Origin of the sequence: Streptomyces galbus, from assembly GCF_005280195.1 — a bacterium.
Taxonomy (GTDB): Bacteria; Actinomycetota; Actinomycetes; order Streptomycetales; family Streptomycetaceae; genus Streptomyces; species Streptomyces galbus.
On record NZ_SZPR01000003.1, the window covers coordinates 1 to 115,343 of the forward strand.

Sequence of the window (115,343 nt, forward strand, 5' to 3'; positions counted from 1 at the left end):
GGGTCCTGGGTCCCGACCACCCTGACACTCTCACCGCTCGCGACAGCCTCGCCCGCGCTCGTGAGGCCGCGGCAGCTATTCAGCAACCGGATACAGCAACCCGAGCAACCGCCCCCGCCCATCAGCCTCCCTCAGAAACTCCCGAGCAACCGGTATGACCGTCCTCGACCGTTCTCTGTAGAGCTACGGATCAGAAGGTTGCAGGTTCGAGTCCTGCCGAGTGCAAACAGCGGCCGCAGACGGCGCTCAGTCGTCGCTGCTCGACTCCTCCTAATCTTCTGACTCCTCGGCGGCATCGCCGAGCCACCTGACCCGAGTGCGTGCGCTGCGCGGTGCGGTTCGGCGGTGCCTGGTGAATGTGCGCGATCTGTGGCCCGTTCGGCTGCTGGAAGGGCAAGGCGGAGGGGTCGGCGTAGACGTGCGTGCCGTCGGGGAGCTGGACGACCGTCAGTGAACGGTGCGCGAGGAGCCGTTCCATGGCGGACTCTCCGGGTTGATGTGGGGAAGAGTGCAGGCATACCGCACTCCGAGCCCGTTGCGAAGGACGTATCCCGCTTCGCGCCGGCACTTCGACCGGGTGTGGTGAGCGGCGGACCGGCGGTATGCCAGCGAGGCAGTGATCAGGCGGCTCGCTCAGTGAGCAGCGTATCGCGCACCGTCCGGCGCGTTCGTAGGGGACGTACGCAGCGTGCCGCGGATGCCCTCGGCGGTCACTTGCGCGTCCGTCCAATCGGCGGTCACCGTACGAGCCTCGACGAGCAGTTGATCGGCTGTGCGGCGGGGACGGGTCGACTTCGCTGCTTCGGGGATGCGGCCGGTGGCACGGCGGGGTCGCGGCGACTCCGCGGCGATCGAGTGCCGCTCGATCGGCTGGGCGATGGCAGATAGGACGGCCCGAACTGGCTCGAGCGCCCTGCCTATGCGTCGCAGGGTGACTGATTTCTTGCCCGCAACCCTTGGGTGCAACGACAGATTCGTGCGAAATCGGTCTGTTCAGATCAGAAATGCGCACCTTTCTGACGTTAAAATCTTCACCCCGGTTTCTGGATGTTCGATTGCTGTACGAATTTCAGCCAGCTAAGGTCGAAATCGAAACGCTAACACTGGGAGATCAAATGCTAAAGGATCAGGGGACACTCAGGGTGTGGACCTGCAGTTGTGGGCAGGTTAATCACAGTACGACTGTGTGTGCGAATTGCGGCAAAAGTAAAGGCAGCGACTAGTTGCGAGGTGCTTCACGTAAGGGGTTGAGGTCGAGCCGACTTCACTTTTCGGCTGCCGAGGTGGTTTTGGCACTCGGGTGTTAACAGAACCGCTTGGAAGGGGCATTTCGTGAACACTCCGCGGCTGAGGGCTGATACGGCTCGCCTCGATTTGGAGCTGCTCGTTGAAATCGCGGTCGAAAGCCTGTCGGGTAAAGATCGCCCTGCGTACCTCCGGGAGTACGTGTGGGATTACTCGGTGGCTGAAGACGAGTGCACTCTCGTGTTTACCTTGAGAACTGGCCGCAGTGCGGGATTGCAGCTCAAAACTGTAATCAAGGGTCTGGGTGAAGATGACGCGCTGCGACTCAAAGTAGATAGCGCCAATGAGCCAGGTGGTTTAAGCCTCAAGTATTTGGCGCATCTGCGAAAAGAGATGGATAATCTCGAATATAATTTGCGGAAAGTAGATGGTGACGTCGTTGTCTATCGCTGATCCATATATGGCGGATTCCTGTGCTCCTAGGCGCCGCGCTCGCTGAAGACAGGGTACGCCAGGGTTTAGCTGGCTTCCCATGCCGTGGCGGTCCGGGGGGGGAGCAACAGTAGTGGGAAGCTCGCTGTATTACATCAATAGCTGACATCAACGGAGGCGTACGACTACCGCTCCTCATGCGCCATCTGCTGATGCATCACCAGGTCCGAGGATGCGAACTGCCACCGAAGGTGGGACACCCGCCTACGGATCAGAAGGCCGTTACGGCGGGAGGCAGCCGGTACATAGGCCGGCTGCCTCCCGTTGGTGATGCGGTGTCTCGACCGCTGCCCGGTTCTCGTTGTCCCTCAGCCAGACTCAAGTTTGGCCAGGCGGTGGCCGCGGCTGTTCGCTACGCGCAGTACGTCCCCCAGGGCACCAGCCAACCGAGCGGCGAGGAGAGCTATGTCCTCGTCGTCGAGATCTCGGTCCTCCAGCACTTCAAGTGCGTCCTCTCGCAGTTTGGTCGCCGCCCCGAGTTGCATAGCCTCGATGTGATCCGCCAGGCGGGCCACGTAGCCGTCGTGGTCATCGGTGCTCAGGTAGCACGGCTTACCTTCTGGACCCGTCCAAGGGAGGAGCCTCAGTTCGTCCTGCACCCTCATCCTGGCGTCTGCCTCTCGGTGACCTCGGCATCGGACGTCTGGCCGTTCACCGCCCTGCCCCCGCCGGCTGGGCTTCGGCAGGCAGGGAGTGACAAGAGCAGTCGCAAGCTTCGTAGATCACCGGGATGTCGACCGGTGCCAGGGCCGGAGGCGACACCGCACACTCTCGGTGCGTACCGATCCGGCAGGCAGTCGATCGGTAGGGCGCTACACCCGGAGTACATCGAGGTCGGGACATCAGCGCACCCCCAGAAGAAGCGACCTCGCATTGGCCGGCAGGTAGGGAGCGACGACCACCGCCGGGTGCCGTCGCGTACGCCTCTCCCCGGCCAACATGTACGGGCGGATGAGCGCGTTGTCCTCTCCGGCGAGGCCGTAGCGGTGACCCCCGCCGTCAAAAGGTCGCCGTAGAGCGACCGTCGGCGCGTCAGCGGACGCACGGGAAGCCGGGGTGACCGGCGACCGAGGAGGCACGACGGCGCGGCGGTGCCTACCCCTGGAGACGTGCCGCCCTCTGGTGAGCGTGAAGGCTCGGCGGATACGGTTGAGCACGCTGATCAGCTCCTATCGCTGATGGCCCGGTCCCCCGACATCGCCCGTCGAGGGGACCGTTTTGCGTACGACCGCCCAAAGGGTGCGGCCGTTCAGGCTGGTGACGTGAAGTCCGAAGCGGTCCGCTTCGGCCACCGCTTCCAGGACCTCCCGCCATGACTCTGTGGTGAGCGATTCCGATACTTCCGCCTCGACCGACGTGTGCCGGGCGTGCTCTTCCACGTGCGCGGCGAGCCCGGCGGCCGATAACCGTGCTGCGATGGCCTCCGCACTCACACCTGAAGCAGGCACAGGGCAGCCTCCGTCACCGGCGATCACTTTCAGTGAAGCTAGTTAACTAGATTAGGGCTAGTGGACTAGATTTTCCACATGCCTGAGCAGCCGCCCTATCTCCGCATCGCCGACGAACTCCGGCGGCGGATCGCGGAGCACGAGTGGGAGCCGGGCGACCGCCTGCCCTCACGCGCCCAGATCGGCCAGGACTTCAGCGTGGGCGAGAACGTGGTGCGGCGGGCTCAGGAGTTGCTGATTTCCCAGGGCGTACTGGAAGGACGGGCCGGATCGGGGACCTACGTCGCCGAGCCTCGGCAGCGAGTGCGGATCGTCCGGTCCTCGGCGCGTGAGCAGCCCGCCGGATCGCCGTTCCGGGCGGACATGAAGGCCGTCGGCAGGCAAGGGGACTGGGAGAGCCGGACCGATGCCAAGGTGCCGGCGCCCGCCGACATCGCAGGGCGGCTCGGCATCGCCGAAGGGGACCTGTGCGTCCGGACGACGTACGAGTTCCTCGCCGACGGCAGGCCCGTGCAGCTGTCGACGAGTTGGGAGCCGTACGACCTCACAGCCGGCACCCTCGTCGTCCTCCCCGAGGGAGGACCGCACGCCGGGGCGGGAGTCGTGAACCGCATGGCCGTCATCGGCGTCACCGTCAGCCACGCCGTGGAGCAGCCCGAGCCACGGCAGGCAACCGCCGAGGAAGCGTCACTCCTCGGCATCCAGAAGGCCGCACTCGTCACGCACATCCGGCGGACGTACTACAGCGACGACGGGCGGCCGGTCGAGACAGCCGACATCGTCGTGCCGGCCGCTCACTGCGAGATCGTCTACGAGATCCCGATCAACCGGTAGACGACGCCGGAGCTCCTTTCACGGCGTGCCCCACCCGTGCCCCTTCCGTGCCCGTCCGGCCGGGAAACCAGGGGGAACAGCGGTACGAGGCGGGCACCGGACATGGCGACGGCCCCCGACCTTCATACCTGGTCAGGGACCGTTCGCCTGCGGTGGGTGTGGGATTTGAACCCACGGTGACATCGCTGCCACGACGGTTTTCAAGACCGTTCCCTTAGGCCGCTCGGGCAACCCACCCAGCCCGCGCCCACCTGGGACGGAGCGGGTACAGCGTACCGGGAGGGGGCCGCGGGCGGGGGCAGTGGTCCACACCTGGTCCACCAGGTCTGACTCGTCCCACGGACGTCGCTCGTTCCGGCTCACGCCGACACCACGGAAGTCGCGGCGGCCGGTAAAGCCCGTTTCGTGGGATTTTGATTGGCCGTGTCACAGGGTCGTCACCGTGTCGTCCTGGATCAAGGACCGGGGCAACCGCTCGGATCCTGGGCCCCTCATTGTGATCAGAACGCGCCGAGGGCCGTCCACGCCTCAGCCCCAACCATGAGATCACGCAGGGGAACTGACACATGATCTGTAACCGCCGCAAGGCCTTCCTTGTCTCCGCCGCGCTCCTGGGCGGCACCCTGCTGATGACGGCGTGCAACCAGAGCGACGAGGCCGACAGCTCCTCCGGCAAGGCCGACACGTCTGCAGCGCCGAGCACGTCTGGTGCCACAGGTGTCAGCGGTGCCTCCGTGTCCCCCTCTGCTTCCGGGAACACGTCCGGCGGTGGCACGTCCGGTTCCGGGAAGGTGTCCGGCCGTGGCAGCACGTCCGGTTCCGGGAGCACATCGGGTTCCGGCGAGACCGTCGTGGAGGGCCTCGACAAGGGCAAGGGCGTCAGCGGCACCTGGTACGGCATCGTGCGGTACGTGGCACCCGGCAAGTACCTGGTCGACGGTCCTGCGGCCAAGGGCTCCGGCGGTGAGCAGCAGGCGTTCTTCCTCGCCGAGGACACCGTGATCCTGGGTGGGGGCCAGATCTGCGGCACCGCCGGCTCGAAGGTGGACGCCCCCTGCGAGGAGGCCGACCTGGAGAAGGCCGCCAAGAAGGGCGTGGAGGCCGAAGTCGTGGTCAAGAACGGCATGGCCACTCAGATCACCGACGGTGCGCTCCTCTGATCCGACGGCTCGCAACGAGCAGAGGCGGTCTGCCGGAAGCCACACTTCCGGCAGACCGCCTCACTCATGGCGGTCGGTCAGCTGTCTCCGGTGCGGGAGCCGAGGGTGAGGTCGACGGTGCGGGTCTTGCCGCCGCGCTCGTAGGTGATCGTCACCTTGTCGCCGGGCTTGTGGGTCCAGATCTCGCCGATCAGGGTCGGGCCGCTGTCGATCACCCGGTCGTCGAGCTTGGTGATGACGTCGCCGGGCTTGAGGCCGGCCTTGGCCGCGGGACCGCCCGCCTCCACCGGCTCGGAACCGCCCGAGCCCTGGTCGGTGATCTTCGCCCCGCCCGCGCTCTCCTCCAGCGAGACGGAGGCGCCGATCTTGGCGTACACCGGCTTGCCGGTCTTGATCAGCTGTTGGGCGACGTACTTCGCCTGGTTGATCGGGATGGCGAAGCCCAGGCCGATCGAGCCGGCCTGGCCGGTGCTGCCCAGGCCGCCGCTGCTCGCCGACTGGATCGCGGAGTTGATGCCGATGACGTTGCCCTGGGCGTCCAGCAGCGGGCCACCGGAGTTGCCCGGGTTGATCGACGCGTCGGTCTGCAGCGCGCTCATGTAGGAGGCGTTGCTGCCGGTGCCGTCGCTCGACGCGACCGGGCGGTTCTTGGCGCTGATGATGCCCGTGGTCACGGTGTTGGACAGGCCGAAGGGCGCGCCGATGGCGATCGTGGAGTCGCCCACGGCCACCTTGTCCGAGTTGCCGAGCGTCAGCGGCTTCAGGTCCGAGGGGGCGCTCTTCAGCTTGATGACCGCCACGTCGTAGCCCTGTGCGTGGCCGACCACCTCGGCGTTGTACTTCTTGCCGTCGGGGAAGGTCGCCGTGAGCTTGCCGCCGTCCACCGCGTCGGCCACCACGTGGTTGTTGGTGACGATGTGGCCCTGCGTGTCGAACACGAACCCGGTGCCGGTGCCGCCCTCGCCGTTCGTCGACTCCGCCTCGATCGTCACGGTGCTCGGCAGCGCCTTGGCGGCGACACCCGCCACCGTGCCCGGGTCGCGCTTGACCGAGCCACCGCTGTCGGACGCGGAGACCGTCGTGGAACCGCCGGTGTCGTCGTTCTTGGCCAGGGTGTAGCCGAGGCCGCCGCCCAGGCCGCCCGCGGCCAGCGCGGCCACCAGGACCGCCGCGACCAGACCGCCCCTGCCCCGGCCCGCCTTCGGCGCCGGGTGCTGGGCGTACGTGGCGCCCCAGCCGGAGCCCGCTCCCGCCCCGCCGGCGCCCGCGGCCGCACCCGCGTAGGACGGGTCGGTGTACGACGGGTCCGCGTACGACGGGGTGGCGGGCGGCGGGGGAGGCCAGGCGCCGGTGCCGTCGGGGCTGCCGCCCGCCGCCGGGCCGCCGGGGTGCGGCGCCCGGGGCGCTGCCGCGTAGGGGTCCTGCGGCGGGGCGGACGGAGCCGGCGGGGGCCAGCCCGCCTCGGCCGCGCCCGCCGGTGCGGCGTCGTTGGGGCCCGGCGCCTCCGGCGTCCCGGACGGAGGGGCGGACGGCGTCGGGGGCAGGGGAGTCGTCGGGGCGCCCGCGTCGCCCGTGGTGTGCGGCCGGGAAGCCTCGGGAGATGCCACCGGCACGGGAGGTGCGGACGGGGCGGGGGGTACCGCGGTGCCCTCGTTCTCGGTGCTCACAGCTCTTCTCCTCGGTCCACGGCTGTTGTCGTCGGTCGCACTGGGGTCGCACTGGGTGACGCCTGTTGACGCTGTCTCGTCGGCCCGGTGCGCGGCAGCTGTGCAGGTGTGGTTGTACGGTCAGCTTTTCCCACGGGCCGTCAGAGCACCATAAGCGGTGGCTATGGGGGTGAAGCCAGTCCTTATATCCGACATTAGGGGTAATCCGGCCGCTTCACCGGAACATCTCAGACTGTTCTCAGACGGTTCTCAGAAAGCCGCTCCGCCGGGCTCCCGCAAGGGCCCTCCGGACCGGGTTCCGGGATGCCACTCCGAAGGACGGCTGCCCCGTCGTGGTGGCACCATGACGCGGTGACCCTCGCACGACAGCACCCGATCCAAGTCGTCGCCCACCGGGGAGCCTCCGAGGAGGCACCCGAACACACCCTGGCCGCCTACCGGAAGGCGATCGAGGACGGCGCGGACGCCCTCGAGTGCGACGTGCGGCTCACCGCTGACGGCCACCTCGTGTGCGTGCACGACCGCCGCGTCAACCGCACCTCCAACGGGCGCGGCGCGGTCTCCGCACTGGAGCTCGCCGACCTGGCCGCGCTGGACTTCGGCTCCTGGAAGGCACGGGAGGCGCTGCGCAGCCGGGACGAGGAGCCCGATTGGGAGTTCCGCCCCGAGGACCGCGAGCAGACCTCCGTACTGACCCTGGAACGCCTGCTGGAGCTGGTGGCCGACGCGGGGCGGCGCGTGGAGCTGGCCGTGGAGACCAAGCACCCCACGCGCTGGGCGGGGCAGGTCGAGGAGCGGCTGCTGCACCTGCTGAAGCGGTTCGGGCTGGACGCGCCGCCGGACCCGGCCGAGTCGCCGGTGCGGATCATGAGCTTCTCGGCGCGCTCGCTGCACCGCGTGCGTACCGCGGCACCGACGCTGCCGACGGTCTACCTCACCCAGTTCGTCTCGCCCCGGCTGCGCGACGGCCGCCTGCCGGCCGGCGTCGGCATCGCGGGCCCGTCGATCCGCATCGTGCGCAGCCACCCCGCGTACGTGGAGCGGCTGAAGCGGGCGGGCCACGGCGTGCACGTCTGGACGGTGAACGAGCCCGCGGACGTCGAGCTGTGCGTCGGGCTCGGCGTGGACGCGATCATCACCAACCGCCCGCGCGCGGTGCTGCGCCAGTTGGGCCGCCGCTGAGCGAGGGCGCGGCACCGGGCCGTCACCCTGGGGCGGTTCTGTGGGGCTTTGTCGGCTCTCACGTCACAGAAGTCCCAAAAGGGTGCCCGAGTCCCACCCTCACCCCTTGACCACACAGCCGGTCTACAGCATTCTCCGAATCGGCCACACCATCGAAATCCGGCCACGGACAGGCGCGCGACCACGGACTCCCCACGGGAGTGCACCGGCGCGTTCGCTCCGTGTTCGATCGCTGCGAATGCGTCACCGGAGGCGGATTGGCCGGTTTCCGGTTCAGGCCAATGGGGCATCCACACCGTGGCGTGGGGCGAAGGAGGTCTCGGGGGTGGCGTTGGTGGTGGCACAGGAGGTGCCCACGTCGTCGAGCATGGCCGTACCCCATGGCCCTGCGGGCGTGGGGGAAGCGCGACACCGCATGCGTGACCAGCTACGCGGGCGCGGAGTGTCGGAAGCGGTCATCGACGACGCCGTACTGATCCTGTCCGAACTGCTCAGCAATGCGTGCAAGCACGGCCGGCCCCTGGGCGACGCCCTGGCCGGGGACGGCGACGTCCGGGCCGCCTGGCGGGTGGACCCGACCGGACGGCTCGTCGTCGAGGTGACCGACGGCGGCGGACCGACCCGGCCCGCCCCGGCCACCCCGTCCGTCACCGCGCACGGCGGTCGCGGGCTCAACATCATCCGCGCGCTGGCCGACGACTGGGGCGTCCGGGACGACGTACGGGGCGAGGTCACCGTGTGGGTCGTCGTGCACGACGACGTCCACGACCCCGCCGCCCTGCACCGGCGCGACGACTTCGCCTCGCGGATCGCGGCGCCCCTGCCGTCACTGGACTTCGCGGACGCGTTCGACGAGCTGGACTGACGACCGGCTCGACCCGCGGGGTCCCCCGGTGGACCAGCCTTCCACCGGCGGCCCGTCGTCCACAGGTTCCCGTCCTTCCCCCCGTGAGCGGCTAGGCTCCCGCCCGTACCAGACGAGCCGTACCCGGGAGACACCCAGATGGCCAAGAAGCGACCCCAGACGAGGGCCACGCGGCCCCAGCTCACCGACGGGGAGATCCCGGTCGTCGGCGCCCGTGAGCCCTGTCCCTGCGGCAGCGGCCGCCGGTACAAGGCCTGCCACGGCCGGGCCGCCGCGCACGCGGTGACCGAGCTGGTGCACCGCCCGTTCGAGGGCCTGCCGGGCGAGTGCGACTGGGTCGCCCTGCGCGAGCTGGTCCCCGCGGCCACCGTGGAACTGCCCCTGAAGGACGGGCTGCCCGAGGACGTCCCCTCGGTCACGCTCGCCACCGTGCTGCCGATGGCCTGGCCGGCCCTGCGCCGCGACGACGGCTCGGTCCTGCTCGGCCTGCAGAACGACACGGCGTCCGGCGACATCAGCCGCGACCTCGCCGACACCCTCCAGCGCGCCCTGACCGCCCCACCCGGTACGCCGGTGCAGGCGCGCCGCGCGCCCGCCGACGGCCCGCGGCTGCAGGACCTGCTGGACGCGGAGGGCACTTTCGAGCCGGTCGTGCACAGCGGATTCGAGTTCTGGATCCCGGACACGGAGAACGCCACGCCGGAGGTGACCGCCTCCCTGGAGCGGGCCAACGCCGCCGCGATCCCGACCGTGAAGCTGGCCGGCGTGGACGCCGCGTACTGGTGCGAGACGCCGGAGAAGAACCACCTGCGGTGGGTCATGCCGCACCCGGAGGAGCAGCTCCTTGACGCGCTGGCGCGGCTGCACGCGGCGGGCCGCTCCAGCCTCGGCGAGGGCACCCGTCTGGTGGGGTCCTTCCGGGCGCACGGCCTGACGGTTCCCGTGTGGGACCTGCCCACCGGGGTCGGCGCGGACGACGTCGAGAAGCCCGCCGCCGAGTTCGCCGAGCGGCTCGCCGCCGCGCTGTCCTCCGACGCGCCGCTGACCGCCGAGGAGCGCCGGGCGCGCGGCGGTCTCACCAACCGGCAGGTCACGCTCAGCTGACCGCAATCGCACATGCGACGGACGCGCGACCGGGCGGCCGGACGGCACGCCCGGGCGGGCGACGGGTCCGCGGAGGAGGTGACTCCGCTCACAACTGCCGTTCGCAAAAGGGGAGTCGAAGCCAAGCAGGCCGCTCGGCGCGTGTCCGGAAAGCCGATGAAAACAGCAGATCGAATTTGCTTGGAGCCGATCTCTTGTTACCGTTCCAGTAGCCCGGTTGCTGGTGCATCCCCCGTCGCCAGCAACCGGGTCTTTTCATGCCAGGCCGGCTGTACACGACGGAGCGGGGCGTCAACTGCCCCAGTCTGCCTCGGAGTTGCTTCCGGAGCGCAGCAGCAGCGGGGCGTCGGCGGCGTCCGTGCCCGGGTCCGGCGCGGCGAACTCCGCGACCGCCCAGTAGCCCTCCGGTCCGCCCCCGCCCGGCCCGCGCGGGGTCTCGCAGCTCGCGGGCTCGTCGTCGGCGCTCACCGCGCACCGCGTCCGCACCGTCCGCCCGTCCGGCCCCATCAGGCTCAGCTCGGCGCCCAGGGCGCGGCCGGTGGAGTTGCGGTAGTAGGTGCGCGCCCAGGTCTCGTCGCCCTGCGTCAGCACACAGGTCTGCGCCTCGACGCCCTCCGGGGAGGAGAGTTCCGGACCGCAGCGGGCGGCCGTGGCGAGGCCGAGTCCGAGCGTGCGCGAGGAGGGGGCGTCGCCCGCCGGTCCCTTCGCGTCACCGTCCGCTGCGTCCCGTGCGCGTCCGTCCCCCGCGAGCGGGCCCCCGGCAGGGCCGGCCGTGCGTCCGTCGGCCGTCCGGTCGTCGTACGACCGGCCGCCGGCCGCCCCGTGGCCGGCCGCGCCGCCGCCGTACGACGGCTGGTGGACGACCGCCCGCGCGACGGACCGTACGGCGTCGTCCCCGTCACCGACCGGTCCGGCGGACGCCGCGGCCAGGGGAAGGACGAGCGCGCAGGTCGCGGCGGCGCCGAGGGCGAGGAGACGAACGTTCATGGGCGGGAACATACGGGGCGGAACCGCTCGCCCGCCCCGCGCGCGCCCGACACCCCTACAACTCGGGGGCGCTCACACCCGTACGAGTGAGGGCGTCGACGACCGCGTCCACCACGGCCTCCACGTCGGGCACCCAGGGGGCGGACGAGCCGGGCAGCGGGGCGCGCTCCCAGCGGACGGCGCCCTGGCCGGTGGCGGACGGCGGGAGCGCGAGGTAGCCGCCCTCGCCGTGGAAGCGCAGGGAGCCGGGGACGAAGTCCTTGGCGTACAGCAGCTCGCCCAACTGTTCCAGGCCGTAGGGCCGGACGAGGATCGACCAGCGGGCCGGCGAGGCGACCACCGGGCCGAGGCGCATGCCCTGGCGGTCGAGCGCGGCGAGCGCGCGGGAGGCCGCGAGGGCGGGGAGGCTGACCGCGCACGGGGCGCTGCCCCCGGTGGCCAGGACGATCGGGGCCGTCGGCCGGTTGGTCCACCACCAGCGCACCATGCGGGCGTCGGTGGTGGCCGCGAGGAGGCCGGGGTCGAAGGGGTGTGCTCCGGGCACGGTGCAGTCCGGGTCCGGGCAGGCGCAGCGGCCGCGCGCGTCGGCCGCCACACCGGGGAGCACGGGCCACTGCCATTCCGTCGCACAGGCCAGGGCCGCGCCGATCAACTCAGGCCCCCCGTCGCCGCGCCGGGAGCCTTTGCGCTGGGACAGGAGCCTGCGTCGCCTTCCGAGGATCTCGCGCATGAGCGCTCGTTCCTTTCCGTTGCACCGCTGGCAACACCGAGGGCCACATCACACCATGTGTCGATCACTTCACTGGGCGTACCTGTTGGCGCATCACACCCTTGCTGAGGCAAGGGAAACCCCACACTGCGGTCTATCAAATGCCTGGGCGTGGCGTGGGGTGGCGAAGTCTGGCGTTTTGCCGCGCCGCTGGTTCTCTCCGCCTCCGCCACGGGAGGATGGGGCACGGTCGTCGATGGCTAGGACGCTCGGGTCGGGCACCAGGTTCCGGGCGGCTGTCCGCCACCCCGGCCGTACCGAGTAGGTACCCATCACAACCGTTGTGACGCTCCGTGGAGCCAGTCCAGTCGACCGCAATCACCGGTAACCCGAGTCAGTTTCAAGCCAACTTCGCCTTTCCACAAGGGGTGCCGCGCCTCCCCACGGACACCAGGAATCCCAGCAGGACAATGCTGGACATCCCCTCACGAGTGCGTGTACATGTGGAGACACTGCTGGCGGCGCAGAATCACATGGGGGTTTGCGATGCTTCTCAGCAATACGCGCCGGTCCGAGAGCCGGACGCCATGAACGCCCCTCACCCTCCGAAAGTGGCCGGAATCGATTCAACGGTTCCCTCACCGGCACACACTGTCGCGCCCGCCCCCGCCGCCCCGGACGCCCCACCGGTCGCCTCCGCCCCCACCGCCCCCACCGCGCCGTGCGCCCCGGGAGCCCTCCTCCAGGACCGCCTCGCCGGCTGGGTCTCGGACCTCACGACCCTGCACGAACTCACCGAACGCCTCGCCCGCACGGGCTCCCTGGACGACGCTCTGCAGGAGCTGCTGCGCGCCGGTGCCGCCCTGGTGGGCGCCCAGCGCGGCCTGGTCGCCCTGGAACCGGCCGACGGCCTCGGCCCGGACACCACCCTCGGACTCGGACTCGGCCGCGCCGACCTCGGCCACCTGGAGACCGTGCCGCGCAGCGCCCTGCCGTTCGGCCGCCTCCTCGAGGGACTGCCCGGCGGCGAGGACGGCGTCGCCGAGCCCGACCTGTTCGCCCAGGACGGCCTCGATCCCCGCCACCGCGAGGTCGCCGCCCGCCTCGGGTACGCCGCCAGCTACGCCCTCCCCCTCGCCGGCGAGGCCGCCGGGCGCCTCGGCGCCGCCGTCTGGCTCTACGACGAGCCCGCCGAGCCGGACGAGCGCCGCCGCCACCTCGTCGGCCTGTACGTCCGCCACGCCGCCGAGCACCTGGCCCGGCTGCGCGAGGTCGAGCGCACGCGCGCGTGCATGCGGACGATCGCGGAGGAGCTGCTGCCGTCCCGGCTCCCGCGCGTGGCCGGCGTCCAGCTCGCCGTCCGGCACCGCACCGGTCCGCACGGCGGCGGCGACTGGTACGACGCGCTGCCGCTGCCGGACGCCGCCCTCGGCCTCTCCGTCGGCGCGGTCACCGGCTCGGGGCCCAGCGCCGTCGCCGCGATGGGCCGGCTGCGCGCCTCGCTGCGGGCCTACGCCGTGATGGAGGGCGAGGACCCGGTCGCCGTGCTCTCCGACCTGGAGCTGCTGCTGCGCCTGACCGAGCCCGCCCGCTCGGCCACCGCCCTGTTCGCCTACTGCGAGCCCGCGCTGCGCAAGATCACCCTGGCCGGCGCCGGGCACTGCCCGCCGCTGCTGACGGGGGTGCGGCGCACCGAGTTCGTGGAGACGACCGTGTCGGCGCCGCTGGGCATGCTCGCCTGCTGGGAGGCGCCGAGCGTGGAGCTGGAGGCGGAGGCCGGGGAGACGGTCCTGCTCTACACCGACGGGCTGCTGCACCGGACCGGGGAGTCCACCGACCGGGCGTTCGCGCGGCTGCACGCGGCCGCCGCCGGGGTGCCCCGGGCGCTGCGCCAGGACCCCGGCGCGGTCGCCGACCACGTGCTGCGCACGGTGCTGCCGGACGGCCTCGACGCGCAGGACGGCGCGGAGGACGTGGTGGTGCTCGCGGCACGCTTCGAATAGACCTCCGCCCGGTCCCGGTCAGGCCCGGTGTAACAGGTCCTCCGGCCCTGGGCCCCCTTCCGTGCGACCGTACGATGGAGGAGGTCCAGTGCCGTATCGAGGAGGATGACCGTGGCCGACGAGCTCACCCCGGAGACCCCGGAAGGCGACGCCGAGGAGCCCATCAAGCAGCGGAAGAACGGCCTGTACCCGGGCGTGTCCGACGAGCTTGCCGAGAACATGAAGTCCGGCTGGGCGGACACGGAGCTGCGCGACCTCGAGCCGGTCCCCCAGGCCGCCGAGACCGCCGCCCGCCGCGCCGCGCTGTCCGCCCGCTTCCCGGGCGAGCGCCTGGTGATCCCCGCGGGGAACCTCAAGATCCGCTCCAACGACACGGACTACCCGTTCCGCGCGTCCGTCGAGTACGCGTACCTCACCGGCAACCAGACCGAGGACGGCGTCCTGGTGCTGGAGCCCACCGCCGACGGCCACCGCGAGACGCTGTACCTGCTGCCGCGCTCCGACCGGGAGAACGGCGAGTTCTGGCTGTCCGGGCAGGGCGAGCTGTGGGTCGGCCGCCGGCACTCCCTGACCGAGGCCGGGAAGCTGTACGGCATCCCCGCGTCCGACGTGCGCGAGCTGGCCGACGCGCTGCGCGAGGCCACCGGCCCGGTGCGGGTCGTGCGCGGTCACGACGCCGGGATCGAGGCGGCCCTGACCGACAAGGTCACCGCCGAGCGCGACGAGGAGCTGCGCGTCGTCCTCTCCGAGATGCGGCTGGTCAAGGACGACTTCGAGGTCGCCGAGCTGCAGAAGGCCGTCGACTCGACGGTGCGCGGCTTCGAGGACGTCGTGAAGGTCCTCGACAAGGCCCGGGCCACCTCCGAGCGCTACATCGAGGGCACGTTCTTCCTGCGCGCCCGCGTCGAGGGCAACGACGTCGGCTACGGCACCATCGCCGCGGCCGGGCCGCACGCCTGCACGCTGCACTGGGTGCGCAACGACGGCCCCGTGCGCTCCGGCGACCTGCTCCTGCTGGACGCGGGCGTGGAGACGCACACGTACTACACCGCCGACGTCACGCGGACGCTGCCGGTCGACGGCCGGTTCACGGAGATCCAGAAGAAGATCTACGACGCCGTGTACGACGCCCAGGAGGCCGGGATCGCGGCCGTGCAGCCGGGCGCCAAGTACCGGGACTTCCACGACGCCGCCCAGCGGGTGCTCACCGAGCGGCTCGTGGAGTGGGGGCTCGTCGAGGGGCCGGTCGAGCGGGTGCTGGAACTCGGGCTGCAGCGGCGCTGGACGCTGCACGGCACGGGCCACATGCTGGGCATGGACGTGCACGACTGCGCCGCCGCGCGCACCGAGACCTACGTGGACGGCGTGCTGGAGCCGGGCATGGTGCTGACGGTGGAGCCCGGGCTGTACTTCCAGGCCGACGACCTGACCGTGCCGGAGGAGTACCGCGGCATCGGCGTGCGGATCGAGGACGACATCCTGGTCACCCGGGACGGCAACCGGAACCTCAGCGCCGCGCTGCCCCGGCGGTCCGACGAGGTCGAGAGCTGGATGGCCTCCCTCCAGGGCTGAGGGAGCGAAGTAGGACAGGAGACGGCCGGGCACCGCGCGGGTGCCCGGCCTTTCGCTGCGTCCGGGGCCGTCGGGGGGGCTCCGTGTGCGCTCCCCGTGCCCCCGTCAGGGAGTCGGTGTGGACCTGCATCTGGAGCTGCGGCCGGACGTGATCGCCGCCGTGGGCCGGCGCGCCGGGCTCGAGCGCGCCCTGCGCGAGGCGGTACGGGACGGGCGGCTCGCCCCCGGGGAGCGGCTGCCGGCGACCCGGCGGCTGGCCGAGGAGCTCGGCGTCTCGCGCAACACCGTCAAGGCGGCGTACGACCAGCTCGTCGCGGAGGGCTTCCTGACGGCCCGGCAGGGCTCGGGGACCCGGGTCGCCTCGCTGCCCGCCCCGGAGGCCGGGCCGGCCGAGGCCGCCGCCCGCGCGCGCGAGCCCCGTTTCGACCTGCGGCCCGGCAGCCCGGACGTCGGGGCGTTCCCGGCCGCCGCCTGGCTGCGGGCGCTGCGGCGCGCCATCGCCTCCGCGCCCTCCCTGGCGTACGACTACGGCGACCCGCGCGGGCGCATCGAGCTGCGGACCGCGCTGTCCGGCTACCTGGGGCGGGCGCGCGGGGTCGTCGCGCCGCCGGAGCGCATCGTGATCACCTCCGGGTACGTGCAGGGGCTCGCGCTCCTCACGCGCGTGCTGGACGGCTCCACCCTCGCCATGGAGGACCCCGGGCTGCCGTTCCACCGGGAGGTGGTGCGGCGCAACGGGGGCCGGGTGGTGCCCGTGCCCGTCGACGAACGCGGCCTGCTGGTCGAGGAGTTGGGGGACGCCGCGGCCGTGGTGGTCACGCCCGCGCACCAGTACCCGACCGGCGTGACGCTGCACCCCGGGCGGCGGCGGGCGCTCGGCGACTGGGCCCGCGCCCGGGACGCCCTGGTCGTCGAGGACGACTACGACGGGGAGTTCCGCTACGACCGCCAGCCCGTCGGCGCGCTCCAGGGCATGGCGCCGGGCCAGGTCGTGTACCTCGGCACCGCGTCCAAGACGCTCGGGCCCGCGCTGCGGCTGGGCTGGATGGTGCTGCCGCCGCACCTGGTCGACGCGGTCGCCGACGCCAAGCTGCACAGCGACCACCACACCGAGACCATCGGGCAGCTCGCGCTCGCCGAGCTGATCGACAGCCACGCCTACGACCGGCACGTGCGGGCCAGCCGGCTGCGCTACCGGCGCCGCCGCGACCTGCTGGTGGACCGCCTCGGCGGGCGCCGGGGCGTGCACGGGATCGCGGCCGGGCTGCACGCGCTCGTGGAGGTCGCCGACGAGGCGGACGTCGTGGCCCGCGCCGAGGCGGCGGGGCTGGCGGTCGGACGCCTCGGGGACCACTGGCACACCCCGGGGGCGACCGGGCGGCCGCAGGGCCTCGTGGTGGGGTACGGCACGCCCCGGGAGCGCGCCTACCCACAGGCGCTGGAGGTACTGGCCGGCGTGCTCGGACGGGATGCGTGAGCAGGCGCGCGGGGACGCGGAATTGGACCACCGACATGGCATTTCATTGGGCCTGCTCATGGCTCCAATGAGTCCGTAGCGTCGCCGGCATGACGCAGCGCCCCGCACCCCGGCACCTGCTCGCGCTCGCCCAGTTGAGCAACTCCGTGGGCGACGGCGCGTACTGCACGACCTCCGCCCTCTACTTCACCCAGGTCGTCGGACTCGCCCCCGCGCGCGTGGGCCTCGGGCTGACCGTCGGCTGGGCGGTCGGCTCGCTCGCCGGGGTGCCCCTGGGGCGGCTCGCCGACCGGCGCGGCCCACGCGGTACCGCCGTGCTGCTGGCCCTGGGCACGGCGCTCGCGGTGGCGTCCTTCACCGCGGTGCGGGGCTTCCTGCCGTTCGTGCTGGTGGCGTGCGGGTACGCCGCCGCGCAGTCGGGGCTCGCGGCGGCGCGCCAGGCGCTGCTGGCGGTGCTGGTGTCCGCCGGGGAGCGGACCGGGCTGCTGGCGCGGCTGCAGGCGACGCTGAACGCCGGGCTGGCCGTCGGCGCGGGGCTCGGCGGGCTCGCGCTGCACTCCGGGACGCGCGGGGCGTACCTCGCGGTGTTCGTGCTGGACGCGGTGAGCTTCCTGGTGTGCGCGGGACTGCTGTCGGCGCTGCCGGCCGCGGCACCGGGGGCGGTGGCCGGCGTGGTGCCGGGCCGTCGGCCGGCGGGGCCGGGGGTGCTGCGCGACCGGCCGTACGCGCGCGTGGCGCTCCTCAACACCGTGCTGCTGCTGCGGCTGCCGCTGCTGAGCCTGGTGCTGCCGCTGTGGATCACCACCCGGACCGAGGCGCCCGCCTGGCTGGTGTCGGGGCTGTTCGTGCTGAACACGGCCGCGGTGACGCTGTTCCAGGTGCGGGCGGCCCGCGGGGTGGACGGCGTCGAACCGGCCACGCGCGCGGTGCGGCGGGCGGGCTGGGTGATGCTGGCCGCGTGCGCCGTCTTCGCGCTGTCCGCCGGTCACGGGACGGCGTGGGCGGTGGGGCTGCTGGTGCTGGGCGCGGTGCTCCAGGTCGCGGCCGAGACGGGGCAGTCGGCCGGGTCCTGGCAGCTGTCGTTCGAGCTGGCCCCGCCCGACCGGGTGGGCGAGTACCAGGGGTTCTTCGGCACCGGCGTCACCGTCGCCCGCACCCTGGGCCCGCTGCTGCTGACCTCGCTGCTGGTGGAGTGGGGCACGCCGGGCTGGCTGCTGCTGGGCGCGGTGACGCTCGGGGCGTCGTACGCGATGGGCCCCGCGGCGCGGCGGGCCGCCGGCCGGTTCCCGGCCGAGGCCGGGCAGCACGTGCGGGTGGGGTGACGCGCGCGAAGGGCGTCCGGAGGGAAGGTGCCTCAGACGGCCACGAGCGGCGCGTTCTCCCGCCACTTGAGGATCTTGTCGAAGCTCACCACCGCGCCACCGACCCCGGAGTGGTTGCCGATCCGGACGTGGTCGGCGAGCTCCCGGATGAGGTAGAGGCCGCGGCCCTGCTCGGCGTCGGTGCGGGCGGGGCGCACGGTGGCGTCCTCGCCGGCGAAGCCGGGGCCCGAGTCGGTGACCTCGATCCGGCACATCTCGCCGTCCAGGTACGCGGTGACCCGGTACTCCGCGCCACCGTCCTGCGCGTCGGCCCCGCCGTGCTCGACGGCGTTGGCGCAGGCCTCACTCAGGGCGACGGACAGGTCGTAGCAGACGTCCGGGTCGACGCCCGCGGTCTCCATCGCGCCGAGCAGGAGGCGCCGGGCGAGCGGCACGCTCGCGGCTTCGCGCCGCAGATGCAGTGACCACCAGATGCTCATGCTCCAGCCTCCCGGCCGCGGCTCGACATACCCCTACGTATTGCCGCCGGTGGCCCTGCGTAACCGCCCATCCGACGTGATGCCGCCCATATGGGGGATGCGCCACGCGCATCAACCGGTGTATGTAGGGCCACTTGCCCCAGTGGCACCAGAAGGTGATCTTCCCCGTGCACACCGGCACGCACCCGGGTGCACCGGAATCTTGTGGACCTGGCGTACGGCGGCCGTGGGGCCAGTGCGATGATGAGCCCGCCATGAGTGTCCCCCACCAGTCTCCGGCGCGTGCAGGAGACGGTCTCCGGCTGCTGCGGGCCGCGGTCTTCGCCGCGGTCTGTGTCGTGCTGGCCGCCGCCGGACACACCCTGGCCTCCTGCGTGAGCGTGCCGCTGTGGACGCTCGGCGCCGGATTCCTCGGGGTCCTCGTGGTCGTCGCGCCGCTCGCCGGCCGGGCCCGGACCCTGCCGGGCATCGCGGTGGTCCTGACGCTCGGCCAGACCGTGCTGCACACCCTGTTCGGGCTGGGCCAGCACGGCACCCGCGCCGTGACGGCGACGGCCGACGACGCCGTCGTACGACAGGCCGCCCGCATCCTGTGCGGCAGTGCCGCGGCCCCGCTCAGCCCCGCCCAGGCCCAGCGGATCCTCGCCGACGCGCGGATCCTCGACGGCGGCTCCGGCGGTGCCATGAGCGGCATGAGCGGGATGGACCACTCGGGCGACGCGCTGACCGCCGGGGCGTCCTCCGCGTCCCTGCTGCCCTCGCTGCCGATGCTGCTCGGCCACGTCCTCGCGGCCGTGGCCGCCGGCTGGCTGCTGCGCCACGGCGACCTCGCGCTGCTGCGCCTGCTCGCCCTGTCGGCGCACGGAGTCGCCGAGGGGGCGCTCGTACGGTCCCTGCGCGGGGCGCTCGCGCTGGTGCGGGCCCTGCTCGCCGGACTGCCCGGCGCGCCCGGCCCGCGCGTGGCCCGCCCCGCCGCCACCCCGCCCGTGCCCGTCCCGCACGGCGTGCTGCTCCAGCACTCGGTGATCCGTCGCGGCCCGCCGGCCGCCTCCGCTCTGCTTCTCGCTGCCTGACACGACGCGACCGGCACCCCCGCTCCACGACCGGGAGGCGCGGCCGCCGTCGTGCGGCACGCGCGCGTGCGCCTGAGCGCACGTCCTCACCCGATCTCACTCAGAGTGGAGTGCTTGCTTCCATGAAGGCTTCCCGTCTCGCCGCCGCCGCGGCCGTCGCCGGTTCGGCCGTGCTCGTCCTGTCCGGCCCCGCGTTCGCGCACGTCAGCGTGAGCCCCGAGGGCACCGCCGCCAAGGGCGGCTACGCGACCGTGGACTTCAAGGTCCCCAACGAGCGCGACAACGCCTCGACCACCAAGCTCGAGGTGGCCTTCCCGACCGACCACCCGCTGGCCTCCGTGATGCCGGAGCCCATCCCCGGCTGGACCGCCCAGGTCACCAAGGCCAAGCTGGCCAAGCCGCTGACCGTGCATGGACAGCAGATCTCCGAGGCCGTCTCCAAGGTCACCTGGACCGCCTCCGGCAAGGGCATCGAGCCCGGCTTCTTCCAGAAGTTCCCGCTGTCCGTGGGCCCGCTGCCCGAGGACGCCGACGAACTGGTCTTCAAGGCGATCCAGACGTACTCCAACAAGGAGGTCGTGCGCTGGATCGAGGTCCAGCAGGACGGCCAGGAGGAGCCGGAGAACCCTGCGCCGGTGCTGGAGCTGTCGGCCGCGTCCGACGACCACCACGGCGGCGGCGCCAAGGGCGCCTCGGACGACTCCGACGACGCGAAGACGGCGCAGACCGGCGCCCAGGCCGCCGACACCGACTCCGACGACGACGGCGGCAGCGACACCACCGCCCGCGTCCTCGGCGTGGCCGGCATCGTCGTCGGCGCCGCCGGCGTGGCCTACGGCGTGTTCGCCGGCCGCCGCCGGTCCGACGCCTGACCCTGCTCGTCCGTGCCGCGCACCGGGGGCGGCGGTCGCCCCGCCGGCCCCGGTGCGCGCCGGATTCCATACATCTGGGACATTTCTCTATGCGCAAGAAGACGTTCGCCGCGGCGGCCCTGCTCGCCGCCGCCACGCTCACCCTCTCCGGCTGCGGCAGCGACGACGGCGGCAGCAGCCCGGTCGCCGAGGTCTCCGCCGACGCCACCCAGCAGTCCGCGATCGTGCTCGACCAGCCGTTCACCAAGCCGGACCTGAAACTCACCGACACCCAGGGCAAGAAGTACGACCTGCGCGCCGAGACCAAGGGCAGGCCGACGCTGCTGTACTTCGGCTACACCAACTGCCCCGACATCTGCCCGCTGACGATGAACAACATCGCCGTCGCCAAGAAGCAGCTCCCCCAGGCGGAGCAGGACCGGCTGCGCGTCGTGTTCGTGACGACCGACCCCGCCCGGGACACCCCGGCCGCCCTCGGCGCGTGGCTCAAGGGCATCGACCCGCAGGTCGTCGGGCTCTCCGGCGACTTCACGGCCATCCAGACCGCGGCCCGTTCGGTCGGCATCACCATCGAGCCGCCGCACAAGGACAAGAACGGCAAGACGGTCTCCACGCACGGCACCCAGGTGGTCGCCTTCTCCCCGAAGACCGACGGCGGGTACGTCCTGTTCACGGAAGAGGCCTCCGTGGACGACTACGTGAAGGACCTCCCCAAGCTCATCCAGGGGGAGAAGCCGTGAGGCACCTCGCCGTGAGGCACCTCGCCGTGAGGCACCTCGCCGTGCCCGTGGCGGTGCTGGCCGGGGCGCTGCTCCTCGGCGGCTGCGGCGACGACGGCGGCGGCCGGCCCGAGCTGTCCATAGGCTCCGCCTACATGCCCCAGCCGGTCTCCGGCTCCATGGCGGCCGGCTTCCTGACCGTCACCAACAAGGGCGGCGCCAAGGACGAGCTGACCTCGGTCACCAGTGACGCCGCCGGCGACGTCACCGTCCACGAGACGGTCGGCGGGTCCATGCGGGAGGTCGACAGGATCGAGGTGCCCGCGCACGGGCGGCTGGTGTTCGAGAGCGGCGGGAACCACCTGATGTTCGAGAACCTGAAGAGCAGGCCGCGCGAGGGCGGGAAGGTGTCCGTCACCCTCCACTTCGCCGGCTCCGGCGCCGTGACCGTCGAGATGCCGGTGCGGTCCGCCACGTACACCCCCACGACCGGACACTGACGGAGGGACCACCGTGACTCAGGCCATCGCCCCCCGCGTCCGGACGCTGGTGCTGCTGTTCCTGGCGGCCGTCGCCGCGCTGCTCGTCGGCGCCGGACCGGCCGCCGCGCACGCCGCCCTGACCGGCAGCGACCCCGCGCAGGGGACGGTGGTCGACACGGCACCCGCCCAGGTGTCGCTGACCTTCTCCGAGAAGGTCGCGACCTCCGACGGCTCGCTGCGCGTGCTCGACCCCAAGGGCAAGCGGGTCGACACGGGCAAGCCGGCCAACGTCTCCGGCACGACGTACGCGGTCCAGCTCCACGCCGGACTGCCCGACGGCACGTACACCGTGACCTACCAGGTGGTGTCCGAGGACAGCCATCCCGTCTCCGGTGCCTACACCTTCTCCATCGGCGCGCCCTCCCGGACCAGCGTCCCGGTGTCCGGCCAGGAGGTGGGCGGCGGGGTCGTCGGCGGGCTGTACGGCTTCGGTCGGTACCTGTCCTACGCCGGGTTCATCGTGCTGGTCGGCGGGGCCGCCTTCGTGCTGGCCTGCTGGCCGCGCGGGACCTCGGTGCGGGCCGTGCAGCGGCTCGTCGTCTCCGGCTGGCTGGCGCTCACCGCCGCCACGCTCTTCCTGCTGCTCCTGCGCGGCTCGTACACCGGCTCCGGCAAGGTCGCGGACGTCTTCGACCTGGACCTGCTCGGCGACGTCCTGCAGACCAAGACCGGCGCGGCCCTCGTGTCCCGGCTGCTGCTGCTCGCCGCCGCGGCGCTCTTCATCGCCGTGCTGTTCGGCGCGTACGACAAGCGCGACGACGAGGAGAAGCGGGACCTGACCTTCGGGCTGGCGATCGGCGGGGCGGTCGTGGCGGCCGGGCTCGCCGCGAGCTGGGCCATGGCCGAGCACGCCTCGACGGGACTGCAGCCGGGCATCGCCATGCCCGTCGACGTGCTCCACCTGCTCGCCGTCGCCACCTGGCTCGGCGGCCTGGCGACGCTGCTCGTCGCGCTGTACCGCGCGCCCGCCGACCAGCCGGTCGAGGCGGCCGCCGTACGGCGCTTCTCCACCGTCGCCTTCAGCAGCGTGGTCGCGCTGGTCGCGACCGGGACCTACCAGTCGTGGCGGCAGCTGGGCTCGTGGTCGGCGTTCACCGACACGCGGTACGGGCAGCTCCTGCTGGTCAAGATCGGGCTGGTGGCGCTGCTGGTGGGCGTCGCGTCGATCTCCCGGCGGTGGACCGGGCGGCTGGCCGGGGCCGCGCTGCCGGGGTCGCGGGCCACCGCGGAGGCGGACGTCGAGGCCGGCGTCGGCGCCGGTTCCGGGAAGGCCGCCTCCGCCGGGAAGGGCGCCTCCGCCGGGAGCTTGGGCGCGGGCAAGACTTCGGGCGCGGGCACCCAGGCCGGCCCGGGCAGGCGGGGTACGGGGAAGCCGGGCACCGGGAAGCAGGGCACGGCGGGCGCCGGTGCCGGCCGGGGCTCGGGTGAGGAGCCCGGTGACGCCGCGACCGGTGCCGTCGGCTCCGAGCGGGCCGCCCAGCTCGCGCGGCAGCGGGCCGCCGAGGACGCCGCACGGCAGAAGCGGCTCCGCGACGCCGACCCCCACCGCTTCGGGCTGCGCCGCTCGGTGCTCGCCGAGGCGGGTGTCGCGGTGGTCCTGCTCGCCGTCACCACCGCGCTGACGTCCACCGAGCCGGGCCGCACCGAGCAGGACGCCAAGGCGGCCACGGCGGCTTCGTCGTCCTCGTCGTCCGGCACGGGCAGCTCCTCCGGCGCGCTGACCCTGGACATGCCCTTCGACGCGGGCGGCACGAACGGCAAGGGCGTCGTCAGCGTGGACCTCGACCCCGCCCGGGTCGGCGGCAACGAGATGCACGTCTACGTCACCCGGCCCAACGGCCGCGCCTTCGACGTCCCCGAGGTCAAGGTCGCCCTCACCCTGGAGTCCCAGCGCATCGGGCCCCTGCCCGTCGCCCCCGACCACATCACCACCGGCCACTGGTCGGCGAACGGCGTGCAGATCCCCATGGCCGGCGAATGGAAGATCGCCGTGACCGTGCGGACCTCCGACATCGACCAGGTGACCGTCTCCAAGAACGCGCAGATCGGCTGAACCGCACCATGCCCGACCAGTCCCTCCCCGAAGCTTCCCCGTCCACCGCGCCGGACGCCCCGTCGCAGGCCCGCGCCGACCGGGGGCTGTCCCGTCGCGCCCTCCTCGGCACCGCCGGCGCCACCGGGCTCGTGCTCGGCGCGGCGGGCGGAGCCGTGGGGTACGCGGCCGCCCCCGCGCCGGCCACCCCGCTGGCGTCCGTCGGCAGCGAGCAGGTGACGTTCCACGGGAAACATCAGCCCGGCATCCTCCAGGGCCTCCAGGCCCACGGCCACCTCGTCGCGTTCGACCTCACGCCCGGCGCCGGCCGTACCGAGGCGGCCGCGCTGCTGCGCCGCTGGTCCGGGACCGCCCGGCGGCTGATGGCGGGCGAGGCCGCGGCCCACGGCGACACGGACGTGGCCCGGGACGCGGGGCCGTCGTCCCTGACGGTCACCTTCGGCTTCGGCCACAGCTTCTTCGCCCGCACCGGGCTGGAGAAGCGCCGGCCGGTCGCCCTGGACCCGCTGCCGGCCTTCTCCTCCGACCACCTAGACGCCCGGCGCAGCAACGGCGACCTGTGGGTGCAGATCGGCGCGAACGACGCCCTGGTCGCCTTCCACGCCCTGCGCGCGCTGCAGAAGGACGCGGGCGGCGCGGCCCGGGTGCGCTGGCAGATGAACGGCTTCAACCGCTCGCCCGGCGCCACGCCCCACCCCATGACGGCCCGCAACCTCATGGGCCAGGTCGACGGCACGCGCAACCCCAAGCCGTCCGACGCCGACTTCGACCGGCGGATCTTCGTGCCGGCGTCCGGCTCGGCCGACCCCGCCTGGATGGCGAACGGCTCCTACGTGGTCGTACGCCGCATCCGCATGCTCCTCGACGACTGGGAGCGGCTGTCCCGGGCGGCGCAGGAGCAGGTCATCGGGCGCCGCAAGGCCGACGGGGCGCCGCTGACCGGGGGCACCGAGACAGCCGAGATGGACCTGGAGAAGACGGACGCGAACGGCGACCTGGTGATCCCGCTGAACGCGCACGCCCGGATCACCCGGCCCGACCAGAACGGGGGTGCGGCGATGCTGCGCCGGCCGTTCTCGTACCACGACGGCTTCGACGCGGACGGCACCCCGGACGCGGGCCTGCTGTTCGTCTGCTGGCAGGCGGACCCGCTGCGGGGCTTCGTCACCGTGCAGCGCAAGCTGGACCGCGGGGACGCGCTGTCGCGGTTCATCCGGCACGAGGCGAGCGGGCTGTTCGCGGTGCCGGGCGGGGCGGCCGAGGGGGAGTACGTGGGGCAGGCGCTGCTGGAGGGGTGAGGGCGGAGTGCGCTCCGCTGACGGTCCGACCTGCGGGACGGGCTCCCAAACCACCCGGTCGAGTGGTTGTCGTGAGACGCCTCCGCCGTCTGCGCGTGGGCCCATTAGGGTGAGGTCATGCCAGCGAGCTATGCGTATCTCGGTCCCGAGGGCACCTTCACCGAAGTCGCCCTGCGCACGCTTCCCGAGGCGGCCACCCGGCAGCTGATCCCGTACGTGTCGGTGCAGTCGGCGCTGGACGCCGTGCGCACCGGCGAGGCCGAGGCCGCGTTCGTGCCGATCGAGAACTCCGTCGAGGGCGGCATCACCACCACCCTGGACGAGCTGGTCGCGGGCAGCCCGCTGATGATCTACCGCGAGGTGCTGCTGTCGATCACCTTCGCGCTGCTGGTCCGGCCGGGCACGACGCTGTCCGACATCAAGACCGTCTCCGCCCACCCGGCCGCCCAGTCGCAGGTGCGGAACTGGCTGCGCGCCCACCTCCCCGACGCCGACTGGGAGTCCGCCGCCTCCAACGCGGACGCCGCCCGCCTGGTGCAGGAGGGCCGCTACGACGCCGCGTTCGCCGGTGAGTTCGCCGCCGCGCGCTACGGCCTGGAGGCGCTGGAGACCGGGATCCACGACTTCCCGGAGACCGCGCAGACCCGGTTCGTGCTGGTCGGCCGCCCGGCCCGGCCCGCCGCGCCGACCGGCGCCGACAAGACCTCCGTGGTGCTGTGGCAGCGCGACGACCACCCCGGCGGGCTGCGCGACCTCCTCGGCGAGTTCGCCACCCGGGGCATCAACCTCATGCTGCTGCAGTCCCGCCCCACCGGGGCCGGCATCGGCAACTACTGCTTCTGCATCGACGCCGAGGGGCACATCTCCGACCGGCGGGTGGCGGAGGCGCTGACCGGGCTGAAGCGGATCTGCCTGGAAGTGCGTTTCCTCGGCTCGTACCCGCGGGCGGACCTCACGGCGGCCGAGGTCCGGCCGCCGCGTCCGGGCACCTCGGACGAGGAGTTCGCGTCGGCGGCGGACTGGGTGGCGCGCTGCCAGGACGGCCGTTTCTAGCCGCTTCCAGCCGTTCCCGACCGTTCCCGGCCAGTAGTACGGCCATATCGTCGTTGTCCACAGGAGTTATCCACAGCCTGCGTTCTCGACCTGGGGACAAGTCGACACGGGAGCGCGACCTGGTCGACAAATCGCCCTACAGAGCCGATGCCGGGCGTTCACCCCACAGGTCACCCCTCGTCCACTTGTTTTCGCCGCGCCCTCCGTTGGAGCGACCCTTTTCCACCCGAAAGTGGGGTCAGGACCGGTTTGCGCGAGGAATGGACACCCGGGGAAACCGGACGCGTGATGATCAATTCGAATGTCCACAGATTGTCCTCACACCCTGTGGATAACTCTCTCCAGCGGACGGACTCCTGTGGACAAGGACCCCGCCAAGTCCCCGCTCCCGCAAGGAAATCCAGTCAACACCGGGCCCCCGGGCTAGCCCGTCCCAGGGAGCGGAGCACTTTCCCTTGACACGCTCCGCAATTCGCCCATAACGAACGTTGGGCCCCTTTTGGATCTTCTCGGAATGGTGGGTCGTGGGGCGCGAGCGCACACCGGTAGCCTGGAGCGCGTGATTGACCTTCGCCTGCTCCGTGAGGACCCCGACCGTGTGCGCGCCTCCCAGCGCGCCCGTGGAGAGGACGTCGCGCTCGTCGACTCCCTCCTGTCTGCCGACGAGCGGCGCAGGTCGTCCGGCGTCCGCTTCGACGAGCTGCGCAACGAGCAGAAGTCGCTCGGCAAGCTGATCGGCAAGGCCTCGCCCGAGGAGAAGGCCGACCTGCTCAAGCGGGCCGAGCAGCTCAAGGCCGACGTCAAGTCCGCCGAGGCCGAGCGCGACGCCGCCGACACCGAGACCCAGCAGCTCCTGCTCCGGCTCGGCAACCTCGTCCACCCCGACGTGCCCGTCGGCGGCGAGGAGGACTTCGTCACCCTGGAGAAGCACGGCGAGATCCGCGACTTCTCCGCCGAGGGCTTCGAGCCCAAGGACCACCTGGAGCTCGGGCAGCTCCTCGGCGCCATCGACGTCGAGCGCGGCGCGAAGGTCTCCGGCTCCCGCTTCTACTTCCTGACCGGTGTCGGCGCCCTGCTGGAGCTCGCCCTGGTCAACGCGGCGATCGCCCAGGCCACCGCGGCGGGCTTCACCCCGATGCTCACGCCGGCGCTGGTGCGCCCGCAGTCCATGGCCGGCACCGGCTTCCTCGGCCAGGCCGCGCAGGACGTCTACCACCTCGACAAGGACGACCTCTACCTGGTCGGCACCTCCGAGGTCCCCCTCGCCGCGTACCACATGGACGAGATCATCGACGCCGAGCGCCTGCCGCTGCGCTACGCCGGCTTCTCCCCCTGCTTCCGCCGCGAGGCCGGCTCGCACGGCAAGGACACCCGGGGCATCTTCCGCGTGCACCAGTTCGACAAGGTGGAGATGTTCTCCTACGTCGCCCCCGAGGACTCCCGGGCCGAGCACCAGCGCCTGCTGGACTGGGAGAAGCAGTGGCTGACCTCGCTGGAGCTGCCGTTCCGCGTGATCGACGTGGCCTCCGGTGACCTCGGCTCCTCCGCCGCCCGCAAGTACGACTGCGAGGCGTGGATCCCGACCCAGGGCAAGTACCGCGAGCTGACCTCCACCTCGGACTGCACCGAGTTCCAGTCCCGCCGGCTGTCGATCCGGGTCCGCGAGGGCAAGACCGTCCGCCCGCTGGCCACGCTGAACGGCACGCTGTGCGCCGTGCCGCGCACCATCGTGGCGATCCTGGAGAACCACCAGCAGGCCGACGGCTCCGTGCGGGTGCCCGAGGTGCTGCGCCCGTACCTCGGTGGCCGGGAGGTCCTGGAGCCGGTGGTTCGGTGAGCTTCCCCTACGGGCTGGTCGCCACCGACCTCGACGGCACGCTGCTGCGGTCCGACGAGTCGATCTCGCAGCGCACGCGGGACGCGCTCGCCGCGGTCACCGCGGCGGGCGCCGCCCACATCGTCGTCACCGGCCGCGCCGTCCCCTGGACCCGGCACATCCTCGACGACCTGGGCTACGACGGTCTCGCCGTCTGCGGCCAGGGCGCGCAGGTCTACGACGCCGGGGCGCACCGGCTGCTGACCTCCGTGACCCTGGACCGGCAGCTCGCCGGGGTGGCCCTCGCCAAGATCGAGGCCGAGGTCGGCCCGCTGCACCTCGCGGCGAGCCGGGACGGGCTGGACGGCGAGGTCCTGGTCGGACCGGGCTACGCCCTGACCGGCGCGCTGCCGGCGACGCCGTTCACCGACGCGTCCGACCTGTGGTCCGCCCCCCTGAACAAGATCTACATACAGCACCCCGAGCTGTCCGACGACGAGCTGGCCGAGGCCGCCCGCCGGGCCGCGGGCGGGTTCGTGACGGTCGCGATGGCCGGCGCGGGCATCGTGGAGCTGCTGCCGCTGGGGCTGTCCAAGGCGACGGGGCTGTCCCTCGCCGCGCGCCGCCTCGGCATCAAGGCGGCGGGAACCCTCGCCTTCGGCGACATGCCGAACGACATCCCGATGTTCGCCTGGGCGGCGCGGGGTGTGGCGATGGCCAACGCCCATGAGGAGCTCAAGGCCGTGGCCGACGAGGTGACGTCCTCCCACGAGGAGGACGGGATCGCGGTGGTGCTGGAGCGGTTGCTGGGCTGACGGTCCCTCCGGGGGCGGGGCGGGCCACGTAGGCGCGCCCCGGGTTTCGGGGGTGCGGGTGCATCGTGGCTGGTCGCGCAGTTCCCCGCGCCCCTGGGTCGGGGGCGGGGACGCCCTCGCCGGGCCCCCGGCGTTTCTCTCATGCAAGACAGGGGCGGCCCACGCGAACGAGTCGCGTGCTCGAAGCGGCCGCCCCTGCGCGAACAGGGTCTCTCCGGGGCGTGTCGGACGCCACCGATTAAGACGGTGAGGGCCGCCCCGTCACTCCTCTCCGGCCAGAGTCAGCGTGCGCAGCTTCTGTCCGGCGTACCAGGTCGCCAGGACGGTCACCGCGACGAGCAGCACGGTCGCCGTCGTGAGGCCGACGTCGGAGGTCACCAGGTCGCCGCCGGCCACCTTGTGGGCGACGGCGAGCGACCACTGCTGCACGCTGAGCGTGCGCGCACCGGGCACCAGCGAGCCGAACAGCGCCTCCCACACCAGGGCGTAGACCAGCCCGAAGACCACCGCGTGCCGGGACACGGTGCCCAGCAGCAGGAACAGCGCGGCGTAGGCGATGGAGGAGACCAGGGCCGCGACCGTGTAGGCCACGGCGATCTGCTGGCCGTTGCCGTTGAGGATGAACCCGGCGACCAGCGTCGGCAGCGCCGAGAACACCATGGTCACCGCGATCGCCACGATCAGCTTGGTGAAGATGATCGTGGGCCGCTTGAGCGGCTTGGAGAGCAGGTAGACGACGGAGCCGTCGTCGATCTCGGGCCCGATCGCGCCCGTGCCCGCGATGACACCGATGATCGGGACCATCGTGGCGAGTGCGAGCCCGCCCAGCAGGTCCGACGCGGTCTGGTCGTCGGCGCCCGCGAGGGCCCGCACGACCACGGAGATCGCGACGAGCAGCAGGGGCAGGGCGCCGAGGATGAGGGCGCGCCGGCGGCCGAGCAGGGCACGGTAGGTGAGCCGGGCGACAGTGGGGTCGTACATCTTCGGCCTCCTACGCCGCGACCAGGTAAGAGAACACGGACTCGAGCGACTCGTCGGACGGCGAGACGGTCAGCAGCCGGATGCCGTGGTCGCGGGCGACCCTCGGCAGCAGCGCGGTGAAGCGGCCGAAGTCGACGGCCTGGATGCGCAGCGCCCCCTCGGTGACGTCCACCTCGATGCCGGACGTCGACGGGTCGGCGATCAGCGCGGCCGCGAGCGCGCGGTCGTCGCTGGAGCGCACCAGGTAGCGGTGGGGGCGGTCGGTCATCAGGCGGCGGATCTTGCGGAAGTCGCCGCTGGCCGCGTGCCGTCCGGCGACGACCACCTCGATGTGCCAGGCGAGCTGCTCGACCTCCTCGAGGATGTGCGAGGAGAACAGCACGGTGCGTCCCTCGTCGCCCATGCGCCGCAGCAGGTCCATGAGCTGCATGCGCTGGCGCGGGTCCATGCCGTTGAAGGGCTCGTCGAGCAGGAGCAGCGAGGGGTCGTGGACCAGGGCGCTGGCCATCTTCACGCGCTGGCGCATGCCCTTGGAGTACGTCGAGATCTTGCGGTCCTGGGCGTACTCCATCTCGACCGTGGCGAGCGCCCGCTGGGCGGCCTTGGCGCCCAGGCCGTGCAGTTCGGCGTTGGCGACGACGAACTCGCGGCCGGTGAGGAAGTCGTACATCGCCTCGCGCTCGGGGACGATGCCGATGTGCCGGTAGATCACCTCGTTGCGCCAGACCGGCTGTCCGTCGAGGGTGACGGTGCCGGTGGAGGGGGCGAGGAAGCCTCCCATCATGTTGATCAGGGTGGACTTGCCCGCGCCGTTGGGGCCGAGCAGCCCGGTGACGCCCGGGCCGATGGTCATGGTGATGTCGTTGACGGCGACCACGTTGCCGAACCAGCGGGAGACGTGGTCGATGGAGAGCGTGGTCACAGTCCCACCTTCCGGTAGCGGCGCAGCAGGAGGCCGTAGCAGGCGGCGATCAGGCCGAGGACGACCAGGACGTACACCGCGCCCTCGCCGTGGGTGGGGCCGACCGCGCCGGGGAACGCCGAGGTCGCGCCGAGGAACGCGGACTGCACGCCGTCGATGAGCGTGACGGGCGAGAAGAGGCCGATCCAGGGGATGGCGCCGGTGCTGTTCTGCGCGTCGGCGATGGCCTGGAGGGTGGAGACGGCGCCGTAGGAGATGGTCAGGACGGCGATCACGGCGGCGATGCCGAAGCCGCGCCGCGGGGTCACCGAGGCGATCACCAGGCCGATGCCGGCGAACAGCAGGGAGAGCAGTGCCACGGACACGAGTCCCTGCCCGAATCCCTCGGTCTGGTCGGTGAAGTCCAGCTTGGCCAGCAGCGCGCCCACGTAGAGCACGAGCAGCGGGGCCGCGGTGAGGACGAACAGCGCCGAGGCCAGCGCCGCGTACTTGGCGCGCACGTAGTCGGCGGTCTCGATCGGCCGGGAGAAGTACAGCGGCACCGTCTTGAAGCGCAGGTCGCGCGAGACGGACTGGGGCGCCTGGGAGGCGACGTACAGGCTGATGACGGCCTGCATGATGATCGCGTAGCGCGTGTAGTCGACCGGCAGTTCCTTGGCCTTCGTGGCGACCGCGACGGCGACCATGATGGCCGCGGGCACGCACATCACCACGAACAGCAGCATCGGCAGCACCTTGGACTTGACCGAGCGGCCGAGGCCGTAGGCACCGCGCAGCGACTGCGAGTACAGCGAGCGGGTCGCGTAGGAGCGGCCCAGGCGGGGGCCGTCGTAGGTGCGGTAGCCGATGTTGTGGATGCGGGTCTGGTCACCCGGGACGGCTGCCACGGGGTGCTCAGCTGACATGTCCGGCGGCCTCCTTCCTTTCCTCGTCGCTGCTGCGGAAGACCTCGGAGATGTGGTGCCGGCGCTGCTCCATGCGCACCAGTCCCAGGCCGAGGTCGGCCACCACGTCGCGCACCAGGTCGTAGGTGTCCTCGCCCTGCGCCGTGAGGAGCAGGATGTGTCCGGCGCCCGGCAGGCCGCCGCCGTCCTCGACGGTCATCCCGCGCGCGTGCAGCGCCTCGCGCAGCGCACGCGTGCCGTCGGGGTGGTCGTCGGTGTCGGTGACCTCGACCGCGAGGGTGGTGGTGGTCTGCGTGAAGTCGGTGGTGGAGCTGGAGCGCAGCAGCTTGCCGCCGTCGACCACGACGACGTGGTCGCAGGTGCGCTCCAGTTCGCCGAGGAGGTGCGAGGTGACCAGGACCGAGATGCCGAAGTCGGTGTGGATGCGGCGGATCAGCGCGAGCATGTCGTCGCGGCCGACCGGGTCGAGGCCGTTGGTCGGCTCGTCGAGGAAGACGAGCTGCGGGTCGTGCACCAGCGCCTGGGCGAGCTTCACGCGCTGCTTCATGCCGGTCGAGTAGCCGCCGATGGGGCGGTAGCGCTCCTCGTACAGACCGACGTGGCGCAGGGTGTCCGCGGTGCGCTCGCGCGCGGCGGCCGGCGGGAGCCCGGACATGCGCGCCATGTGGACGACGAACTCGGTGGCCGAGACGTCGGGCGGCAGGCAGTCGTGCTCCGGCATGTAGCCCACGCGCTCGCGGATGGTGGCGCCCCGCGTGGCGACGTCGAGGCCGAGGACCTCGGCGCGGCCCTCGGAGGCCGGCGACAGACCCAGCAGGATCTTGATCAGGGTGGACTTGCCGGCGCCGTTGGCTCCGACGAGTCCGGTCACTCCGGCTCCGATGTCCACGGACAGCCGGTCGAGCGCGGTCACCCTGGGGAACCGCTTGCTCAGGCTTTCGGTCGCGATCACAGTCACGTGGTCCACGGTAGTGACGTGGACCACGCGGGTCGTCAGACCGGAGAGCCGTCTTCGGATCAGACCTCAGGTGTACGGGGCCCGTAGGGGACCCCCTGCCTGAGAGGTACGGGAACCGGTCCGCGGCCCCTCGCGGGCTGTTCGCGGGCCCCGGCCCCACGCCCTATTGACGCTTTCTCTAACAAGTGCGAGATTCGCGAGGTCACGTCACGGGTACGCGGGCACGCCGAGCGGAACGGGCACGCCGGACAGAGGGGAAGCCACATGCTGGAGGGCGCGCGCGAGCGCCGGGTGCGGACCGGCGGGATCGAGCTGTGCGTGGCCGAACTCGGCGACGCGGACCGGCCGACGGTGGTCCTGGTGCACGGCTACCCGGACAGCAAGGAGGTCTGGTCGCAGGTCGCCGAGCGCCTCGCCGGCCGCTTCCACGTCGTGCTGTACGACGTGCGGGGCCACGGCGGCTCCACCGCGCCCAAGCCGCTGCGCGGGGGCTTCACGCTGGAGAAGCTGACGGACGACTTCCTGGCGGTCGTGGACGCGGTCAGCCCCGGCCGCCCCGTGCACCTGGTGGGCCACGACTGGGGCTCGGTGCAGTCCTGGGAGTTCGTGACGGTGCCGCGCACCGAGGGCCGCATCGCGTCCTTCACGTCGATGTCGGGGCCGTCCCTGGACCACTTCGGCCACTGGATCGACGCGCGCGTGAAGCACCCGACGCCCCGGCGGATCGGCCAGCTCCTGGGCCAGGGGGCCAAGTCCTGGTACGTGTACCTGCTGCACACCCCGGTCGTGCCCGAACTCGCCTGGCGCGGACCGCTCGGCCGGCGCTGGCCGGCGGTCCTGCGGCGCCTGGAGAAGGTCCCCGGCGACGGCTACCCGACCCCGTCACTGCCGTCCGACGCGGCCCACGGCGCCTGGCTGTACCGCGACAACGTCCGCTCCCGGCTGCGCCGCCCGCGTCCCGACGCGTACGCGCACGTGCCGGTGCAGCTCATCACCCCGCTGGGTGACGCCTTCCTCTCACCGCGGCTCTACGACGCGTTGGAGCAGTGGGTGCCGCACCTGACCCGGCGCACCCTGCCCGACCGCCACTGGGTCCCGCGCACCCGCCCCGACCAACTGGCGGCGTGGATCACCGACTTCGTCACCTCGGTGGAGAGCGGCACACCCCGTCCCGCGCCGGGCAAGGGACCGTACGCCGAGCGCTTCGGGGGCCAACTGGTGCTGGTCACCGGGGCGGGCAGCGGCATCGGCCAGGCCACGGCGTACGCCTTCGCCGAGGCGGGCGCCCGGGTGATCGCGGTGGACCGCGACGGTGAAAGCGCGGCGCGCACCGCCGAGATGAGCCGGCGGATCGGCGCTCCCGAGGCCTGGGCCGAGACGGTCGACGTCTCCGACGCCGAGGCGATGGAGAAGCTCGCGGAGAAGGTGCACTCCGAACTCGGCGTGCTGGACGTGCTGGTGAACAACGCCGGCATCGGGCTGTCGGGCTCCTTCTTCGACACCACGCCCGAGGACTGGCGCCGCGTCCTGGACGTCAACCTGTGGGGTGTGATCCACGGTTGCCGTCTGTTCGGCGCGCGGATGGCGGAGCGCGGACAGGGCGGCCACATCGTGAACACGGCATCGGCCGCCGCCTACCTGCCCTCGCGCACGCTCCCGGCGTACAGCACCTCCAAGGCGGCGGTGCTGATGCTGAGCGAGTGCCTGCGGGCGGAGTTGGCGGAGCGGGGCATCGGCGTGAGCGCGATCTGCCCGGGGATCGTCAGCACCGGGATCACCTCCACGGCGAGCTTCGTGGGCGTCGCGCCGGAGGAGCAGGACCGCCTGCGCGAGAACTCCACGCGCGCCTACGCCCGGCGCAACTACCCGGCGAGGAAGGTCGCCGACGCGGTGCTGCGTGCCGTGGCGCGCAACGAGGCGGTCGTCCCGGTGACGCCGGAGGCGAAAGGCGCGCGGGCCCTTTCCCGCTTCGCGCCGGGCCTGTTGAGGGCGGCGGCGCGCATCAAGCCGCGGATCTGAGCGATTCGGCCAAGGGCACGACGCGCGAGGCGAGTTGAGCAGGGCAGTTGGCTGTAGGGCGAGTTGGGCTGAACGGCGGAGCAGCCCGGGAGTTGGCCAACCACTCGACCAGGGAGTCAAGTTGTCCACAGTTTCGCCAACGATCCTGTGGATAACCATCGTTGGTTGTGGATCAAACATCTCACGCTAAAGAAAATGCGTGACGCGTGTCTCTCCCGCCATGCTGGAGGGATGGACGACAGACGCACCGTGAAGGTGTCGAAGTACCTCTCGAAGCACCTGCGCCACCAGCCCGAGCGGATCGGACTGGCCCTCGACGAGGGCGGCTGGGTGGAGATCGACACCTTGATCGCGGCCGCCGCCGCCCACGGCTTCCCCTTCACCCGGGAGGAACTGGACCACGTCGTCGCCGCCAACGACAAGCAGCGCTTCGCGGTCGACGGCACCCGCATCCGGGCCAGCCAGGGCCACAGCGTCGACGTCGACCTGGGGCTGCCGCCGGCGACCCCGCCGCCGTACCTCTACCACGGCACGGTGGCCCGCTTCCTGGACGCGATCCGGGCCGAGGGGCTGCGCCCCATGAACCGGCACGACGTGCACCTCTCGGCCGACCGGGAGACCGCCACCCGGGTCGGTGCACGGCGTGGCCGGCCCGTGGTGCTCGCCGTGGACGCCGGAGCCATGCACCGCGACGGCCACGTCTTCCACGTCAGCGCCAACGGCGTCTGGCTGACCCGGGCGGTACCGCCCGGGTACCTGCGCTTCCCCGGAGCGCACTGAACCGGGCATGATCCGTCGCGTGGACCACCTGCCGAGCACCGAAGCCGCCGTCAGTGCCCTGCGCGCCCTGGCGGACACCTACGGTCGCGCCATCGAGGTCAGCCATGACATCGGTGCCGACCAGACGTCCCGCCGCAGCGCCGCCGGCGTCGGCGTCACCACCGACCCGGACGGCTCCCTGCCGCACGAGGCCCTTGTCGAGCTGGGCGGCCGACCGCACGTCAGCGTGCGCCTCTACCCCGACGACGACGCGCTGATCACCGTCGACGGCGTCGAGTGCCCCGACGTCGACCGCGACGACGTCCCCGCCTTCCTGCGCGCGGTGTACGACGGACACGCCTGGGTCAAGGCCCGCCGGTTCCCCCCGGGCGCCTTCCTGATCGTCCCGCTGCCCGGCGACCGTACGCACAAGGAGTACATCCCCCTGGTGTCCCTCAGCCCGTGGCTGTCCGGCCGCGTGCGGTGACTGTTTCCCGTGGAACACCGCCCGGCGCTTACCGTGGGCCCATGAGCCTGCGTCTGAGCACCGTGATCCTGCCCTACCGCCGCTGGAACGACGGCGGCCGTTCCTCCTGGACGCGCGCCGAACAGCTCGGCTTCCACACGGCGTACACCTACGACCACCTGTCCTGGCGCACCTTCCGTGACGGCCCGTGGTTCGGGGCCGTCCCCACCCTGACCGCCGCGGCGTCGGTGACCGACCGGATCCGCCTGGGCACGCTCGTGACCTCCCCGAACTTCCGGCACCCGGTGACCCTCGCCAAGGAGCTGATCTCCCTGGACGACATCTCCGGCGGCCGGATCACCCTCGGCATCGGCGCGGGCGGCACCGGTTTCGACGCCACGGCCCTCGGCCAGGAGCCGTGGAGCCCGCGTGAGCGTGCGGACCGGTTCGCCGAGTTCGTGCCGCTGCTCGACCGGCTGCTGACCGAGGACTCGGTCACCCACGAGGGGACCTACTACTCGGCCGTCGAGGCGCGCACCATCCCCGGCTGTGTGCAGCGCCCCCGCCTGCCCTTCGCGGTGGCCGCGACCGGCCCGCGGGGACTGCGGCTGGCCGCGCGGTACGGGCAGGCCTGGGTGACCACGGGTGACCCCAAGCTCTTCGAGAACGGCACCCCCGAGCAGTCCGTGCAGGCGCTGCGCGGGCAGACCGAGAAGCTGGCCGCCGCCTGCGCCGAGGCCGGCCGGGACGTGGCGGAGCTCGACAAGATTCTGCTGACCGGTTTCACCCCGGACCGGGACCGGCCCCTGACGTCCCTGGACGCCTTCGTCGACTTCGCCGGACGCCACCGCGAACTGGGCTTCACCGAGATCGTGATCCACTGGCCGATCCCGGACTCCGAGTTCGCCGCCGACGAGAAGGTCTTCGAGCAGATCGCGACCGAGGCCCCGGCGCAGGTGCGCTGAACCGGCCGCCCCCGAACGCGGCCGCGGCGGCCGGTGTCGTCCGGGTCTCATCCGTGCGGTCTCCCGCACGGGCGTGCGGGCATATGCGCGAGAATGACGCGGTGACCTCAGCGACTCGACAGCCCGAGACCCCGGCCTCCACCGTTCCGCCGCGGCTGATCGCCACCGATCTGGACGGAACCCTGCTGCGCGACGACAAGACCGTCTCGCCGCGCACGGTCGCCGCCCTCGCCGCCGCCGAGCAGGCGGGCATCGACGTCTTCTTCGTCACCGGCCGCCCGGCCCGCTGGATGGACGTCGTCAGCGACCACGTCCACGGGCACGGGCTCGCGATCTGCGGCAACGGGGCCGCCGTGGTCGACCTGCACGGCGGCCCCGGCGCCCACCGGTTCGTGAAGGTACGGGAACTGCCGAGGCAGAACGCCCTGGACGCGGTACGGCTGCTGCGCGACGCGGCGCCGGGCACGGTGTGCGCGGTGGAGCAGACGTACGGCTTCCACCAGGAGCCGGACTACCCGAAGCTGCACATGGAGACCCCCGACGACCTGGCGCCCGCGGAGGAGCTGCTGGCGCCCGACGGCGTGGCCTCGCGCGAGCCGATCCTGAAGATCCTCGCCTACCACCCCACCCTCGACCCGGACGCCTTCCTCACCGTGGCCCGGCTGTCCGTCGGCGACCGCGCCAACGTCACCCGCTCCAGCCCGAGCGCGCTGCTGGAGCTGAGCGGGCCGGAGGTCTCCAAGGCCAGCACCCTCGCCCTGTGCTGCGCGGAGCGCGGGATCTCCCACGAGGAGGTCGTCGCGTTCGGGGACATGCCCAACGACCTGGAGATGCTGACCTGGGCGGGCCGCTCGTACGCCATGGGCAACGCCCACCCCGACGTGCTCGCCGCCGCGTCCGGGCGGACGGCCGGCAACAACGAGGACGGCGTGGCCCTCGTCATCGAGCGACTGCTGGCCGAGCGGGCGTAGAGAGCCAGGACCCGTCGGCCGGCCGGCCCGGCCCGCCCCGCCCCGGACGCGCCCTTCAGACGCGTCCGTCGGCTTTCAGCGTGCGCCCGCCAGCAGTTCGGCCGCCTCCTCGCGTTCGGCCATTCCGCGCAGCGGTCCCGCCTCGGCGGTCAGGTCCGCGTACGCGCCGCGCTGCACGACTCGGCCGCCGTCCAGCACGATCACCTCGTCCACGGCCTGCAGGCCGGTCAGCCGGTGGGTGATCAGCAGGGTCGTGCGGCCCTCGGTCGCGGCCAGCAGGTCCGCGGTGAGCGCGTCGGCCGTCGGCAGGTCGAGGTGCTCGGCGGGCTCGTCGAGCACCAGCACGGGGAAGTCGGCGAGCAGCGCGCGGGCCAGCGCGAGGCGCTGCCGCTGACCGCCCGACAGGCGGGCCCCGTGCTCCCCCACGAGCGTGTCGAGCCCGTCGGGCAGCGTGTCCACCCAGTCCAGCAGCCGGGCCCGGGCGAGCGCGTCCCGCAGGTCGGCCTCGCTCGCGTCCTTCCGGGCCAGCAGCAGGTTCTCGCGCACCGAGCTGTCGAAGAGGTGCGCGTCCTGCGCGCACAGCCCGACCAGCCGCCGCACCGCGTCGCCGTCCAGGGCGAAGGCGTCGACGCCGCCCAGCGTGTACGTGCCCGCGTCCGGGTCCAGGAACCGCAGCAGCACCTGGGCCAGGGTCGTCTTGCCGGAGCCGGACGCGCCGACGACGGCGATCCGCCGGCCCTCGGTGAGCCGGAGGTCGACCCCGGACAGCGCGTTACGGTCCTGCCCGGCGTACCGGGCGGTGAGCCCCCTGACCACCAGCGGGAACGGCGACGCGGGCGCCCTGCGCGGCTGCTCCGGCTCCCGCACGGGCTCGGGAGAGTCCAGCACCTCGTACACCCGCTCGGCGCTGCGGCGCACCCGCTGGCGGTACTGCACGGCGAGCGGCAGCCCCAGGACCGCCTCGAAGGCGGCGAGCGGGGTGAGCACCACGACGGCCAGGGCGACCCCGCCGAGCCGTCCGGCGGCGACCGCCTGCACGCCGACCAGGGCCGTGGCCGCGAGGGTCAGCCCCGAGACCAGAGCGGTCAGCCCGTCGCCGAGCGCGGTCGCGGTGGCCGCCCGTGTGGCGATCCGGGTGAGCACGCCGTCGGCCTCCCGGGCCTCGGCGGTGCGCGCGGGCAGGGCGCCGGCGACCGTGAGTTCGGCGGTGCCGGTCAGCAGGTCGGCCACGCGGGTGGCCAGCACGCCCCGCGCCGGAGCGAGCCGGCGGTCGGCGCGCCGGGCCACCGCGCCGGTGACCAGCGGGACGCCCACGCCGGCCGCGAGGAGCCCTGCGGCGAGCACGGCGCCCGCCTCGGGCAGCATCCAGGCGGTGAAGGCGACGGTCCCGGCGCACACGACGGTCGCGGCGCCGGCCGGCAGCAGCCAGCGCAGCCAGTAGTCCTGGAGGGCGTCCACGTCGGCCACCAGCCGGGACAGCAGGTCGCCGCGGCGGGTGGTGCGCAGTCCGGCGGGGGCCAGCCGCTCCAGCCGCCGGTAGACGGCGACCCGGGTGTCGGCCAGCATCCGCAGCACGGCGTCGTGGGACACCAGCCGCTCGGCGTAGCGGAACACCGCGCGCCCGATGCCGAAGGCGCGCGTCGCGGTCACCGCGACCATCAGGTAGAGCACCGGCGGCTGCTGCGAGGCCCGCGAGATCAGCCAGCCGGAGGTGGCCATGAGGCCGACCGCGCTGCCGAGCGCGAGGCTCCCGAGCAGCAGGGCGAGGGCCAGCCGGCCCCGCCGCGCCCCGGACAGGGCGCGGACCCGGGCGAGGACACCCCGGTGGGCGGTCTCCTCGCGCTCGGTACGGGGGGCCGGCGCCGGCCCGGCGACAGCGGGTGCCGTCTCGTGGGCGGGGTCGGCCGCAGCGGTCGTACCGTCCGCACGGCCCGCGCGTGCGGGGGCGGTGGTGACTCCGGCCGCCTCGCTGCCGGTCAGCCGCACCACCCGGTCGGCGACCTCCAGCAGCGCCGGCCGGTGCACCACCAGCAGGACGGTCCGCCCGGCCGCCAGGCGGCGCACGGCGGTCACGACCTCCGCCTCGGTCGCGCCGTCCAGCGCGGCCGTCGGCTCGTCGAGCAGCAGCACGGGGCGGTCGGCGAGGAACGCCCGTGCCAGCGCAAGGCGCTGGCGCTGCCCGGCCGACAGCCCGGCCCCGTCCTCACCGAGCACGGTGGCGGGCCCGTCGGGCAGCGCGTCCACGAACTCCAGCGCCCCCGCGTCCGCGAGGGCCCGGCGTACGGCGGTGTCGTCGGCGTCGGGACGGGCGAGCCGTACGTTCTCGGCGATGGTCCCGGCGTACAGGTGCGGGCGCTGGGGCACCCAGGCGACCCGGGAGTGCCACTGCGTCAGGTCGAGGTCGGCCAGGTCGGTCCCGCCGACGCTCACCCGGCCCCCGGTGGGCCGGACGAAGCCGAGCAGGACGTCGAGCAGCGTGGACTTGCCCGCGCCGCTCGGCCCGACGAGCGCGACGGTCTCCCCCGGCTCGACGGTGAAGCTGACGTCCGTCACCGCGTCCGTGGAGCGGCCGGGGTGGCGGACGTCCACGTGCTCGAAGGCCAGGCCCCCCGCGGGCACGGCGGCGGTACCGGACGACGGCAGGGGGGTCTCCAGGACCGCGAAGACCTCCTCCGCGGCGGCCAGGCCCTCGGCCGCCGCGTGGTACTGCGCGCCCACCTGGCGCAGCGGCAGGTACGCCTCGGGCGCCAGCACGAGGATCACCAGGCCGACGTACAGGTCCATGTCGCCGTGCACCAGGCGCATGCCGATGGTGACGGCGACCAGGGCCACCGAGAGCGTGGCGAGCAGTTCCAGGGCGAAGGAGGACAGGAAGGCGATGCGCAGGGTCCGCAGGGTCGCCTGCCGGTACTCACCGGTGATGCGCTTGATCGACTCGGCCTGCGCCTTGGCCCGGTCGAACACCTTCAGCGTGGGCAGACCGGCGACGACGTCCAGGAAGTGGCCGGACAGCCGGGACAGCAGGCGCCACTGCCGGTCCATGCGGGACTGGGTGGCCCAGCCGATCAACATCATGAAGACCGGGATCAGCGGCAGCGTGCCGACGATGATGGCCGCGGACACCCAGTCCTCGGTCACGATCCGCGCCAGCACCGCCACCGGCACGACCACCGCGAGCCCCAACTGCGGGAGGTAGCGGGAGAAGTAGTCGTCGAGGGCGTCGATCCCGCGCGTGGCGAGGGCGACCAGCGACCCGGTGCGCTGCCCGCTCAGCCAGCCGGGGCCGAGCGCGCCCGCCCGCTCCAGCAGCCGCCCGCGCAGCTCCGACTTCACGGCGGCGCCGGCCCGGTGGGCGGCGAGTTCGGTCAGCCAGGAGACCAGGGCGCGGCCGCCCGCCACCGCCACCAGCAGCACCAGGGGCGTGCGCAGGGCGGAGACGGACTGACCGTGCTGGAAGGTCCCGACGACCACCTCGGCGACGAGCATCGCCTGGGCGATGACGAGCCCGGCGCCCAGGGCACCCAGCCCGACGACGGCCGTCAGGAAGAACCGGGTGGCCCGGGCGTACCGGAGGAGTCGTGGATCGATCGGTTTCACGTGAAACACACCTCAGTGCGCGGCGTCGGCGATGTGCTGGGTGCCGATCCGCTTGCGGAAGACCCAGTAGGTCCAGCCCTGGTAGAGCAGGACCAGGGGCGTCGCGATCGCCGCGAGCCAGGTCATGATCTTGAGCGTGTACGGGCTGGAGGAGGCGTTGGTGACCGTCAGGCTCCACTGCTCGTTCAGCGTCGAGGGCATGACGTTCGGGAACAGCGTCAGGAAGAGCATCGACACCGCGGCGACGATGGTCAGGCCCGACAGGGCGAACGCCCAGCCCTCCCGGCCGGCCCGGGCGGCGACGAGCGCCCCGAGCAGGGCCGCCACGGCCACCACCAGGGCGACGAGCGAGGTGCCGTCCCCCTGGTCGGCCTGGGTCCAGCCCAGGAAGACGAGCGCCAGCACCGCGGTCACCAGGCCGACGCGCAGGGCCGTGGTCCGTGCGCGCTCCCGGATGTCCCCGACGGTCTTGAGGCCGACGAACACCGCGCCGTGGAAGGTGAACAGTGACAGCGTGACCAGCCCGCCCAGCAGGGCGTACGGGTTGAGCAGGTCACCGAGGCCGCCCACGTACTCCAGGCGGGCGTCGATCTTCACGCCCCGGGTGATGTTGCCGAAGGCGACGCCCCACAGGAAGGCGGGGATCAGCGAGCACCAGAAGATCGCCGTCTCCCAGTTGCGCTGCCAGTTCTCCTCGGGCCGCTTGGCCCGGTACTCGAAGGCGACGCCCCGCAGGATCAGGCAGACCAGGATGACCAGCAGCGGCAGGTAGAAGCCGGAGAAGAGGGTGGCGTACCACTCCGGGAAGGCGGCGAACGTCGCTCCGCCCGCGGTCAGCAGCCAGACCTCGTTGCCGTCCCAGACCGGGCCGATCGTGTTGATCAGCACCCGCTTCTCGGTCCGGTCGCGGGCGAGCAGCTTGGTGAGGACACCGACCCCGAAGTCGAAGCCCTCCAGGAAGAAGTAGCCGATCCACAGGACGGCGATGAGGACGAACCAGACGTCGTGCAGTTCCATGTCTGTGCAGCTCCCTCGGCCTAGTACGAGAAGGCCATCGGCTTGTCGGCGTCCCGGGAGTCGCCGCCGATCTTCGTGGGCGGGTTGAGGTCGGCCTCGGTCAGCTCGGGCGGCCCGGCCTTCACGTACTTCACCAGCAGCTTCACCTCGACGACGGCGAGGATCGCGTACAGCGCGGTGAAGGTGAGCATCGAGATGAGGACCTCGGTCTGGGAGACACCGGGGGAGACCGCGTCACGCGTCTGGAACAGGCCGTAGACGACCCACGGCTGACGGCCCATCTCGGTGAAGATCCAGCCCCAGGAGTTGGCGATCAGCGGGAAGCCCAGGGTGAGGACCGCCAGGCGCCAGTACCACTTGGTCAGCGTGGGGCCGAGCGCCTTCTTCGGCAGCAGCACCAGGTGCGGCACCTCGTCCTCGCCGACCCGCAGGTGCTGCGGCAGCAGGAACTTCTTGCGGGTCAGCCACAGTCCCGCCATGCCGAGGGCGAAGGACGTCATGCCGAAGCCGATCATCCAGCGGAAGCCCCAGTAGGCGACCGGGATGTTGGGCCGGTAGTCGCCGGGGCCGTACTTCGCCTGCTCGCTCTTGTTGACGTCGTTGATGCCGGGGACGTACGAGGTGAAGTCGTCCTTGGCGAGGAAGGAGAGCAGGCCGGGGACCTCGATGGCGACCCTGTTGTGGCCCTTGTCGACGTCGCCGACGGCGAAGACGGAGAAGGGAGCCGGCTTCTCGCCGTCCCACAGCGCCTCGGCCGCGGCCATCTTCATCGGCTGCTGCTGGTACATGATCTTGCCGAGCGTGTCGCCGCTGACCGCGGTGAGCAGACCGCCGACGACGACGGTGACCAGCCCGAGCCGCAGCGAGGTCTTCATCACGGGCACGTGCCGCTTGCGGACCAGGTGGAAGGCCGCGATGCCGACCATGAAGGCGCCGCCGGTCAGGAAGGCCGCGGACAGGGTGTGGAAAGCCTGGGCGAGGGCGGTGTTCTGGGTCAGCACGTGCCAGAAGTCGGTGAGTTCGGCCCGGCCCCTCGCCTTGTTGATCCGGTAGCCGACCGGGTGCTGCATCCAGGAGTTGGCGGCCAGGATGAAGTACGCCGACAGGATCGTGCCGATCGAGACCATCCAGATGCAGGCCAGGTGGACCTTCTTCGGCAGCTTGTCCCAGCCGAAGATCCACAGGCCGATGAAGGTGGACTCGAAGAAGAAGGCGATCAGGGCCTCGAAGGCGAGCGGGGCACCGAAGATGTCCCCCACGAAGCGCGAGTAGTCGGACCAGTTCATGCCGAACTGGAACTCCTGCACGATGCCGGTGACGACCCCCATCGCGATGTTGATCAGGAAGAGCTTGCCCCAGAACTTGGTCGCCCGGAGGTACTTCTCCTTGCTGGTGCGCACCCAGGCGGTCTGGAGGCCGGCGGTCAGGGCCGCCAGCGAGATCGTCAGGGGGACGAAGAGGAAGTGGTAGACGGTGGTGATGCCGAACTGCCAACGCGCCAGGGTTTCCGGCGCCAAGGCCATGTCCACGTCGCAGTCTCCTTACATCGCCGTGGTTGCGACAGCTTGTGAAAGCGTTCACATTCACAAGCAATTATGGCGCATACCCGTTCGAGGCCGAGAAGGCGGGGGGTGCCCTGCTCCGGCCACCGGTCCGAGCGGGGACGGTCCGCTCCCTCCTGGGCAAAGCAGCAGGTGAGAGGGGGTGCGGCGGCGGCAGAGGGGAGGAACCCGGGGTGGTGGTGCGCCCGCGAGGGCACAGCGGGACGTCGGGGTGTATTTCGTCACATCCGCGATGCGCACCCGGTGCGGCGCCCGCCGCACACGACGAAGCACCCCGCAGGCGCGGTGCTCGTTGCCTGCGGGGTGCGGTGGACCGGGGTGGCCGGCGCGGTCAGAGCTCCTTGTAGAACGCCTCCGTCACCTTCAGGAAGATGTCGTTGGCCTCGGCCTCGCCGACCGTCACCCGCACGCCCTCGCCCGCGAACGGCCGGACCACCACGCCGGCCTGCTCGCACGCCGCCGCGAAGTCGACGGTGCGCTCCCCCAGCCTCAGCCACACGAAGTTGGCCTGGGACTCCGGCACCGTCCAGCCCTGGGCGCGCAGCGCGTCGACCACCCGGGTGCGCTCGCACACCAGGGAGCCGACCCGGCCGAGCAGCTCGTCCTCGGCGCGCAGCGAGGCGATGGCCGCCTCCTGGGCGAGCTGGCTCACGCCGAACGGCACCGCCGTCTTGCGCAGCGCCGCCGCCACCGGCTCGTGGGCGATGGCGAAGCCCACCCGCAGCCCGGCCAGGCCGTACGCCTTGGAGAACGTGCGCAGCACGCAGACGTTGGGCCGCTCCCGGTACAGCTCCACGCCGTCCGGCACCTCGGGGTCGCGGATGAACTCGCGGTAGGCCTCGTCGAGCACCACCAGGCAGTCGGCGGGCACCCGGTCCAGGAAGCGCTCCAGCTCGGCCCGCCGCACGACGGTGCCGGTCGGGTTGTTCGGGTTGCAGACGAAGACCAGCCGGGTCCGGTCGGTGATCGCGTCGGCCATCGCGTCCAGGTCGTGCACGTCCCCCGGGGTGAGCGGCACCCGCACGGAGGTGGCGCCGCTGATCTGGGTGATGATCGGGTACGCCTCGAAGGAACGCCAGGCGTAGACGACCTCGTCGCCGGGGCCCGCGGTGGCCTGGATCAGCTGCTGGGCGACACCCACCGAACCGGTGCCGGTGGCCAGGTGGGAGAGCGGGACGCCGAACCGGTCGGACAGCTCGTTCATCAGGCCGGTGCAGGCCATGTCCGGGTAGCGGTTGAACGATTCCGCGGCCGCCGTCACGCTCTCCAGCACACCGGGCAGCGGCGGGTAGGGGTTCTCGTTGGAGGACAGCTTGTAGGCCGCGGGCCCGCCGGCCGCGGCGGGCTTGCCCGGCTTGTAGGTGGGGATCCCCTCCAGCTCGGCACGCAGCTTCGGGTTCGTCTCGCTCACCGCAGTCCTCCTCGTGACCACCACCGGCTTCAATACTGCTCACCTTATGAGGATTCGCGGCGGCTGCGTACCGGTCGGACGACGGTGCTGCGTCACAGCGGGAGTGCTCGCCACTGCGGGCACGGCACCCTCGGGCGGCACCCTGAGCGCATCTCCGGCATCACCGTGCGAAACGGAACGAACCGGGGAGCGACCAGGGGCGCACCCCACATATATCTATGCGCGGGTGGCTCGCGCCGTGGCGCGCGTCGCTCGTGCAGGTGAGTTGAGACCTCTTCGAAACATGACGGCCTTGGCAGGCTCATGCGCGCCGACACGTCACGTATTGGCATGAGAGGCGTCAACGAGCTTTGTTTCCCAGGCATCTGACGGTGTGTGACCTTGCAGAAACGTGCCTGTCAACGCGTGCATATGCGTCCGCCCTACCCCACCGGATGAGCCCTACTATCGGCTCGCCATGACAGCAGCAGGGAAGCACCAGGTGAGCCGCGCGGAAACCTCACGCCGAGGCAGCCGGCCGGGTCGGGCGGGGATCAGGGACGTCGCCGCCGCCGCCGGAGTCTCCATCACGACCGTCTCCGACGCCCTGAACGGCAAGGGCAGACTCCCCGATGCCACCCGACGCCATGTGCGCGAGGTCGCCGACCGGCTGGGCTACCGCCCCTCGGCCGCGGCCCGCACGCTCCGTACCGGCAAGTCGGGCCTCATCGGCCTGACCGTGACCACGTACGGGGATGAACCTTTCACCTTCACCGAGTTCGCGTACTTCGCCGAGATGGCGCGGGCCGCCACCTCCGCCGCGCTCGCCCGCGGCTACGCGCTCGTCATCCTGCCCGCCACCTCCCGCCACGACGTGTGGTCGAACGTGGCCCTGGACGGCACGGTCGTCATCGACCCCTCCGACCAGGACCCCGTGGTCAGCGAACTCGTCCGCCAGGGCTTACCCGTCGTCTCCGACGGCCGCCCGGCCGGGCCCCTGCCGGTCACCGCGTGGGTCGACAACGACCACGAGGCCGCCGTCCTCGACATCCTCGACCACCTCGCCGACGCGGGCGCGCGCCGGATCGGCCTGCTCACCGGCACCACGACGGACACCTACACCCACCTGTCGACCACGGCGTACCTGCGCTGGTGCGAGCGGGTCGGACAGGACCCGGTCTACGAGGCGTACCCCGCGCACGACCCGTGCGCCGGCGCCGTCGCCGCCGACCGGCTGCTCGCCCGCCCCGACCGGCCCGACGCGGTGTACGGGCTGTTCGACCCCAACGGCACGGACCTGCTCGCCGCCGCCCGGCGCTACGGGCTGCGCGTGCCGGAGGACTTGCTGCTGGTGTGCTGCTCCGAGTCCACGGTCTACGCGAACACCGAGCCGCCCGTCACCACCCTGTCGCTGAAGCCGCGGCGCATCGGCACGGCGGTCGTCCAGCTCCTCATCGACGCGATCGAGGGCGTGCAGTCCGACCACCCGGTCGAGCAGGTGATACCGACGGAACTGATCGTGCGCACGTCGTCGCAGCGCCGCCCCCCGAGGACGACGGTGAGCCCGCCGCGGGGGCCCGAGCGGGGGTAGCGGGCCCCCGCGGCGGGGGGCGGCTGGGGTCCGAGGGGGACGGCCGGGGTGCGGAGGCGGGCGGCGCATGGCCCGAGGGGGGTCCGCGGGGTCGATCGGAAGAGTGATGGCCGTCGATCGGGAGAGCGGTGGCCGTCGAGGGGGAGAGCGGTGAGAGTCGAGGGGGACGGCCGCCTCGACTCCCGCTCGGCTCCCACCGCGTCACCGGTGAACGGGAGGGGTGGGGCGGGTGTGCAGCGGGGGACCAAGCCCGGCTCAATCGGGGCGAATGCCCCGGCGAACTGGAGCCTTGCTCCGATTCACCACCCCTGGGTCATCACACGGCGCGATCCGCATTCCTATGATGGGCCCACGACACCGCGGGCCGCTGCGACCAGGCAGTCCGAAGCGGTGCAGATGCGGCGCGATGGTGGAGGGGTCTGATGACTCAGGGGGCCGGTCAGGGACCCGAGGTGGAGCGGACGGCGACGCTGCGCGACTTCCGGGTGCCGGCGTACGTCCACGAGACCGGTCCGTACGCCCACAGCACGCACCCCGGCAACGCCGTACCGCCGGTCGAGGAACCCGTGGACTCCCCCGAGGGGTACACCCCGACCCAGCGCGACCTGCCCGTCATCAACCGGGGTGACACGCTGCAGGTGACCGTCGACCCCACGACCCCCGCCCCCGCCCCGGTGCCCGCGACGGGCCCCGGGCCGCTGTACGTCGTCGGCGACGTCCACGGCTACCTCGACGAACTCGTCGCCGCCCTGCAGGACAAGGGCCTCGTCGACGCGGCCGGCCACTGGTGCGCCGGCACCTCCCGGCTGTGGTTCCTCGGCGACTTCACCGACCGCGGCCCGGACGGCATCGGCGTCATCGACCTGGTGATGCGGCTGTCGGCCGAGGCGGCCGCGGCGGGCGGCTACTGCAAGGCCCTCATGGGCAACCACGAACTGCTCCTGCTCGGCGCCAAGCGCTTCGCCGACACCCCCGTCAACTCCGGCGCCGGCACCGCCACCTTCCAGGCCGCCTGGCTGCTCAACGGCGGGCAGAAATCGGACATGGACCGCCTGCAGGACCACCACCTGCAGTGGATGGCCCGCCTCGACGCGCTCACCGAGACCGACGGACACCTGCTCGTCCACTCCGACACCACCGCCTACCTGGACTACGGCTCCTCGATCGAGGAGGTCAACGACACCGTCCACGACACCCTCACGCGCAACGACGCGGACGAGGTGTGGGACCTGTTCCGCAAGTTCACCAAGCGCTTCTCCTTCCGCGACGAGGGCGGCGCCGACGCCGTGCGCTCCCTGCTGGATACGTACGGCGGCACCCGCATCGTTCACGGCCACAGCCCCATCCCGTACCTGCTGGGCGAGGTCGGCTCCGAGGAGGGCGAGGACGAGGCGGGCCCGGTGGTCGTCGGCCCGCACGTGTACGCCGACGGGCTGGCCATCGCGATGGACGGCGGCGTGACCATGGCCGGGAAACTGCTCGTCCAGCAACTGCCGCTGGAGCACTGAGCGTTCACCGAGCGCCGCTCGGGCCCCCGCCGCCCTCACGGACCGTGCAGGCCAGGGGCCAATTTCCGCGAACCCCCTGTCACCTGGAGCCGTCGCCGCTCTACCATCGGCTTATCCGTAGCAGGCTCCCCTCCGTTTCTGCCCGACGGCTCGTTGGCATGCGAGCCCCAAGCCTCACGGAGCATCGGGGGATGCACATGAACAGCGTTCCGCAGCACCTGCACACCGAGGACCGCCAGGAGTACGAGCGGATCCTCGACGAGGCGCTGCGCTCCGCCCCGGCCCACCCGGAACTGGCCGCTGTCGGACAGCGGCTCAACACCGAGCAGCTGCGCACCATGGCGCTCAACGCCACCGCGCTCATCACGGCGGCCGCGGCCACCGAGTACCGGCACTACACGGAGATCCGTGACGAGCTGCGCCGGCCGGCGCCCGCCGCCGCGCCGTCCGTCCACGACTCCGGCCCGGGGGAGCCGGGCCTGGGCGCGATGGGGCTGGCCACCAGCATGGGGGAGGCCGCCGAGGCCGCCGGGGCGGGCGCCGTCGCCGTCGCGGCCGTCCTCACGCCGGTCCTGGCCGGCACCGCGGCGGTGATCTTCCTTCTCGTCGGCTATCTCCTCAAGATGATCGAGCCGCGGCCGGCCTTCGCCGACACCCTGCTCACGGCGGGCTGGGTGTTCGGCGCGGTGACCGCGGTCGCCATCCTCGTCGCCACGGTCGGCCTGCTGCTCACCGCCCTGCGCAACCGTCCCTCACTCGACGCCGACTCCCACGGCGAGCTCGCCGAAGAGGTCGAACGGGCCCGTCAGGCCTGGCGGGACGCCCTCCTGGAACGCGGCATCCTGCCGTTCCTGCGCGAGGCGCTCGCCGACCCGGACACCGCCGCGGCCGTGACCCGTTCGACGGCCCCGCAGGGCCCGGCCGACCGCTTCCCCAAGATCGGGTACGACCGGCCCGGCTTCTCCAGTCCCGACGAGGGGCCGGCCCGGGGCCACCGCCCGAGCTTCACGAGCCCCGACTACACCAGCCCGGACTTCGGAGGCCCGGAACACCGGCCGGAGTGATCCGGCCGGCGGCTCGGCTCCCCCGGCCCCTGGGCCCCCCGGGCTTCCGGGTCCTTCGCGCGGGGGGAGCGCAAGCCGGGTCACCGTCCCAGGATCCCGTGTCTGCCCGCCTCCCGGATCCACGTCGGGAACTCGGAGAGCAGCCGGTCGTAGAGCTCCGGGTCGGGCACGGTGCTGATGTCGTCGACCGCGAAGAAGCCCACGTTGTCGACCTGGCGGCCGGGGAGCGTGTCGAAGCGCTCCAGGACGCCGTACCGGGCGCGGCCCAGCCCCACGAACTGCCAGAAGATCGGCTCGCTCACCGCGGCCCGCAGCTCGCTCTCGATCGCGCTGTCGCGGTAGACGCCCCCGTCCGAGAAGAACAGCACCAGGGTCGGGGCCGCGGCGGGGTTCGCCCGCACGTACGCCCTGACCTCGGCGATCACCTTCTGCTCCTCGTTGCCGATGCCGACCGCCCGCATGTCCACCTGGCCGGGCTCCAGACCGCGCTTCCTGCCGCGCCGGAACAGGCTGAGTTCACCCACCCTGACGTGCAGCCGCAGCCACTGCGGGAGTTCGGCGAGGCGCAGGTCGGGCAGCCGGGCGGGCTGGGTGGCGAACGTCCACGCCTGCATCTCGCCGTCGTCGTCGAGCTGGGCCGCGACCGCCGCCATCCGCTCGACCACGTCGGCGACGACGCCCTTGGAGTACAGGAAGGACATCGACCCGGAGGCGTCCAGCACGAGGATCACCCGTGCCGTGACCTCCGCGGCACCGTGCTTGCGCAGGCTGACGGCGACCTGCTCCTTGCGCAGGGAGAGCCGCTTGCGCATGTCCACGGGCAACTGCTCCTCGCCCTTGGTCAGACGGGCGGCGCCCGGGGCCGGGGGCTGAGCGGGCGGGAACGCGGGAGGCGGCGGCGGGGATGCCGACGGAGGTGTCGGCGAGGCGGGCGGGGGCGGGAGGGGGGCCGGTGCGGTGCTGGGCGGTGGCGGGGTGGGCGCCGGTGACGCCGGGGCGTCGTCGTCCACGGTGATCCCGAAGTCCGTGGCCAGCCCGGCCAGTCCGGAGGCGTAGCCCTGGCCGACCGCGCGGAACTTCCACTGCCCCGCCCGCCGGTAGAGCTCGCCGCCGATGAACGCCGTCTCGGTGTCGGCCTCCATCGCGAACCGGGCCAGTTCACTCCGGCTCCCGGCGTCCAGGAGCCGCAGGGTCAGCCCGGCCACCTGCCCGAACGTCCCGCCGTCGGCCGACGCGCACAGCACGACCCGGTCCACGGCACCCTCCAGCGCGCGCAGGTCCACGGCGACGGTGTCCGTCGTGACGGCACCCGTGCTGTCCTTGCCCAGGTGGCGCACGGCGCCGGAGGGGTGACGCGGCTGGTTGTAGAAGACGAAGTCACCGTCGTCCCGCACCCGCCCCGCCTCGGTCAGCAACAGGGCCGAGGCATCCACGTCCGGCGCACCCTCCCCGTGCTCCCAACTGAGTTCGGCCCACACCCCCGCCGACTCGACGGCCAGATTGGCACCCTTGCTCAAGGATCGCGCTGTCATGGGCTCAGTGTGCCTACTTCCCGGGGGAACGGGCGGCTCCGGGAACTTCCTGGGCTCGTGGGTCAGCCGGCTGTCACAGGCACATCGCCGTCATCGAATACCTGTCCACTCAGGGCGTTCACGTGGTACGTCTCGCCAGGTTGCCGGCCTTGTGAGGCGCCACCGGCTCCCTTCGTGCTCCACACCACGCTCACAAGCCAATGAGGTGTCCACGTGCCGTCCTGTTCGACCGCCTCGAGTGCGAACGCATCGGGCCGAAATGTGGGGCCAACAGCTCCGTTGGCGTGCAACCGGGCGGCTATCGCCTTGCTCACGGCACGCTCTGCCTGCGGTGCGTCGAGTTCGGCCTTCGGAAGATCGACCCGGATCGGGCCGAGAGTGACATCGATCTGAGAGACGTGCCCGGAACGGTCGACCTGGACGTCGAGCATGCGGGGCATCAGAACGCCCTTCCGGGTCCAACGCCAGTTGGTGATCCACCCCAGTGGGGCCTTGTCGCCCACAGCATCCGTTCGGCGTACTGTTGCATCCTCCGCCCACGGGTAGTGCTGCTGCGCGTATGCCTGCGCCACCCCGTAGGCATCCTGGGCGGTGGACGGAGTCTTCGCGCCCGCCACCGGGTACCCCATGACGGTGAGATGGTCACTGTCTTCCAGCTGCACATTCAGATGCTTCTTGTCCGGCCAGGAAAGGCTGCCGTTGCCGAAGGCGTCCGTACGCCCCGCCTCACGGCTGTGCAGGTTGAAGATGACGTGCTTGCAGGACGTGTCCCCGCACGGCTGCTCATACACCTGACCCACGTCGTAGCGGTCACCGAAGGCCTCCTTCACGACCGTCTCCACCGCGCGCTTCTGATCGGAGCTCGCGTCGGAGAGCCCGGTGCCGTCCACGTTCGTGAAGACGAGCATCGAACGCGCTGCGCCGGCACCCAGAAGCAGAAACACGGCGGCCGCGATCAGCGCACCCCTGACACCGCCCTTCCAGTCGAGCCACCGGCGCGACGCGAGCAGCATCGCGGTGACAGCGGACCCCGTCAGCCCTCCGATGATGTTCATCATCGCGTCGGAGCTGTCACACACACGACCCAGGCCGTCCACGGTGGCTTGAGTGAACTCGACAGCCGAGGGCAGGACGACCACACCGACCAGGACGGGCAGCGGACGTCGGACGGCCAGCAGGGCGAGGACGCCGACAGGCACCGTCATGGCGAGGTTCCACAGCCCTTGCGTGGTGTGGAAGGGCTCGGCGAGCTGGTGGTTGAGCACACATGTGCCACTGGCCCGGGAGGCATCCATGAAGGTGACGCCGAGAACCCCGGTGACAGCGAAGGCGAGACCCGCCCACCACACGCCTCGGGGGTTCCCCAGCCTTCGAGCGAGCGCCCACACCGCCCCACCCAGTACGAGGGCAGTCAGTGTGCAGGCGGCCAGGTAGCCGACTTGGTGCTGGAAGATCGCGGTAAACACGGCACGTTCCTTGCGTGGTCAGAGCGAGGAGGGCAGCAGGACGGCGACGGCCCCGCCTGAGAAGACGGGGCCGTCGCCGTCACTGGTTTCAGCCGCACCGAGCGTCCTCAGTCCGCCAGCGGCAGGTACACCCTGTTGCCGGCGGCCGCGAACTCCTTGGACTTCTGGGCCATGCCCTCCTCGATCTCGGCCCGGTTGCCGCCGTGCTCGCGGCGGATGTCCTGCGAGATCTTCATCGAGCAGAACTTCGGCCCGCACATCGAGCAGAAGTGGGCGGTCTTGGCCGGCTCGGCCGGGAGGGTCTCGTCGTGGAACTCCCGTGCCGTGTCCGGGTCGAGGGCCAGGTTGAACTGGTCCTCCCAGCGGAACTCGAAGCGGGCGTCGGACAGCGCGTCGTCCCATTCCTGCGCACCGGGATGCCCCTTGGCGAGGTCGGCTGCGTGGGCGGCGATCTTGTAGGTGATAACGCCGGTCTTGACGTCGTCACGGTTGGGCAGCCCGAGGTGTTCCTTGGGCGTGACGTAGCAGAGCATCGCCGTGCCCCACCAGGCGATCATCGCGGCACCGATGCCGGAGGTGATGTGGTCGTACGCCGGCGCGACGTCCGTCGTCAGCGGCCCGAGCGTATAGAACGGAGCTTCATCGCAGATCTCCTGCTGCAGGTCGATGTTCTCCTTGATCTTGTGCATCGGGACGTGTCCCGGGCCCTCGATCATCGTCTGTACGTCGAAACGCCTGGCGATCCGGTTGAGTTCCCCAAGCGTGCGCAACTCCGCGAACTGCGCCTCGTCGTTGGCGTCCGCGATGGAGCCGGGGCGCAGGCCGTCGCCCAGCGAGTACGTGACGTCGTACGCGGCGAGGATCTCGCAGAGCTCCTCGAAGTGCTCGTAGAGGAACGACTCCTTGTGGTGGGCCAGGCACCAGGCCGCCATGATGGAGCCGCCGCGCGAGACGATGCCGGTCTTGCGGTTGGCCGTCAGCGGCACGTACGCCAGGCGCACGCCCGCGTGGACCGTCATGTAGTCCACGCCCTGCTCGGCCTGTTCGATGACGGTGTCCTTGTAGATCTCCCAGGTCAGCTCCTCGGCCTTGCCGTCGACCTTCTCCAGCGCCTGGTAGAGCGGGACGGTCCCGATGGGGACGGGGGAGTTGCGCAGCACCCACTCGCGAGTGGTGTGGATGTTGCGGCCCGTGGACAGGTCCATGACCGTGTCGGCGCCCCAGCGGGTCGCCCAGGTCATCTTCTCGACCTCCTCCTCGATGGAGGACGTCACCGCCGAGTTGCCGATGTTGGCGTTGACCTTCACCAGGAACCGCTTGCCGATGATCATCGGCTCGATCTCCGGGTGGTTGACGTTCGCCGGCAGCACCGCGCGGCCCGCCGCGATCTCCTCGCGCACCACCTCGGGAGAGACGTTCTCCCGGACGGCCACGAACTCCATCTCCGGCGTGATCTCGCCCCGGCGCGCATAGGCGAGCTGGGTGACCGCCCGGCCGTCGCGGCCGCGCCGCGGCTGGCGGGGTCGGCCCGGGAAGACCGCGTCCAGGTTGCGCAGCCCGCCGCGCGGCGCGGTGTGCTTGATCCCGTCGTCCTCCGGCCGGACGGGCCGCCCCGCGTACTCCTCGGTGTCGCCGCGGCCGATGATCCAGTTCTCCCGCAGCGGCGACAGCCCCCGGCGGACGTCGGTGTCGACGAGCGGATCGGTGTACGGGCCCGACGTGTCGTACAGCGTGACCGACTGCCCGTTGGTGAGGTGCACCTGACGGACCGGCACCCGCAGGTCGGGGCGGGTGCCCTCGACGTACGCCTTGTGCCAGCCGATGGACTTCCCGGCCTCCTGGGACGTGTCGTGAGCCGCCTCGAGCGGCGACCCGTCCTGGACGGAGGCAGGCGTGCGTGCGTCCTTGTTGGTCATGAGACCTACTCCCTACGCCGGCATTACCCGGTAACAGGTTCGGCGGTCGACGCAGCGGTCACCGTCTTCCCCCGACGTCTCGTGTGGGACATCTCTCGTTCCACGTGAAACATCGCGAAGACGGAGGTCAGCGCCCTCTCAGCCCGGTGCTCCGAGCTCCCGCGTGTGCAAAGGTGCCTCCACGCTAGCGTCCGTTCGGGCGCGGTGAACAGAGGGCCCCCACCGTTCTTGCGATGATCGGGCGGTGACCACGACACCGCGTCCCCCCTTCCCGCCGCCGGAACCCCGCCGCCCGCCCACGGGTGAGGCGTTCGGCCACGAGCCCGTGCAGGGGTATGTCCCGGAGCGCGGGGACGGGCACGGATACGGAAGCGCCGGGGACGGCAGCCAAGGCGGCCACGGTGATCACGGCGATCACGGCGCGTCCGGGCACGGCGGCCACCGCGGCCATGAGGGACCCGGGCACGGCGGCCACGGCGGCCACGGGGGTTCCGGACACGGGGGTCACGCGCACGGGCACAGCCACAGTCATGGTCCGGCCGCGCCCGTCTCCCAGCACCTGCGCAAGGTCATCGCGGCCATCCTGATCCCGTTCGGCGCGGCGGTGCTCGTCGGGCTCGCGGTGCTGTGGCCGGGCGGTGCGCCCGCGCACGAGCGCACCGGCGTCGGGTTCGACCGGCAGACGCAGCACGCCACGGTCACCCAGGTCGTCGAGGTCAGCTGCCAGTCGGTGAACGCCTCGGGAGGCACCCCGACCGGTGACACCTTGACGGCCGAGGGCTCCTCCGCGCAGCAACAGGCGGACGGCACCTGCAAGAAGGCCACGATCCGGGTCGACACCGGCAAGGACGAGGGCCGTACGTTCACCGAGATCGTCCAGCCGGACCAGACCCGGCAGTTGCACGAGGGCCAGAAGGTCGTGGTCGCCTACGAGCCCTCCGCACCCAAGGACCTGCAGTACTCGGTCACCGACGTCTCCCGCGGCTTCCCCATGGCGTTGCTGGCCGGCATCTTCGCCGTCGCCGTCGTGGTCGTCGGGCGCCTGCGCGGAGTCATGGCGCTGGTCGCGCTCGCCATCAGCTTCCTGATCCTGAACTTCTTCATCCTGCCGGCGATCCTCCAGGGATCGAACCCCCTGGTCGTGGCGGTGGTGGGCGCCAGCGCGATCATGCTGATCGCCCTCTACCTGTGTCACGGCCTGTCGGCCCGTACCTCCGTGGCGGTGCTCGGCACGCTGGTCTCCCTGCTGCTCATCGGCGTGCTCGGCTCGCTGTTCATCGACTGGGCCGCGCTCACCGGCAACACCGACGACAACACCGGCCTGATCCACGGGCTGTACCCGTCGATCGACATGAGCGGTCTGCTGCTCGCCGGCGTCATCATCGGCTCCCTCGGTGTCCTGGACGACGTCACGGTCACGCAGACCTCGGCGGTCTGGGAGCTGCACGAGGCCAACCCGGCGATGGGTTGGCGGGGCCTGTACCGGGCGGGCATCCGGATCGGCCGCGACCACATCGCGTCCGTGGTCAACACCTTGGTCCTCGCCTACGCGGGCGCGGCGCTGCCGCTGCTCCTGCTGTTCTCCATCGCGCAGAGCAGCGTCGGCACGGTCGCCAACAGCGAGTTGGTGGCGGAGGAGATCGTGCGCACGCTGGTGGGCTCGATCGGCCTGGTCGCCTCGGTGCCGGTCACCACGGCGCTGGCGGCCCTGGTCGTCGCGGCCGACCGGCCGGGACCGGACGCGGGGCGGGGACGGGGGGCGGGGGCCGGAGCCACGGTGCCCGCGTCCGCTGCGGCCGCCGCGGCGGGGCCCGGCCCGGCGTCACCGGCCCCGGCTCCGTCGCGCGGTGGCCGCGGGCGGCGCCGCAAGCGCTGACAGGCGCCGGGGAGGGGCGGGCGACCACGGGCTCGCCTCTTGCCCGCCTCCCTCAGCAGAACCGTTCCTGGCGTCCCTCCACCCCTGTGCTGAAGCGTTCCGCCACTCCTGCGGCGCGGGGGCTCAGCCGGCGCTCTGCTCCTCCGCCAGGATCCGGTCCAGTGCCTCGTCGAGGTGGGCGTCGAAGTCGGCCAGCGCGGTCTCCTGCCCCAGCGGCACCAGCTTGTCGGTCCGGTCCAGGAAGGCCACGAGCGGTGCGGTCGAGGAGCGGAACAACGCCTGGTCCATGCCCACCTGGAGCCGGATCAGCACCTCGCCCAGCATGTCCGGTTCCACCGGAGCGACCCGCACATCGCCCTCGCCGCACGGTCTGCCCACCCCGTCGATGAGCAGCTCCCGCCCGAACGCCCAGGTCACCGGCGCGTCCCCGGGAAGGTGGAAGGTGAGTCGGACGGCGTAGGGATCGCTGCTCTCGTAGCTCAGCTCGACCGGGATGCGGAACGACAGCTCCTCGGACACGAGAAAGCTCATCATGACCTCTGCCTCTACCGCCTGTGCGAACTCGCGCATCGCCTAACCCCGTCGTTGCCGTCGACTGGCCGGGAACGGACCCCTGACTCTGTCACGCATCTTGCTGAACGTGTACGCCAGATCACAAGGAGTGAGTTTTCAGATGCTGATAGAGAGGGCGAGCGACCCGATTTTCCGGCCGACCTCGCTCTGCAGGCGCTGTGCCGCCAGCAGGAGCCGGTCCTCCTGGTGGACGGGCAGGGACAGGGCCATCGTGGCCGCCGTGGTGCCCACGGTGATGGGGATCGCCGCACAGACGGTGCCGAGCGCGTACTCCTGTCGCTCCGTCACCGGCCGCATCCTGCGCATGCGTTCGAGGCGGCGCAGAAGGGTGAGGTCGTCACGCACCGTGTACGGAGTGATGGACCGCACGGGGTAGCGGGCGAGGTAATCGCGACGCGCCTCCACGTCGAGCTGGGAGAGCAGACACTGGCCGATGGCGTGCGCGTGCCCGGTCTCGCGGAAGTCGGCCCACTCCTCGACCGCCGGATTGCCGGGGGTGTCGGAGACGCACATGACCTCGATCTCGCCGTCGCGGTACACGGCGTAGTACACGGGGACACCGATCGAATCGCGCCAGTGCGCGAGGGCGTCCACGACCGTGCTGCGACGTTTCTGCGCCGCTCCGGTACTGCTCAGCCGTTCGGCTGCCTCACCGAGGAAGAACAGGCCCCTGTCACGGCGGAGATAGCCCTCGTGCACCAGGGTGCGCAGCAGGTGGTAGGCCGTGGGGAGGGCCAGACCCGTCTCGCGGGCGAGCTGCTTGGCGGGTGCCCCGCACTCGTGCTCGGCCACGCACTCCAGCAGGCGCATGGCCCGCTGGACCGATCCGATGAGGGTGGTGGCCGGCTGCGGCTGTTCCGGCACGGCCGGTGCGGGGGGCCGCGGGAACGTGACCGTACGCGGCCCGCTGAGGGACGCGTGCGGTTCTCCGGATGCGGTGTCGACCGTGGCCAAGAGTCACTCCCGAAGCGCGAGGGGGGCGGCCCGTGCCGGGGAACACGGGAGGGGGTGCGCTGCTCGCGGGGTGTCCCCGCGTCGAGTTCCGGACTCTAACCGGCCGCCACCGCGTGCGGCCGGACTGCCCGCAAAACTTCCCTCGCCCGAGGGAACCGCTGATCCGTGTTACCGGTCAGCGGTGTCCCGTCCCGCTCACCAGTCGCTGCGCGAGGAGGACCCCGCCATGAACTTGCGTACGACGTAGATGAGTCCACCGACCAGGGCGACGAAGATCAGCAGCTTGAACAGCAGGCCGATCAGGAAGCCGACGACGCTCGCTATCAGCCCGCCGAAGACGACCAGGGCGATGACCGGCACCGCGACCCACTTCACCCACCACGGCAGTCCCGCGAAGATCTCTCGCATCGCCCTCGTCCTACCTCTCCGCCCGTCGCTGTGCCGGGTTCCTGTCGGTCCGGTACGTCCGCGACCGGAGCCTTTCGTTGTCCTGCACCCGATGCTAGGGCCGCGAGGTGGCCCGGCGGGGGCCCCGCATCCCTTGTCCTCCCCTGACCGATCCCCTAGGGAATGCCGGGGTCGCGGCTCAGGCTTCCGGGGGAGAGAACACCACCAGGACCCGCAGGTCCTCGCTGATGTGGTGGAACTTGTGGGCGGCCCCGGCCGGCACGTACACCACGCTGCCGCGCGCGACTTCGGTGGTCTCCAGGCCGACGGTGATGGAGGCGCGGCCGCTCACCACGAAGTACACCTCGTCCTGGTCGTGCGGGTTCTGCGGGTCGTGCGCGCCCGCGTCGAGCGCGTACAGCCCCACGGACATGTTCCGTTCCCGCAGGAACTGCAGGTAGGCGCCGTCGTTGGCGGCCCGCTCCGCCTCCAGTTCGTCCAGCCGGAATGCCTTCATCGCCTTGTCCGCCCCTGCCCGGTGCTCGTAGCCGATCTCTCTGCGACGATCAGACACATGAAGAATTTCGTAGTCAAGACGATCGCCAACGCGGGCGCCCTGGCGGTGGCCGTCTGGCTGCTCGACAGGATCACGCTGACCGGTGACAGCACCGGCAAGAAGGTCGGCACCCTGATCGTCGTCGCCCTGCTGTTCGGCTTGGTGAACTCGTTCGTCAAGCCGGTGGTCCAGGTACTGGCCTTCCCGCTGTTCATCCTGACGCTCGGCCTGATCACCCTGGTCGTGAACGCGCTGATGCTGCTGCTCACCTCCTGGCTGGCCGGCAAGCTCCAGCTGAGTTTCCACGTCGAGGGCTTCTGGACCGCGGTCCTCGGCGGCCTGATCATCTCCCTCGTGTCCTGGGCGCTCAACATGGTCCTCCCGGACGAGGACTGACCCCATGACCTACCGCGTCTGCTTCGTCTGCACCGGCAACATCTGCCGCTCCCCGATGGCCGAGGCCGTCTTCCGCGCGCGCGTGGCGGAGGCCGGCCTGGACGGCACGGTGGAGGTCGACAGCGCCGGCACGGGCGGCTGGCACGAGGGTGAGGACGCCGATCCGCGCACCGTCGACGTCCTGGAGGAGCACGGCTACTCCCTCGCCCACACGGCCCGGCAGTTCCGGCCGGCGTGGTTCGACCGCCTCGACCTGGTGATCGCGCTGGACGCCGACCACCTCAAGGCCCTGCGCCGGCTGGCCCCCACTCCCGAGGACGCCGCCAAGGTGCGTCTGCTGCGCTCCTACGACCCCGCCGCGGGCCACGACCTGGACGTGCCCGACCCCTACTACGGGGGCCGTGACGGGTTCGAGGAGTGTCTTGAGATGGTGGAGGCGGCGAGCGAGGGTCTGCTCGCCGCGGTACGCGACGAAGTGGAAGGACGAGCAGCATGACGGGATCCGAGGACGGTTCCACCGCCGCCGGCGGCGAGGGCACCCGCGCGGTGCGGGCGGGGCTGCCCGAGCCGGTGAAGTACGAGCCGACACTGCCCGGCCCCGTGTTCGCCGCCCACTACCACCTGCCGGGCGAGCCCACCGGGCCGTACACCTACGGCCGTGACGAGAACCCCACGTGGACGCGTCTGGAAGAGGCCATCGGCGAGCTGGAGGCGCCCGGCCGGGACGGCGTGGAGACGCTGGTGTTCGCCTCCGGCATGGCGGCGATCTCGGCGGCGCTCTTCTCCCAGCTGCGCGCCGGGGACGCCGTCGTCATGCCCGACGACGGCTACCAGGCGCTGCCCCTGGTCCACGCCCAGCTCGAGGCGTACGGCATCGAGGTCCGCACCGCGCCGACCGGCGGCGACGCCCAGCTCGCCGTGCTGGAGGGGGCGAAGCTGCTGTGGATCGAGTCGCCGTCCAACCCCGGGCTCGACGTGTGCGACATCCGCCGGCTCGTCGACGCCGCCCACGGGCAGGGCGCGCTGGTCGCCGTGGACAACACGCTCGCCACGCCGCTCGGCCAGCGCCCGCTGGAACTCGGCGCGGACTTCTCGGTGGCGAGCGGCACCAAGCAGCTCACGGGCCACGGAGACGTCCTGCTGGGCTATGTCACCGGGCACTCCGGCGAGGCCATGACCGCGGTGCGGCGCTGGCGGAAGATCGTCGGTGCCGTCCCCGGACCCATGGAGGCCTGGCTCGCGCACCGCTCGATCGCCACGCTGGCCCTGCGGGTCGAGCGGCAGAACGCGACCGCGCAGGCCGTGGCGGAGACGCTGAGCCGGCGTTCCGACGTGACCGGCGTGCGCTACCCGGGGCTGCCCGACGACCCGTCGCACAAGATCGCCGCGCAGCAGATGCGGCGCTTCGGCTGTGTGGTGTCCTTCACGCTCGCCTCGCGTGAGCGGGCCGAACGCTTCCTGGACGCCCTGCGCCTGGTGGACGACGCGACCAGCTTCGGCGGGGTGCGGTCCACGGCCGAACGGCGCGGACGGTGGGGCGGGGACGCGGTGCCGGAGGGCTTCATCCGGCTGTCGGTCGGTGCCGAGGACGCGGAGGACCTGGTCGCGGACGTGGTGCGGGCGCTCGACGAGTCGGCGTGACCGGCTGACCGTGCCGTCCGTCGGGCCCCGCCGGCGGACGGACGGTCCGGGCCTCCCCCCTGGTGGCCCGGACCGCCCCCGGTTCTCCGCGCGAAGAACCGTTCCCCACAGGCTAGGTGACTGGCCGTCAGTAGCCAATGGCGCCTGCGGGCGCGAGCAGCCGGCGCACGCTTCTTCCGCCACGGGGCGTGTCACTCACCGGCGCACCTTGGTGACGTTTTGCGATGTTTCACGTGAAACGCGGGTCGATGTTTCACGTGGAACCCAGCGGGCCACATTTCTCCCATGACCGTCCGACCCGTGGTCAAGCGCACCGCCCGCGCCGTTCTCCTGGACGGTGACGACCTGATCCTGATCAAGCGCACCAAGCCCGGCGTGGATCCCTACTGGGTCACTCCCGGGGGCGGGGTCGAGCCGGAAGACACCACCGTCGTGGACGCCCTGCACCGTGAGGTGTACGAGGAGCTCGGGGCCAAGATCACCGATGTGGTGCCCTGCTTCGTCGACACCGTCGAGCACATCGGCGAGGACAGCAGCACCACGGGCGTCAAGGTGCAGCACTTCTTCGTCTGCCACCTGGAGTCCATGGACCCGGCCCTGCGGCACGGACCCGAGGTCGAGGAGCCCGCCGGGGAGTACGAGATCGTCCGGGTGCCGTTCACCCGCGTGGGGATCGCCTCCGTCCACCTCGTGCCGCTGTCGCTGCGGCACTACCTGGACGGCAACATCGAGGGCGTGCGCGCCATGCACGCACCTGACCTGGGGTGAGATCTGTGGCTGCGGGTCAGTGGCCCGCGGTGACGAGTTCCTCGACCGCGTCGTGGCGTATCCGCTCCGGGGGAACGCCGATGCCCCGCAGCGCGTCCACCCCGCTGCGGATCATCGCGGGCGGTCCGGAGACGTACGCCTCGTGGGCGTCCCAGGGGCCGAAGGTCCGTAACGCGTGGGGCAGCTGCGGCCGCCCGTCCCGGTCGATCACGGGGCGGACCTCGAGCCAGGGGTGCGCCCGCTGGAGCCCGAGCAGCGTGTCGATGTCGTAGAGGTCGCGCTGGGTGCGGGCGCCGTAGAACACCTCGACCGGCCGTCGCGCGGCGCGTTCGGCCAGGTCCTCGACGAGCGCCCTGATGGGGGCGATGCCCGTGCCTCCGGCCACGCAGACCAGCCCGCCGTCCCCGGCCGGGTCGATGGTCATGGACCCGGTCGGCGGGCCGAGGCGCAGTACGTGCCCGGGTCCGGCGCGGTGCACCAGGGCACGGGAGACCCAGCCGGCGGAGATCGCCTTCACGTGGAAGGTGAGCAGTCCGTCGGAGCGGGGCGCCGAGGCGAACGAGTAGTGGCGCCAGATCCGCGGCCACCACGGGGTCTCCAGGGCCGTGTACTGCCCGGCCAGGAAGGGGTAGGGCCGGTCGGGGCGGACCGTGAGCACCGCCACGTCGGGCGTCCTGAGCTCATGGGAGACGATCTCGGCGTGCCACCAGGCGGGGGCGATCAGTTCGTCCGCCGCGGCCGCGTCGATCATGACCTGGGAGATCCTGGTGTACGCGCGCACCCAGGCGGCTTCGGTTTCCGCGTCCCACACGGAGGCGGCGAACCGGCGCAGCGCGCCGATCAGGCACTCGCCGACCGCCGGATAGTGCTCGGGCCGGGTGCCGTACTTGCGGTGCCCGCGGCCGAGGCGCCCGAAGTGATCGGCGAGCACGGACGTGTCGTCGGCGTGCTCCACGGCCGTCAGCAGGGCCCTGAACAGCCGGTCGCGCTGCACGTCCATGGCCGGCGGGAAGAGCGCCCGCAGGTCGGGATGGCGGACGAAGAGCAGCGCGTAGAAGTACGACGTGACCTCGTCGGCCACGGGCCTCAGCTCGGCCATGGTCCGGCGGATGAGGACCGCGTCCGGGGAGGCGTGGGGCACCGGGACGGCCCGTGGTACCCGCGCATCCGGCGCGCCGCCGCCCGGACCGGAGGGCGGCCGCGTGCGCGACCCGAACCAGCCGTCCTCCCCGCGGGACGAGCCGTTGTCGGCCGACCTGCTGGTCGGAACGTCCATGCTGTGCCTCGCCTACTCTCAGCCCGTGCGGACAGCGGAGCACCCGCCCGGCAGGGGTCGCTCCGGGCACGGACCGGAGTCGACCTTACCGTTCGTCGCCCCGCACCCCAGTACCCGCTTCGCCCACCGGAACGCTCTTCCCTTTCCCTCCAACTAACGTGCCGGTCGGGCCGGTTCACCGGTACCGCACCGGCGTGGTTTCACGTGGAACAGGGCTCCGCCCCGGCCCTGTCGCCCGGGACCACGAGGTGGCCGAAAGCGCGTACGTCCCCGGGGAAAGAAAGGCGAAACAGGTGGACGCCGCAGGCGCGGGTCGGAGAGCCTGACCTGCGTGCTCACTCCTCCCCCGACCGCTCTGCCCGTCCGTCGGCTCACACACCGCGACCTCATCGCCTGCGCCGACCTGTCCGAGGATCGCGGGTGGCCCCGCGAGGAGCACAAGTGGAGCCTGCTGCTGACGGCCGGGCAGGGGTACGGCATCGACGATCCGGCGGGCGGGCTCATGGCCGCCTGCGCCGTGACCCGGTACGGCCCGCAGGAGCGGCCGGAGCTGGGCGCCATCGGGATGGTGCTGGTCGCGCAGCGGCATGCCCGGCAGGGCCTCGGGCGTCACCTGATGCGCCAGGTCGTCTCCGCCCTGGGCACCACACCGCTGACCCTGCACGCCACGCCCCACGGTCGCCCGTTGTACGAGGAGCTGGGCTTCAAGACCACGGGCCGGGCCGAGTTGGTACGCGGACGCTTCCTCCCCGGCGGGCCGGTGCCCCCGGTCCCGACCCGCGCGGCGACGGCCGAGGACCTCCCGGCGATCATCCGGCTGGACGAGGACGTCTTCGGCACCGACCGCACCCACATGATCACCCGTCTGCCCGCCTTCGCCGACCGGCTGCGCGTCGCCGTCGAGCAGGGCCGGATCATCGGCTACGCGGCTGCCTGGCCCAACATGGACACCCATGTCATCGGCCCGTTGATCGCCCGGGACACGGAGACCGCGAAGGCCCTGGTGGCCTCCCTCGCCGCGCACACCGACCGGCCGCTGCGCACCGATGTCGACGTGCGCCACGAGGAACTGCTGGGCTGGCTGAAGGAGCGCGGGTTGGCCTCGGTCGCCTTCAACTCCGTCATGACCCACGGCATCCCGGATCTGCCGGGCGACTGGACGCGCCGCTTCGCTCCCCTGACAGTGGCGGCCGGCTGACCGCGCACCGCGCCTGGACGGGCATTCCGCACGCGAACGCCGGCTTCCGTGGAAGCCGGCGTTCTGCGGTTGCCGCTCGGGTGCGATGAGCCGTCGGGGCGTCACCCCGTGGGCCGTGAGGTGGTCAGACGAGGTTCTCCACGGCCGCCGTGGCGAACGCGTGGTCCTGCTCCGGGGCGCCGCCGCCGACGCCGATCGCGCCGATCAGCCGGCCGTCCCGGCGGACCGGGACCCCACCGGCGATGAAGAGCAGCGGCCGGTCGAGCGCGGTGGGCAGCGTGTGGAAGGGCCCGCCGGGCTGGACCGCGTCGACGAGGTCGGCGGTCGGCGCGTCGAGCTGGAGGGCCGTGTAGGCCTTGCGGGTGCTGGTCTCCCCGGAGATCAGCACGGCCCGGTCGTCGCGGCGGAAGGCCAGCAGGTGCCCGCCCGCGTCCAGGACGGTGACGCTGACCGTGACGCCGGCGGCCTCGGCGGCGCGGTGCGCGGCGGACACGAGGGCTTCGGCGTCCTGGATGGACAGCGGGACGACGGGGGCGGTGGTGGTGCTCATCGGGGTTTCTCCTTGCGAGGTGTGAGGGGGCGAGGGTGGTGCGGTGCGGGACCCGGTGAAGCGGTCGCGGACCCGGCCGGGTGGTCGAGGGGACGTGGTCGGGCGGCTCAGCGCTGGTGGGCGGGGACCCGCGTCCCGGCGGACGCGGAGCCCGCGACGACGGCGCTCGCGGCGTCGTCCCGGCGCTCCAGAGCCGCGGAGAGGACGGCGAGCAGCAGGGCGCCCGCGGCGAGGGCGGCGCCGACCCAGTTGGGGGCGGTGTAGCCGAGGCCGGCCGCGATGACGAGGCCGCCGAGCCAGGCGGAGAGCGCGTTGCCCAGGTTGAAGGCGCCGATGTTGACGGCCGAGGCGAGGGTCGGGGCGCCGTGCGCCTGGTCCAGGACCCGCTTCTGGAGCGGCGGCACGGTGGCGAAGCCCAGGGCGCCGATCAGGACGATCGTGACGGCCGCGAGGAGCTTGTGGTGCGCGGTGACCGTGAACAGGGCCAGGACGATCGCCAGCGCTCCCAGGGAGACGTACAGCATGGGCATCAGGGCGCGGTCGGCGAACCGGCCGCCGACCAGGTTGCCGCCGACCATGCCGAGGCCGAAGAGGACCAGGAGCCAGGTGACGGAGCCGTCGGCGAAGCCGGCGACGTGGGTCATCATCGGCGCGATGTAGGTGATGGCCGCGAAGACACCGCCGAAGCCGAGGACCGTCATCGCCATGGCGAGCAGGACCTGGGCGTTCTTGAACGCGGCCAGCTCGTGGCGCAGGCGCACGCCCTCCGGCCGGGGCACCTCGGGGACGAGCTTGGCGATGCCGACGAGGCCGATCACGCCGAGGGCGGCGACGATGCCGAAGGTGACGCGCCAGCCGATGTTCTGGCCGACGAGGGTGCCCAGCGGGACGCCCACGACGTTCGCGACGGTCAGACCGGTGAACATCATGGCGATGGCGCCGGCCTTCTTGTCGGGTGCGACCAGCTCGGCCGCGACGACGGAGCCGATGCCGAAGAAGGCGCCGTGGGCCAGCGAGGCGACCACCCGGCCGATCAGCATGACGCCGAAGGCGGGGGCGAGGGCCGAGAGCAGGTTGCCGACGATGAACAGGCCCATCAGCAGCATCAGCATGCGCTTGCGGGGGACCTTGGTACCGAGGACGGTCATCAGCGGGGCGCCGAACATCACGCCGAGCGCGTAGCCCGTCACCAGGAAGCCGGCGGTGGGGATGGAGACACCGAAGTCGCCCGCGACCTCGGGCAGCAGCCCCATGATCACGAACTCGGTGGTTCCGATGCCGAAGGCCCCGATCGCGAGGGCCAGGAGCGCGAGAGGCATGAGGGGGTAGACCTTCCGAACGATTGCAGGTGCGCTTTGCGTGCGTCCACAATAGTTGCAGACGCGCGTTAATTGCAAACGCTGGATATTTCGTTGTTGCTCTATCCTGGAGACAGCCGCTCCGGACGGAGGAATCGCCCATGACCGCGACGGACCCCTCGCTCACCGCCCTCGCACAGAGCTGGTGTGCGCTTTCCCTGCTCCACGGGAGGATCGAGGCCCACATCGAACGCGCGCTCCAGGCCCGCCACGACCTGAGCGCGCGGGAGTACTCCCTGCTCGACGTGCTCAGCCGACAGCACGACGGCGAGGGCGGGCACCTGCAGATGAAGCAGGTCGCCGACGCGGTCGTCCTCAGCCAGAGCGCCACGACGCGGCTGGTCACCCGGCTCGAGGACCGCGGGCTGCTGGAGCGGTACCTGTGCCCCACCGACCGGCGCGGCATCTACACGAACGTCACGGACGCGGGCCTGAAGCTGCTGGAAGAGGCCCGGCCCACCAATGACGCCGCCCTGCGCGAGGCACTAGACGAGGCGGCGAAGAGCCCGGAGCTGGCACCGCTGGTCCGGGTCGTGGAAGACCTGAAGGTGCCGGCCACCGCATAGGGTGCGGCCCATGGGAGATCTTGACATACGGCCCGCCGTCGCCGACGACGTGCCTGCGATCGTCGGCATGCTCGCGGACGACCCCCTGGGCGCCCAGCGCGAGTCGCCCGACGACCTGGCGCCCTACTACGCCGCGCTGGAGCGCCTCAGCTCCGACCCCAACCAGCGCTTGGTCGTCGCCGTCCGCGAGGGCCGGGTCGTGGGCACCCTCCAGCTCACCCTCGTCCCCGGGCTGTCCCGGCGCGGCGCCACCCGGTCGATCATCGAAGGGGTGCGGGTGCACGCCGACGAGCGGGGCAGCGGGCTCGGCACGCGGTTCATCCAGTGGGTGATCGAGGAATCCCGGACCGCCGGGTGCCAGATGGTGCAGCTGACGTCCGACCGGAGCCGTACGGACGCCCATCGCTTCTACGAGCGGCTGGGCTTCGAGGCGTCCCACGTGGGGTTCAAGCTCCAGCTCTGACACCGAAAGGGGTGTGTTTCACGTGAAACACACCCCTGTCCATGAGCCGTGGCCGGGCGGGCGGGTCAGCCGATCCGCCCGCCCGGGCCCTACCCGATCCCCCGCCAGCCCTCCGGGTCCACCCCGCCGGGCACGTCCGCCGTCTCCTCGTAGGGCTCGCGGGTGAACACGAACGACCCGACGTCCAGGTGGTCCACGCTTGCGTCCGCCCGCCGGACCACGCGCAGCGGTTCCCCGGCGAAGTACCCCTCCAGCCCGGTCCACGTGCCGTCCCCGAGCGGCCGGAAGCGGGAACGCCGGCCGGCACCGGAGAGCGGGCCCAGAGAGACGAGGCCGTCGGCCGTCACGCGCAGCGCGAACGCCGCGGTCCCCCAGTACCACTGGCCCGCCAACTCCAGCACCTCCCGGTCGACTTCCCGCAGCGGACGCCAGGGGGCGGGGATGCGCGGCTCCGCCTCAGCGACGATCCGGACGAGGTCGGCCGCGACCTGGGACACCGCGGGCCCGGACGTGCAGTTGGTCAGCACGACGGCGGCGACGTCGTCGTCCAGGGCGATCGTGAGGTTGGCCAGGAAGCCGGGCACCGAGCCGGAGTGGCCGACGAGCAGCCGGCCGTCCCGGTGCAGCACCTGGAGTCCGAGGCCGTACGCGGAGCCCTCGGCCAGGTCCGCGGCCTCGGCCGGGGCGGCGGGCACCCGCATCTCCCGCAGCGTGTCCGCGCCGAGGACGCGGTCGTCCCCCCGCATCAGGAAGGCGGCGAAGCGCGCCAGGTCACCGGTCGTGGACCAGAGCTGACCGGCTGGCGCCATCGGGCCGTACTCCTCGACGGGCTCGGGCTGCATCACATCGGCCCACGGGTGCACCGCCCAGCCGCCCGCGTGCGGCGCCTCGGGGCGCAGGCCGGTGCGGTGCAGGCCCAGCGGATCGAGCACCTCCCGGCGCAGCACCTCCTCCCAGGACGCACCGCGTACCCGCTCGACGAGCGCGCCGAGCACGGCGTACCCCGGGTTGGAGTAGTGGTGGCGCCGGCCGGCCGGATGGCGGAGCGGACGGTCACCCAGCACCTCGGCCAGCCCGGGCCGCAGGGAGCCCGGCGTCCGCTCCCACCAGGGCTCGGGGGTCTCCGCCGCCAAGCCGCCGGTGTGGGAGAGCAGTTGGGCGACGGTGGCCTCCCCCACGCCGGTGCCCGGCAGGTGCTTCTCCAGGGGGTCGTCGAGGTCGAGCAGCCCCTCGTGGCGCAGCCGCAGCACGAGCACGGCGGTGAAGGTCTTGGTGATCGAGCCGATCCGGTACTGCACGTTCTCGTCCGGCCCGTGCCCGTCCACCGACGTCCGCGCCCCGTGCCAGACGGCCCGTCCGTCCCGGACCACCGTGGCGACCAGCGAGGGGGTGCGTCCCTCGGCCTGGGCGACCGCGATCCGGTGCATCAGGGCCCGCCGGGTCGTGGGCAGCAGCTCTTCGTGAGGTGTCGTCATGATCCCAGTCCACCCTGCGTGCCCCGGTCGCGTCGATCGCACTGCGCGTGTCGCGGCGGGCACCCTGGGCAAGCGGCAGAGGTCGAGCCGCTCAGGTCTGGGCCATGTCCACGAAGCGGGAGTAGTGGCCCTGGAAGGCGACGGTGATGGTCGCCGTCGGGCCATTACGGTGCTTGGCCACGATCAGGTCGGCCTCGCCCGCGCGCGGCGACTCCTTCTCGTAGGCGTCCTCGCGGTGGAGCAGGATGACCATGTCGGCGTCCTGCTCGATGGAGCCGGACTCACGCAGGTCGGAGACCATCGGCTTCTTGTCGGTGCGCTGCTCGGGGCCACGGTTGAGCTGGGAGAGCGCGATCACCGGGAGCTCCAGCTCCTTGGCGAGAAGCTTGAGGTTACGGGACATGTCCGAGACCTCCTGCTGACGGCTCTCGGCGCGCTTCGAACCGCCGGACTGCATGAGCTGGAGGTAGTCGATGACGACCAGCCGCAGGTCGTTGCGCTGCTTCAGACGCCGGCACTTGGCGCGGATCTCCATCATCGACAGGTTGGGCGAGTCGTCGATGTAGAGCGGCGCGGCCGAGACGTCCGGCATGCGCCGGGCCAGGCGCGTCCAGTCCTCGTCGGTCATGGTGCCGGAGCGCATGTGGTGCAGTGCCACGCGCGCCTCGGCGGACAGCAGGCGCATCGCGATCTCGTTGCGCCCCATCTCCAGGGAGAAGATCACGCTCGGCAGGTTGTTCTTGATCGACGCCGCCCGGGCGAAGTCCAGCGCGAGGGTCGACTTGCCCATCGCGGGACGGGCGGCGATGACGATCATCTGCCCGGGGTGCAGGCCGTTGGTGAGCGAGTCGAAGTCGGTGAATCCCGTCGGTACACCGGTCATCTCGCCGCTGCGCGAGCCGATCGCCTCGATCTCGTCGAGGGCGCCCTCCATGATGTCGCCGAGCGGCAGGTAGTCCTCGCTGGTGCGCTGCTCGGTGACGGCGTAGATCTCGGCCTGGGCGCGGTTGACGATCTCGTCGACGTCGTCGTCGGCCGCGTATCCCATCTGCGTGATGCGGGTCCCCGCCTCGACCAGGCGGCGCAGCACCGCCCGCTCGTGCACGATCTCCGCGTAGTACTCGGCGTTGGCCGCCGTGGGGACCGTCTGGACGAGGGTGTGGAGGTAGGAGGCGCCGCCGACCTTGTTGATCTCGCCGCGCTTGGTCAGCTCGGCGGCGATCGTGATGGGGTCGGCCGGCTCGCCCTTGGCATAGACGTCGAGGATGGCCTGGTAGATCGTCTCGTGGGCCGGCTTGTAGAAGTCGTGGCCCTTGAGGATCTCGACGACGTCCGCGATGGCGTCCTTGGACAGGAGCATGCCGCCCAGCACGGACTGCTCGGCGTCCAGGTCCTGGGGCGGTACCCGCTCGAAGGCGGGGCCCCCGCCGTCCCAGGCACCGCTGTCCCGGCCCCGGTCGTGCTGGTCGTCACGGCCCCGGCCGCCGTCGCCGCGGCGGCGGGAGGCCGGCAGACGATCACTCGGACCGCTGTCGGCCCACGGGTCGTCCAAGGGCTCGGAAATGCTCACCGAGCGACCTCCTCCCGTCCGCCGAGCGGACCTCGCCGTGCTCCTCATTTCTACGGCACGGCACTGACAATCGAGAGGCCCAACTCCGGTTGTGGCGGGTCGGTTTTGTGCTGGTTTCCCAACCGGCGGACGGAGCGGGCGCCGGACCACGGTAGGCCCGCGGGCACCGTCAGCCAATCTGGTTATCCACAGGCCATGTGGACGACGGCCCCGATGCTGTGGAGAACTCCGCGAAACCTGTGCACGAGCCGGTGGACAGCCCTGTGAACAAGCCCTCGATCTTTTCCACCTGCCCCCAGTGACCTGCGCTTTCCCCGTCCACCGGCTGTGCAGAAGAAAAACTTTCCCGGTCGGCTCAAGATCGGTCCGAACTGTGTCCACAAGCACGTACGGCCGGACGGGCAGTAAGGGTCATCGGCGCATTGCATCTCTTACCTGTGGACGGTTAGATTGGTGCTCATGACACAGGCACCCGCGACCCCCCGGAACGTCAGGCGCCGGCACGACCGCGAGATCGTCACCCTGGCCGTCCCCGCCTTCGGCGCGCTGGTCGCGGAGCCCCTCTTCGTCATGGCCGACAGCGCCATCGTCGGCCACCTCGGCACCGCGCAGCTCGCCGGTCTCGGGGTCGCCTCCGCCCTGCTCACCACCGCCGTCAGCGTCTTCGTCTTCCTCGCCTACGCCACGACCGCGGCCGTCGCCCGGCGGGTGGGCGCGGGCGACCTCCAGGCCGCCATCCGCCAGGGCATGGACGGCATCTGGCTCGCCCTGCTCCTCGGCGCCGCCGTGATCGTCGTCGTCCTCCCCGCCGCTCCCGCGCTCGTCGACCTCTTCGGGGCCTCCGACACGGCCGCGCCCTACGCGACGACGTACCTGCGGATCTCCTCGCTCGGGATCCCCGCCATGCTCGCCGTCCTCGCGGCGACCGGCGTGCTGCGCGGGCTCCAGGACACCAGGACACCGCTCTACGTGGCCGTCGCGGGCTTCGTCGCCAACGGCGCCCTGAACGCGGTGCTCGTCTACGGCGCCGGCCTGGGGATCGCCGGCTCCGCCTGGGGCACGGTCATCGCCCAGTGCGGCATGGCCGCGGTCTACCTCGTCGTGGTCGTCCGGGGTGCCCGGCGCCATGGTGCCTCCCTGCGGCCGGACGCCGCCGGGATCCGGGCCTCGGCCCAGGCCGGTGCGCCCCTGCTGGTGCGGACCCTGTCCCTGCGGGCGATCCTGATGATCGCGACGGCCGTCGCCGCACGACTCGGCGACGCCGACATCGCGGCCCACCAGATCATCCTGTCCCTGTGGAGCCTGCTGGCCTTCGCGCTCGACGCCATCGCCATCGCCGGGCAGGCCATCATCGGCCGCTACCTCGGGGCCGGTGACGCCGACGGCGCCCGCGCCGCCTGCCGGCGCATGGTCCAGTGGGGCATCGCCGTGGGCCTGGTGCTGGGTGCGCTGGTCGTCGCCAGCCGACCGGTGTTCCTCGCGCTGTTCACGAGCGATGCCGCCGTACAGGACGCCGCCCTGCCCGCTCTGGTGATCGTGGCGCTCTGCCAGCCGGTCTCGGGGATCGTCTTCGTCCTCGACGGCGTCCTGATGGGCGCGGGCGACGGACCGTACCTGGCCCGGGCGATGCTCGTGACCCTCGCGGTCTTCGCGCCGGTGGCGGTCCTCGTGCCGACCCTCGGTGGCGGCCTCACCGCGCTGTGGGCGGCGATGACGCTCATGATGATCGTGCGGATGGTGACGCTGTGGCTGCGCTCCCGCTCCGGCCGCTGGATCGTCACGGGCGCGACGCGCTGAGCGTTTCACGTGAAACACCGGGCCACCGGCCCGCTCCGGGCGCAGCAGAACGCGCCGCTGCTCGGGACGGCGGACGCCTGCATCCGGGCCGCTGACACAGAACTGGGGCCGCACCCCGAAGGATGCGGCCCCAGCCAGTGCTCAGCGAGCAGACCGCTTACGCGGCGACGACCTCGATGTTGACCTTGGCGGCCACCTCGGGGTGCAGACGCACGGACGTCTCGTGGGCGCCCAGCGTCTTGATCGGCGTACCGAGCTCGATGCGGCGCTTGTCGACCTCGGGACCACCGGCGGCCTTGATCGCGGACGCGACGTCGGCCGGGGTGACGGAACCGAAGAGCCGGCCGGCGTCGCCGGAGCGAACGGCCAGACGGACCTTCACGCCCTCGAGCTGGGCCTTGATGGCGTTGGCCTGCTCGATGGTCTGGATCTCGTGGATCTTGCGAGCACGACGGATCTGCTCGACGTCCTTCTCGCCACCCTTGGTCCAGCGGATCGCGAACTTCCGCGGGATCAGGTAGTTGCGGGCGTAGCCGTCCTTGACGTCGACGACTTCGCCAGCGGCGCCGAGGCCGGAGACCTCGTGGGTGAGGATGATCTTCATGAGTCGGTCACCCTTCCCTTATCGCGCGGTGGACGTGTAGGGCAGCAGCGCCATCTCACGGCTGTTCTTGACGGCCGTGGCGACGTCACGCTGGTGCTGCGTGCAGTTGCCGGTCACGCGGCGGGCACGGATCTTGCCGCGGTCGGAAATGAACTTCCGCAGCATGTTCGTGTCCTTGTAGTCCACGTACGTGACCTTGTCCTTGCAGAATGCGCAGACCTTCTTCTTCGGCTTGCGCACAGGCGGCTTCGCCATGGTGTTTCTCCTGTGTGATCAAGAAGGGGGGTGTCGAGCCGCCCCTAGAAGGGGGGCTCGTCCGAGTAGCCGCCACCGCCGCCGGAGCCGCCGCCCCAGCCGCCGCCGCCCTGCTGGGCGCCACCGGCGGGAGCACCGGTCGCCCAGGGGTCGTCGGCCGGAGCGCCGCCGCCCTGCTGGCCGCCGCCGGGGCCACCGCCCCAGCCGCCGCCCTGCTGGCCGCCACCGCCGCCGAAGCCGCCGCCCCCGCCCTGGCCACCGCGGCCGGCGGTCTTGGTGACCTTGGCCGTGGCGTTGCGCAGGCTGGGACCGACTTCCTCGACGTCCAGCTCGTAGACCGTGCGCTTGACGCCCTCACGGTCCTCGTAGGACCGCTGCTTCAGCCGGCCCTGCACGAGCACGCGCATGCCTCGCTGGAGCGACTCGGCGACGTTCTCCGCCGCCTGACGCCAGACCGAGCAGGTCAGGAACAGGCTCTCGCCGTCCTTCCACTCGTTCGTCTGGCGGTCGAAGGTGCGGGGAGTGGACGCGACACGGAACTTCGCGACCGCCGCACCGGAGGGGGTGAAGCGCAGCTCGGGGTCATCGACAAGGTTGCCGATGACCGTGATGACGGTCTCGCCTGCCATGGGGGAACCTCTCGGCGGGTTTGCTGCTGCTGGCTGCTGGTGGTGCTACTCGATTCCCGGGATCGGCTGAGCCGGAGGCTCAGTGGGTCTCGGGACGGAGGACCTTGGTCCGGAGGACCGACTCGTTCAGGTTCATCTGGCGGTCGAGCTCCTTGACGACCGCAGGCTCGGCCTGCAGGTCGATGACCGAGTAGATGCCCTCGGGCTTCTTCTTGATCTCGTACGAGAGACGACGACGGCCCCAGGTGTCGACCTTCTCCACCTTTCCGTTGCCCTCACGGACGACGGAGAGGAAGTTCTCGATCAGGGGGGCGACAGCGCGCTCCTCCAGATCCGGGTCGAGGATGACCATCACCTCGTAGTGACGCATGTGGAACCCACCTCCTTTGGACTCAGCGGCCACGGTCGTTCCGTGGCAGGAGGGTTGTGATGCGTACGCAACGGTATCCGCCGCCACTGACAATCGGTCGGGCGTGGGCAGACACCGGTGCAGACGGTACACACTACCCGCACCCGTGCTTCCGGTTGAAATCCGGCCGGGAAGCCCGTCAGTCTTGTACACGTCGGGTGTGTACGGCGCTACGATGCGCCGCCTTCCGCAGGAGGTGCCCCATGGCACAACAGGCATTGCGACCCAACACCGCCGGATCCCTCTTCGCCACCGACGGCAGACGCCACCCGGTCCAGGACGCCCTCACGGCCGTCACCCTGGTCCTCGGCGTGGTGTCCTTCGTCACGGCGCAGTTCCACAGCCTCCACCTGCTGAGCTCCTGGACGGGTCTGGTCGGGATCTTCACCGGCGCCTACGGACAGTGGATCTCCGTGACCACCCGCGAGCGCTTCGGACTGATCCTGGGCCTCGGTGCCTCCGGCGTCGGCTTCCTGCTGGGCATGGCCCACGGCGGCCTGTTCGGCGGCCTCTGGTGACCTGACCGCGTCCGGCGGCCGGGCTCCTCCGGCCGCCCCGCACACGCCCCTGCCGCACCCGGGCGGGGACGAAGGTGCCGTACGCCCAAACGGGGCGCTCCCCGGGCGCAGTAGGCTTCGGCGCGAGAGCCGGAGCCCCTGTACCCATGGGGACACACCAGCCCGAGGAGCGCCCCGACATGAGCCTGACCCTGAGGACGATCAGCCGCGAGCAGCATCTGGCATTCATCCAGAGCCTGCCGGCGGCGAGCCACATGCAGGTCCCGGCCTGGGCGGACGTCAAGGCCGAGTGGCGGTCGGAGAACCTCGGCTGGTTCGACGAGCGCACCGGCGCGCTGGTCGGTGCGGGACTCGTCCTCTACCGTCAGCTCCCCAAGATCAAGCGCTACCTGGCCTACCTGCCCGAAGGCCCGGTCATCAACTGGTACGCGCCGAACCTGACCGAGTGGCTGGAGCCGATGCTCGCGCACCTCAAGCAGCAGGGCGCGTTCTCCGTGAAGATGGGCCCGCCGGTCGTCATCCGGCGCTGGGAGGCCAACTCCATCAAGCAGGGCATCCAGAACCCGGACGTGAAGCGGCTGCGCGACATCGAGGCCGACTTCATCGAGCCGCGCGCCTTCGAGGTGGCCGACAAGCTGCGCCGCATGGGCTGGCAGCAGGGCGAGGACGGCGGCGCCGGCTTCGGCGACGTCCAGCCGCGCTACGTCTTCCAGGTGCCGCTGGCGAACCGTTCGCTCGAAGAGGTCCACAAGAACTTCAACCAGCTCTGGCGCCGCAACATCAAGAAGGCCGAGAAGGCCGGCGTCGAGGTCGTCCAGGGCGGCTACCACGACCTGGAGGAGTGGCAGCGGCTGTACGAGATCACGGCCGTGCGCGACCACTTCCGGCCCCGCCCGCTGTCGTACTTCCAGCGCATGTGGACCGCCCTCAACTCCGAGGACCCCAACCGGATGCGGCTGTACTTCGCCCGCCACGACGGGGTGAACCTGGCGGCGGCGACCATGCTGATCGTCGGCGGGCACGTCTGGTACTCCTACGGCGCCTCCGACAACATCGGCCGTGAGTTCCGCCCGTCGAACGCCATGCAGTGGCGGATGCTGCGCGACGCCTACGCGCTCGGCGCGACGGTCTACGACCTGCGCGGCATCTCCGACTCGCTGGACGAGAGCGACCACCTCTTCGGTCTGATCCAGTTCAAGGTCGGCACCGGCGGTGAGGCGGCCGAATACCTGGGCGAGTGGGACTTCCCGCTGAACAAGCTGCTCCACAAGGCCCTCGACATCTACATGTCGCGCCGCTGACGCTCCCCGACGGGTGCTTCGATACACACAGCCAACACAGTCACGAGAAAGGTCCCGGGTCCGGCCATGGCGCTCACGCTCTACGTCGACACCGCGCGCTGGCGGGCGCACCACAAGCACGTGCAGGAGCAGTTCCCCGGACTCGTCCCGGTCTGCAAGGGCAACGGCTACGGCTTCGGGCACGAGCGGCTGGCGGAGGAGGCGACCCGCCTCGGCTCGGACGTCCTCGCCGTCGGGACGACGTACGAGGCCGCGCGCATCAAGGACTGGTTCGGCGGTGACCTGCTGGTGCTGACGCCGTACCGGCGCGGCGAGGAGCCGGTGCCGCTGCCGGACCGGGTCATCCGCTCGGTGTCCTCCATCGACGGCGTCTTCGGCCTCGTCGGGGCCCGGGTGGTCATCGAGGTGATGTCCTCGATGAAGCGCCACGGGGTGAGCGAGCAGGACCTGCCGCAGCTGCACTCCGCCATAGAGAACGTCCGCCTGGAGGGCTTCGCCATCCACCTGCCGCTCGACCGCACCGACGGCTCCGACGCCGTCGAGGAGGTCATCGGCTGGATGGACCGGCTGCGCGCGGCCCGGCTGCCGCTGCACACCATGTTCGTCAGCCACCTGAAGGCCGAGGAACTCCAGCGGTTGCAGCAGCAGTTCCCGCAGACCCGTTTCCGGGCGCGGATCGGCACGCGGCTGTGGCTGGGCGACCACGACGCCACCGAGTACCGCGGCGCGGTGCTGGACGTCACGCGGGTCGCGAAGGGCGACCGTTTCGGCTACCGCCAGCAGAAGGCGGCCTCCGACGGCTATCTGGTGGTCGTGGCGGGCGGTACCTCGCACGGGGTGGGCCTGGAGGCCCCGAAGGCCCTGCACGGTGTCATGCCGCGGGCCAAGGGCGTCGCGCGGGCCGGTCTGGCCACGGTGAACCGGAACCTCTCGCCGTTCGTCTGGGGCGGCAAGCAGCGCTGGTTCGCCGAGCCGCCGCACATGCAGGTGTCCATCCTGTTCGTGCCCTCGGACGCGCCGGAGCCCCAGGTCGGGGACGAGCTGGTGGCCCATCTGCGGCACACGACCACGCAGTTCGACCGTCTCGTGGACCGCTAGGCGCTCCGGCGCCCGCAGCAGGACGCCGGAAGAGCGGGACAAGAGCACAACACAAAGGCCGTACACGGGCTGTGTACGGCCTTTCGTGTGCTCGGGACCCTCCCGGAGCCTGCCGCATCCCTGACGGCTCAGGAGGGGCCGTCGGACGCCTCCTCGCGGCCCCACTCCACCTGCGGGCCGTCGAACTGCGCGGCGTGCCGCGGCGGATGGGCCGCGGTCCCGAGGACGAACTTGTCCGGTGCCCCGTCGAGGACGCCCCCGGAGGGATCGTCGTCCCCGTCCTGCCGGACCACGTCCCGCTCGGGCATGAGGATGTCGCGTACGACGACGGCGCACAGGTAGAGCGTCCCGGCGAGGTGCAGGCCGATGGCGTAGTGGTAGCCGTCGGTCGGCAGGCCCTTGTGGGCGTCGCCGCTGGTCGTGTACGCGAGGTACAGCCAGATGCCCAGGAAGTACGCCACCTCGCAGGCCTGCCAGACCAGGAAGTCCCGCCACTTGGGGCGGGCCAGCACGGCCAGCGGCACCAGCCACAGCACGTACTGCGGGGAGTAGACCTTGTTGGTGAGGATGAAGGCCGCCACCACCAGGAACGCCAGTTGGGCGAAGCGGGGCCGGCGCGGCGCGGTGAGCGTCAGGCCGGCGATGCCCAGGAAGCACAGCACGACCAGCGCCGTGGCGAGCTTGTTGACGCTGTCGGTGGTCAGCGGGTCTGAGGACTTCTGCGCCAGGATCAGCCAGAAGGAACCGAAGTCGACGCCCCGCTCCTGGCTGAACGTGTAGAACTTCGACCAGCCGTCGAACGCGAACAGCCCGACCGGCACGTTGACCACGAGCCAGGCGACCACGGCTCCGGCCAGGGCCGTGAAGAAGGCCCGCCACTTGCCGGCCCGCCAGCACAGCAGGAACAGCGGTCCGAGCAGGAAGACGGGGTAGAGCTTGGCCGCCGTGGCGAGCCCCAGCAGCACGCCGAACGCGAGGGCGCGGCCCCGGGACCACATCAGCATCGCCGCGGCCGTCAGGGCGACCGCGAACAGGTCCCAGTTGATGGTGGCGGTCAGCGCGAAGGCGGGTGCGAGCGCGACCAGCAGGCCGTCCCAGGGACGGCGGGCGTCGGTGCGGCTCACGCAGACCACGATCACGGCCGCGCAGGCCATGAGCATCCCCGCGTTGACCATCCAGTACCACTGGGCCTGGTGCTGGAGGCTGCCGCTGCCGGGGGTGAGCCAGGCGGCGACCTCCATGAAGAGCCCGGTCAGCACCGGGTACTCGAGGTACTGCATGTCGCCGGGCAGCTTGTCGAAGTACGGCACCAGGCCGTCCGCGAAGCCCCGCCCCTGGTACAGGTGCGGGATGTCCGAGTAGCAGGCGTGCGTGTACTGGGAGCTGGCGCCGAAGAACCACCCGGAGTCGTAGCAGGGCAGCTTCTGGACCATGCCGAGGGCGAACATCCCGATCGCCACCAGCGCCACCACGCGCACCGGCGTCCACCAGGACGCGCCGAGCAGGGCGCGCCGGCCGATGGGGCCGCCGATCAGCTCGCTGCCGGCCCGGGAGATCGCGTCGTCCCTGGTGGGGCACACCGGGTCCGCTTCGTGCACGCTCGCTTGCGTCGAATCTGCGCTGGGCATGGCTCACATCCTGCCGTACGGACCCGGGAAAAGGCCGAGGGCCGCCACACCTGGTGCGGTGTGACGGCCCTCGGTCTCTGCGTACACCGGCCCTGTCCGCCGGGGGACAGACCGCGTTTCACGTGAAACATGCGTCTGTTTCACGTGAAACAAGCAGTGTCGGACAATCCGTGGCTACCCGTTCCGGCCTCCGAAGAGACCACCGTCCTGGCCCCTGGGATTACCGACGTCCGTGGACGACTCCGAAGGCGAGGGAGACGGGTCGCCACCGCCGCCGTTCGCGCCGCCGTTGGACGAGCCCTGGTTGGTGCCGCCGTTGCTCTGGCACTGCCAGTCGAACCTGCCGCAGGTGTCACTGGGCGACGGTGACGGCTCGACCTCGCTCTCACTCGGGCTCGGGGACGGGCTCGGCGAGGACTTCTCGGACTCGCTCACCGACGGCGACGGGCTCGGCGCCGGGTCCTCGTTCAGCACCTTACCGATGGGCTCGGGCGTCGGGAACGACTTCGCCGGCTGGCCCTTGAGCGCTTCGGCCATGTAGTCGTGCCAGATCTGGGCCGGGAACGACGCACCGTGGATCTTCTTCTGGCCGCCCGTGCCGTACATCTCCAGGAACGTGCGGTTCTTGTTGGCCTCGTTGTCGTCGTACCGGAACATCGAGATCGCGGTCGAGAGCTGCGGCGTGTAGCCGACGAACCAGGCCGACTTGTTGCCGTCGGTGGTACCGGTCTTGCCGGCCACGTCCCGCCCGGGCAGCTGGGCGGCCGTACCGGTGCCCTTGTCGACCACGGTCTTCAGGATGTCCGTGACGTTGTCGGCGACCGCCGAGGTGAACGCCTCCTGGGTCTCGGTCTTGTGCGTGAAGGTCACCCCCTCCTTGCTGGTGACCTTCTCCACCGAGTACGGGTCGCGCTGCTTGCCGCTCGCGGCGAAGGTGGCGTAGGCGCCCGCCATGCGGATCGCGCTGGGGTCCGAGATGCCGATGGAGAAGGACGGGAAGCTGGTGCCCGTCAGGCTCTTCTCCTTCAGGCCGGCCTTGAGGGCCGCGTCCTTGACCTTGTCCAGGCCGACGTCCATGCCGAGCTGCACGAAGGCGGAGTTCACCGACTCCCGCATGGCCTCCCGCAGGTCGATCTTGAAGTTGGGCGGGCTGCCGTACGAGGCCTGGCCGTCGTTGGTCTGGAGCCACTCCTCGCCCTTCTCGTTCTTCCAGACCGACCCGTCGTAGTTCCTGATCTTGAGCTTGTTCTTGCCCGAGTACAGGCTCTTGGGGGAGACGATCGTGCGCTCGTCCTGCGCCTGCGACGAGCCGAGGTCGGGGTCGCGCACGCCCCAGGTCATCGCGGCCGCGAGGACGAACGGCTTGAACGTCGAACCGACCTGGGCACCGGTCTGGTCGGCGTTGTTGGTGAAGTGCTTGGTGGCGTCCTCGCCGCCGTAGATGGCCCGGATGGCGCCGCTGGCCGGATCCACCGAGGCGCCGCCGAACTGGACGTGGGTGTCCGTGTCCGGGCGCTCCTTCGGCTTGATGCTGGACTTCTGGACCTTGGTGACCGCGGCGGTGAGCTCGTCGACCTTCTTCTTGTCGAAGGTCGTGTAGATCGACAGGCCGCCCGTGCGCAGCTTCTCCTCGTCGATCCCGGTCTTGTCGCTGTTGTTGACCAGGTAGCTGTTGGCGAGGTCGACGAGGTAACCGGTCTGGCCGCTCAGCGCCGTGTTCGACCGGGGGTTGTTCACCTTCGGGAGCTGGGTGTACTTGGCCCGCTCGGCGGCGTTCAGGTGGCCGTACTCGACCATCTTGTCGAGCGTGTCCTGCATCTGGATGAGAGCGCGCTTCTTGTTGGCCTCGGGCGTGGCGGCGGTGTCGATGGACTGGGCGCCCGCCGGGTCGTAGTAGGTGGCGCCCTTGAGCATGGCCGCCAGGAAGGCGCACTCGCCCGGGTTGAGCTTGATGGCGTCCTTGTTGAAGTACGCCCGGGCCGCGGCCTGGATGCCGTACGCGTTGCGCCCGTAGTAGGCCGAGTTCAGGTACCCGGCCATGATCTCGTCCTTGTCGATCGTGGCGCCCACCTTGACGGCGACGAGGATCTCCTTGAACTTCCGGGAGATCGTCTGGGACTGGTCGTTCAGCATCGCGTTCTTGACGTACTGCTGGGTGATCGTCGAACCGCCCTGCGTCTGTCCGCCCCGCGCCATGTTGAGGAACGCGCGGGCGATGCCCTTGGGGTCGACGCCGCGGTCCGTCTCGAAGGTCTTGTTCTCCTGGGAGATCACCGCGTAGCGCATGGCCGCGGGGATCTGGGAGTAGTCGATGATCTGCCGGTTGGTCTCACCGCCGGTGGCGACCATCTCGGTGCCGTCCGACCAGAAGTAGACGTTGTTCTGCGCCTTCGCGGTCTTCGCGATGTCCGGGACGCCCACCATGGCGTAGCCGATGCCCGCCACGGCCACCAGGCAGCCGATGAAGCCGAGGCACAGGCCGCTGACCAGCTTCCAGGAGGGCATCCAGCGGCGCCAGCCGTCCTTGCCGTAGCGCGGGTAGTCGATCAGGCGCTTGCGCCCGGGCCCCTGACGGCCGCGGCCGGGGCCCGCCGCGCCGCCGCGCCGGCCTGTGCCCGGCTCGGGCGCCCGGCGCCGGCCGCCCGCGTTCCGCTGTGCCGCGCGCCGGGCCTCGGCCCGGCCGCCGTAGGACTGCTGCTCGCCTTCCGCGCCGTACTGCCCCGACCCGTACGAGTCGGAGGGGGATCCGGTGGCGCCTCGCGGTGCCGCGCGGCGGCCGGAGGACGCACCGGACTGGCCGCGTCGGGCCGCGGCACGTCCGCCTCCCTGCGGCTGCGGCGGTTTGCGACGGTGCTCGCTCATCGAACGACTACTCCTCGGGCAGGCGCACCCGTGCGCGCCTGGAAACGGCAGCTGGTTTCCGGTCCCCCCGAAGTACGGACGGGGTCGGTTCCCCATTCACCCGTACGGCACCAAGAGTCTCGACGCCCCCCGGCGTCTCGCGGTTCCCGGTGGTGTGCATGCCGCACAGACTACGGGCCGTCAAAACCCGTCGAGTTCCGAAGTTCACCCCAAACCCGGCAACTTGCTGCGAACGAAACGGTGATGTGATCCCGTTCACCGTCTCCCCTCTTGTCCCGTGCGGAAGGCCGTTCTATCGTCGTGATGTATCGAGTCGATACATCAGCGCGAGATAAAGTGCGACGACAGGAGAGGAGGGCGACCCATGAGCCGACGTTCCGGCATCCTCGAGTTCGCCGTCCTCGGCCTGCTCCGCGAGTCTCCGATGCACGGCTATGAGCTGCGCAAACGACTCAATACATCCCTGGGGGTGTTCCGGGCGTTCAGCTACGGGACGCTCTACCCCTGCCTCAAGACGCTGCTCGCCAACGGCTGGTTGACGGAGGAACCGGGGCACAGCCCCGAGGACGCCCTCGCCACCACCCTCGCGGGCCGTCGCGCCAAGATCGTCTACCGGTTGACGGCGGAAGGTAAGGAGCGCTTCGAGGAACTGCTCTCCCAGACGGGGCCCGACGCGTACGAGGACGAGACCTTCGCCGCTCGCTTCGCCTTCTTCGGGCAGACCTCCCGCGACGTGCGCATGCGCGTCCTGGAGGGCCGCCGCAGCCGTCTGGAGGAACGCCTGGAGAAGATGCGCGCCTCGCTGGCGCGCACCCGGGAGCGCCTCGACGACTACACACTCGAGCTCCAGCGCCACGGAATGGAGTCCGTGGAGCGCGAAGTGCGCTGGCTGAACGAGCTCATCGAGAGCGAGCGGGCCGGACGGGACCTGAAGGGTGCCGGCTCCGGGGGGACCGCTCAGCAGGACACCACCACTGGATCGACGGGCGGCCTGCCCCGTCCCGGGGACGCCCCCGGGACGGATACGCCCGGCGACACCGCCACGTGAGCGCCCAGTCAGGGCCTCACTCGTACACACAGGGAGCAACCGGAATGGGTTCGGTTCGCGTAGCCGTCGTCGGCGTGGGCAACTGCGCCGCTTCGCTGGTGCAGGGAGTCGAGTACTACAAGGACGCCGACCCGGCGTCCAAGGTGCCGGGCCTGATGCACGTCCAGTTCGGCGACTACCACGTCAAGGACGTCGAGTTCGTCGCCGCCTTCGACGTGGACGCCAAGAAGGTCGGTCTCGACCTCGCGGACGCGATCGGCGCCTCCGAGAACAACACCATCAAGATCTGCGACGTCCCCACCACCGGGGTGACGGTCCAGCGCGGTCACACCCTCGACGGCCTCGGCAAGTACTACCGCCAGACCATCGAGGAGTCCGCCGAGGAGCCGGTGGACGTCGTCCAGGTCCTGAAGGACAAGCAGGTCGACGTGCTCGTCTGCTACCTGCCGGTGGGTTCCGAGGACGCGGCGAAGTTCTACGCCCAGTGCGCCATCGACGCCAAGGTCGCCTTCGTCAACGCCCTCCCGGTCTTCATCGCGGGCACCAAGGAGTGGGCCGACAAGTTCACCGAGGCCGGTGTCCCGATCGTCGGCGACGACATCAAGTCCCAGGTCGGCGCGACCATCACGCACCGCGTCATGGCGAAGCTGTTCGAGGACCGCGGTGTCATCCTGGACCGCACCATGCAGCTGAACGTCGGCGGCAACATGGACTTCAAGAACATGCTCGAGCGCGAGCGCCTGGAGTCCAAGAAGATCTCCAAGACGCAGGCCGTCACCTCCCAGATCCCCGACCGGGACCTCGGCGAGAAGAACGTCCACATCGGCCCGTCCGACTACGTCGCGTGGCTCGACGACCGCAAGTGGGCCTACGTCCGCCTCGAGGGCCGCGCCTTCGGTGACGTCCCGCTGAACCTGGAGTACAAGCTCGAGGTCTGGGACTCCCCGAACTCCGCCGGCGTCATCATCGACGCCGTGCGCGCCGCGAAGATCGCCAAGGACCGCGGCATCGGCGGCCCGATCCTGTCGGCCTCCAGCTACTTCATGAAGTCCCCGCCGGTCCAGTACTTCGACGACGAGGCCCGCGAGAACGTCGAGAAGTTCATCAGCGGCGAGGTCGAGCGCTAAGCACGGCACCGCACAGCAACGCTCCTGCCAGGGCTCACAGGGTCCCCGGGTCACTCGATCCGGGGACCCTGCCGTGTGTGAGGCTGTCCGCCATGGCCGTCGTCCCTGATCTGCGCGTTCTGCTGCGCTTCGGCGCCTTCCGGCGCCTGCTCGCCGTACGGCTGCTCTCCCAGTGCGCCGACGGCGTGTTCCAGGTGGCGCTCGCGACGTACGTCGTCTTCTCCCCCGAGAAGCAGGCCTCGGCCGGTGCCATCGCCTCCGCCATGGCGGTCCTGCTGCTGCCCTACTCGCTCGTCGGCCCCTTCGCCGGCGTGCTGCTGGACCGCTGGCGCCGCCGGCAGGTGTTCCTGTACGGCAACCTGCTGCACGCCGCGCTCGCGACGGCCACCGCGGCCCTGATGGTCGCGCAGGTCCCCGACTGGCTGTTCTACGTCTCCGCGCTGTGCGTGACAGCCGTCAACCGTTTCGTCCTGGCCGGGCTGTCCGCGGCCCTGCCCCGCGTGGTGGACGCGGAGCGGCTCGTCCTGGCGAACTCCCTGTCCCCGACCGCCGGGACGCTCGCCGCGACCGCGGGCGGCGGACTGGCCTTCGTCGTACGGCTGGTCGCGGCGGACTCCGACGCCGCCGTGGTGCTGCTGGGGGCCGGCCTGTACCTGTGCTCCGCGCTCGCCTCCCTGCGCATGGCGCCCGACCTGCTCGGTCCCGACCGCGCGCTGGTGCGCCCGCGCCTGTCGGCGGCGCTCAGGGGCACGGCGAGCGGTCTGGCGGCCGGGGTGCGGCACCTGACCGAGCCGCGGCGCCGGACGGCGGCGTGGGCGCTCGGCTCCATGACGCTGATGCGGTTCTGCTACGGCGCGCTGACCGTGATGGTGCTGATGCTCTGCCGCTACGCCTGGTCGTCCGGCTCCGACCCGGACGCGGGGCTGGCGCTGCTGGGGCTGGCGGTGGGCGTCTCCGGCGCGGGCTTCTTCGTGGCGGCCCTGGTGACGCCGTCGGCGGCGGGCAGGCTGGGCCCGGTCCGCTGGACCGTCGTGTGCGCGGCCGCGGCGGCCGTCCTGGAACCGGTGCTCGGGCTGCCCTTCCGCCAGGGCCCCGTCCTCGTCCTCGCCTTCCTGCTGGGGCTCGTGACGCAAGGGGCGAAAATAGCCACCGACACCCTCGTCCAGTCCGGCGTCGAGGACGGCTATCGCGGACGGGTCTTCTCCCTCTACGACGTCCTGTTCAACGTCGCCTTCGTGGGCGCCGCCGGGGTGGCCGCCCTGATGCTCCCACCGGACGGCCGGTCGGCGGCCCTGGTGGTAACGATCGCCGTGATCTACGGAGCGGTTGCGGCGGCTATGGCCCGCTTTGGACGCCGCTGAGTGTCACATCCGAGCCACAGAGTCCCCTCAGGTGTCAGCGGTGTCAGTGGTGGCCGGTAACTTACGTGCGTCTTATGCGCTTCTTATCTGAGCGCCCACCAACTTTTCACAGGGGGACCCCTACGTGACCACGACGCCGCCCCAGGGCCAGAACCCTTACGCGCAGGACCAGAACCCCTACGCCCAGGGCCAGCCGCAGCAGCCGGGCCAGGCGCCCTACGCCCCGTTCCCCAACCAGGGTGTCCCCGCGCCGCAGCCGCCCCGCCGCAAGGTGAGCTTCAAGCTCATCAAGAACATCGTCATCGCCGTCGTGGTCATCGGCGTGGCGGTCGGCGGTTACATAGCGAGCCGGGACGACGCGGACACGGCCGCGGTCGGCGACTGCATGCACCGGGGGAGCAACTCCGACACCGACCCGGACCTCGAGGTCGTCGACTGCAAGTCGTCCAAGGCCCAGTACGTCGTACTGGCCAAGATCAAGGGCAAGTACGCGGGCGAGGTGACCGCCTCCACGAAGTGCGAGGCCGAGGCCAAGGACTTCGAGTACACCTACACCGAGTCCGGCGACGGCAGCGACTTCCTGCTCTGCCTGAAGGACTACGCCAAGTAGGACACCCACCGCGCGGTGATGTTTCACGTGAAACACCGCCCCGCACCCGGGTGACAGCACGACGGCGGCACGGCAACGGGGTCATGTTTCACGTGAAACATGACCCCGTTGCGTTCCTCAGCCCTGAGCGGCCCACCACTCCTTCAGGGCCGCGACCGCGTCGTCGTGCTCCATCGGGCCGTTCTCCAGCCGCAGCTCCAGCAGGTGCTGGTAGGCCTTGCCGACGACCGGGCCCGGGCCGACGCCCAGAACCTCCATGATCTGGTTGCCGTCGAGGTCGGGACGGATGGCGTCCAGCTCCTCCTGCTCCTGCAGCTCGGCGATCCGCTCCTCCAGCCCGTCGTACGCCCGCGACAGTGCGGCCGCCTTGCGCCGGTTGCGGGTCGTGCAGTCGGACCGGGTCAGCTTGTGGAGGCGCTCGAGCAGCTGGCCGGCGTCCCGGACGTAGCGGCGCACCGCCGAGTCCGTCCACTCCCCGGTGCCGTAGCCATGGAAGCGCAGGTGCAGTTCGACCAGCCGGGAGACGTCCTTCACCAGCTCGTTGGAGTACTTCAGCGCGGTCATGCGCTTCTTGGTCATCTTCGCGCCGACCACCTCGTGGTGGTGGAAGGAGACCCGGCCGTCCTTCTCGAAGCGCCGCGTGCGCGGCTTGCCGATGTCGTGCAGCAGCGCGGCCAGCCGGAGCGTGAGGTCGGGGCCGTCCTGCTCCAGGTCGATCGCCTGCTCCAGGACGATCAGCGTGTGCTCGTAGACGTCCTTGTGCCGGTGGTGCTCGTCGCTCTCCAGCCGCAGCGCGGGCAGCTCGGGCAGCACCCGGTCCGCGAGGCCCGTGTCCACCAGCAGGGTCAGGCCCTGCCGGGGGTGGGCGGACAGGATCAGCTTGTTCAGCTCGTCCCGGACCCGCTCGGCGGAGACGATGCCGATGCGGTCGGCCATGTCCGTCATGGCCGTGACGACCTCCGGGGCCACCTCGAAGTCGAGCTGGGCGGCGAAGCGCGCGGCCCGCATCATCCGCAGCGGGTCGTCCGAGAACGACTCCTCGGGCGTGCCCGGCGTGCGCAGCACCCGGGCCGCGAGGTCACCGAGACCGCCGTGCGGATCGACGAACTCCTTCTCGGGCAGCGCGACGGCCATCGCGTTCACGGTGAAGTCACGGCGCACCAGGTCTTCCTCGATGGAGTCGCCGTAGGACACCTCGGGCTTGCGGGAGGTGCGGTCGTAGGCCTCCGACCGGTAGGTCGTGACCTCGATCTGGTAGCCGTCCTTCTGGGCACCCACCGTGCCGAAGGCGATCCCCACCTCCCACACGGCGTCCGCCCAGGGACGGACGATCTTCAGGACGTCCTCGGGGCGCGCGTCGGTGGTGAAGTCCAGGTCGTTGCCGAGCCGCCCGAGCAACGCGTCCCGGACCGAACCGCCGACCAGGGCGAGCGAGAACCCGGCGGCCTGGAAGCGGCGGGCGAGGTCGTCGGCGACCGGCGCGACCCGCAGCAGCTCGTTGACCGCGCGGTGCTGCGCCTGGCTCAGGGCACTGGTGTTGTCTTCGTTGGCGTTCGGCACAACAGGAAAGGGTACGTGGCCCCGGAGGCGCCCCGCGCCCCGACGAGGGCCGGGCCGTCCGACCGCGGCAGGGCCGGACACCTCCCTCGATACACCCACAAGATCAGCGCTTGTGGTGTTCGGCGGCGCTCCTCTTTATACGTGCACATAGAGGACGGACCGGCGGCCTCTTGCTGATCTTGCGGAGGACTCCGCGGCACTTCCTCTCAGCGCACCTCGTTACCATGCGTGGACGCACATTCCGACGACCACTGACGACGACGAGGGACGGCGAACGCGTGGCCGAGGCGGCAGACACCCCGGGGACGACTCCCTCACCTGCCCGCCGGTGGCTTCGGCGCACCGGAGCACTGCTCGCTGGAGCGCCCCTGCTGGCCGGGCTGCTCCAGCTGCCCGCGGCCGGTTCCGCACAGGCGGCCGGCGCGGAGGGCGCGCGGGACGCCTCGCGCTCCGGCTCGGTGGCCGTGTCCGTGGATTCGCTCACCCCCAGCGCCCCCACCGACGGGGACACGGTGACCGTGTCCGGCACCGTGACCAACAAGGGCAAGCAGGCCGTCACCGACGCCCACGTCGACCTGCGGGTGGGGTCGGCGCTGACCACGCGGTCGGCGATCGCCGACGCCGCCCGGCGGGCCGACGCGCTGCCGGGCACCGACGGCACCGAGGTGGGCGGCGCGTACAAGGCGGAGTTCGACAAGCTCACGCCCGGCGTCGCCGAGCACTTCACGATCTCCGTGCCCGTCGACAAGCTCGACCTGGGCGGGGACGGCGTCTACCCGCTGGGGGTCGCGCTGTCCGGGGAGACGTCCGCCCAGCCGTGGGACCAGGTGCTGGGCATCCAGCGCACCTTCCTGCCCTGGCAGGCCGACGAGGCCGACACGACGACCAGGACGACGGTGCTGTGGCCGCTCGTCTCCAGCGTGCACATGACGGCGGAGACCGGCTCGAACCAGCAGCAGACGCCGGTGTTCCTCGACGACGACCTCGCCACGGAGATCGCCCCCGGCGGCCGCCTGGACCAGCTTCTGGCCCTCGGCAAGGACCTCGACGTCACCTGGGTGATCGACCCCGACCTGCTGGCGTCCGTGGACGCCATGGCGGGCGGCTACCGCCTCCGCGTCGACAGCGACACCACCGAGCCCGGCACGCACCAGGCCGTCGCCCAGCAGTGGCTCGCCAAGCTCCAGGACGCGGTGACCGGCAAGGAGGTCGTGGCCCTGCCGTTCGCGGACCCGGACCTGGCCTCCCTCGCGCACAACGGCACCCGCGTCGCCGGCTCGCTCAGCCAGCTGAAGGCCGCCACGGACGTCGCCGCCACCACGGTGGAGACCGTGCTGCACGTGACGCCGAGCACCGACTTCGCCTGGCCCGTGCAGGGCGCCGTCGACCCGTCGATCGTCAAGGTCGCCACCTCCGCGGGTGCCGACAAGGTCATCGCCCGCAGCGACAGCCTCCAGGAGACCGGCGGTCTGGCGTACACGCCGTCCGCGGCCCGCCCGATCGGCGGGGGCACCACGGCGGTCGTCGCGGACAGCAGGCTGTCCCGGGCCTTCGAGGGTGACCTGACGAAGGCGTCCGCGGCGACGCTGGCCGTGCAGCAGTTCCTCGCCCAGAGCCTCGCGCTCGGCCTGCAGACCGACAAGCAGCGCAGCGTCGTCGTCGCGCCGCAGCGCCTGCTCACCGCGGGGCAGGCCCGGGCGATGGCCGAGGCGGTGTCGGCGCTGCAGGGCAGCACCTGGTCGCAGCCCCAGGACCTCACCGCGACCGCCAAGGCCAAGCCCGACCCGGACGCCACCACCAAGGTGCCCTCCCGCTCGGCGTACCCCTCCGCGCTGCGCAAGCAGGAGCTTCCGCGGACCGCGTTCCAGGAGATCGCCACCACGCAGCAGCGGCTCGACCGCTTCAAGGTGATCCTCAGCGACCAGTCCCGGGTGGTGACCCCCTTCGGGCGGGCCGTCAACCGGGAGATGTCCGCGTCGTGGCGCGGCCGGTCCGGCGCGGCCGGCGAGTTCCGCCAGGCGGTGCGCAGCTATCTCGACACGCTCGCCGGCCGGGTCAGGCTGATCGACAAGTCACCGACGAAGCTGTCCGGGCGCAGCGCCATCATCCCGGTGACCGTGCAGAACAACCTGGTGCAGGGCGTCGGGCACCTGGTGCTGCGGCTCAGCTCCACCAACCCGACCCGCCTGGAGATCAGCGGCAAGGACTACGACGAGCAGCCCATCGCCGTCTCCGGCGGGCACAGCACCACGGTGAAGTTCACCACCTCGGCCAACGCCAACGGCCAGTCCACGCTCGTCGCCCAGCTCTACACGCAGGACGGCCAGGCGTACGGCGCCCCGGTCACGTTCGACGTGAAGGTCACCGAGATCACGGCCACGGTGATGCTGGTCATCGGCGGCGGTGTGCTGCTGCTCGTGCTGGCCGGCTTCCGGATGTACACCCAGCGCAAGCGCGCGGCCGCCCGTGAGGCGGAGCAGACGCCGGAGGACGACGGCACGGACGGGACCGAGGCGGCCGACGAGCCCGCCGGTGGTGCCGGGAACCCGCAGGACACCGGGGACCGTCTCCCGGAGGAGGCCACCGCCCGCCCCCGGGCGGACGACCCGCAGCAGCCGAGTGACGGGACAGCGGACACCGCAGCGGAAAGCGCCGACCCGTCCGGCACGGGTGAGAGAGTGGACCGTTGAGGATGTCGTGGCCGGCGGCCCGGAACGATGAGGTGGGGTAACCATGAACGCGCCGTACGACGGTGACCGCGGTCAGGCCGCGGGCAGCTCGGGGTACCCCGACGGCCCGCCGCCCGAGCACGGCCAGGTGCCCCAGCAGCACCCCGCGGACATGTACCTCCAGGACGCCTACGACGAGGACCCCTACCGCGCGCAGGACCTCACCGCGCAGGACCCCGTCGCCGAGGCGCTCTACGACCGTGCCTCGCACCCCCCGCCGCCCCCCGGCACGTACCAGCAGCCGCAGCAGCCGCTGTACGGCCGGCCGCAGCAGTCGCCGTACGCGCCCGACCCGCGCGTGTGGGCGCAGACCCCGGCGCCCGAGCCGGACGGCGCCACCCAGTACCTGCCCTACGGCGACGACCCGCGCACCACCCAGTACGTGGGCGTGGACGACCTGGTGTCGCACTCCGGTGAGGAGCAGCACGAGCCGGACGCCTTCGCGCACCTCTTCCGCGACCAGCAGCAGAGCGGCACCCGCCCGCTCGCGGACTCCCCGTCGGTGCCCGGCCCCGCCGCGGCCCCCGGCGGACCGGGTCCGGTACAGCAGTACGCCGCGGCGTCGGCGCCCGCCGACGACCGGACGATGAACCTGGGCACCACGCCCGCCGAAGCCACCGCCCCCGTCGCGGCTGCCGCTCCGGCCGCCAAGAAGGGCGGCCGGGCCGGGGGGCTGCTGAAGTCCAGCGCCGTCATGGCCGCCGGCACGATGGTGTCCCGGCTCACCGGCTTCATCCGCTCGGCGCTGATCGTCTCCGCGCTCGGCGTGGGCCTGCTCGGCGACACCTTCCAGGTGGCCTACCAGCTCCCGACGATGATCTACATCCTCACCGTCGGCGGCGGCCTGAACTCCGTGTTCGTGCCGCAGCTGGTGCGCGCCATGAAGGAGGACGAGGACGGCGGCGAGGCCTACGCCAACCGGCTGCTCACGCTCGTCATGGTGGCGCTCGGCCTGCTCACCGTCGCCGCGATCTTCGCCGCGCCGCTGCTGATCCGGCTGCTGTCGGACAGCGTCGCCAGCAACCCGGCCGCCAACGACGTCGGCGTCACCTTCGTGCAGTACTTCCTGCCCTCGATCTTCTTCATGGGCGTCCACGTGGTGATGGGACAGGTCCTCAACGCGCGCGGCAAGTTCGGCGCGATGATGTGGACGCCGGTCCTGAACAACATCGTCATCATCGTGACGCTCGGCATGTTCATCTGGGTCTACGGCACCGCCGCCGACTCGGGCATGCAGGTCACCACCATCCCGGCCGAGGGACAGCGCCTCCTCGGCGTCGGCATTCTCCTCGGTCTGGTCGTCCAGGCGCTCGCGATGATCCCGTACCTGCGGGAGACCGGCTTCCGGATGCGGCTGCGCTTCGACTGGCGGGGCCACGGCCTCGGCAAGGCCGTCACGCTCGCCAAGTGGACCTTCCTGTTCGTCCTCGCCAACCAGGCGGGCGCGCTCGTGGTGTCCCAGCTGTCCACCGCCGCCGGTCACGACTCGCCCGTCGACGGCACCGGCTTCGCCGCCTACGCCAACGCCCAGCTGATCTGGGGCCTGCCGCAGGCCATCATCACCGTCTCGCTCATGGCCGCGCTGCTGCCGCGCATCTCCCGCTCGGCCGCCGAGGGCGACGGCGGCGCCGTCCGCGAGGACATCTCCCAGGGGCTGCGCACCACGGCCGTCGCGATCGTGCCGATCGCCTTCGGCTTCCTCGCGCTCGGCATCCCGATGTGCACCCTGATCTTCGGCTCGTCGGGCACCAGCGACGCCACCAACATGGGGTACATGCTGATGGCCTTCGGCCTCGGCCTGATCCCCTACTCGGTGCAGTACGTCGTCCTGCGCGCCTTCTACGCCTACGAGGACACCCGGACGCCCTTCTACAACACGGTCATCGTCGCCGCCGTCAACGCCGGCGCCTCGACCGTGTGCTTCTTCGTCCTGCCGGCCCGCTGGGCCGTGGTCGGCATGGCCGCCTCCTACGGGCTCGCCTACGCCATCGGCGTCGGCGTCGCTTGGAACCGGCTGCGCAAGCGGCTCGGCGGCGACCTGGACGGCGCGCGGGTGCTGCGGACGTACGCGAGGCTGTGCATCGCCTCCGTCCCGGCCGCCCTGCTCAGCGGCGCGGCCTGCTACGGCATCGGACGCACCCTGGGCCAGGGGGCCGCCGGGTCCTTCGTCGCGCTGCTGGCCGGCGGGGCCGTCCTGCTGGCCGTCTTCTACGTCGGCGCCCGCCGGATGCGCATCGAGGAGCTCAACTCGCTCGTCGGTACCGTCCGCGGACGCCTGGGTCGCTGAGTCGGGGGGTAGGCGCACAACCATCGTCCGCCGCCGCGTGTCGTGCATAGCGTCGGACTGTGGGCACAATTGGTTTCGGCGTCGGACGGCGTGCTCGAGGTCGCAGGGCACGCACTGGATGGGGAGGCAGGAACGACGGTGGCGGAACGGAGCACGGCTGCCGTCGACGTGGCAGACAACAGCGGTGACGAGCCGCTGACCGCACAGGCGGACAAGGCCACGGCCGACGGGGTGGCCACGAACCGGGAGCGGGACACGGACAACGACGAGGCACAGGGGAGCGGGGGGACCGAGCGTCCCGGGAAGGCCTCACCGCCCGAGTTGCACAGCGGCCACAAGCTCGCCCGACGCTACCGGCTCGAGGAATGCGTCACCCGTCTGGACGGGTTCAGCAGTTGGCGCGCGGTCGACGAGAAACTCCGGCGTGCCGTCGGCGTCCACATCCTGCCCGCGGACCACTCGCGGGCCCGCTCCGTCCTCGCCGCCGCCCGCTCCTCCGCGCTGCTCGGCGACCCGCGCTTCGTACAGGTGCTGGACGCCGTCGAGGAGAACGACGTCGTCTACGTCGTCCACGAGTGGCTGCCCGACGCCACGGAGCTGACGACCCTCCTCGCCGCGGGACCGCTGGAACCGCACGACGCCTACCAGATGGTCAGTCAGGTCGCCGCCGCCATGGCCGCCGCGCACCGCGAGGGCCTGGCGCACCTGCGGCTGAACCCCAACGCCGTGCTGCGCACCTCCACCGGCCAGTGGCGCATCCGTGGTCTCGCCGTCAACGCGGCCCTGCGCGGGGTCTCCTCGCAGACGCCCCAGCGCACGGACACCGAGGCGATCGGCGCCCTGCTGTACGCGGCACTCACCCAGCGCTGGCCGTACGAGAACGACGCCTACGGACTGTCCGGGCTGCCCAAGTACATCGGCCTCATCGCGCCGGACCAGGTGCGGGCCGGCGTCCACCGCGGGCTGTCCGAGCTCGCCATGCGCGCCCTCGCCAACGACGGGGCGACCGCCTCGCGGCACGAGGCCGCGTGCACGACGCCCGAGGAACTGGTCAAGGCGATCGGTGAGATGCCCCGCATCCGCCCGCCCGAGCCGGCGTTCACGGCGCCACCGGAGTACCAGCGCACGACGTACCAGCAGGGCACGTACGGCCGCCCCGCCCCCGCGGGCGGCGCGCAGCCGCTCACCGCGCCGCCGGCCCTGCAGAGCCGCACCGGCCGGGCCCTGAAGTGGGCCGTCTCGGCCCTCCTCATCGCCGCGCTGGGGCTCGGAAGCTGGCAGCTCGCGGACGCCCTCATGGACCAGGGCAACCAGTCCGACGACAGCAACCAGACCCAGACCACGGACGGCAACGACAAGAGCCCGGTCAAGCCCATCAGCCGGCCCCTCACCATCGCCGGCGCCCGGGACTTCGACCCGTTCGGTGACGGGTCGGAGAAGCCGGCCGACATAAGCAAGACGTACGACGACAGCACGGCGACCTACTGGCAGACGAACTTCTACCAGGGCGCCGCGTTCGGGAACCTCAAGCCCGGCCTCGGTGTCGTCCTGGACCTCGGCAAGGTCCAGCAGGTCGGCAAGGTGACCGTGACCTTCGTGGGCTCCACCTCGGTCGAACTGCGCACCGCGTCCGCCGACGCCGGGTCGGAGCCGACGACGTTCGAGGCCTTCACCAAGGTCGCGGAGGGGACGGGCACCACCGTGACCCTCAAGCCGGGCCAGTCCGTGAAGACCCGCTACCTGCTGGTCTGGCTGACCAAGCTGCCGATGACCGAGGAAGGCACCTACCGCGGCCGTGTGGCGGACATCAAGGTGACCAGCTAGGCCGAGCGGGGAGGGGGTCCGATGGCCGAGGGCGGCGGGTACGACGGTGTGAGCGATCAGGACCTGCTCGCCCGGCACCTGCAAGGCGACCCCCATGCCTTCGGTGAGATCGTGCGACGGCACCGGGACCGGCTGTGGGCCGTCGCGCTGCGTACCCTGGGCGACCGCGAGGAGGCTGCCGACGCCGTCCAGGACGCCCTCGTCTCCGCGTACCGGGCCGCCCACACCTTCCGGGGCCACTCGGCCGTCACGACTTGGCTGCACCGGATCACCGTGAACGCCTGCCTCGACCGGGCCCGCAAGGCCGCCTCCCGCAAGACCGCCCCGGTCGACGACACCGAGCGCCTGGAACAGCTCCTGGAGCCGCACGAGTCGGCCTCGGCCCCCGCGGAGCGCAACGACCTGCACCGCCAGCTCCTGGAAGCGCTCGGCACCCTTCCCCTTGACCAGCGGGCCGCCCTCGTCCTGGTGGACATGCAGGGCTACCCGGTCGCCGAAGCCGCCCGCGTGCTCGATGTGCCGGTCGGCACGGTCAAGAGCCGCTGCGCCCGGGGCAGAGCCAGACTCCTGCCCCTGCTGACCCATCTCCGGCCCGACCGCCCCGGGCAGGACGAGAAACAAGGCGCCCACGGCGAAGAAGAACCCGGCGCGGGACGGAACCGGGCGCAGGGGACATCCGTCCCACCCGCAGCGGACCCTCGCGGTGAGGGTCCGGGTGGGGCCGGAACAGGCGACTCAGCCGCAGTGAAGGGCGGAGGTGGGCGAGCGTGACATCGACGACGGACACGACCGGGCACCCGGACGTCACCGAGATCTCCGATCTCACCGACGGCCTGCTCAGCCCGTCCCGCAGCGAGGAGATCCGCCGGCACCTGGCGGCCTGCGACCTCTGCGCCGACGTCCACGCCTCGCTGGAGGAGATCCGCGGGCTGCTCGGCACGCTTCCCGGCCCGGCCCGCATGCCGGACGACGTCGCTCAGCGCATCGATGCCGCCCTGGCCGCCGAAGCCCTGCTCGACGCCGAGGCGCTGGACCCGGCCCGGTCCTCCGAGGCGAGCGGCGTCACGGCTGATGTTTCACGTGAAACGCCGACTGTTTCACGTGAAACATCGGCGACGGCGCCCGACCGGCCGTCGGGACATGCCCGGAGTTCTTCCACCGGACCGGGCCGCAAGGAGCGCCGACGCCCCGGACGCCGCAAGATCGCTGTCCTGGGCGCCGTCTTCGGCGCGGCCGCGCTGGGCCTCGGTTCGGTGCTGGTGGCCTCGCTCAGCGGGGGCGGGGACAGCGGCACCACGGCGACCAGCACCCACGCCACCGCCGCGGACACCTTCTCCCGGAGTGCGCTGGAGCATCAGGTGACCGCTCTGCTCTCGAAGAGCCAGGGCTCCCGATCACCGCACACCCTGGGCCTGGACGGCGAGTCCGAGCCGCCCCGCGTCTTCACACAGCCCACGGTGCCCGCGTGTGTCCAGCGGGGCATCGGGCGCGAGGAGGCGGCCCTGGCCACCCAGACCGGCGTCTACGAGGGACGCGACGTGCTCCTCGTCGTGCTGCCCCACACCTCCGACAGCGGTCAGGTCACCGCCTACCTGGTGGACACGAGCTGCGTACAGCACCCCGGCGTTCATCCCAAGGTGCTGCTGGAGCGCACCTACGCCCGTCCCTGATCTTTCCCGTCCTGGAACACTGTCCCGACGGCCCCCGCCACCCTCCGTGTGCCCGGACACACCGGGAATGCACGCCCCTTAGGATCCGTTGGGTGGGGTGAGAGTTCAAGAAACTCCCACCGGTCGAACTGACGTAGACCAGAGACGAGGAATCCAGCCGTGAGCGACGTCCGAAACGTGATCATCATCGGCTCCGGGCCCGCCGGCTACACGGCGGCGCTCTACACCGCGCGCGCGTCGCTGAAGCCGCTGGTGTTCGAGGGTGCTGTCACCGCGGGTGGTGCGCTGATGAACACCACCGAGGTCGAGAACTTCCCGGGCTTCCAGGACGGCATCATGGGCCCCGAGCTCATGGACAACATGCGTGCTCAGGCGGAGCGGTTCGGCGCCGAGCTCATCCCGGACGACATCGTCTCCGTCGACCTCACCGGTGACATCAAGACCGTCACGGACACCGCCGGCACCGTCCACCGTGCCAAGGCCGTCATCGTCACGACCGGCTCGCAGCACCGCAAGCTCGGTCTGCCGAACGAGGACGCGCTCTCCGGCCGCGGTGTCTCCTGGTGTGCCACCTGTGACGGCTTCTTCTTCAAGGACCAGGACATCGCCGTGATCGGCGGCGGCGACACCGCGATGGAGGAGGCCACCTTCCTCTCGCGCTTCGCCAAGTCCGTGACCATCGTGCACCGCCGGGACACCCTGCGCGCCTCCAAGGCCATGCAGGAGCGTGCCTTCGCCGACCCGAAGATCAAGTTCGTCTGGGACAGCGAGGTCGCCGAGATCCACGGCGACCCGAAGCTGGCCGGCCTGAAGCTGCGCAACGTCAAAACCGGCGAGCTGTCCGACCTGCCGGTCACCGGCCTGTTCATCGCGATCGGCCACGACCCGCGCACCGAGCTCTTCAAGGGCCAGCTCGACCTGGACGCGGAGGGTTACCTGAAGGTCGCCGCCCCGTCCACGCGGACGAACGTGACCGGTGTCTTCGCCGCGGGCGACGTGGTCGACCACACCTACCGCCAGGCCATCACCGCTGCCGGCACCGGCTGCTCCGCCGCTCTGGACGCCGAGCGGTACCTCGCCGCCCTGGCCGACACCGAGCAGCAGGCCGAGCCCGAGAAGACCTCCGTCTGACCCCCCTTCCCGCCCCACGCACCGACCAGTGAAGGAGAGCCCGCCGTGGCCGACCTGAAGAACGTGACCGACGACTCCTTCGAGCAGGACGTGCTCAAGAGCGACAAGCCCGTCCTGGTGGACTTCTGGGCCGCTTGGTGCGGCCCGTGCCGCCAGATCGCCCCGTCGCTCGAGGCGATCGCCGCCGAGCACGGCGACAAGATCGAGATCGTCAAGCTCAACATCGACGAGAACCCGGGGATCGCGGCCAAGTACGGCGTCATGTCCATCCCGACGCTCAACGTCTACCAGAACGGCGAGGTCGCCAAGACCATCGTCGGTGCCAAGCCGAAGGCCGCGCTCCTGCGCGACCTCGAGGCGTTCTTCGCTGAGTGACGCCCGGAGCCGTCCATCGACGGCCCGATGTTTCACGTGAAACACCGTGACACACGAAGGGGCCGCCCCTGAGGGGCGGCCCCTTCGTCATCCCCGATCGGTCATCACCCTCAGAGCGGCCGGAGCGCCGGTTCCTTCTGCACCGCTCCCAGGAGCCGGTCGAGTGCCATCTCCACGTCTTCCTTCCAGGAGAGCGTGGAGCGCAGTTCCAGCCGCAACCGAGGATGGGCCGGATGGGACCGCACCGTCTTGAAGCCCACCGCGGTCAGGTGGTCGGCCGGCAGCAGACAGGCGGGCTCCTTCCACCGGGCGTCCCCGAACGCCTCGATCGCCTTGAAGCCACGCCGCAGCAGGTCCTTCGCCACCGTCTGCACCATCACCCGGCCGAGCCCCTGCCCCTGGTAGCCCGGCAGGATGAAGGCCGTGATCAGCTGCACCGCGTCCGGGGAGATCGGGCTCGTCGGGAACGCCGACGACCGGGGGACGTACGCGGGTGGGGCGTAGAGCACGAAGCCCACCGGAGCGTCGTCCACGTAGACGACCCGGCCGCAGGAGCCCCAGTCCAGCAGCACGGCGGAGATCCAGGCTTCCTTCTCCAGCGTGGCCGTGCCGCCCTTCACCGCTGCTTCGCCGCTGACGGGGTCCAGCTCCCAGAAGACGCACGAGCCGCAGCGCTGGGGGAGGTCCTGGAGGTTGTCCAGCGTGAGCGGTACGAGCCGTCGCCCCATGAAGGCTGTTCCTCGCTTCCTTCGCCCACAGCACCGCGGGCGGCCGTCGGAGCACTCCGTTCCTTGAGCGTATCCACGATGTGTTTGCGTCGAAACTGACTAAAAGCAAAGAGCGGGCCCTGTTCCGGTACACACCGGACAGGGCCCGCTCCCGGCCGGACGGTGTCCGCCCGGCCGACGTCCGATCAGGACTCCGCGTCGTCGGAGCCGCCCTCCGCGAGACCCTTGTGCAGCACCGGGCCCTCGCCCGGGGCGAGCGTGCCGAGGATCCGCTCCAGGTCCTCCATCGAGGCGAACTCGACGGTGATCTTCCCCTTCTTCTGCCCGAGGTCGACCTTCACGCGCGTCTCGAAGCGGTCCGAGAGCCGGGTGGCGAGATCGGTGAGCGCCGGGGAGACCCGGGCGCCGGCGCGCGGCCCCTTGGCCCGCTGGGCCGACTGCGGCCGCGACCCCATCAGGGTCACGATCTCCTCCACGGACCGCACCGACAGCCCCTCGGCCACGATGCGGTGCGCCAGCCTGTCCTGCTCCTCCGGGTCGTTCACGGACAGCAGCGCTCGCGCGTGCCCGGCCGAGAGCACTCCGGCCGCCACCCGACGCTGCACGGCCGGCGACAGCTTCAGCAGGCGCAGCGTGTTGGAGACCTGCGGACGGGAGCGTCCGATGCGGTCCGCCAACTGGTCATGGGTGCAGTTGAAGTCCTTCAGCAACTGCTCGTAGGCGTTCGCCTCTTCGATCGGGTTGAGCTGGGCCCGGTGAAGGTTCTCCAGGAGCGCGTCCAGGAGAAGCTTCTCGTCGTCCGTCTCCCGGACGATCGCCGGGATCGCCTCCAGCCCCGCCTCGCGGCTGGCCCGCAGACGCCGCTCGCCCATGATGAGCTCGTAGCGCTCGGGGCCGAGCTGCCGTACGACGACGGGCTGGAGGAGGCCGACCTCCTTGATGGAGGTGATCAGTTCGGCGAGCGCGTCCTCGTCGAAGACCTCACGCGGCTGACGCGGGTTGGGCGTGATGGCGTCGAGAGGGATCTCCGCGAAGTGCGCACCCACGGGAGGTGCGGGAACCTCCGCGGCGCTGCTCGTCGACGGCCCCTCTGGTGTTTCACGTGGAACAGGCGGCAGCGTCGCCACCCTGGCCGCGGCCACCCCGCGGTCCGTCAGTACCGGGACGGCAGCCGGGGACACGGGCGCGCCGCCTCCCACCGCTGCCGCGGCCGGGTTCTTCTCCGTCGGAGCAGCAGGGATCAACGCGCCGAGCCCACGGCCCAACCCCCTCCGTCGCTCGCTCACTGGATCCCCTCCACCATGCTCGGATTGTTCTGGGCGCCGATGTGGGCGTGGGTGGCGTCGTAGCTGACGCCGACACCCTTCAGCGCGATCTCTCGTGCCGCCTCAAGGTAGGACAGGGCGCCGCTCGATCCGGGATCGTAGGTCAGCACGGTCTGTCCGTAGCTCGGTGCCTCGGAGATGCGGACGGAGCGGGGAATGCTCGTCCGCAGCACTTCGTCACCGAAGTGGGTGCGCACCTCTTCCGCGACCTGGGAGGCGAGGCGCGTCCGGCCGTCGTACATGGTGAGCAGGATGGTCGACACGTGCAGGTGGGGGTTGAGGTGCCCCCGTACCAGGTCGACGTTGCGCAGGAGCTGTCCCAGGCCCTCCAGCGCGTAGTACTCGCACTGGATCGGGATGAGGACCTCGGCCCCCGCCACGAGGGCGTTGACGGTCAGCAGGCCGAGGGAGGGCGGGCAGTCGATGAGGATGTAGTCAAGGGGCTGCTCGTACGCCTGGATCGCTCGCTGGAGCCGGCTCTCGCGGGCCACCAGGGACACCAGCTCGATCTCCGCACCGGCGAGATCGATCGTGGCGGGAGCGCAGAAGAGGCCTTCGACGTCGGGGACCGGCTGGACGACCTCGGAAAGGGGCCTGCTGTCCACCAGCACGTCGTAGATCGAGGGAACTTCGGCGTGGTGGTCGATCCCGAGAGCCGTGGACGCGTTGCCCTGCGGGTCGAGGTCGACCACCAGGACCCGGCCCCCGTGCAGGGCCAGGGACGCAGCAAGGTTCACGGTGGTCGTGGTCTTGCCGACCCCGCCCTTCTGGTTGGCGACCACGATCACGCGCGTCTGCTCGGGCCGCGGCAGGCCCTCGCCGGCACGGCCCAGAGCCTCTACCGCCAGTTGGGCAGCACGACCGATCGGAGTGTCGTCCATCGGGGGCGGCGTTTCACGTGAAACATCCTCCCCCATCGACTCGGTACGGGGACCGGGGACCGGATCGGTCATCGGTCCCGCGATGTTGGCGTCGGACCGCAAGGATTCACTCTCCTCGACTTCAGGCTCGCAATGAACAGAGCCTCCCATGCCTTCGGGGTCATGAACCAGTGAGGCCTGGTGTTCTGTGGAGAAATCCACCTCTGTGGACAACTCCGCCCCCTCATCGAGGGACCCGAGGGGCTTGCGGTCGCGGGGGTCGGCCGCGGCGCGGCCCCGACTGATGATGCCGTGCAGCAGTGAGCGACGTTTCACGTGAAACACGATGCACAGCGCCGACGACCGAACTCTCGCGACACTCCGTCAGACACGGGTGGGGCAGCTTGTGTGGAGTACGGGTCAGCGTCGGCGCCGCGTCCGTCCGGTCCGTGCGGCCTTCGCCCGCTTGGCCGCGAAGCGCACCCCGCCCGGGCTCTCCCCGACCTCGACCCGGACGACCGTGGACAGGGGATCCACGACGCCCTCGCCCACCTGGACGATGGAGGTGTCGACGGCGCCGAGCTTGCTCAGGGCGGTCGTCGCACTCTTCAGCTCTTCCTCCGCCGTGTCCCCCTTGAGGGCGAGCATCTCGCCGTAGGGACGCAGCAGCGGGACGCCCCAGGTGGCCAGCCGGTCCAGGGGCGCCACGGCGCGGGCCGTCACCACGTGGACCGGGGTGAGCTTGCCCATGACCTCCTCGGCGCGGCCGCGCATCACGGTCACGTGGTCCAGGCCGAGCAGCTCGACGACCTCGGTGAGGAAGTTGGTGCGGCGCAACAGCGGCTCCAACAGCGTGATCTTCAAATCCTCCCGGACGAGCGCCAGGGGGATGCCGGGGAGTCCGGCCCCGGAGCCGACGTCGCACACGGTCACGCCCTCGGGCACGACCTCGGAGAGCACCGCGCAGTTCAGCAGGTGCCGCTCCCACAGGCGGGGCACCTCCCGCGGGCCGATCAGCCCGCGCTGCACGCCTGCCTCGGCCAGCAGCTCGGCGTACCGGACCGCATCAGCGAAGCGATCACCGAATACCTCGCGAGCCTGCTCGGGCGCAGGGGGGAGCTCCGCTGCCTCCGTCACGGGGACCGTCCTTCCGTACCGCACCGGCGCTTCTCACGCCGGTCATCAGAACTATCAGGCTGACAAAGAGCGGCCCCGTCTGCGCAACAGACGGGGCCGCGGGGTGGTGCAGGTACCGCGTCAGTTGGGGAGCACGACGACGAAGCGCTGCGGCTCCTCGCCCTCGGACTCGCTGCGCAGGCCCGCCGCCTTCACCGCGTCATGGACGACCTTGCGCTCGAACGGCGTCATCGGCTTCAGCCTGACCGGCTCGCCGCTGTTCTTCGCGTCGGCCGCTGCCTTGGCGCCCAGCTCCGAGAGCTCGGTGCGCTTCGTGGCGCGGTAGCCCCCGATGTCCAGCATCAGCCGGCTGCGGTCGCCGGTCTCCCGGTGCACGGCCAGGCGCGTCAGCTCCTGAAGCGCCTCCAGCACCTCGCCGTCGCGGCCGACCAGCTTCTGGAGGTCGCGGCTGCCCGTGTCGCTGATGATCGACACAGAGGCGCGGTCGGCCTCGACATCCATGTCGATGTCGCCGTCGAGGTCGGCGATGTCCAGCAGACCCTCGAGGTAGTCCGCCGCGATCTCGCCCTCCTGCTCCAGGCGGGTCAGGGCGTCTGCACCCTCGGCGGCAGCGGAGGTGGTGCCTTCCGTCACGGGATGGGCTCCTTCTTACTTCTTGGACGGGGACTTGGGGCGCTGCGGGCCACCCTTGCGCTGCCCGGACTGCGCCTTGCTGCGGCCGCTGCCGGTCTTGGCGGCGGGCTGCTTGGCGGTGGGCTGCTTCGGGGCGGCCTGCGGGGCAGCGGCGGCAGGCGGCTCGTCGTCCTGCGGCTCGTCGGTCTTGGACAGCGAGAGGGCGGACTCGCCGGCCGCCTTGACGCCGGACTGGCGCTGCGACTTGGACTGCCGCTTGGGCTGCTGGCGCTTGGCGGCGGCCGCGGTGGTGGTCCCACCGTCCTCCGTGCCCTCGACGGCCCGGGCCTCGCTCTTGACGATGGTGCCGTCCGCCTGGGCGGCGAAACCCGCCTTGCTCAGCCCGTTGATGAACTTGCGCTCGGCCTCGTTGCGGTCGCGGCCCTTGGCGACGATGGCCTTGACGATGGCGCGCTCGCCCCGTCCGCGGGTGCCGCCGTGGTGCGTGACGCGCTTGTACAGGCGCTCCAGGTACGCGGCCTGGGCCTTCGAACCCGGCGTCGGGTTGTTGTGGATGACGTACATCTGCTGGCCCATGGTCCACACGTTGGTGGTCAGCCAGTAGACGAGGACACCGACGGGGAAGTTGATGCCGAAGATGGCGAACATGATGGGGAAGACGTACATCAGCATCTTCTGCTGCTGCATGAACGGGGTCTTCACCGAGGTGTCGACGTTCTTCGTCATCAGCTGGCGCTGGGTGAAGAACTGCGAGGCCGACATCAGGACGATCATGATGACGGTCACGACCCGCACGTCCGTCACCGAGGCACCGAGGGCCTCGATGGTGGAGGAGCCGTCCTTGAACTTGGCGGCGAGCGGGGCGCCGAAGATGTGCGCCTTACGGGCGCTCTCCAGCAGCGAGTCGTTGATGACACCGATGGTCTTGCCCGACGCGATGCCGTTGAGCACGTGGTACAGGGCGAAGAAGAACGGGGACTGCGCCAGGATGGGAAGGCACGAGGAGAGCGGGTTGGTGCCCGTCTCCTTGTACAGCTTCATCATCTCTTCGGACTGGCGCTGCTTGTCGTTCTTGTAGCGCTCCTGGATCTTCTTCATCTCGGGCTGCAGCGTCTGCATGGCCCGGGTCGCCTTGATCTGCTTCACGAAGAGCGGGATCAGGCAGATGCGGATCAGGATCACCAGGGACACGATGGACAGGCCCCAGGCCCATCCGGTGTCCGGACCGAAGACGGCGCCGTACACCTTGTGGAACTGGACGATGACCCAGGAGACGGGTGTCGTGATGAAACTGAAGAGGCTGGCAATCGTGTCCACTAATCATGCTCCTTGGGCATGGGACGGTGTCTCTGCGGCCGGGCTCGGGGAACGATTGTCCCCGGTGGCCGTTTCGGCGGCGGAGGGCCCGCCCCTGCGTGCACGCCAGGCGTCGCGCAGCATCTCGTGCCACCGCGGACGCTTGCGCGGTGGCACATGGTCCACACCGCCGAGCGACCACGGATTGCACCGGAGGATCCGCCAGGCGGTGAGCGCCGTTCCCTTGATCGCGCCGTGCCGGTCGATGGCCGTGTAGCCGTAGTGGGAGCACGACGGGTAGTACTTGCAGACCGGCCCCAGCAGAGGACTGATCGTCCACTGGTACAGCTTGATCAGAGCCAGCAGCGGGTACTTCATCGCGCGCCCCCTCCCAGCAGCCGTTGAAGGGCGGCATCAAGGTCTTGGGCCAGCTGTGCATGGTCGGCGTCGCCCGCGCCGGGCAGCGCTCGTACGACTACCAGGCTACCGGGCGGGAAAAGGGCGACTCGGTCACGCAGGAGATGCCGCAGTCGGCGCTTGACCGTGTTGCGCACGACGGCGCCGCCCACGGCCTTGCTCACGACGAAACCCGCACGCGTCGGGGGAGCGCTCTCCCCAGGCGCGTGCGGGTCCGTGGCACCGCTTCGTAGGTGGACGACGAGCGTCGGGCGTCCGGCCCGGCGCCCCCGTCGTACCGCGGTCGCGAAGTCCTCGCGCCGCCTCAGCCGGTTCTCGGTGGGCAGCACGACGGCATGACCTGACCGGGATCAGGCGGACAGACGGGCGCGACCCTTGCTACGGCGGGACGCGAGGATCGCGCGGCCGGCACGGGTGCGCATACGCAGCCGGAAGCCGTGGGTCTTCGCGCGACGACGGTTGTTCGGCTGGAAGGTGCGCTTGCTCACTCGGGGGCTCCAGAAAAGAATCGGTAGTGGCGGGGTGCCGTCCTGGCTGTCACCGTGCGCCCACGAGTAGCTCGCGTCACGCCCGAGTGCACCGCTTCCCGATCACCTTCAGCGATCTGTGCCCATCGGAGGCAGGCGGCAGCAGCCATCGACAACTCGACCTGGTTACGGTACGCGCGGCTACGCCATCCGGTCAAACCGGCGGCCCTCGGGGGACACTGTCCACAGCCTGGGGACAACAACTTGAACCGTACCCGCCGCGCTGACTACCGTGGCTGAACTCCGATTCGTTCCCTTGTGACCCGCACCAGCGGATGAGTCCCCGCCGTCCACCCGACAACATCCCGACCCGTCCCACGATCACACGAACGTGGGACCTGTGAGAGAGCGTGCCCTGTGGCTGACGTACCTGCCGATCTTGCCGCAGTGTGGCCACGCGTACTGGAGCAGCTCCTCGGGGAAGGGCGCGGCCAGGGTGTCGAGGTGAAGGACGAGCACTGGCTGCGGCGCACCCAGCCGCTGGCGCTGGTCGCGGACACCGCGCTGCTCGCCGTGCCGAACGAGTTCGCCAAGAACGTGCTGGAGGGCCGGCTCGCGCCGATCGTCAGCGAGTCGCTGACCCGTGAGTGCGGCCGTCCGATCCGTATCGCGATCACCGTCGACGACTCCGCGGGCGAGCCCCCGGCCCCGCCTGCGCCCTCCACGCAGCAGCAGCGCTACGACGACCAGTCGGCCCAGGCGTCCCAGCCGTCCCAGTCGGCCCAGCCCGAGCTGCCGACCGGCCCCTACGACACCTCCTACGACGGGGGCCGCGGCAACCACGCCGGCCGCAGCTCGTACGAGACGTCCTACGACGGCCCGTACGAGGGGTACGGCAGGCACCGCGCGGAACCCCGGCCCGGGCCGCCCGGCGACCAGCAGCACGGCGGGCACGACCAGCGCACCGGTGGACGTGACCAGCACTCCGGCGGACGGGACCCGCACACGGGCGGGCGGGACCAGCGTCCCGGTGGGCGCGACCAGCTTCCCTCGGCCCGGCCGGCCTACCCCTCGGAGTACCAGCGCCCCGAGCCGGGCGCCTGGCCGCGGGCCCAGCAGGACGACTACGGCTGGCAGCAGCAGCGCCTCGGCTTCCCCGAGCGCGACCCGTACGCCTCGCCCAACCAGGACGGCTACGGCGGCCCCTCCGGACGGGACTCCTACGACGCCCCCTCCGCGGACTACCGCCCGCAGCCGCCGGAGCGGCCCGGGTACGAGTCGCCGTACGACAAGCCGCGCGGCGACTACGAGCCGTCGCGGGACTACGACCAGCGCGACGGCGGCCGGCGCGAGCTGTCCGAGCAGGGCGGCGGACCGGGCCACCGCGGCAGTCACGGCGCCCCCGTGCCGCCCTCCGGCGGGGCCGGCGCACCCGGATCGTCGGCCGCCCCGCCCGCGCCGTCCGGCGGGCCCGGCGAGCCCACCGCGCGCCTGAACCCCAAGTACCTCTTCGACACGTTCGTCATCGGCGCGTCCAACCGCTTCGCGCACGCGGCCGCGGTGGCCGTCGCCGAGGCGCCCGCCAAGGCGTACAACCCGCTGTTCATCTACGGCGAGTCCGGGCTGGGCAAGACGCACCTGCTGCACGCCATCGGGCACTACGCGCGCAGCCTGTACCCCGGCACGCGCGTGCGGTACGTGAGCTCGGAGGAGTTCACCAACGAGTTCATCAACTCCATCCGCGACGGCAAGGGCGACAGCTTCCGCAAGCGCTACCGCGAGATGGACATCCTGCTCGTCGACGACATCCAGTTCCTCGCGGACAAGGAGTCGACGCAGGAGGAGTTCTTCCACACCTTCAACACGCTCCACAACGCCAACAAGCAGATCGTGCTCTCCAGCGACCGGCCGCCCAAGCAGCTCGTGACGCTGGAGGACCGGCTGCGCAACCGCTTCGAGTGGGGCCTGATCACCGACGTCCAGCCGCCCGAGCTGGAGACGCGCATCGCGATCCTGCGCAAGAAGGCGGTCCAGGAGCAGCTCAACGCGCCGCCCGAGGTACTGGAGTTCATCGCGTCCCGCATCTCGCGCAACATCCGCGAGCTGGAGGGCGCGCTGATCCGGGTGACGGCGTTCGCCTCGCTCAACCGGCAGCCGGTGGACCTGGGCCTGACCGAGATCGTCCTGAAGGACCTGATCCCGGGCGGCGAGGACTCGGCGCCGGAGATCACGTCGACGGCCATCATGGGCGCCACGGCGGACTACTTCGGGCTGACCGTCGAGGACCTGTGCGGCACCTCGCGCGGGCGCGCGCTGGTGACCGCCCGGCAGATCGCCATGTACCTGTGCCGTGAGCTGACGGACCTGTCGCTGCCGAAGATCGGCGCGCTGTTCGGCGGCCGGGACCACACGACGGTCATGCACGCCGACCGCAAGATCCGCAATCTGATGGCCGAGCGGCGGTCGATCTACAACCAGGTGACCGAGCTGACGAACCGGATCAAGAACGGCTGAGGCCACCGGCGGATCCACGGCACGTGAGGCGCTCCCGGAGGGTTCCGGGAGCGCCTTTTCCGTGCTCCGGACGTCCCGGGACACGTCTGTTCCGTGCCCCGGCCGTCCCCGGACGCGTCCGGGGGCCGTACCCCCGCCGCACCGGCTGTTCGATTACGTCCCTGGTCACGGCCCCCCTCCACAGATTCGGTGACTTTCTCCCGTCCACAGACTGGGGACCGCGGAGTTGTCCCGATCGTGTCCACAGGGCCGGCTGTTGAGGGACCATCAGACGAGGTCAGGTGGCTGTGGATCCGTGGACGAAGGATCTCCACAGACTGTGGACGACGCCGTGATCCACAGGCTGTGCGCAAAGTTGTCCACGGGCCGCCCACAGGCTGGGGCCGGTTGTCCCCAGCGATCCCCGGCTTCTCCACATGGCTGTCCACTGTTCGGCAACCCGGCGCGCCTCCTCACCGTGTCGAGTGAAAGGCGTCACACGAAGGTGCCGGGTTGGGCTGTGGGAAAGGCGGGTAAACCTGGGGACGCCGCTGGGGAGAAGTCGCCCCGGCCTGTGCACGGGGTGTGCAGAACTTTCCGTTCTCCACAGCAGCCCCGAGTTGTCCACCGGCTCCGCCCACAGGCACCGTGGACAAAAAACCGCCCCTGAGCTGGGCAAACGAGGTTATCCACGGTTTCCACAGGCCCTACTACTACTCCCGACAAGTAAGAGCCCGGAAATCGCTTCGAAGGGGGTCCTGTGCACAACTCGCCCTCCGGCGCCCGGCTGCCCCTCGTCACGACTTGACCCCGAGAGGCACCGACTGTCAGTGCGGTGCGTCAGACTGGTCCCCGGTGTCCTTCCCGACCCAGGGAGCCGCGACACCCAGACAGACGACGAAGCGAAGCAGGGCGAGAAGCGCCGGCAACAGCAGGAGGCGGCTTACGGTGAAGATCCGGGTGGAACGCGACGTACTCGCGGAGGCAGTGGCCTGGGCGGCGCGCAGCCTCCCGGCCCGTCCGCCGGCGCCGGTCCTCGCCGGCCTGCTGCTGAAGGCCGAGGACGGCCAGCTCAGCCTGTCGAGCTTCGACTACGAGGTCTCGGCCCGGGTGAGCGTCGAGGCGGAGGTCGAGGAGGAGGGCACGGTCCTCGTCTCCGGCCGGCTGCTCGCCGACATCTCCCGCGCCCTCCCCAACCGGCCGGTGGAGATCTCCACAGACGGTGTACGGGCGACGGTGGTCTGTGGATCCTCGCGGTTCACGCTCCACACCCTGCCGGTGGAGGAGTACCCGGCGCTGCCGCAGATGCCGAACGCCACGGGCACCGTCCCCGGCGAGGTCTTCGCGGCCGCCGTCTCCCAGGTGGCCATCGCGGCCGGCCGGGACGACACGCTGCCCGTGCTGACCGGTGTGCGCATCGAGATCGAGGGCGACACGGTCACGCTGGCCTCCACCGACCGCTACCGCTTCGCGGTCCGCGAGTTCCTGTGGAAGCCGGAGAACCCGGACGCGTCCGCGGTCGCCCTGGTGCCCGCCAAGACGCTGCTGGACACCGCCAAGGCCCTCGGCGCCGGTGACACCGTCACGCTGGCGCTGTCGGGCTCCGGCGCCGGTGAGGGCCTGATCGGCTTCGAGGGGGCCGGCCGGCGCACGACCACGCGCCTGCTCGAGGGCGACCTGCCGAAGTACCGCACGCTCTTCCCGACCGAGTTCAACTCGGTCGCCGTGATCGAGACCGCGCCCTTCGTGGAGGCCGTCAAGCGTGTCGCGCTGGTGGCCGAGCGCAACACCCCGGTGCGGCTGAGCTTCGAGCAGGGCGTGCTGATCCTGGAGGCCGGCTCCAGCGACGACGCACAGGCTGTGGAAAGGGTCGACGCCCAGCTCGAGGGCGACGACATCTCGATCGCCTTCAACCCGACGTTCCTGCTGGACGGCCTGAGCGCGATCGACTCCCCGGTGGCGCAGCTGTCGTTCACCACGTCCACCAAGCCGGCGCTGCTGAGCGGCCGGCCCGCCCTGGACGCGGAGGCGGACGACGCCTACAAGTACCTGATCATGCCGGTGCGGCTCAGCGGCTGACGTCGTCCACAGGTGTGCACGGTGCCGGTCCGCCCCTGTGGGTGACCGGCACCGCGGCAGCACGGAAGCCACAGGTCAGGCGCCACGTCTGAGCGCGTATGCCCACAGCTGTGCACAACCCTGTGGGATTAGGCTCATACGGCGGCACGAGGGTGCCGCACACGCCCCAGCGACCTAAGGAACACAACTGATGGAGCTCGGTCTCGTCGGCCTCGGCAAGATGGGCGGCAACATGCGCGAGCGGATACGCCGCGCGGGCCACACCGTCATCGGGTACGACCGCAACGCGGACGTCGCGGATGTCCACAGCCTGGAAGAACTCGTGGGCAAGCTCAGCGCCCCGCGCGTGGTCTGGGTGATGGTCCCGGCGGGCGAGCCCACCCAGTCCACCGTCGACCAGCTCGCCGAGCTGCTGGAGCCCGGCGACGTGGTCGTCGACGGCGGCAACTCCCGCTGGACGGACGACGAGAAGCACGCCGAGCAGCTGGCCGCCCGCGGCATCGGCTTCGTCGACTGCGGCGTCTCCGGGGGCGTGTGGGGCCTGGAGAACGGCTACGCGCTGATGTACGGCGGCGAGGCGGCGGACGTCGCCAAGGTGCAGCCGGTGTTCGACGCGCTCAAGCCCGAGGGCGACTTCGGCTCGGTACACGCCGGCAAGGTCGGCGCCGGGCACTTCGCGAAGATGGTCCACAACGGCATCGAGTACGCGATGATGCAGGCCTACGCCGAGGGCTGGGAGCTGCTGGAGAAGGTCGACTCCGTGGAGAACGTCCGCGAGGTCTTCCGCTCCTGGCAGGAAGGGACCGTCATCCGGTCCTGGCTCCTCGACCTCGCCGTCAACGCCCTCGACGACGACGAGCACCTGGACGGGCTCCGGGGTTATGCACAGGACTCCGGTGAGGGACGCTGGACGGTGGAGGCCGCCATCGACAACGCCGTGCCGCTGCCCGCGATCACGGCCTCGCTCTTCGCGCGGTTCGCGTCCCGCCAGGATGACTCGCCGCAGATGAAGATGATCGCCGCGCTGCGCAACCAGTTCGGCGGGCACGCGGTCGAGAAGAAGTAAGCAGCACCACAGCTGGGGAGGTCGGCACCCGACCATGCACGTCACGCACCTGTCGCTGGCCGACTTCCGCTCGTACGCCCGGGTCGAGGTCCCGCTCGACCCGGGCGTCACGGCCTTCGTCGGGCCCAACGGACAGGGCAAGACGAACCTCGTCGAGGCCGTCGGCTACCTCGCCACCCTGGGCAGCCACCGGGTGTCCTCCGACGCGCCGCTGGTGCGCATGGGCGCCGAGCGCGCCGTGATCCGGGCCCAGGTCCGCCAGGGCGAGCGGCAGCAGCTCGTCGAGCTGGAGCTGAACCCGGGCCGCGCCAACCGGGCCCGCATCAACCGGTCCTCGCAGGTCAGACCCCGGGACGTGCTGGGGATCGTACGGACCGTGCTGTTCGCGCCCGAGGACCTCGCACTGGTGAAGGGGGACCCCGGGGAGCGGCGGCGGTTCCTGGACGAGCTGATCACCGCGCGCTCGCCGCGCATGGCGGGCGTGCGGTCGGACTACGAGCGGGTGCTCAGGCAGCGCAACACCCTGCTGAAGTCGGCCGCGCTGGCCCGCCGGCACGGCGGGCGGTCCATGGACCTGTCCACGCTGGACGTGTGGGACCAGCACCTGGCGCGGGCCGGGGCCGAGCTGCTCGCCCAGCGGCTCGACCTGATCGCGGCGCTGCAGCCGCTGGCCGACAAGGCGTACGAGCAGCTCGCGCCGGGCGGCGGTCCGGTCGCCCTGGAGTACCGGCCGTCCGCGCCGGGCGAGGCACACACGCGTGAGGAGCTGTACGAGCAGCTCACGGCGGCGCTCGTCGAGGCCCGCAAGCAGGAGATCGAGCGGGGCGTGACCCTGGTGGGCCCGCACCGCGACGACCTGCTGCTCAAGCTGGGGCAGCTCCCCGCCAAGGGGTACGCCTCGCACGGCGAGTCCTGGTCGTACGCCCTGGCGCTGCGGCTGGCCTCCTACGACCTGCTGCGGGCCGAGGGCAACGAGCCGGTGCTGGTCCTGGACGACGTCTTCGCCGAACTGGACACCCGGCGCCGGGAGCGGCTGGCGGAGCTGGTGGCGCCCGGTGAGCAGGTGCTGGTGACGGCCGCGGTCGACGACGACGTACCGCACGTGCTGAGCGGTGCCCGGTACGCGGTGTCCGACGGAACGGTGGAGCGTGTATGACGGCCCAGGAGCCCGGCGGGAAGCCCGAGCAGTCCGGCGTCGACCTCGCGCGCGTGGCGCTGCGGGCGGCGCGCGAACAGGCCCGCGCGCGGGGCGACGCGGCGCGGCAGAAGAAGCAGGCGCGGCGCGGGGGCGGCCTGCGCTCCGGCGCGCGGGCGGACGGACGCGACCCCATGGCGCTGGGCGCCGCGATCAACCGGCTGCTCACCGAGCGCGGCTGGGAGGCGCCGGCCGCGGTCGGCGGGGTGATGGGCCGCTGGCCGCAGATCGTCGGCGAGGACGTGGCCAAGCACTGCGTGCCCGAGCGCTACGACGAGGACGAGCGGGTGCTGGTGGTGCGCTGCGACTCCACGGCCTGGGCGACGAACCTGCGCCTTCTCGCGCCCACCCTGGTCGCCCGCCTGAACGAGGACCTGGGGCACGGCGCGGTGCGGCAGATCAAGGTGCAGGGGCCCGCCGGCCCCGCCCGCCGCTACGGCCCGCTGCGCGCCCCCGGCAGCAAGGGGCCGGGCGACACCTACGGGTGACACGGCGCCCGAGTCGCCCCCGCGCGGCCCCCACGCGTGCGTGAGCGCCCCGGGGCGGCCCCGTACGGGCGTGATCTGCGTCACGCAGGGAGTGGCTGAGGCGCGCTCCCCGCGGGCCCTAGGACGGCAGGGACGGTTCCTTTGAACCGTCCCTGCCGTCGTTTCGTACGACCGGAAGCGGGCCGGCGCACCCCGGGTGGTGCGCCGCGGGCCCGCGCGCCCCACAGAACACCAGGTCAAACCGCCGCACACGGGTGCGAATCCCGGAGTGACTCCGCAGTAGCCAAGGGTTGACAGCCGGAAGCGCTGAGTGCCGCCGTGAGCCTCTTGGAGCCCCCATCCGCATATCGGGAGTCGGGAGAGGCCGGTTCAGGGCGGCACATGCGGACTCAGGTACCGGCAAACCCCCATCGCTGTCAGTGGTACCGGTAGACTGGAAGCAATCCCGCCCCAACCGTGGGGACCGCCCGGGAAAAGCTGAGCAACGCTGATCAAGGCTTACCAACGCACCATGCCGCAGCCGCTCCGGCACCCCGCCGACGAGCCTGGCTTGTGCTGTGCCAGAAAGGGCGCTTCGTGGCCGATTCCGGCAACCCCAACGAGAACATCCCGTCCACCGACGAAGGCGCGACCGCCGCGGCCGTCCCGGCCGCCGGCGAGGCAACGACCTCGTACGACGCGAGCGCCATCACCGTCCTCGAGGGCCTGGACGCAGTCCGCAAGCGACCCGGTATGTACATCGGCTCGACCGGCGAGCGCGGCCTGCACCACCTCGTGTACGAGGTCGTCGACAACTCCGTCGACGAGGCGCTGGCCGGGTACGCGGACACGATCGACGTGACGATCCTCGCCGACGGCGGCGTGCGCGTCGTCGACAACGGCCGTGGCATCCCCGTGGGCATCGTCCCCTCCGAGGGCAAGCCGGCCGTCGAGGTCGTGCTGACCGTGCTGCACGCGGGCGGCAAGTTCGGCGGCGGCGGCTACGCCGTCTCCGGCGGTCTGCACGGCGTCGGCGTCTCGGTCGTGAACGCCCTGTCGAACCGGGTGTCGGTCGAGGTCAGGACGGACGGCCACCGCTGGACGCAGGACTACAAGACGGGCGTGCCGACGGCTCCGCTGGCCCAGCACGAGGCCACCGAGGAGACCGGCACCTCGGTGACCTTCTGGGCCGACCCGGAGATCTTCGAGACCACCGAGTACTCGTTCGAGACGCTCTCCCGGCGCTTCCAGGAGATGGCGTTCCTCAACAAGGGCCTGACCATCCGGCTCACCGACGAGCGCGAGTCGGCGAAGGCCACGGCCGGCGCGGACGAGGCGGGCGCGGACGAGAAGGACGAGCCGAAGACGGTCACGTACCACTACGAGGGCGGCATCGTCGACTTCGTGAAGTACCTCAACTCCCGCAAGGGAGACGTGGTGCACCCCACCGTGGTGTCGCTGGAGGCCGAGGACAAGGACAAGAGCCTGTCCCTCGAGGTCGCCATGCAGTGGAACTCGGGCTACAGCGAGGGTGTGTACTCCTTCGCCAACATCATCCACACCCACGAGGGCGGTACGCACGAGGAGGGCTTCCGGGCCGCGCTGACCTCGCTGATCAACAAGTACGCGCGCGACAAGAAGCTGCTGCGCGAGAAGGACGACAACCTCACGGGTGACGACATCCGCGAGGGCCTGACGGCGATCATCTCGGTCAAGCTGAGCGAGCCGCAGTTCGAGGGCCAGACGAAGACCAAGCTGGGCAACACGGAGGCCAAGACCTTCGTGCAGAAGGCGGTCTACGAGCACCTCAACGACTGGCTGGACCGCAACCCGGTCGAGGCCGCCGACATCATCCGCAAGGGCATCCAGGCGGCCACCGCGCGCGTGGCGGCCCGCAAGGCGCGCGACCTGACCCGTCGCAAGGGCCTGCTGGAGACCGCCTCCCTGCCGGGCAAGCTGGCCGACTGCCAGTCCAACGACCCGGCCAAGTGCGAGATCTTCATCGTCGAGGGCGACTCCGCCGGCGGCTCGGCCAAGTCCGGCCGCAACCCGCAGTACCAGGCGATCCTCCCGATCCGCGGCAAGATCCTCAACGTCGAGAAGGCGCGGATCGACAAGATCCTGCAGAACCAGGAGATCCAGGCGCTGATCTCCGCCTTCGGCACGGGCGTGCACGAGGACTTCGACATCGAGAAGCTCCGCTATCACAAGATCATCCTGATGGCGGACGCCGACGTCGACGGCCAGCACATCAGCACCCTGCTGCTGACGTTCCTGTTCCGCTTCATGCGGCCGCTGGTCGAGGCCGGGCACGTGTACCTGTCGCGCCCCCCGCTCTACAAGATCAAGTGGGGCCGGGACGACATCGAGTACGCCTACTCCGACCGCGAGCGCGACGCCCTGATCGAGATGGGCCGGCAGCGCGGCAAGCGCGTGCGCGAGGACTCCATCCAGCGCTTCAAGGGCCTCGGCGAGATGAACGCCGAGGAGCTGCGCGTGACCACCATGGACCAGGAGCACCGCGTCCTCGGCCAGGTCACCCTCGACGACGCCGCCCAGGCCGACGAGCTGTTCTCGGTCCTGATGGGCGAGGACGTCGAGGCCCGCCGCCAGTTCATCCAGCGCAACGCCAAGGACGTCCGCTTCCTCGACATCTGAGTCGGTCTCAGCTGACCGCACCAGGAAGGACCTTCACCAGCAATGACCGACGAGAACACTCCCGTCACCCCTGAGGGCGACGGCGTCATCGCCCAGCGTGTCGAGCCCGTCGGGCTCGAGACGGAGATGCAGCGCTCGTACCTCGACTACGCGATGTCCGTCATCGTCTCCCGCGCGCTGCCGGACGTCCGGGACGGCCTCAAGCCCGTCCACCGCCGCGTGCTGTACGCGATGTACGACGGCGGCTACCGGCCCGAGCGCGGCTTCTACAAGTGCGCCCGCGTGGTCGGCGACGTCATGGGCAACTACCACCCGCACGGCGACTCCTCGATCTACGACGCCCTGGTGCGCCTCGCCCAGCCGTGGTCGATGCGGATGCCGCTGGTGGACTCCAACGGCAACTTCGGCTCCCCGGGCAACGACCCGGCCGCGGCCATGCGGTACACCGAGTGCAAGATGGCGCCGCTGTCGATGGAGATGGTGCGCGACATCGACGAGGAGACCGTCGACTTCACGGACAACTACGACGGCCGCTCCCAGGAGCCGACCGTCCTGCCGTCGCGCTTCCCGAACCTGCTGATCAACGGCTCGGCCGGCATCGCGGTCGGCATGGCGACCAACATCCCGCCGCACAACCTGCGCGAGGTCGCCGCCGGCGCCCAGTGGTACCTGGAGAACCCCGAGGCCTCGCACGAGGAGCTGCTGGACGCCCTCATCGAGCGCATCAAGGGCCCGGACTTCCCGACCGGCGCGCTGGTCGTCGGCCGCAAGGGCATCGAGGAGGCGTACCGCACGGGCCGTGGCTCGATCACCATGCGCGCGGTCGTCGAGGTCGAGGAGATCCAGAACCGCCAGTGCCTGGTGGTGACGGAGCTGCCGTACCAGGTGAACCCCGACAACCTCGCGCAGAAGATCGCGGACCTGGTCAAGGACGGCAAGATCGGCGGCATCGCGGACGTCCGCGACGAGACGTCCTCGCGCACCGGCCAGCGCCTGGTCATCGTGCTCAAGCGGGACGCGGTCGCCAAGGTCGTGCTGAACAACCTGTACAAGCACACCGACCTGCAGACGAACTTCGGCGCCAACATGCTGGCGCTGGTCGACGGCGTGCCGCGCACCCTGTCGCTGGACGCGTTCATCCGCCACTGGGTGACGCACCAGATCGAGGTCATCGTCCGCCGTACGCGCTTCCGGCTGCGCAAGGCCGAGGAGCGGGCGCACATCCTGCGCGGCCTGCTCAAGGCGCTGGACGCCATCGACGAGGTCATCGCGCTGATCCGGCGCAGTGAGACGGTCGACGTCGCCCGCGGCGGCCTGATGGAGCTCCTGGAGATCGACGAGATCCAGGCCAACGCCATCCTCGAGATGCAGCTCCGCCGGCTGGCCGCCCTGGAGCGCCAGAAGATCGTCCAGGAGCACGACGAGCTCCAGGCGAAGATCAACGAGTACAACCAGATCCTTTCCTCGCCGGTCCGTCAGCGCGGCATCGTCAGCGAGGAGTTGGCGGCGATCGTCGAGAAGTACGGCGACGACCGCAAGACGATGCTGGTGCCCTACGACGGTGACATGTCCATCGAGGACCTGATCGCCGAGGAGGACATCGTCGTCACCGTCACGCGCGGCGGGTACGTCAAGCGGACCAAGACGGACGACTACCGCGCCCAGAAGCGCGGCGGCAAGGGCGTGCGCGGCGCGAAGCTGAAGGAAGACGACATC

At 71.3% G+C, this 115,343-nt stretch carries 100 protein-coding genes and 1 tRNA gene (1 of these 101 running past the window's edge); 57 read left to right on the forward strand and 44 right to left on the reverse strand.

The window, feature by feature from the left end; all coding sequences use genetic code 11:
- Positions 1–190: 190 nt before the first annotated feature.
- Positions 191–478, reverse strand: coding sequence for a DUF6251 family protein (locus E4U92_RS37115; protein WP_137298384.1), 288 nt, complete (start codon positions 476–478; stop codon positions 191–193).
- Between the two features lie 854 nt (positions 479–1,332).
- Between E4U92_RS37115 and E4U92_RS01425 the strand changes: the two genes are divergently transcribed.
- A complete protein-coding gene (locus tag E4U92_RS01425; RefSeq protein ID WP_137298385.1) occupies positions 1,333–1,698 on the forward strand; it encodes a hypothetical protein in 366 nt (121 codons plus the stop codon).
- Positions 1,699–2,045: 347 nt separating this feature from the next.
- On the opposite strand, the gene E4U92_RS01430 is transcribed toward E4U92_RS01425, so the two are convergent.
- The gene (locus E4U92_RS01430; RefSeq protein WP_137298386.1) at positions 2,046–2,342 is read right to left on the reverse strand and encodes a hypothetical protein; all 297 of its coding nucleotides are present in this window, start codon (positions 2,340–2,342) and stop codon (positions 2,046–2,048) included.
- Positions 2,343–2,906: 564 nt separating this feature from the next.
- A complete protein-coding gene (locus E4U92_RS36435) occupies positions 2,907–3,185 on the reverse strand; it encodes a hypothetical protein (protein WP_137298598.1) in 279 nt (92 codons plus the stop codon).
- 78 nt (positions 3,186–3,263) lie between these two features.
- Here E4U92_RS36435 and E4U92_RS01450 point away from each other — a divergent pair, with 78 nt between their 5' ends.
- Positions 3,264–4,019, forward strand: coding sequence for a GntR family transcriptional regulator (locus tag E4U92_RS01450; protein WP_137298389.1), 756 nt, complete (start codon positions 3,264–3,266; stop codon positions 4,017–4,019).
- 150 nt (positions 4,020–4,169) lie between these two features.
- On the opposite strand, the gene E4U92_RS01455 is transcribed toward E4U92_RS01450, so the two are convergent.
- A tRNA-Ser gene (locus E4U92_RS01455) sits at positions 4,170–4,256 on the reverse strand.
- Positions 4,257–4,585: 329 nt separating this feature from the next.
- Here E4U92_RS01455 and E4U92_RS01460 point away from each other — a divergent pair.
- Entirely contained in the window at positions 4,586–5,179 is a 594-nt protein-coding gene (locus E4U92_RS01460) for a hypothetical protein (RefSeq protein WP_137298390.1), read from the forward strand.
- 77 nt (positions 5,180–5,256) lie between these two features.
- Here E4U92_RS01460 and E4U92_RS01465 read toward each other — a convergent pair whose 3' ends face one another.
- Positions 5,257–6,846, reverse strand: a complete 1,590-nt coding sequence (locus tag E4U92_RS01465; RefSeq protein ID WP_137298391.1) for a S1C family serine protease — start codon at positions 6,844–6,846, stop codon at positions 5,257–5,259.
- A 351-nt stretch (positions 6,847–7,197) separates the two neighbouring features.
- On the opposite strand from E4U92_RS01465, the gene E4U92_RS01470 reads away from it, so the two are divergent.
- The 3 genes from E4U92_RS01470 to E4U92_RS01480 all read left to right on the forward strand — a co-directional run bounded on the left by E4U92_RS01470 (position 7,198) and on the right by E4U92_RS01480 (position 9,997).
- Positions 7,198–8,028, forward strand: coding sequence for a glycerophosphodiester phosphodiesterase (locus E4U92_RS01470; RefSeq protein ID WP_137298392.1), 831 nt, complete (start codon positions 7,198–7,200; stop codon positions 8,026–8,028).
- Between the two features lie 238 nt (positions 8,029–8,266).
- Complete coding sequence (locus E4U92_RS01475) at positions 8,267–8,893, forward strand: ATP-binding protein (protein WP_137298599.1); 627 nt, start codon at positions 8,267–8,269, stop codon at positions 8,891–8,893.
- A gap of 138 nt (positions 8,894–9,031) precedes the next feature.
- On the forward strand, positions 9,032–9,997 hold the full coding sequence (locus E4U92_RS01480; RefSeq protein WP_137298393.1) for a DUF5926 family protein: 966 nt from the start codon (positions 9,032–9,034) through the stop codon (positions 9,995–9,997).
- Between the two features lie 291 nt (positions 9,998–10,288).
- On the opposite strand, the gene E4U92_RS01485 is transcribed toward E4U92_RS01480, so the two are convergent.
- Positions 10,289–10,984 carry a hypothetical protein gene (locus E4U92_RS01485; RefSeq protein WP_174863635.1) on the reverse strand — a complete coding sequence of 232 codons (696 nt, stop codon included), beginning with the start codon at positions 10,982–10,984 and terminating at the stop codon, positions 10,289–10,291.
- A gap of 55 nt (positions 10,985–11,039) precedes the next feature.
- The gene (locus E4U92_RS01490) at positions 11,040–11,714 is read right to left on the reverse strand and encodes a bifunctional DNA primase/polymerase (RefSeq protein WP_137298395.1); all 675 of its coding nucleotides are present in this window, start codon (positions 11,712–11,714) and stop codon (positions 11,040–11,042) included.
- Positions 11,715–12,163: 449 nt separating this feature from the next.
- Here E4U92_RS01490 and E4U92_RS01495 point away from each other — a divergent pair, with 449 nt between their 5' ends.
- From E4U92_RS01495 to E4U92_RS01510, 4 genes are all read left to right on the forward strand, one after another.
- Positions 12,164–13,696, forward strand: coding sequence for a PP2C family protein-serine/threonine phosphatase (locus E4U92_RS01495; protein ID WP_137298396.1), 1,533 nt, complete (start codon positions 12,164–12,166; stop codon positions 13,694–13,696).
- Positions 13,697–13,801: 105 nt separating this feature from the next.
- On the forward strand, positions 13,802–15,268 hold the full coding sequence (locus E4U92_RS01500; RefSeq protein ID WP_137298397.1) for an aminopeptidase P family protein: 1,467 nt from the start codon (positions 13,802–13,804) through the stop codon (positions 15,266–15,268).
- Between the two features lie 118 nt (positions 15,269–15,386).
- Complete coding sequence (gene pdxR / locus E4U92_RS01505; RefSeq protein ID WP_174863637.1) at positions 15,387–16,745, forward strand: MocR-like pyridoxine biosynthesis transcription factor PdxR; 1,359 nt, start codon at positions 15,387–15,389, stop codon at positions 16,743–16,745.
- 89 nt (positions 16,746–16,834) lie between these two features.
- Entirely contained in the window at positions 16,835–18,067 is a 1,233-nt protein-coding gene (locus E4U92_RS01510; protein ID WP_137298399.1) for an MFS transporter, read from the forward strand.
- Between the two features lie 32 nt (positions 18,068–18,099).
- Here the strand turns inward: E4U92_RS01510 and E4U92_RS01515 are convergent, their stop codons facing one another.
- Positions 18,100–18,546 (reverse strand): ATP-binding protein, encoded by a 447-nt coding sequence (locus E4U92_RS01515; RefSeq protein ID WP_137298400.1) that lies wholly within the window; start codon positions 18,544–18,546, stop codon positions 18,100–18,102.
- 254 nt (positions 18,547–18,800) lie between these two features.
- Here E4U92_RS01515 and E4U92_RS01520 point away from each other — a divergent pair, with 254 nt between their 5' ends.
- The 9 genes from E4U92_RS01520 (at position 18,801) to E4U92_RS01560 (ending at position 28,787) form a co-directional block, all read left to right on the forward strand.
- Positions 18,801–19,619, forward strand: coding sequence for a hypothetical protein (locus E4U92_RS01520; RefSeq protein ID WP_137298401.1), 819 nt, complete (start codon positions 18,801–18,803; stop codon positions 19,617–19,619).
- Between the two features lie 122 nt (positions 19,620–19,741).
- Complete coding sequence (locus E4U92_RS01525) at positions 19,742–20,491, forward strand: YcnI family copper-binding membrane protein (protein WP_137298402.1); 750 nt, start codon at positions 19,742–19,744, stop codon at positions 20,489–20,491.
- An 89-nt stretch (positions 20,492–20,580) separates the two neighbouring features.
- Positions 20,581–21,231, forward strand: coding sequence for an SCO family protein (locus tag E4U92_RS01530; protein ID WP_137298403.1), 651 nt, complete (start codon positions 20,581–20,583; stop codon positions 21,229–21,231).
- A complete protein-coding gene (locus E4U92_RS01535) occupies positions 21,228–21,710 on the forward strand; it encodes a copper chaperone PCu(A)C (protein WP_373311542.1) in 483 nt (160 codons plus the stop codon). Before E4U92_RS01530 ends, E4U92_RS01535 begins: the two co-directional genes overlap by 4 nt.
- Positions 21,711–21,723: 13 nt before the next feature.
- Positions 21,724–23,805: a copper resistance CopC/CopD family protein gene (locus E4U92_RS01540; RefSeq protein WP_137298404.1), complete on the forward strand. Its 2,082-nt coding sequence runs from the start codon at positions 21,724–21,726 to the stop codon at positions 23,803–23,805.
- A gap of 8 nt (positions 23,806–23,813) precedes the next feature.
- Complete coding sequence (gene efeB, locus E4U92_RS01545) at positions 23,814–25,103, forward strand: iron uptake transporter deferrochelatase/peroxidase subunit (RefSeq protein WP_137298405.1); 1,290 nt, start codon at positions 23,814–23,816, stop codon at positions 25,101–25,103.
- 117 nt (positions 25,104–25,220) lie between these two features.
- Positions 25,221–26,156, forward strand: coding sequence for a prephenate dehydratase (gene pheA / locus E4U92_RS01550; protein ID WP_137298406.1), 936 nt, complete (start codon positions 25,221–25,223; stop codon positions 26,154–26,156).
- A 559-nt stretch (positions 26,157–26,715) separates the two neighbouring features.
- On the forward strand, positions 26,716–27,993 hold the full coding sequence (serS, locus tag E4U92_RS01555; RefSeq protein WP_137298407.1) for a serine--tRNA ligase: 1,278 nt from the start codon (positions 26,716–26,718) through the stop codon (positions 27,991–27,993).
- Complete coding sequence (locus E4U92_RS01560) at positions 27,990–28,787, forward strand: HAD family hydrolase (protein WP_137298408.1); 798 nt, start codon at positions 27,990–27,992, stop codon at positions 28,785–28,787. The genes serS and E4U92_RS01560 overlap by 4 nt, the downstream gene beginning before the upstream one ends.
- Positions 28,788–29,048: 261 nt before the next feature.
- On the opposite strand, the gene E4U92_RS01565 is transcribed toward E4U92_RS01560, so the two are convergent.
- Genes E4U92_RS01565 through E4U92_RS01580 form a run of 4 tightly spaced genes read right to left on the reverse strand, consistent with a single transcriptional unit; the run spans position 29,049 to position 32,547 of the window.
- The gene (locus E4U92_RS01565; protein ID WP_137298409.1) at positions 29,049–29,768 is read right to left on the reverse strand and encodes an ABC transporter permease; all 720 of its coding nucleotides are present in this window, start codon (positions 29,766–29,768) and stop codon (positions 29,049–29,051) included.
- Between the two features lie 10 nt (positions 29,769–29,778).
- Positions 29,779–30,690: an ABC transporter ATP-binding protein gene (locus tag E4U92_RS01570; RefSeq protein WP_137298410.1), complete on the reverse strand. Its 912-nt coding sequence runs from the start codon at positions 30,688–30,690 to the stop codon at positions 29,779–29,781.
- The gene (locus E4U92_RS01575; protein WP_137298411.1) at positions 30,687–31,595 is read right to left on the reverse strand and encodes an ABC transporter permease subunit; all 909 of its coding nucleotides are present in this window, start codon (positions 31,593–31,595) and stop codon (positions 30,687–30,689) included. Before E4U92_RS01575 ends, E4U92_RS01570 begins: the two co-directional genes overlap by 4 nt.
- Complete coding sequence (locus tag E4U92_RS01580) at positions 31,585–32,547, reverse strand: ABC transporter ATP-binding protein (protein ID WP_137298601.1); 963 nt, start codon at positions 32,545–32,547, stop codon at positions 31,585–31,587. Before E4U92_RS01580 ends, E4U92_RS01575 begins: the two co-directional genes overlap by 11 nt.
- A 270-nt stretch (positions 32,548–32,817) precedes the next feature.
- On the opposite strand from E4U92_RS01580, the gene E4U92_RS01585 reads away from it, so the two are divergent.
- From E4U92_RS01585 to E4U92_RS01605, 5 genes are all read left to right on the forward strand, one after another.
- Positions 32,818–34,572 carry an SDR family oxidoreductase gene (locus E4U92_RS01585; protein ID WP_137298412.1) on the forward strand — a complete coding sequence of 585 codons (1,755 nt, stop codon included), beginning with the start codon at positions 32,818–32,820 and terminating at the stop codon, positions 34,570–34,572.
- A gap of 231 nt (positions 34,573–34,803) precedes the next feature.
- The gene (locus tag E4U92_RS01590; protein WP_137298413.1) at positions 34,804–35,352 is read left to right on the forward strand and encodes an RNA 2'-phosphotransferase; all 549 of its coding nucleotides are present in this window, start codon (positions 34,804–34,806) and stop codon (positions 35,350–35,352) included.
- 7 nt (positions 35,353–35,359) lie between these two features.
- Positions 35,360–35,818, forward strand: coding sequence for a hypothetical protein (locus E4U92_RS01595; protein ID WP_137298414.1), 459 nt, complete (start codon positions 35,360–35,362; stop codon positions 35,816–35,818).
- Positions 35,819–35,859: 41 nt separating this feature from the next.
- Positions 35,860–36,762, forward strand: a complete 903-nt coding sequence (locus tag E4U92_RS01600) for an LLM class flavin-dependent oxidoreductase (RefSeq protein ID WP_137298415.1) — start codon at positions 35,860–35,862, stop codon at positions 36,760–36,762.
- Positions 36,763–36,845: 83 nt separating this feature from the next.
- The gene (locus E4U92_RS01605; RefSeq protein ID WP_174863639.1) at positions 36,846–37,733 is read left to right on the forward strand and encodes an HAD-IIB family hydrolase; all 888 of its coding nucleotides are present in this window, start codon (positions 36,846–36,848) and stop codon (positions 37,731–37,733) included.
- A 75-nt stretch (positions 37,734–37,808) separates the two neighbouring features.
- Here the strand turns inward: E4U92_RS01605 and cydD are convergent, their stop codons facing one another.
- The 4 genes from cydD to hisC all read right to left on the reverse strand — a co-directional run bounded on the left by cydD (position 37,809) and on the right by hisC (position 45,320).
- Complete coding sequence (gene cydD / locus E4U92_RS01610; RefSeq protein ID WP_137298417.1) at positions 37,809–41,330, reverse strand: thiol reductant ABC exporter subunit CydD; 3,522 nt, start codon at positions 41,328–41,330, stop codon at positions 37,809–37,811.
- Positions 41,331–41,342: 12 nt separating this feature from the next.
- Positions 41,343–42,347: a cytochrome d ubiquinol oxidase subunit II gene (cydB, locus tag E4U92_RS01615; RefSeq protein WP_137298418.1), complete on the reverse strand. Its 1,005-nt coding sequence runs from the start codon at positions 42,345–42,347 to the stop codon at positions 41,343–41,345.
- A 20-nt stretch (positions 42,348–42,367) separates the two neighbouring features.
- Positions 42,368–43,876 (reverse strand): cytochrome ubiquinol oxidase subunit I, encoded by a 1,509-nt coding sequence (locus tag E4U92_RS01620; protein WP_137298419.1) that lies wholly within the window; start codon positions 43,874–43,876, stop codon positions 42,368–42,370.
- Between the two features lie 364 nt (positions 43,877–44,240).
- Positions 44,241–45,320, reverse strand: coding sequence for a histidinol-phosphate transaminase (hisC, locus tag E4U92_RS01625; RefSeq protein ID WP_137298420.1), 1,080 nt, complete (start codon positions 45,318–45,320; stop codon positions 44,241–44,243).
- 457 nt (positions 45,321–45,777) lie between these two features.
- Here hisC and E4U92_RS01630 point away from each other — a divergent pair, with 457 nt between their 5' ends.
- The 3 genes from E4U92_RS01630 (at position 45,778) to E4U92_RS01640 (ending at position 49,462) form a co-directional block, all read left to right on the forward strand.
- Entirely contained in the window at positions 45,778–46,890 is a 1,113-nt protein-coding gene (locus tag E4U92_RS01630; protein ID WP_137298421.1) for a LacI family DNA-binding transcriptional regulator, read from the forward strand.
- A gap of 422 nt (positions 46,891–47,312) precedes the next feature.
- Positions 47,313–48,398, forward strand: a complete 1,086-nt coding sequence (locus E4U92_RS01635) for a metallophosphoesterase (RefSeq protein WP_137298422.1) — start codon at positions 47,313–47,315, stop codon at positions 48,396–48,398.
- A gap of 191 nt (positions 48,399–48,589) precedes the next feature.
- Entirely contained in the window at positions 48,590–49,462 is an 873-nt protein-coding gene (locus tag E4U92_RS01640; RefSeq protein WP_137298423.1) for a hypothetical protein, read from the forward strand.
- A gap of 80 nt (positions 49,463–49,542) precedes the next feature.
- Here E4U92_RS01640 and E4U92_RS01645 read toward each other — a convergent pair whose 3' ends face one another.
- The 3 genes from E4U92_RS01645 to thiC form a co-directional block, all read right to left on the reverse strand.
- Positions 49,543–50,994 carry a VWA domain-containing protein gene (locus tag E4U92_RS01645; RefSeq protein WP_137298424.1) on the reverse strand — a complete coding sequence of 484 codons (1,452 nt, stop codon included), beginning with the start codon at positions 50,992–50,994 and terminating at the stop codon, positions 49,543–49,545.
- Positions 50,995–51,056: 62 nt separating this feature from the next.
- Positions 51,057–52,460 carry a VanZ family protein gene (locus E4U92_RS01650; RefSeq protein ID WP_137298425.1) on the reverse strand — a complete coding sequence of 468 codons (1,404 nt, stop codon included), beginning with the start codon at positions 52,458–52,460 and terminating at the stop codon, positions 51,057–51,059.
- A gap of 107 nt (positions 52,461–52,567) precedes the next feature.
- Positions 52,568–54,376: a phosphomethylpyrimidine synthase ThiC gene (thiC, locus tag E4U92_RS01655; RefSeq protein WP_137298426.1), complete on the reverse strand. Its 1,809-nt coding sequence runs from the start codon at positions 54,374–54,376 to the stop codon at positions 52,568–52,570.
- A gap of 244 nt (positions 54,377–54,620) precedes the next feature.
- Between thiC and E4U92_RS01660 the strand changes: the two genes are divergently transcribed.
- Entirely contained in the window at positions 54,621–56,252 is a 1,632-nt protein-coding gene (locus tag E4U92_RS01660; protein ID WP_137298427.1) for a YibE/F family protein, read from the forward strand.
- A 123-nt stretch (positions 56,253–56,375) separates the two neighbouring features.
- On the opposite strand, the gene E4U92_RS01665 is transcribed toward E4U92_RS01660, so the two are convergent.
- The 4 genes from E4U92_RS01665 to E4U92_RS01680 all read right to left on the reverse strand — a co-directional run bounded on the left by E4U92_RS01665 (position 56,376) and on the right by E4U92_RS01680 (position 58,683).
- Positions 56,376–56,822 carry an SsgA family sporulation/cell division regulator gene (locus E4U92_RS01665; protein ID WP_137298428.1) on the reverse strand — a complete coding sequence of 149 codons (447 nt, stop codon included), beginning with the start codon at positions 56,820–56,822 and terminating at the stop codon, positions 56,376–56,378.
- A 99-nt stretch (positions 56,823–56,921) separates the two neighbouring features.
- The gene (locus E4U92_RS01670; RefSeq protein WP_268253530.1) at positions 56,922–57,689 is read right to left on the reverse strand and encodes an IclR family transcriptional regulator; all 768 of its coding nucleotides are present in this window, start codon (positions 57,687–57,689) and stop codon (positions 56,922–56,924) included.
- Positions 57,690–57,974: 285 nt separating this feature from the next.
- Positions 57,975–58,187 carry a DUF5326 family protein gene (locus E4U92_RS01675; protein WP_137298429.1) on the reverse strand — a complete coding sequence of 71 codons (213 nt, stop codon included), beginning with the start codon at positions 58,185–58,187 and terminating at the stop codon, positions 57,975–57,977.
- Between the two features lie 178 nt (positions 58,188–58,365).
- Positions 58,366–58,683: a cupin domain-containing protein gene (locus E4U92_RS01680; protein WP_137298603.1), complete on the reverse strand. Its 318-nt coding sequence runs from the start codon at positions 58,681–58,683 to the stop codon at positions 58,366–58,368.
- A gap of 57 nt (positions 58,684–58,740) precedes the next feature.
- On the opposite strand from E4U92_RS01680, the gene E4U92_RS01685 reads away from it, so the two are divergent.
- The 4 genes from E4U92_RS01685 to E4U92_RS01700 all read left to right on the forward strand — a co-directional run bounded on the left by E4U92_RS01685 (position 58,741) and on the right by E4U92_RS01700 (position 61,527).
- Positions 58,741–59,118: a phage holin family protein gene (locus E4U92_RS01685; RefSeq protein ID WP_137298430.1), complete on the forward strand. Its 378-nt coding sequence runs from the start codon at positions 58,741–58,743 to the stop codon at positions 59,116–59,118.
- A gap of 4 nt (positions 59,119–59,122) precedes the next feature.
- Entirely contained in the window at positions 59,123–59,614 is a 492-nt protein-coding gene (locus E4U92_RS01690) for a low molecular weight protein-tyrosine-phosphatase (protein ID WP_137298431.1), read from the forward strand.
- Positions 59,611–60,759 (forward strand): cystathionine gamma-lyase, encoded by a 1,149-nt coding sequence (locus E4U92_RS01695; protein WP_137298432.1) that lies wholly within the window; start codon positions 59,611–59,613, stop codon positions 60,757–60,759. The genes E4U92_RS01690 and E4U92_RS01695 overlap by 4 nt, the downstream gene beginning before the upstream one ends.
- Before the next feature lie 285 nt (positions 60,760–61,044).
- The gene (locus E4U92_RS01700; RefSeq protein WP_067239621.1) at positions 61,045–61,527 is read left to right on the forward strand and encodes an NUDIX domain-containing protein; all 483 of its coding nucleotides are present in this window, start codon (positions 61,045–61,047) and stop codon (positions 61,525–61,527) included.
- Between the two features lie 16 nt (positions 61,528–61,543).
- Here the strand turns inward: E4U92_RS01700 and E4U92_RS01705 are convergent, their stop codons facing one another.
- On the reverse strand, positions 61,544–62,803 hold the full coding sequence (locus E4U92_RS01705; RefSeq protein ID WP_137298433.1) for a globin domain-containing protein: 1,260 nt from the start codon (positions 62,801–62,803) through the stop codon (positions 61,544–61,546).
- 331 nt (positions 62,804–63,134) lie between these two features.
- Between E4U92_RS01705 and E4U92_RS01710 the strand changes: the two genes are divergently transcribed.
- Positions 63,135–64,001: a GNAT family N-acetyltransferase gene (locus E4U92_RS01710; protein ID WP_137298434.1), complete on the forward strand. Its 867-nt coding sequence runs from the start codon at positions 63,135–63,137 to the stop codon at positions 63,999–64,001.
- A gap of 124 nt (positions 64,002–64,125) precedes the next feature.
- On the opposite strand, the gene E4U92_RS01715 is transcribed toward E4U92_RS01710, so the two are convergent.
- Together E4U92_RS01715 and E4U92_RS01720 are read right to left on the reverse strand one after the other, a co-directional pair.
- On the reverse strand, positions 64,126–64,551 hold the full coding sequence (locus tag E4U92_RS01715; protein ID WP_137298435.1) for a GlcG/HbpS family heme-binding protein: 426 nt from the start codon (positions 64,549–64,551) through the stop codon (positions 64,126–64,128).
- A gap of 107 nt (positions 64,552–64,658) precedes the next feature.
- Positions 64,659–65,870 carry an MFS transporter gene (locus tag E4U92_RS01720; protein WP_137298436.1) on the reverse strand — a complete coding sequence of 404 codons (1,212 nt, stop codon included), beginning with the start codon at positions 65,868–65,870 and terminating at the stop codon, positions 64,659–64,661.
- Positions 65,871–66,010: 140 nt separating this feature from the next.
- Here E4U92_RS01720 and E4U92_RS01725 point away from each other — a divergent pair, with 140 nt between their 5' ends.
- Entirely contained in the window at positions 66,011–66,475 is a 465-nt protein-coding gene (locus E4U92_RS01725) for a MarR family winged helix-turn-helix transcriptional regulator (RefSeq protein ID WP_137298437.1), read from the forward strand.
- Positions 66,476–66,485: 10 nt separating this feature from the next.
- Positions 66,486–66,938 carry a GNAT family N-acetyltransferase gene (locus tag E4U92_RS01730; RefSeq protein WP_137298438.1) on the forward strand — a complete coding sequence of 151 codons (453 nt, stop codon included), beginning with the start codon at positions 66,486–66,488 and terminating at the stop codon, positions 66,936–66,938.
- 89 nt (positions 66,939–67,027) lie between these two features.
- Here E4U92_RS01730 and E4U92_RS01735 read toward each other — a convergent pair whose 3' ends face one another.
- The gene (locus E4U92_RS01735) at positions 67,028–68,413 is read right to left on the reverse strand and encodes a serine hydrolase domain-containing protein (protein ID WP_137298439.1); all 1,386 of its coding nucleotides are present in this window, start codon (positions 68,411–68,413) and stop codon (positions 67,028–67,030) included.
- Between the two features lie 91 nt (positions 68,414–68,504).
- Positions 68,505–69,983, reverse strand: coding sequence for a replicative DNA helicase (dnaB, locus tag E4U92_RS01740; RefSeq protein WP_137298440.1), 1,479 nt, complete (start codon positions 69,981–69,983; stop codon positions 68,505–68,507).
- Between the two features lie 459 nt (positions 69,984–70,442).
- On the opposite strand from dnaB, the gene E4U92_RS01745 reads away from it, so the two are divergent.
- A complete protein-coding gene (locus E4U92_RS01745) occupies positions 70,443–71,780 on the forward strand; it encodes an MATE family efflux transporter (protein WP_137298441.1) in 1,338 nt (445 codons plus the stop codon).
- A 157-nt stretch (positions 71,781–71,937) separates the two neighbouring features.
- Here E4U92_RS01745 and rplI read toward each other — a convergent pair whose 3' ends face one another.
- The 4 genes from rplI to rpsF all read right to left on the reverse strand — a co-directional run bounded on the left by rplI (position 71,938) and on the right by rpsF (position 73,638).
- Positions 71,938–72,384 carry a 50S ribosomal protein L9 gene (gene rplI, locus E4U92_RS01750; RefSeq protein WP_067239636.1) on the reverse strand — a complete coding sequence of 149 codons (447 nt, stop codon included), beginning with the start codon at positions 72,382–72,384 and terminating at the stop codon, positions 71,938–71,940.
- 18 nt (positions 72,385–72,402) lie between these two features.
- On the reverse strand, positions 72,403–72,639 hold the full coding sequence (gene rpsR / locus E4U92_RS01755) for a 30S ribosomal protein S18 (protein ID WP_003949403.1): 237 nt from the start codon (positions 72,637–72,639) through the stop codon (positions 72,403–72,405).
- A gap of 44 nt (positions 72,640–72,683) precedes the next feature.
- Entirely contained in the window at positions 72,684–73,268 is a 585-nt protein-coding gene (locus E4U92_RS01760) for a single-stranded DNA-binding protein (protein ID WP_137298442.1), read from the reverse strand.
- A 79-nt stretch (positions 73,269–73,347) separates the two neighbouring features.
- A complete protein-coding gene (rpsF, locus tag E4U92_RS01765) occupies positions 73,348–73,638 on the reverse strand; it encodes a 30S ribosomal protein S6 (protein ID WP_005482942.1) in 291 nt (96 codons plus the stop codon).
- Between the two features lie 242 nt (positions 73,639–73,880).
- Here rpsF and E4U92_RS01770 point away from each other — a divergent pair, with 242 nt between their 5' ends.
- From E4U92_RS01770 to E4U92_RS01780, 3 genes are all read left to right on the forward strand, one after another.
- On the forward strand, positions 73,881–74,195 hold the full coding sequence (locus tag E4U92_RS01770) for a hypothetical protein (RefSeq protein ID WP_137298443.1): 315 nt from the start codon (positions 73,881–73,883) through the stop codon (positions 74,193–74,195).
- Positions 74,196–74,374: 179 nt separating this feature from the next.
- Positions 74,375–75,496 (forward strand): peptidoglycan bridge formation glycyltransferase FemX, encoded by a 1,122-nt coding sequence (gene femX, locus E4U92_RS01775; RefSeq protein ID WP_137298444.1) that lies wholly within the window; start codon positions 74,375–74,377, stop codon positions 75,494–75,496.
- Between the two features lie 66 nt (positions 75,497–75,562).
- The gene (locus tag E4U92_RS01780; RefSeq protein ID WP_067239643.1) at positions 75,563–76,594 is read left to right on the forward strand and encodes an alanine racemase; all 1,032 of its coding nucleotides are present in this window, start codon (positions 75,563–75,565) and stop codon (positions 76,592–76,594) included.
- 128 nt (positions 76,595–76,722) lie between these two features.
- Here E4U92_RS01780 and E4U92_RS01785 read toward each other — a convergent pair whose 3' ends face one another.
- On the reverse strand, positions 76,723–78,222 hold the full coding sequence (locus tag E4U92_RS01785) for a glycosyltransferase family 87 protein (protein WP_137298445.1): 1,500 nt from the start codon (positions 78,220–78,222) through the stop codon (positions 76,723–76,725).
- 174 nt (positions 78,223–78,396) lie between these two features.
- Positions 78,397–81,084, reverse strand: a complete 2,688-nt coding sequence (locus E4U92_RS01790; RefSeq protein WP_137298446.1) for a transglycosylase domain-containing protein — start codon at positions 81,082–81,084, stop codon at positions 78,397–78,399.
- Between the two features lie 364 nt (positions 81,085–81,448).
- Here E4U92_RS01790 and E4U92_RS01795 point away from each other — a divergent pair, with 364 nt between their 5' ends.
- The 4 genes from E4U92_RS01795 to E4U92_RS01810 all read left to right on the forward strand — a co-directional run bounded on the left by E4U92_RS01795 (position 81,449) and on the right by E4U92_RS01810 (position 85,230).
- Positions 81,449–82,132: a PadR family transcriptional regulator gene (locus tag E4U92_RS01795; RefSeq protein WP_137298447.1), complete on the forward strand. Its 684-nt coding sequence runs from the start codon at positions 81,449–81,451 to the stop codon at positions 82,130–82,132.
- A gap of 44 nt (positions 82,133–82,176) precedes the next feature.
- A complete protein-coding gene (locus E4U92_RS01800) occupies positions 82,177–83,259 on the forward strand; it encodes an inositol-3-phosphate synthase (protein WP_137298448.1) in 1,083 nt (360 codons plus the stop codon).
- 92 nt (positions 83,260–83,351) lie between these two features.
- Positions 83,352–84,620, forward strand: a complete 1,269-nt coding sequence (locus E4U92_RS01805; protein WP_137298449.1) for an MFS transporter — start codon at positions 83,352–83,354, stop codon at positions 84,618–84,620.
- A gap of 124 nt (positions 84,621–84,744) precedes the next feature.
- Entirely contained in the window at positions 84,745–85,230 is a 486-nt protein-coding gene (locus tag E4U92_RS01810) for an LppU/SCO3897 family protein (protein ID WP_137298450.1), read from the forward strand.
- Between the two features lie 117 nt (positions 85,231–85,347).
- On the opposite strand, the gene E4U92_RS01815 is transcribed toward E4U92_RS01810, so the two are convergent.
- Positions 85,348–86,790: a CCA tRNA nucleotidyltransferase gene (locus tag E4U92_RS01815; RefSeq protein ID WP_137298451.1), complete on the reverse strand. Its 1,443-nt coding sequence runs from the start codon at positions 86,788–86,790 to the stop codon at positions 85,348–85,350.
- A gap of 278 nt (positions 86,791–87,068) precedes the next feature.
- Here E4U92_RS01815 and E4U92_RS01820 point away from each other — a divergent pair, with 278 nt between their 5' ends.
- The 7 genes from E4U92_RS01820 (at position 87,069) to trxA (ending at position 96,806) form a co-directional block, all read left to right on the forward strand.
- Positions 87,069–89,480 (forward strand): DUF6049 family protein, encoded by a 2,412-nt coding sequence (locus E4U92_RS01820; RefSeq protein ID WP_137298452.1) that lies wholly within the window; start codon positions 87,069–87,071, stop codon positions 89,478–89,480.
- Positions 89,481–89,523: 43 nt separating this feature from the next.
- Positions 89,524–91,806: a murein biosynthesis integral membrane protein MurJ gene (gene murJ / locus E4U92_RS01825; protein WP_137298453.1), complete on the forward strand. Its 2,283-nt coding sequence runs from the start codon at positions 89,524–89,526 to the stop codon at positions 91,804–91,806.
- Between the two features lie 138 nt (positions 91,807–91,944).
- The gene (locus tag E4U92_RS01830) at positions 91,945–93,630 is read left to right on the forward strand and encodes a protein kinase family protein (RefSeq protein ID WP_137298454.1); all 1,686 of its coding nucleotides are present in this window, start codon (positions 91,945–91,947) and stop codon (positions 93,628–93,630) included.
- Between the two features lie 21 nt (positions 93,631–93,651).
- Positions 93,652–94,401, forward strand: a complete 750-nt coding sequence (gene sigM, locus E4U92_RS01835) for an RNA polymerase sigma factor SigM (protein ID WP_137298455.1) — start codon at positions 93,652–93,654, stop codon at positions 94,399–94,401.
- Entirely contained in the window at positions 94,398–95,300 is a 903-nt protein-coding gene (locus E4U92_RS01840) for an anti-sigma factor family protein (protein WP_137298456.1), read from the forward strand. Before sigM ends, E4U92_RS01840 begins: the two co-directional genes overlap by 4 nt.
- Before the next feature lie 159 nt (positions 95,301–95,459).
- The gene (gene trxB, locus E4U92_RS01845) at positions 95,460–96,431 is read left to right on the forward strand and encodes a thioredoxin-disulfide reductase (protein ID WP_137298457.1); all 972 of its coding nucleotides are present in this window, start codon (positions 95,460–95,462) and stop codon (positions 96,429–96,431) included.
- A gap of 45 nt (positions 96,432–96,476) precedes the next feature.
- The gene (trxA, locus tag E4U92_RS01850; protein ID WP_137298458.1) at positions 96,477–96,806 is read left to right on the forward strand and encodes a thioredoxin; all 330 of its coding nucleotides are present in this window, start codon (positions 96,477–96,479) and stop codon (positions 96,804–96,806) included.
- Between the two features lie 110 nt (positions 96,807–96,916).
- On the opposite strand, the gene E4U92_RS01855 is transcribed toward trxA, so the two are convergent.
- From E4U92_RS01855 to rpmH, 9 genes are all read right to left on the reverse strand, one after another.
- Positions 96,917–97,534 (reverse strand): GNAT family N-acetyltransferase, encoded by a 618-nt coding sequence (locus tag E4U92_RS01855; protein WP_137298459.1) that lies wholly within the window; start codon positions 97,532–97,534, stop codon positions 96,917–96,919.
- A 185-nt stretch (positions 97,535–97,719) separates the two neighbouring features.
- A complete protein-coding gene (locus tag E4U92_RS01860) occupies positions 97,720–98,820 on the reverse strand; it encodes a ParB/RepB/Spo0J family partition protein (RefSeq protein ID WP_137298460.1) in 1,101 nt (366 codons plus the stop codon).
- Positions 98,817–99,890, reverse strand: a complete 1,074-nt coding sequence (locus E4U92_RS01865; protein WP_137298604.1) for a ParA family protein — start codon at positions 99,888–99,890, stop codon at positions 98,817–98,819. The genes E4U92_RS01860 and E4U92_RS01865 overlap by 4 nt, the downstream gene beginning before the upstream one ends.
- A gap of 249 nt (positions 99,891–100,139) precedes the next feature.
- Positions 100,140–100,856 carry a 16S rRNA (guanine(527)-N(7))-methyltransferase RsmG gene (gene rsmG, locus E4U92_RS01870; RefSeq protein WP_137298461.1) on the reverse strand — a complete coding sequence of 239 codons (717 nt, stop codon included), beginning with the start codon at positions 100,854–100,856 and terminating at the stop codon, positions 100,140–100,142.
- Between the two features lie 120 nt (positions 100,857–100,976).
- Entirely contained in the window at positions 100,977–101,489 is a 513-nt protein-coding gene (locus E4U92_RS01875; protein ID WP_137298462.1) for a Jag family protein, read from the reverse strand.
- A gap of 15 nt (positions 101,490–101,504) precedes the next feature.
- A complete protein-coding gene (gene yidC, locus E4U92_RS01880) occupies positions 101,505–102,806 on the reverse strand; it encodes a membrane protein insertase YidC (protein ID WP_137298463.1) in 1,302 nt (433 codons plus the stop codon).
- A 3-nt stretch (positions 102,807–102,809) separates the two neighbouring features.
- Positions 102,810–103,163: a membrane protein insertion efficiency factor YidD gene (gene yidD / locus E4U92_RS01885; protein WP_079084355.1), complete on the reverse strand. Its 354-nt coding sequence runs from the start codon at positions 103,161–103,163 to the stop codon at positions 102,810–102,812.
- The gene (gene rnpA, locus E4U92_RS01890) at positions 103,160–103,531 is read right to left on the reverse strand and encodes a ribonuclease P protein component (protein WP_137298464.1); all 372 of its coding nucleotides are present in this window, start codon (positions 103,529–103,531) and stop codon (positions 103,160–103,162) included. Before rnpA ends, yidD begins: the two co-directional genes overlap by 4 nt.
- Before the next feature lie 21 nt (positions 103,532–103,552).
- The gene (rpmH, locus tag E4U92_RS01895) at positions 103,553–103,690 is read right to left on the reverse strand and encodes a 50S ribosomal protein L34 (protein WP_003956500.1); all 138 of its coding nucleotides are present in this window, start codon (positions 103,688–103,690) and stop codon (positions 103,553–103,555) included.
- A 396-nt stretch (positions 103,691–104,086) separates the two neighbouring features.
- Between rpmH and dnaA the strand changes: the two genes are divergently transcribed.
- The 7 genes from dnaA to gyrA form a co-directional block, all read left to right on the forward strand.
- Complete coding sequence (dnaA, locus tag E4U92_RS01900; protein ID WP_137298465.1) at positions 104,087–106,183, forward strand: chromosomal replication initiator protein DnaA; 2,097 nt, start codon at positions 104,087–104,089, stop codon at positions 106,181–106,183.
- A gap of 927 nt (positions 106,184–107,110) precedes the next feature.
- Positions 107,111–108,241, forward strand: coding sequence for a DNA polymerase III subunit beta (gene dnaN, locus E4U92_RS01910; protein ID WP_137298467.1), 1,131 nt, complete (start codon positions 107,111–107,113; stop codon positions 108,239–108,241).
- A gap of 190 nt (positions 108,242–108,431) precedes the next feature.
- Positions 108,432–109,307 (forward strand): phosphogluconate dehydrogenase (NAD(+)-dependent, decarboxylating), encoded by an 876-nt coding sequence (gnd, locus tag E4U92_RS01915; RefSeq protein WP_137298468.1) that lies wholly within the window; start codon positions 108,432–108,434, stop codon positions 109,305–109,307.
- 34 nt (positions 109,308–109,341) lie between these two features.
- A complete protein-coding gene (gene recF / locus E4U92_RS01920) occupies positions 109,342–110,463 on the forward strand; it encodes a DNA replication/repair protein RecF (RefSeq protein WP_137298469.1) in 1,122 nt (373 codons plus the stop codon).
- Complete coding sequence (locus E4U92_RS01925) at positions 110,460–110,990, forward strand: DciA family protein (protein WP_137298470.1); 531 nt, start codon at positions 110,460–110,462, stop codon at positions 110,988–110,990. The genes recF and E4U92_RS01925 overlap by 4 nt, the downstream gene beginning before the upstream one ends.
- 552 nt (positions 110,991–111,542) lie before the next feature.
- On the forward strand, positions 111,543–113,627 hold the full coding sequence (gyrB, locus tag E4U92_RS01930; protein WP_137298471.1) for a DNA topoisomerase (ATP-hydrolyzing) subunit B: 2,085 nt from the start codon (positions 111,543–111,545) through the stop codon (positions 113,625–113,627).
- A gap of 42 nt (positions 113,628–113,669) precedes the next feature.
- Positions 113,670–115,343: the 5' portion of a DNA gyrase subunit A gene (gene gyrA / locus E4U92_RS01935; protein ID WP_137298472.1), read on the forward strand. The gene runs 921 nt beyond the window's last position; only the first 1,674 of its 2,595 coding nucleotides appear in the window; it begins with the start codon at positions 113,670–113,672; its stop codon lies beyond the right edge, outside the window.

Coding starts and splice junctions, on each gene's coding strand:
- E4U92_RS01475 (WP_137298599.1), top strand. CDS start 8,267: ATGCGTCACCGGAGGCGGATTGGCCGGTTTCCGGTTCAGGCCAATGGG.
- efeB (WP_137298405.1), top strand. CDS start 23,814: ATGCCCGACCAGTCCCTCCCCGAAGCTTCCCCGTCCACCGCGCCGGAC.
- E4U92_RS01515 (WP_137298400.1), bottom strand. CDS start 18,546: ATGAGCATCTGGTGGTCACTGCATCTGCGGCGCGAAGCCGCGAGCGTG.
- E4U92_RS01735 (WP_137298439.1), bottom strand. CDS start 68,413: ATGACGACACCTCACGAAGAGCTGCTGCCCACGACCCGGCGGGCCCTG.
- thiC (WP_137298426.1), bottom strand. CDS start 54,376: ATGACCAACAAGGACGCACGCACGCCTGCCTCCGTCCAGGACGGGTCG.
- E4U92_RS01565 (WP_137298409.1), bottom strand. CDS start 29,768: ATGTACGACCCCACTGTCGCCCGGCTCACCTACCGTGCCCTGCTCGGC.
- gnd (WP_137298468.1), top strand. CDS start 108,432: ATGGAGCTCGGTCTCGTCGGCCTCGGCAAGATGGGCGGCAACATGCGC.
- E4U92_RS01600 (WP_137298415.1), top strand. CDS start 35,860: ATGAGCCTGCGTCTGAGCACCGTGATCCTGCCCTACCGCCGCTGGAAC.
- E4U92_RS01705 (WP_137298433.1), bottom strand. CDS start 62,803: ATGGACGTTCCGACCAGCAGGTCGGCCGACAACGGCTCGTCCCGCGGG.
- E4U92_RS01500 (WP_137298397.1), top strand. CDS start 13,802: ATGACCGTGGCCGACGAGCTCACCCCGGAGACCCCGGAAGGCGACGCC.
- E4U92_RS01790 (WP_137298446.1), bottom strand. CDS start 81,084: ATGAGCGAGCACCGTCGCAAACCGCCGCAGCCGCAGGGAGGCGGACGT.
- E4U92_RS01485 (WP_174863635.1), bottom strand. CDS start 10,984: ATGAACGTTCGTCTCCTCGCCCTCGGCGCCGCCGCGACCTGCGCGCTC.
- E4U92_RS37115 (WP_137298384.1), bottom strand. CDS start 478: ATGGAACGGCTCCTCGCGCACCGTTCACTGACGGTCGTCCAGCTCCCC.
- E4U92_RS01780 (WP_067239643.1), top strand. CDS start 75,563: ATGGCGCTCACGCTCTACGTCGACACCGCGCGCTGGCGGGCGCACCAC.
- E4U92_RS01785 (WP_137298445.1), bottom strand. CDS start 78,222: ATGCCCAGCGCAGATTCGACGCAAGCGAGCGTGCACGAAGCGGACCCG.
- E4U92_RS01575 (WP_137298411.1), bottom strand. CDS start 31,595: ATGTCAGCTGAGCACCCCGTGGCAGCCGTCCCGGGTGACCAGACCCGC.
- recF (WP_137298469.1), top strand. CDS start 109,342: ATGCACGTCACGCACCTGTCGCTGGCCGACTTCCGCTCGTACGCCCGG.
- E4U92_RS01595 (WP_137298414.1), top strand. CDS start 35,360: ATGATCCGTCGCGTGGACCACCTGCCGAGCACCGAAGCCGCCGTCAGT.
- E4U92_RS01690 (WP_137298431.1), top strand. CDS start 59,123: ATGACCTACCGCGTCTGCTTCGTCTGCACCGGCAACATCTGCCGCTCC.
- E4U92_RS01680 (WP_137298603.1), bottom strand. CDS start 58,683: ATGAAGGCATTCCGGCTGGACGAACTGGAGGCGGAGCGGGCCGCCAAC.
- E4U92_RS01520 (WP_137298401.1), top strand. CDS start 18,801: ATGAGTGTCCCCCACCAGTCTCCGGCGCGTGCAGGAGACGGTCTCCGG.
- E4U92_RS01450 (WP_137298389.1), top strand. CDS start 3,264: ATGCCTGAGCAGCCGCCCTATCTCCGCATCGCCGACGAACTCCGGCGG.
- E4U92_RS01865 (WP_137298604.1), bottom strand. CDS start 99,890: ATGGGAGGCTCTGTTCATTGCGAGCCTGAAGTCGAGGAGAGTGAATCC.
- E4U92_RS01675 (WP_137298429.1), bottom strand. CDS start 58,187: ATGCGAGAGATCTTCGCGGGACTGCCGTGGTGGGTGAAGTGGGTCGCG.
- E4U92_RS01630 (WP_137298421.1), top strand. CDS start 45,778: ATGACAGCAGCAGGGAAGCACCAGGTGAGCCGCGCGGAAACCTCACGC.
- murJ (WP_137298453.1), top strand. CDS start 89,524: ATGAACGCGCCGTACGACGGTGACCGCGGTCAGGCCGCGGGCAGCTCG.
- E4U92_RS01700 (WP_067239621.1), top strand. CDS start 61,045: ATGACCGTCCGACCCGTGGTCAAGCGCACCGCCCGCGCCGTTCTCCTG.
- pheA (WP_137298406.1), top strand. CDS start 25,221: ATGCCAGCGAGCTATGCGTATCTCGGTCCCGAGGGCACCTTCACCGAA.
- E4U92_RS01720 (WP_137298436.1), bottom strand. CDS start 65,870: ATGCCTCTCGCGCTCCTGGCCCTCGCGATCGGGGCCTTCGGCATCGGA.
- yidD (WP_079084355.1), bottom strand. CDS start 103,163: ATGAAGTACCCGCTGCTGGCTCTGATCAAGCTGTACCAGTGGACGATC.
- rplI (WP_067239636.1), bottom strand. CDS start 72,384: ATGAAGATCATCCTCACCCACGAGGTCTCCGGCCTCGGCGCCGCTGGC.
- E4U92_RS01430 (WP_137298386.1), bottom strand. CDS start 2,342: ATGAGGGTGCAGGACGAACTGAGGCTCCTCCCTTGGACGGGTCCAGAA.
- E4U92_RS01510 (WP_137298399.1), top strand. CDS start 16,835: ATGACGCAGCGCCCCGCACCCCGGCACCTGCTCGCGCTCGCCCAGTTG.
- E4U92_RS01530 (WP_137298403.1), top strand. CDS start 20,581: ATGCGCAAGAAGACGTTCGCCGCGGCGGCCCTGCTCGCCGCCGCCACG.
- E4U92_RS01745 (WP_137298441.1), top strand. CDS start 70,443: ATGACACAGGCACCCGCGACCCCCCGGAACGTCAGGCGCCGGCACGAC.
- E4U92_RS01495 (WP_137298396.1), top strand. CDS start 12,164: ATGCTGGACATCCCCTCACGAGTGCGTGTACATGTGGAGACACTGCTG.
- E4U92_RS01480 (WP_137298393.1), top strand. CDS start 9,032: ATGGCCAAGAAGCGACCCCAGACGAGGGCCACGCGGCCCCAGCTCACC.
- rpsF (WP_005482942.1), bottom strand. CDS start 73,638: ATGCGTCACTACGAGGTGATGGTCATCCTCGACCCGGATCTGGAGGAG.
- E4U92_RS01800 (WP_137298448.1), top strand. CDS start 82,177: ATGGGTTCGGTTCGCGTAGCCGTCGTCGGCGTGGGCAACTGCGCCGCT.
- E4U92_RS01855 (WP_137298459.1), bottom strand. CDS start 97,534: ATGGGGCGACGGCTCGTACCGCTCACGCTGGACAACCTCCAGGACCTC.
- E4U92_RS01460 (WP_137298390.1), top strand. CDS start 4,586: ATGATCTGTAACCGCCGCAAGGCCTTCCTTGTCTCCGCCGCGCTCCTG.
- E4U92_RS01805 (WP_137298449.1), top strand. CDS start 83,352: ATGGCCGTCGTCCCTGATCTGCGCGTTCTGCTGCGCTTCGGCGCCTTC.
- E4U92_RS01760 (WP_137298442.1), bottom strand. CDS start 73,268: ATGGCAGGCGAGACCGTCATCACGGTCATCGGCAACCTTGTCGATGAC.
- E4U92_RS01685 (WP_137298430.1), top strand. CDS start 58,741: ATGAAGAATTTCGTAGTCAAGACGATCGCCAACGCGGGCGCCCTGGCG.
- sigM (WP_137298455.1), top strand. CDS start 93,652: ATGGCCGAGGGCGGCGGGTACGACGGTGTGAGCGATCAGGACCTGCTC.
- E4U92_RS01525 (WP_137298402.1), top strand. CDS start 19,742: ATGAAGGCTTCCCGTCTCGCCGCCGCCGCGGCCGTCGCCGGTTCGGCC.
- E4U92_RS01665 (WP_137298428.1), bottom strand. CDS start 56,822: ATGCGCGAGTTCGCACAGGCGGTAGAGGCAGAGGTCATGATGAGCTTT.
- E4U92_RS01795 (WP_137298447.1), top strand. CDS start 81,449: ATGAGCCGACGTTCCGGCATCCTCGAGTTCGCCGTCCTCGGCCTGCTC.
- rpsR (WP_003949403.1), bottom strand. CDS start 72,639: ATGGCGAAGCCGCCTGTGCGCAAGCCGAAGAAGAAGGTCTGCGCATTC.
- E4U92_RS01490 (WP_137298395.1), bottom strand. CDS start 11,714: ATGCGCGAGATCCTCGGAAGGCGACGCAGGCTCCTGTCCCAGCGCAAA.
- E4U92_RS01640 (WP_137298423.1), top strand. CDS start 48,590: ATGCACATGAACAGCGTTCCGCAGCACCTGCACACCGAGGACCGCCAG.
- E4U92_RS01715 (WP_137298435.1), bottom strand. CDS start 64,551: ATGAGCACCACCACCGCCCCCGTCGTCCCGCTGTCCATCCAGGACGCC.
- E4U92_RS01605 (WP_174863639.1), top strand. CDS start 36,846: ATGCGCGAGAATGACGCGGTGACCTCAGCGACTCGACAGCCCGAGACC.
- E4U92_RS01635 (WP_137298422.1), top strand. CDS start 47,313: ATGACTCAGGGGGCCGGTCAGGGACCCGAGGTGGAGCGGACGGCGACG.
- E4U92_RS01925 (WP_137298470.1), top strand. CDS start 110,460: ATGACGGCCCAGGAGCCCGGCGGGAAGCCCGAGCAGTCCGGCGTCGAC.
- E4U92_RS01590 (WP_137298413.1), top strand. CDS start 34,804: ATGGACGACAGACGCACCGTGAAGGTGTCGAAGTACCTCTCGAAGCAC.
- E4U92_RS01645 (WP_137298424.1), bottom strand. CDS start 50,994: ATGACAGCGCGATCCTTGAGCAAGGGTGCCAATCTGGCCGTCGAGTCG.
- E4U92_RS01770 (WP_137298443.1), top strand. CDS start 73,881: ATGGCACAACAGGCATTGCGACCCAACACCGCCGGATCCCTCTTCGCC.
- E4U92_RS01725 (WP_137298437.1), top strand. CDS start 66,011: ATGACCGCGACGGACCCCTCGCTCACCGCCCTCGCACAGAGCTGGTGT.
- E4U92_RS01695 (WP_137298432.1), top strand. CDS start 59,611: ATGACGGGATCCGAGGACGGTTCCACCGCCGCCGGCGGCGAGGGCACC.
- E4U92_RS01730 (WP_137298438.1), top strand. CDS start 66,486: ATGGGAGATCTTGACATACGGCCCGCCGTCGCCGACGACGTGCCTGCG.
- E4U92_RS01585 (WP_137298412.1), top strand. CDS start 32,818: ATGCTGGAGGGCGCGCGCGAGCGCCGGGTGCGGACCGGCGGGATCGAG.
- femX (WP_137298444.1), top strand. CDS start 74,375: ATGAGCCTGACCCTGAGGACGATCAGCCGCGAGCAGCATCTGGCATTC.
- cydB (WP_137298418.1), bottom strand. CDS start 42,347: ATGGAACTGCACGACGTCTGGTTCGTCCTCATCGCCGTCCTGTGGATC.